This window comes from Bifidobacterium phasiani (assembly GCF_019331775.1).
GTDB classification, from domain to species: domain Bacteria; phylum Actinomycetota; class Actinomycetes; order Actinomycetales; family Bifidobacteriaceae; genus Bifidobacterium; species Bifidobacterium phasiani.
Map to the genome: position 1 here is coordinate 57,672 of NZ_JAHBBD010000006.1, position 81,721 is coordinate 139,392.

The following is an 81,721-nucleotide window of genomic DNA, read 5'->3' on the forward strand; positions in this document are numbered from 1 at the left end:
CGGACCTGCTGCTCAAGGCCGGCGCGCGCCGCGTGGTCACGGTCGGCGGTCCGCGCGCGCAGTTCCACGACCTCGAGCAGTGGGAGGAGACGGCCGCCGGTGCCGACGCCGGCGCCGAGCCGGGTACGACGTTCCCGACCGTGCGCTATCACCTGACGCTGGAGCGCGAGCTGAAGGCCGCCGGCGCTTGGCATGAGTACGTCGAGGCCGGCGAGGTCGACGACCTGCAGGGCTACGCCGAGACGATGCGCCGGGTGTGCGACCGCGTGGCCGCCGGCGAGATCGACGCGGTGGTCAGCTCGGACGTCGGCGCGGCGTTCTGCGTGCAGGAGGCGTTGCGGCGCGGCATCCGCATTCCCGAGGACCTGCAGGTCGTGGCCTATGACGGCACGTACCTCGCGCAGGCCGCCGGCATGCGGGTCACGGCCGTCCGCCAGGATTTCGAGGCGATCAGCGACCTGATCGCCACGCGGATGCTCGAGGCCATCCAACGTGAGGCCGCGAAGGAGTCCGGGGCCAGGCGCAAGGCGGCGGACGTCGCCGCGCAGGGGCGGCCGCGCGGAGTCGTCGGCGAGGGGGAGCCGTCCGGGCCGGAGGGCGTCGCGGATCCGGAGTCGGGCGAGGTGGTCTCCCGCATCATCGGCATGATCGGCGAGCTGGTGCCGGTCCGGGTCGTGCCCGGCGAGACCGTGCGCTCGCGGTGAGCGCGTGACGCGCGGCCGTTGCCGGGGGGTGACCGGTGCGGCTGGCGGGTCGCGCTGATGGGGGCGGCCGGCGCGGTTGGCTGAGTGCACCAAGGGGCTTGCGGATGGCGGGTTTCCGGCTTGCGGTCTCGGGGGTGCGGCCGCGTCTGCCGATGGTGGCGATTCGGCGCGGGACACGCCTGGGTCGTGGACAGGGCCGCTCGTCCGATGGTAGTATCGAACCGGTTCGACCCATCGGCCCGGGCAGTGGGGGTCCGGATGGGTCCGCACCTGTCCTGCGAACAAAGGAGTTGCGACACCATGAAAAACAAGGTTCAGCTCATCGCCTACGCCGACCGCTTCGGCGACGGCACCCTGAAGTCCATGACCGAGATCCTGCGCACGCGCTTCGCCGGCGTGTACGAGGGCGTGCACATCCTGCCCTTCTTCACCCCGTTCGACGGCGCCGACGCGGGCTTCGACCCGATCGACCACACCAAGGTCGACCCCCGGCTCGGCGGCTGGGACGACGTCGCCGACCTCGCGACGACGCACGGCATCATGGTCGACGCGATCGTCAACCACGTCAGCTGGCAGTCCGCCCAGTTCCAGGACGTGCTCGCCAAAGGCGAGGACTCCGAGTACTTCCCGATGTTCCTGACGATGAGCTCGGTCTACCCGAACGGCGCCACCGAGGAGGAGCTCGCCGGCATCTACCGCCCGCGCCCGGGCCTGCCGTTCACGCACTACACCTGCGGCGGCAGGACCCGCCTGGTGTGGACCACGTTCACCCCGCAGCAGGTCGACATCGACACCGATTCGGACCAGGGCTGGGCCTACCTGATGTCGATCTTCGACCAGATGGCCGCCTCGCACGTCAGCTACATCCGCCTCGACGCGGTCGGCTACGGCGCCAAGGAGCCCGACTCGTCCTGCTTCATGACCCCGAAGACCTTCCGCCTGATCGGCCGCCTGCGCGAGGAGGGCCTCAAGCGCGGCCTCGAGATCCTCATCGAGGTGCACTCGTACTACAGGAAGCAGATCGAGATCGCCTCGAAGGTCGACCGCGTCTACGACTTCGCGCTGCCCCCGCTGCTGTTGCACAGCCTGTTCACCGGCCACGTCGAGCCGGTGGCCCACTGGGTGCGCGTCCGCCCGAACAACGCCGTGACCGTGCTCGACACCCACGACGGCATCGGCGTCATCGACATCGGCTCCGACCAGCTCGACCGCAGCCTCAAGGGCCTGATCCCGGACGAGGACGTGGACAACCTGGTGCGCACGATCCACCGCAACACCCACGGCGAGTCGCAGGCCGCCACCGGTGCGGCCGCGTCGAACCTCGACCTGTACCAGGTCAACAGCACCTACTACTCGGCCCTCGGCTGCAACGACCAGCACTATCTGGCCGCCCGCGCCGTGCAGTTCTTCCTGCCCGGCGTGCCGCAGGTCTACTACGTCGGCGCGCTCGCCGGGCGCAACGACATGGAGCTGCTCAACCGCACGCACGTCGGCCGCGACATCAACCGCCACTACTACAGCACCACCGAGATCGACGAGAACCTCGACCGCACCGTGGTCCGCGCGCTCAACGCGCTGTGCCGCCTGCGCAACTCGCTCGACGCCTTCGACGGCGAGTTCGGCTACGAGGCCGACGGCGACGCCTCGATCACGCTGACCTGGCGCGGTGAGACCACCTCCGCGTCGCTGACCTTCGAGCCGCGCCGAGGCATCGGCGTCGACAACGCCACCCCGGTCGCCTCGCTGGCCTGGAGCGATGCGGCCGGCGAACACGTCACCCACGACCTGCTCAACGACCCGCCGGTCGTGGCGTAGGGTGGTCCCGCGGGCGCCGCGGATCGCACCGGCCCGTCGGCGGCATGCGCCCCGGCGGGCCGTCGTCCCAGCCCGCGGCCGTATCATGTCCCTAGTGGAACGCCCGCGACGGGTGGGGCAGGCCCCCGAGACCGCGCGCGGGCACGCCCCGGCCGCCGGCCCCGGGCGGAACCGAGAAAGGTGCACGGTGAGCAACAAAACCAACAACAACGGATCGAGGCTGTCGCGCTTCTACAAGGTCTTCGACAGCGAGAACGCGTTCTTCCGCATCATGGGCGTGGTGTTCGACCTGATCGAGCTCAACCTGCTGACGCTGCTGTGCTGCATCCCGGTCGTCACGGCGGGCGCGTCGTTCACCGCGATGCACAACACGCTGTGGCACATGGTGCGCGGCGAGGCCGGCTACGTGCACACGCACTTCTTCGCGGCGTTCAAGCGCAACTTCAAGCAGGCCACGCCGGTCTGGCTCGTCTGCCTGGCCGTAATCGTCGTGATGGCCGGCGACGTGATGGTGCTCGGCCGGCTCGACGGGGCGCTGCACGCCGCCCTGCTCATCGTGCTGGTCATCGTCGGCATCCTCGCGGTGAGCGTCGCCCAGTACTACTTCGTGTTCCTGTCGCGCTACGACGACCCGATCAAGGTGCACCTGCGCAACGCGGTGATGGCGGCGATCGGCTTCTTCCCGCGGACCGCCGGCATGCTGGTCGTCCTCGTAGCGTTCGGCGTGCTCTACGCGATGCTGTTCGTCTACATCGTGCCGTTCCTGCTGCTGCTGGGCATCACGCTGCCGCAGTACTGCTGCGCGCTGCTGTACTGCCCGATCTTCTCGCGCCTGGAGGAGGGCGCCGAGCAGTAGGCGGGGCGCCATCGGCCAGATACGGCGATGCGGCCGCGACCCCGGTTCGGCTCCGGGGTCGCGGCCGCATCGCGTTATGGGACGTGGTCCATGCGCGGCCGTGACCGGTTCGGCGGCGCGGATGAACGCGCGTGGCCCGGGCGCGCGGCGGAGCGGTCGCTGCGGCGGCTTTGTCGATCCGTTTCGTGGCCTGGCCCGTGCGTCGCCTCGCGTCGCCGCGGGAGCCGTCCGTGCCGGAGCGTCGTTTACGCCCGCATGACGGTGGCGCTGCCGGCCGGGACGGTGAGCGTGCCGTCCTGCCAGCGGGCCGCCCCGCCGATCACGTGGACGGCCTCGCCCGGCCTCGTCCGCAGCGGGCAGGAGGCCTGCGCCGGGGAGGGGTTGATCGCGACGACCAGCGACTCGCCGGAGCCGTCGGCGGCGTCGCGGCGGTAGACGAACGGGTAGGCGTGGTCCTCGGCGTACAGGAAGTCCACCGCGGCGTCGGCGTGCAGCGCGGGGTGCGCGTGCCGCAGGGCGACGAGCCCGCGGACCGTGGCGTACAGCGAATCCGGGTCGTCGCGCTGGGCGGCGACGGTCGGGCGGTCGGCCTCCGGGTCGATGGGCAGGTACAGCTCCGCGGCCGGCGCCGACGAGAAGCCGGCGTTGGTGGAGGCGTCCCACTGCATCGGGGTGCGCGAGCCGGTGCGCTCGTAGGCGCCCTCCTTGGACAGCAGGCCGTGGCCGTAGCGCATGCCGATCTCGTCGCCGTAGTAGATGAACGGGCATCCCGGCATCGTCATCAGGAACGCGAAGGCGAGCCTCATCTGCTCCTCGGTGAGCGTCTCGCGCATGCGGATCATGTCGTGGTTGCCCGAGGGGATGCAGATGTGTCCGAGGCCGGCCGTCGCCTCGGCCATATGGCGGTAGGCCGCCGTGAACGCGGCGATGTCGCCGTCCGGGCCGCCCGCGAAGTACGGGTGCTCGCGGAACAGGTCCAGGTAGTGCGACGGGCCGAAGTGCAGCAGGAAGTCCATGTCGAACCCGGCGTTGAGCGCCTCGGCCGGGTCGCCCCATTCCGAGACCAGCACCGCGTCGGGGAAGCGCTCGTCGAGGAACGCGCGGACCTTGCGCCACAGCCGCGAGGTCCAGACGTGGCCGGGGTCCTCCTTGACCAGGCTGCCGGCCATGTCGACGCGGAAGCCGTCGCAGCCCAGGCCGAGCCAGAACGCCATGACGTCCTGCATGAGCAGGCGGGTCGCCTCGGCCTCGGGCGAGTCGGCCGCGAACTGCCAGTCCTCGGTCACGGTGCCGAAGCCGTAGTTCAGGCACGGCTGGGTGGCGAAGCAGTTGATGGCCGCGCGCTCGGGGCGCTCGGAGATGCCGCACAGGAAGCCGCGGATCGAGCCGTAGGGCGAGGCGGCGTCCTGGGCGCCGGGCGCGGCCCAGATGTAGCGGTCCGTGCAGGCGTTGCGCGTGCCGCGGGTGGACTCGCGGAACCATGGGTGGTCGATGGCGGTGTGGCCGGGCACGAGGTCGAGCAGCACCCGGATGCCGCGGGCGTGCGCCTCGTCGAACAGGCGGCGCAGGTCCTCGTTGGTGCCGTAGCGCGGGGCGGTGCGGAAGTAGTCGCGCACGTCGTAGCCGGCGTCGTAGAACGAGGAGTCGAAGCAGGGGTTGATCCAGATCGCGGTGCAGCCGAGATCGCGGATGTGGTCGAGGCGCTGGACGATGCCGTCGAAGTCGCCGATGCCGTCGGCGTTGGAATCCTGGAACGACTGCGGGTAGACCTCGTAGAACACCGCGTCGTTGAGCCATCCGTGCATGGGAGCTCCTTGGTCGTGCGCGTCGGGCGCGCGTCGAACGGGTACGACAGCATCGTACCCCGTCGGCGTGTCGGGCGTGGTGCGGTGTCGGGGGTGGTGTCGTGAGAAGTTTTTGCAAGCGGCGCGTCGCGCGCGGAGAGCGGGGTGGTGGGAAGCGTTGATTTTCGGGGGATTGGAGGGGCCTGTCGGGACGGGCTAGCAATCGTTTGACAAAACCGCGGACATGCATTAACATCATTAACACAGGTTCTCGAACCGGTTCGATTCAACCGGTTCGAGTACAATAAACAACCGTCGGATACGGCGCTCATGCGGCATCGCTGCTCGGGGCGCGCGTCTGCCGGAATGTCCAGGCGAGGCAATGCTGCCTCGTGGGGTCATTAAGAAAGGGATAGACAAATGAACAACTCATGGAAGAGGATCGGAACCACGGCCCTTGCCGCCCTTGCCGCTGTCGGCATGCTGGCCTCCTGCGGCGGTGGCGGCGACAGCGCCGGCGGCGACTCCGACACCCTGACCATCTTCAACTCCAAGTCCGAGATCCAGTCCCAGTTCGAGGAGATGGCCGAAAAGTACACCGAGGAGACCGGCGTCAAGACCGAGGTCTACTACTCCAGCGACACCATCTCGGCCCACCTGTCCACCCGCTACGCCTCCCACAATCCGTACGTGCTGTCCATGGTGGACGCCAAGGACATCTACTCGCTCGGTCCGGACCATGCGCTCGACCTCAGCGGCGAGGACTGGGTCTCCGACACCACCCAGGCCATCTCCGTGGACGGCAAGGTGCTCGGCTTCCCGGTCAGCATCGAGGCCCGCGGCCTGATGTACAACGCCGACGCCATCGAGGCCATCACCGGCGAGGAGTTCAACCCGGAGGACTACCAGACCCTCGACGCCTTCGAGGACCTGATCGACGAGCTCAAGGCCGGCGGCATGGAGACCCCGACCGGCGTGCTCAAGGAGGACTGGTCGCTGGCCGGCCACTACCTGCCCCAGGTCTACGAGGAGCGTGAGGATCCGACCGCGTTCCTCGAGGATCTGCACAACGGCGACGTCGACCTGAACTCCGACGCGAAGTTCACCTCGCTGATGGACACCTTCGACGTCCTGATGGAGAACAACTACGCCAAGGACTCCGCCATCTCCGCCGAGCGCGAGGTCACCTCGCAGAACTTCGCCGAGGGCAAGATCGCGTTCCTGTTCGGCGGCAACTGGGACTGGGCCGTCATCAACCAGTACGACTACACCGACGGCCTGGGCATCATGCCGGTGCCGCAGAACACCGACGACGGCTCGAACACCAAGCTCGTCGGCGGCGGCTCGAAGTACTTCTTCATCGACTCGTCGAGCGATGTGACCGACGAGCAGCGCCAGATGGCCAAGGACTTCCTCAACTGGCTGGTCACCGACCCGGAGGGCCAGGACTTCATCGTCAACACCTGCTCGATGGTCTCGCCGTTCGCCTCGAACACGCTTGAGCCGTCCGACCCGCTGGGCGCCTCGGTCAAGCAGTACTCCGACGCCGGCAACCTGATCGGCAACTTCAACGGCCTGCCCGACGACCACTACTCCGTCCTCGGCGCCGACTTCCAGAAGTACCTGGCCGGCCAGTCGAGCCGCGAGGAGTTCGCCGCCGCGATCGAGTCCTACTGGGCCGGTGCCGACATGTCCAACGTCGAGTCCCTGGCCAACGACACCTCCAGCTCCTCCTCCACCACCGATGACGCCGCCGCCAACGACGCCGCCACCGATGACGGTGCCACCGAGTGACACGTTCATGAGATCCTGAGCGCCAGGGAGCATCCAGGGTGCCGCGCGCCGGAACGGACCGGCGGCGCGGCACCCCCTCCCCGTGCGTGCGTCGAAGGGTAAAGTCATGCCAAAAACCAAATTGAGCTATAAGGTCGGGCAGTTCCTGATGTTCGCGGGCCCCGCGGCCCTGCTGTTCGCCCTGGTCGTCATCGTGCCGTTCTTCTACGGCCTGTATCTGACCTTCACCAGCTGGGACGGCGTCTCGCTGCAGAAGCCGTTCGTCGGCCTGTCCAACTACTCCGCCGTCGTCGCCGACACCGATTTCTGGGGGTCGCTCGGCATCACGGTCATCTACTCGGTGATCACCGTCGTCGTCACCAACGTCGTGGCGTTCCTGCTCGCGTTCCTGGTGACCAGCGGCATCAAGGGCCAGAACATCTTCCGCGCCGGCTTCTTCATCCCGAACCTGATCGGCGGCATCGTCCTGGGCTACGTGTGGAAGTTCATCTTCAACCGCGCGTTCGTCTCGATCGCCTCGGGCATCACCGGGGCCACGGTCCCGTCGCTGCTGTCGACGACCAACGGCGCCATCTTCTGCCTGATCTTCGTGTCGGTCTGGCAGTACGCCGGCTACATGATGCTGATCTACATCGCCGGCTTCATGAGCGTCGACGCCAGCCTCAAGGAGGCGGCGCTCATCGACGGCTGCTCGCCGCGCCAGGCGATGTGGCACGTCACCATCCCGCTGATGCGCTCGTCGTTCGTGACCTGCATCTTCCTGAGCACCACCCGGTGCTTCATGGTGTACGACATCAACCTCTCGCTGACCAACGGCGAGCCGTTCGGCTCCTCGGTGCTCGCGGCCATGCACGTGTACCGCAAGGCCTTCACCGAGAAGAACTACGGCGTCGGCCAGGCGGAGGCTCTGGTCCTGTTCATCATCTGCGCGGTCATCGGCCTGCTGCAGGTGTACATCGGCAAGAAGGGTGAGGTGGAAGCCTGATGAGCTCTGCAACCGTTTCCGCTGGGATTCCCCAGGCCAAGGTCCCGATGAGGACGAAGGTCGGCCACGTCGTCCTGTACGTCGTGCTGGTCGTCCTGCTGCTGGCGTTCATCTCGCCGTTCATCATCGTCATCATCAACTCGTTCAAGAACATGTCCGACATCACGTCGAACCCGCTGTCGCTGACCGGCGAGCACGGGTTCACGCTGGAGAACTTCTCCGGCGCGATGGACGCGATGAACTTCTGGACCGTGTTCGGCAACTCGCTGATCATCACGATCAGCGCCACGGTGCTGACGATCCTGTTCTCCGCGATGGCCGCGTACGTCATCGCCCGCAACCCGTCCTGGCCGGCCTGCGCGCTGCTGCTCACGCTCATGGTCGCCTCGATGGTCATCCCGTTCCAGGTGCTCATGGTCCCGATCGTGTCCGTCTACGGCGGCATCTTCGGCGTGCTGGCCCACCGCGTCACCCTGATCCTCATGCACGTCGGCTTCTCGGTCTCGATGGCCACGTTCATGTTCCAGGGCGCCATCTTCACCTCGGTCCCGGCCGAGATCGAGGAGGCCGCGGAGATCGACGGCTGCTCCAAGTGGAGGACCTTCTGGAGCATCGTGTTCCCGCTGCTCAAGCCGATGATCGCCACCGTCGCCGTGATCGACGCGATGGCCTTCTGGAACGACTACCTGCTGCCGTCCCTGGTGCTCACGGACAAGAACCTGTACACCATCCCGATCGCGACGCAGGTGTTCTACGGCACATACTCGACGGACATCGGCCTGGTCATGGCGGCCCTGCTGCTCGCCATGCTGCCGATCCTGATCCTGTACCTGTTCCTGCAGCGCTACATCATCGCAGGCGTGGCCGCGGGTGCGGTCAAGGGCTGACCCGGTTTCCCGGCCCCCGCACCGTCATCGCCCGATCCGGCCGGCCGCCTCGGCGGCCGCCGGCGGGCAACGTCCGGAACGTATATGCCTTGGTACGTTCCGGACGTTTTTTGTTGCCCGGACGAGGGGCCGTCCCCGCCCGGCCCGGCCGCGCGGGCGGCGGGAACGAACATGGCCGATGTGCGTTGGTGTGACGGAGCCGTGCACATCCGGCGAACCGGTTCGACAAAACAGCGGCAAAGGATTACAATGAATCTCTGACACCCGTCGATGGCCATCGACGACCACCGGGTGTTACAGCGGGGAGGGCATGGCAGCCGTCCGCCCGCCTCGGAAAGGGATAGAACACAAGAAGGAGTCAACGATGAAGCCATCCGTGAAGCGAATCGCCACCTCGGCGCTTGCCGCGCTTGCCGCCGTGGGCATGCTGGCCTCCTGCGGCGGCGGGTCCGCCGACGATTCGAACAGCCTGACCATCTTCAACTCGAAGTCCGAGCTCCAGGAGGAGTTCGAGACCATGGCCGAGCAGTACGAGGAGGAGACCGGCGTGCACGTCGAGGTCTACCTGTCGAACGACACGGTGGCCGCGCACCTGTCCACCCGCTACGCCTCGCACGACCCGTACGTGCTGTCGATGGTCGACGCCAAGGACGTGTACTCCCTCGGCGCCGAGCACGCCGTCGACCTCAGCGACGAGGACTGGGTCGGCGACACCGACTACGCGATCTCCGTGGACGGCAAGGTCATGGGCTTCCCGTTCGCGGTCGAGGCTCGCGGCCTGATGTACAACGCCGACGCGATCGAGGCGGCGACCGGCGAGGAGTTCAACCCGGAGGACTACCAGACCCTCGACGCCTTCGAGGACCTGATCGACGACATCAAGGCCGGCGGCGTCGAAAGCCCGACCGGCGTGCTCAAGGAGGACTGGTCCCTCGGCGCCCACTACCTGGCGCAGGTCTATGAGGAGCAGGACGATCCGACCGCCTTCATCGAGGGGCTGCACGACGGCAGCGTCACGCTGGCCGACGACGAGAAGTTCAACTCCCTGATGGACACCTTCGACGTCCTCAAGGCGAACAACTACGCCAAGGACTCCGCCGTCTCCGCCGAGAAGGACGTCAGCTACCAGAAGCTGGCCGAGGGCGACATCTGCTTCCTGTTCGGCGGCAACTGGGACTGGGGCTCGATCAACCAGTACGACTACACCGAGCACATCGGCATCATGCCGGTCCCGCAGAACACTGACGACGGCACGAACACCAAGCTCGTCGGCGGCGGCTCGAAGTACTTCTTCATCGACTCGTCGAGCGATGTGACCGACGAGCAGCGCCAGATGGCCAAGGACTTCCTCAACTGGCTCGCCAACGACCCGGACGGCCAGTCCTTCGTGGTCAACGACTGCTCGCTGGTCTCGCCGTTCACCTCGAACACGCTTGAGCCGACCAACCCGCTCGGCGTCTCCGTCAAGCAGTACGCGGACTCCGGCAACCTGATCGAGAACTACAACTACCTGCCGGACGACCACTACCCGACGCTGGGCGCCGAGTTCCAGAAGTACCTGGCCGACCAGGAGGACCGCGACCAGTTCGCCGAGGCCGTCCAGTCCTACTGGGAGAACGCCGACATGTCGGGCATCCAGTGAGCCCACGTCCCCGGCGGGCCCTCCCCGCCGGGCGACCGAGACCATAAGGCCGCCGGCCGGTCCGGCGGCCGGCGACGCGCGGGGCGTCCGGGGCACACGAGCCGTTCCGGACGCCCCTCGCGTCACGGGCGCCCGCGACGGTGCGGGCGCCGACCAGGACTTCCACCACGTTCGATGAGGGGAATACCATGCTGCTTGACTCGATACGATCGACGCTGCACGACGGGCCGCGGTTCGGCCGTGTGCGGCTGCTGTCCTCGGCCGGCGTGCGCATCGCCGACGCCGCCGGCGTTGCCGACGCCCCCGACGCCGCCGACGCCGCCGGCGGCCGGACGTTCGCCGTCACGGCCGACAAGCCCGGCGCCCCGGGCACGATCGCGCTGACGTGGCCGCTGAGCGACTCGCGCATGTTCTGGAAGGTGGGCATGCGCCCGTCCGGACCCGCGCAGCCCGCCGACTGGGACGGCCGCGTGCCGGTGTCGCTGGTCAACTCGGCGCCGATGGGCTGCCTGCTGGACTCGGCCGACCGCAACGTGCTCGCCTTCGCCTACTCGTACGCCAAGGACGAGGTCCTGATGCGCTACGGCGTCGACGAGGAGCGCGCGATGTTCACCGTGGTGCTCGACGTCGCTCGGATGCCCGGGGCCAGCGAGCTGCTGCTGACCGACCGGCACGGCATGGCCGCCGACGTGATCCGCGCGCTGAGCCGGTGGATGGGGCGTCGGACGGATCGCTTCCCGATGTCGCCGGAGGCCCTCGAGCCGGTGTTCTCCACGTGGTACGCCTACCTGCAGCGCATCGACGCCGACGAGCTGCTCGCGCAGGCCGACGGCATCCGCGGCCTGGGCTGCCGCTCGGTGTTCGTCGACGACGGCTGGCAGGCATTCGGGCATGGCCGCGGCTATGCCGGCTGCGGCGACTGGGTCCCCGACACCGGCAAGTTCCCGGACCTGGCGGCGTGCGTCGCCCGGCTGCGTGAGCGGCACGGGCTGACGACGGTGCTGTGGGTCGCCCCGCTGCTGCTGGGCGAGCGCTCGGAGGCGTTCGCGCGGATGGCGCCCTACGCCCCGCTGCCGATGGACGGTGACCCGGACTGCGGCTGCCGCGTGCTCGACCCGCGCCGGGCGGTGGTGCGCGACCATGTCGCCGACGTGTGCGCCCGGCTGATGCGCCGCTACGGCATCGGCGGGCTGAAGATCGACTTCCTCGACCAGGCCAGGGCGTACCAGGGCCGCCCGCTGGACGACCCCGCCTGCGGCGACGTGGAGGACGTCGGCGAGGCGATGCGCATGATGCTCGCGCAGGTGCGCGACGTCATGCTCGCGCAGTGCGACGGCGTGCCGATCGTCGAATTCCGCCAGCCGTACTCCAGCCCGGCCATCGCGCCGTACAGCAACGTCGTGCGCGCCAGCGACTGCCCGTCCGACGCGGCGACCAACCGCGTGCGCATCGTCGACGAGCGGCTGGTGTCGACGCGCCGCGTGGTCCACGGCGACATGCTGCTGTGGCACCCGCAGGCGGGGGCCGAGGCCTGCGCCGAACAGATCATGGGGTCGTTCTTCGCGGTGCCGCAGATCTCCGTGCGCCCCTCGGCGATGTCCGAGGAGCAGCGCGCGGCGTGCCGGTACCTGCTGCGGGTATGGCGCGACCACCGCGACGTGCTGCTCGGCGGCGGGCTGGACCCGGTCGGCGTGACGGACGGCTACCCGCTGGTGAGCGCGTACGGCGACGGCGGCCAGGTCAGCGCCGTCTACGCGCGCGGCATGGTCGTCGACGTCGACGTGACACGGACGGGCCGGCTGCTGGTGCTGAACGCCTCGCGCGAGCCGGCCGTCGCCCTGCGGCTGCACGGCGACGGCCGGAGCGTGCGCGTCGCCGGCGACGCACACGACTGCCGCGGGAGCGTCGTGACGACGTGGGACGAGCCGATCGCCGCGGCGGACGACGCGAGCGGCGGAGAGGCGGCGTCCGGCGCCGGATTCCTGCGGCTGCCCGCGCCCGCGTACGGCGTGCTCGACCTGTCGGTCCGGTAGGGCGCGGCGCCGCGCGTCCATGCGCCCGTGCGGCGTGGCTCGTCCGGCGGCCGTGTGTAGGCTAGTGGACATGCGGACGCGCGCCGCCGGACCGTCTTCGCCGCGGCCCGCCGGCCCGCGCGACGTCAGGAGTTCCTGAACGAACGATGCGAGATGAGGGAGAGGGGCCATGGCAGACGACACCAACGGCGCAGAGCACAACGACATCCCGACCCCGCCGCCGCTGCCGGGGCAGGTGTTCATCCGTCCCGGCATCGACGACCGGCCGGACTTCGAGAAGGCGCTGAGCGACGAGGACAAGGCGGCGCTCGCGCGACTCACGGTCAAGCAGAACCCGAGGCAGCCGGAGCCGTCCGGCGAACGCCCCGAGGTGCAGGCCGCGCAGATGAACGCCGGTGGCGCGCCCATCACGGCCGCCGCCAGGCTCGACACCGCCGTGCCGAACCTCGAATCGTCGTTCCTCGACCTGCGCGACCCGATGGTCGACGCGGACGGCCACCGGCCCACCCCCGTCGAGATGACGCGGCTGAACCTCGGCTTCGCGCTGGGCGCGGTGCTGTGCTCGGCGCCGCTCGCCGCCCTGAACAACGTGCTGGTGCCGGTGCGCATCGACGCCGCCGCGGGCGCCGGCCGCCCGTACGCGCTGGCGTTGCTGGTCGCGCTCGGCGTGGTCGCCTCGCTGGTGACCAACGCGGCGGTGGCCGTGTGGTCCGACCACACGCGCACCGAGGTCGGGCGGCGCACCGTGTGGATCGTCGCGGGCGGCCTGGTCGCGGCCGTGTTCTCGCTGGGGCTGGCCGTGGCCACGAGCGTCGTCCTGCTGGCCGTCCTGTGGTGCCTGCTGCAGTTCGGCTACGCGATGATGACGACCGCGCTGTCCGCCTCCTTCGGCGAACGCATCCCGGACAAGTTCCGCTCCCGCGCCGACGCGTACCGCGGCATCGGCCTGGCCGTCGGCCAGCTGGCCGGCGCGCTGTTCGGCGTGCTCATGGTCGGCTCCACGTCGCTCGCCGTCGACGTGTGCGCGGCCGTGTTCGCCGTGGCCGGCCTGGCCACCGTGCTGATCCTGCCGCGCGAGCGCTCCAGCGTGGAGCTGCGCTCGCAGGCCATCACGCAGGACGAGTTCTTCGCGCGCTACCGCATGCCGAAGAACGCGCCGAACTTCACCCGCGCGTTCGTCGGCCGCCTGGCGATGACCGCCGGCGTCTCGATGGTCGGCGTGTTCTCGTGGTACATCGTGCTGTACATGGTGAGCGCCGGCGATCTCGGCGCCGCCGTCCCGGTGATGGCCGCCGTGGCCCTGGCCTCGTTCGCCGGCGGGCTGATCGCCGCGGTCGTGCTCGGCCCGATCGCCGACCGCTGGGAGGACGGCCGCATCCCTGCGGTGCTGGCGTGCGGCGTGTTCGTCGTCGCGCTCGCGGTGCCGATCCTGACCCCGACGGCGGCCGGCGTCGTCGCCTACGCCGTGCTCGGCGGGTTCGCGTACGCGGTGTTCGACGGCCTCGCCCAGCGGATCGGCGCCGCCGTGCTGCCCGACGTGCGCGACGCCGGCCGCGGTCTGTCCGTGCTTAACCTGGCGTCGCATGCCGGCGTGATCCTCGGCGTGGCGCTGTCGGCGGCCTCGCTGGCGCTGTTCGGCACGTACCTGGTGCTGTTCCCGGTCGCCATCGTCGTGGTGGTCGTGGCCGCCGCGGAGACCTGGTCGATCCACGACGAGGAGGCGCGCTGACGCGGTCCGCCGATGCCACGGCCGTGTCCGCATAGTGACCCACGGCGCGCACGGCCGGCCCGGCGCGCTTAAGTTAGCACGTGGTTCGGGCGGCAACGCCCGGAGACGATACGAGACGCCGAAGGGAGGTTCGCCGTGATGACCGGAATGTCGCTGCACGCAGTCGCGTCCGCGCGAATTATGATTCCGTCGTCGTTGGCGGACTGATTCGGCATGCACGCTTGAACCCGCCAACGACGGCAGGGTTCGCGGACGACACGATTCCATGACGGGCCCTGCCGCAAGCGGCGGGGCCCGCGCCGTTGCGCCCCACAAGGCAACGCGGCGGCGCGGGCGGACACGCATACGCGGGCGCCCGCGCGCCCACACCATAAGAAGAGGGACATCCATGACTGCAGTCGAAACGACTGGCGACGCTGGCGCGCACAACGGCAGCGGCAAACTCCAGGCGGCGGCACGCGATTCGGTGAAGACCGTCATCGCCGCCTCGATGGTCGGCACGGCCATCGAATTCTACGATTTCTACGCCTACGGCACCGCCGCGGCGAACTACTTCCCGACCGTGTTCTTCTCGGACACCACCAACCCGACCGTCGCGCTGCTGCTCAGCCTCGTGACCTTCGCCGTCGCGTTCATCGCCCGCCCGGTCGGCTCGATGATCTTCGGCCACTTCGGCGACCGTCTCGGCCGCAAGAAGACGCTGGTCGTCTCCCTGCTGACGATGGGCATCTCGACGTTCCTGATCGGCTGCCTGCCGTCCTACGACCAGGTCGGCCTGCTCGCGGTCGTCATCCTGTGCGTCTGCCGCTTCGCCCAGGGCATCGGACTGGGCGGCGAGTGGTCGGGCGCGGCGCTGGTCGCCACCGAGAACGCCCCCGAGAACAAGCGCGCGCTGTACGGCTCGTTCCCGGAGCTGGGCGCCCCGATCGGCTTCTTCCTGTCGAACGGCACGTTCTTCGTGCTGGAGTCCTTCAACGACGAGGCCGCGATGACGAGCTGGGGCTGGCGCGTGCCGTTCCTGCTCTCCGCGATCCTGGTGGTCGTCGGCTTCGTGGTGCGCGTGCACATGGAGGAGACCCCGATCTTCCGCATGGCGCAGGAGCGCAACGAGGTCGTCAAGGCCCCGCTGGTCGAGGTGTTCCGCAAGAGCTGGGTGCAGGTGCTGCAGGCCACGTTCCTCGTCGCCGTCACCTACACGCTGTTCTACACGCTGGCCACCTGGTCGCTGTCCTGGGGCACCAAGAGCCCCGAGGCCGGCGGCGGCGGGCTCGGCTTCACGAACCGCGAGTACCTGCTCATGCTGATGATCTCGGTGGTCTTCTTCGCGCTGTTCGTGGTGATCTCCTGCGTGACCGCCGACAGGATCGGCCGCCGCCGCGTGCTGATGTTCTCGTCGGTCGCGCTGGTGGTGTTCGCCGTCGTGTTCCCGTACCTGCTGATGGGCACCGGCAGGCGCGACTTCGTGGCCGTGATGGTCTTCCTGTGCGTCGGCTTCGCGCTGATGGGCACCGCGTTCGGCCCGATCGGCGCGTTCCTGCCCGAGCTGTTCGACGCGAACGTGCGCTACTCCGGCTCCGGCATCGGCTACAACCTCGCCGCGATCGTCGGCGCCGCGTTCGTGCCGACCATCGCCACCTGGCTGTCGGCCAACTGGGGCGTGCAGTCCGTCGGCCTGTACCTCGGCGTGATGGCGGTCTGCTGCCTGATCGCGGTGATCAGCTGCCGCGAGACCAAGGACGCCGACTTCACCAAGTGAGCCGGCGGTCCGACCCCCGTGCGCACATCCGTCCCGGCTCCGGCGCACGGAGTCCGCGAGCCGGGATATCCTCCCCGCCGTCCGGACCGTCTGCCGGACGAGGGAACTGGTCATTATTCGAACATCATCGTTCAATGCGGCGGCCCCGGTATTAGAACGGAGCCGCAGGAGCGGCGGCCGGTCCGGTCCGCGCACGACGCGGACCCGCCCGGACGCCCGACCCGAGCTGAGAATGTTCCGGACGCCGGCCGCGTCCGGGGCGCCGCCGGAATGCGGGCGGCGCAACAGTCAAAGAAGGAGCGCCACACATGGCAGCAACGATCTGGTATGAAAACGACGGCGATCTGTCCGTACTCAACGGCAAGAAGGTCGCGATCCTCGGCTATGGCTCGCAGGGCCACGCGCATGCGCTGAACCTGCGCGATTCCGGCGTCGACGTCGTGGTCGGCCTGCGCCCGTCCTCGAAGTCGGTGGAATACGCCAAGGAGCAGGGCCTTGAGGTCAAGCCGATCGAGGAGGCCGTCGCCGAGGCCGACGTGGTGATGATCCTGCTGCCGGACCAGCACCAGGCCAGGGTCTACAAGGAGCAGGTCGAGCCGAACCTGAAGCCGGGCGCCGCGCTGGCGTTCGCCCACGGCTTCAACATCCACTACGGCTACATCAAGCCGTCCGAGGACCATCCGGTGTTCATGGTCGCTCCGAAGGGCCCGGGCCACATCGTGCGCCGCGAGTACGCGGCCGGCCGTGGCGTCCCGGTCGTGGTCGCGGTCGAGCAGGATCCGCGCGGCGACGCCTGGGCGATCACCCTGGCCTATGCGAAGGCGCTGGGCGCCCTGCGCGCCGGCGCGATCAAGACCACCTTCAAGGAGGAGACCGAGACCGATCTGTTCGGCGAGCAGGACGTGCTCATGGGCGGCGTGAACCACCTCGTCGAGTGCGGCTTCGAGGTGCTGACCGAGGCCGGCTACCAGCCGGAGATCGCCTACTTCGAGGTGTGCCACGAGCTCAAGATGCTGGTCGACCTGATGAACGAGGGCGGCCTGAACAAGGCGCGCTGGTCCTGCTCCGACACCGCCCAGTACGGCGACTTCACCTCGACCGTGGTCGACGAGTCCACTAAGGACCGCATGCGCCACCAGCTCAAGCGCATCCAGGACGGCTCCTTCGCCAAGGAGTTCATGGACGACCAGGCCGCCGGCGCCCCGAAGTTCAAGGAGCTGCAGGAGAAGTTCAGCCACGAGAAGATCGAGGAGGTCGGCCCGAAGCTGCGCGCCATGTTCTCCTGGAACAACGGCCCGGCCGCCGACGCCGACGAGGCCGAGTCCTTCAACGGCAAGATCGCCCGCACCCAGGTGCAGGAGTGAGCGCGTCCGTCCGCTGAACCGCGGAGGGCGCCGCCGATCCGGCCGCCACGTCATGGGAGCCGCCAGCCATCCGGTTGGCGGCTCCCCGCGTATCCGCGTGCCGCCGGCCGGCCGCGGGCTTCGGCGCACGCCGCCCGATAGGTGGGACGGGCCTCGTGCGGGAACGCCGGACGAGTAAGATGGTCTCCAGTTTGCGAGGACAAAATCCTCGATGCGATCGGCTGGCGGAGCCATAGCCGGACGACTGACGACAACCGAACAACATAAAGGAGTGCTTACATGGCTGCACAGATCTGGTACGAGAACGATGGCGACCTCTCGGTCCTGCAGGGCAAGAAGGTCGCGATCATCGGCTACGGCTCGCAGGGCCACGCGCATGCGCTGAACCTGCGCGATTCCGGCGTCGACGTCGTGGTCGGCCTGCGCCCGACCTCGAAGTCCGTCGAGTTCGCCAAGGAGCAGGGCCTGGACGTCAAGTCCGTGGCCGACGCCGCCGCCGAGGCCGACGTGATCATGATCCTGACCCCGGACCAGACCCAGCGCAAGGTCTGGGCCAACGAGATCGAGCCGAACCTCAAGGAGGGCGCGGCCATCGCGTTCGCCCACGGCTTCAACATCCACTACGGCTACATCAAGCCGTCGGCCGACCACCCGATCTTCATGGTCGCTCCGAAGGGTCCGGGCCACATCGTGCGCCGCGAGTACGCGGCCGGCCGTGGCGTCCCGGTCGTCGTGGCCGTCGAGCAGGATCCGCGCGGCGACGCCTGGGATCTGACCCTCGCCTACGCGAAGGCCCTCGGCGCCCTGCGCGCCGGCGCGATCAAGACCACCTTCAAGGAGGAGACCGAGACCGATCTGTTCGGCGAGCAGAACGTGCTGCTCGGCGGCGTGAACAAGCTCGTCGAGATGGGCTTCGAGGTCCTCACCGACGCCGGTTACCAGCCGGAGATCGCCTACTTCGAGGTGTGCCACGAGCTCAAGATGATCGTCGACCTGATGAACGAGGGCGGCCTGAACAAGGACCGCTGGTCCTGCTCCGACACCGCCCAGTACGGCGACTACGTCAACACCTGCATCGACGAGCACGTCCGTGAGCGCATGGAGTACCACCTCAAGCGCATCCAGGACGGCTCCTTCGCCCGTGAGTTCATCGAGGACCAGGACGCCGGCGCCCCGAAGTTCAAGGCGCTGCAGGAGGAGTACTCGCACGTGCGCATCGAGGAGGTCGGCCCGAAGCTGCGCGCCATGTTCTCCTGGAACAACGACGCCCCGAAGGACGCCGACGAGGCCAACTCCTTCACCGGCAAGATCGCCCGCGCCCAGGTGCAGTGACCGAAATTCCCGCAGGGAATTTCACAAGTCACTGCACGCGAGGCGGCCGCAGAGGAAGTCCAGTGGACTTCCGTGCCGCCGGAGCCATCCGCATGTGAGTGAAATTCCTCTGCGGGATGGGAGAATCTTTTCCCCCAAAGACACATTGTGCCAAGGCCGTCAGCCCCAGGCTGGCGGCCTTCGTCATATCCGGGAGGTGCCACATCTGAGACGTTGTCTCCATGGTGTTTGACCTCCACTCCCAGGTCATCGTCACGTCCGAGGCATTGCCCTCGTTGCGCCCGATGCTGCCCCACCATGCCCGGGGACATCTACGGCGTGAAGCGGTCTCCCATAGGCGGGCGGATGCTGCTCCATCATGCCCGGGGACATCAGTCCCGACACGCCCGAGGCTCCCGCAAGGTTTGGAGGATAGTCCGCGGGCAATGGCGGAATCGTGTGATTGTCCGCGGACCATCCCCCGAACCCTGCGACCACCTTCGGCGTGTTGCGTCTCGGCCGCTCGGTCTCCCCGGCCGCTACGCTGGAACCGACACCATCGGCAAGGAGGCACACATGGAATTCGACGTGATGCGCGACGGGTTGCGCCTGCGCGGGGTCATCGACCGTCCCGCGCCCGCCGCCCCGTGCCCCGCGGTCATCATGATGCACGGGTTCACCGGCGACATGGGCGCCCGTCCGGGCACGCTGTACCAGCGGATCGCGGACGGCCTGGTCGCCGGCGGGGTCGCCGCCGTCCGGTTCGACTTCAATGGGCACGGCGGCAGCGACGGCGACTTCGGCCGCATGGACGTGCTCAACGAGATCGAGGACGCCATCGCCGTCCTCCGTTACGTCCGCGGTCTGGACTGGGTGATGGACATCCGCCTGCTGGGCCACTCGCAGGGCGGCGTGGTCGCCGGCATGACCGCCGGGCTGTACCACGACGTGATCGACCGGCTGGCGCTGATGGCGCCCGCCGCCACGCTCCGGGATGACGCCATCGCCGGCACCTGCATGGGCGTGCGCTACGACGCCGCGCACATCCCCGACGCGGTCGCGATCGACGGCGGCGCGCACGTGGTCGGCGGCCACTATTTCCGCATCGCCCAGGTGCTGCCCATCTACGAGGTGACGTCGCGGTTCGCCGGGCCGTCGCTGGCGATCCACGGTCTGGCCGACGACGTCGTCGACCCGGCCGCGTCGCGCCGGTACGGCGAGGCCATGCCGGACTGCGCGGTCAGCCTGTACCCCGGCCTCGACCACGGCATCGACGGGGCCGACCGCGATGCGGCCGTCGCCGAGGTCGTCCGCTTCCTGACCGCCGCCTGACTGCTGCCTGACCGGCGGATGGGCTGGTCTTCCGAGAGACGCTCAGCCGTTCAGCAGGTCGAGGAACGCGGGGAGGATGGCGCGGTAGCCGGCCTCGTTGAGGTGCATGCCCTCGACGGTGTACTCGGCGCGCAGCCGGCCGTGGTCGTCGAGCAGCGGCGCGTTGAGGTCGGCGAACCGGGCGTGGTGCCGCTCCGCCAGGCTCCGGACCGCCTCGTTCGCCGAACGGATGCGCGCGTTGGTGCGCACGGCGAGGCAGCGGCGCACGCCCTCGTCGGTCGCCACATCCGGGTTGACCGGGTAGTAGGCCGGCATCGTGATGTCGATGCCCGGCAGCTCGCGCTCGATCGCGGTGAGGATGCGCCCGTAACGCGCGACGAGCACGTCGTTCGTGGTCGCCGGATCGTTGAGGTCGTTCGTGCCGATGTTGATGACCAGCCGCGCCGGCCGCAACGCCAGCACGCACTCGTCGAGGCACGCCAGCAGCTCGTCGGCCACGAGCCCGGCGACGCCGCGGTTGTGCAGGTTCAGGTCCAGCCCGGCCTCGGTGGCCATGCGCTCGATTGGGAAGAACTCCATCAGCGACGACCCGGCGCACACGATGCCGCCCGGTTCGACCGTGCGGTTGAGCTCGCGGTAGCGGTCGACCTTCGCGCGTTTCTCGGGGGCGAGCGTGATGGCCGTCGCCGTGGGCTCGGTCGGCTTCGGCGGGGATGGCGCCGCCGCCTCTTCCGTGTTCGCAGTCGTGCGATGGCCCGCGGCGCCCGGTCCGCCGACGCCCGGCGAGCCGCCCTCGCTCCGGTCCGTATCCGCGCTGGTCTCCGTTGATATGCCCATACGGACAGTGTAGGCGCATTCCGGCTGCCGCCGGTCGGGGCGGCCGCGTGGCGGAGGCGCCCTGGTAACGTTGCCGCCTGCGACGTTTTCATTGCTTTGGGACGGTCTGGCACCGCGATCGGAGGCGGTCGCCGAGCCGGGGTCGCCGAGCGTGGCGTCGTCGTGCTCCGCTCGCCACGGCTTGTCGTCCGTGGTCGCCGGCGGCTTCCGGGGCGGTCGCAGACGCATGTCGGGCCGTTTGGCGCGTCGGACCGTCGGCGGGCTGTGCGGTAGGAACGTCGCCGTGCGGCGAAGGTGTCGCGTCCGCGAGACAGCGTCGGTCGCATGGCGTCGCGTGGATCGCCCGCCGACCATGTGCGTGCCACGCACACATTGTGCGCGTCGGATGGCCGCAACCGGATCGCGGTGGGCGGCCGCACGGTGAACGTACCGACCGCCGCAGGGATCGGACATCGGCGTCGGGCCGCTCCCGCCGTCGGCGTCGCCGGCGCTTGCCGCACCCGCCGCGGTCAGTACCAGCCGAACAGCGACTTGCCCTCGTCGAGGGCCGAGATCGCATCCATCTCCGTGTCGGTCAGCGAGAAGTCGAACACGTTGATGTTCTGGCGGAGCCGGCCGCGCTTGGAGGACTTCGGGATCACGCCGATGCCGAGCTGGATCAGGTACCGCAGCGCCACCTGCGCCGCGGTCTTCCCGTGGCTTTCGGCGATGTCGCGGAGCGTCGGCTCCTGGAAGATCGGCCGGCGGCCCTCGGTGAACGGCGCCCACGCCTGCATCATCGTGCCGTGGGCCGCCAGGTTGCGCTGCAGCGTGCGCTGCGCGAAGTAGACGTGCGCCTCCACCTGGTCGACGGCCGGCACCACGTCGCAGGTCTGCAGCAGATTCTCGTACATCAGCGACTTGAAGTTCGACACGCCGATCGCGCGGACCTGGCCGCGTTCCAGCGCCTCCTCCATCGCGCGGTACATGGCCGGCGCCTGATCGTACGGCTCGTGGATGAGCAGCAGGTCGATGTACTCCAGGTCCAGGGCCTTGAGCGACTCCTCGATGCCGCGCTTCGCGCGGTCGTAGCTCGCCGAGGGCCGGTAGAGCTTGGTCGTGACGAACAGCTCCTCCCGGTCGATGCCGCTGCGCCGCAGCGCATCGCCGACCTCGCGCTCGTTGCCGTACATCTGCGCGGTGTCGAACAGGCGATATCCGGCGTCGGCCGCCTCGCGCACCACGCGCTCGCAGTCCTCGCCGCGCAGGTCCCAAGTGCCCAGGCCCAGCAGCGGCATGTGGACCCCGTTGTTCAGCGTTACATATTCCATACCTGATGTTGTACCGCATGCCGCCGTCGGGGCTGATGGGTGCAGGGTGGGAGGAAGGCCGGTAAGGCCTCCGGCGGGGAATGAAGTCGGACTGATGGGTGTGCGGACGGGGCTCCGGTTCACAGGTTGGAGCCGAGCGATCCTGTGAACCGGCGCATGTGCGGTTTGCATGGCGAAACGTTGGAATGGCGCCGGCGGGATGTGCGGGTGATGGGTGATCGTGTGCATTTCCGGTTCACAGGATGGAAGGGCTCCAACCTGTGAACCGGGTATACGTTGTACTCGGCTGGGAGGGATCGGCGGTATGCGCCTGGCGTGTTCGGAGCGCCGCGCTTTTGGGGTGTTCGGCGCCGGAACGTGGGACACATTGTGCATGGGGGCGGTTGCGTGTTTGGCCGATCCGTTCCGCGCGCGCCCGATGCGCCGCCCGGCCGCCTAGTCGATTCGCTGCGGCACCCCGGTCGTGGTCCGCAGCACCGGAATCGTGTCCACCAGCAGGTGCGGCTGTTCTGGCCGCTTCTCCTGGATGAGGTCGAGCGCGCGCGTCGCGGCCTCGCGCCCGAGCAGCACCGGATCCTGGTGGATGGTGGTGATGCCGAGCAGTTCCGCCGTCGGCTGGTCGTCGAACCCGATGACCGACATCTGTTCGGGGACCCGGATGTGCTGCCGTTTGAGCTCGTTGAGCATCAGGGCGGCCATGTCGTCGGTCTGCACGCACACGCCGGTGGGGCTTTCCGGCGAGGCCAGCATCTGCGCGGTGCTGCGCCGGATGATCTCCTGGATCGGCAGCACCTGGTTCTCCGCCTTCGACGGCGCGAAGTACAGGTCGTCCTCGGTGTAGCCGAGCTCCAGTGCGGTGTCGCGGAACCCGTCGCCGCGCAGGTTGCTGCTGTAGCTCAGGTCGGGCGGGATGAGGTTGCCGATGTAGGCGAGCCGGCGGTGCCCGAGCGAGTGGAGCAGCTGGACCGCCTGGTGCATGCCGCCGAGGTCGTCGATGCGCACGCTGGCGTCGAGCCCCTCGACCGTCGGGTTGTTGACGCCGACCAGCGGCACGTCGAGCGGGGCGAGCGCGTTGCGGAACGTCTCGTCGAGCGTGAACGAGGAGACGATGATGGCGTCGGTGTTGCGGGTGCTCGGCAGCGCGGCGATGAGCCGGCTGAGCTCGTCGCGGTTCGTGATGCAGGTCGGCACGACGTCGTACCCGGCGGGCGAGAGGATCTCGTGCGTGCCTTGCAGCAGCGAGGAGTTGAACCAGTCGTTGAGCCGGCCGGAGACGATCAGCATGACGCGGTTCGCCCTGCCGGAGGCCAGGGCCGAGGCGCTTTTGGACAGCGAGAACCGCAGGGCGGCGGCGGCGTCCTCGACGCGCTGGCGGGTGGCCGGCGCGACGTTGGACAGGCCGCGCAGGGCCCGCGACACCGTCGCCTCCGATACGCCGGCCAGCTTGGCAACGTCCTGGATGGTGGATTTTCCCACGATGCGTTCTCCTTGTGATGCTGCAACATTGGTTGCAGGGGATGCTGTAACTTTCACTATACGAGGTCTTCCAGGTTCTTTCCAGCGGGTGTTGCGAGGCGGCGACACGCTATTTGACGACATAGTGATGCAAGCGCTATCATCTTGACCTGTCGTAAGGCGGCGTGGCTATTTCGCTGAAGAAACGCGCTGCGTTGCGACAGCATCAGAAGAAAAATACCGCAGGGAGATTGCTGCGAGAGATTGCGCTTGCATGTTATGCGCATGCATTGAAAGCGTTGTCATCGACGGCGATCCCATGGCACTCACAGTGGAGGATCAGTGATGAACGGTGACAACAGCGTCACCCGGCCGCAGGAGCCGGGCGCCGATGCGGCCCGTGCGCTGAGCTGGTGGCAGCAGGCGGTGGTGTACCAGATCTACCCCCGCTCGTTCAAGGACACGACCGGCTCCGGTCTGGGCGACCTCAACGGCGTGACGGAGAAGATCCCGTACCTCGCCGAGCTCGGCGTCGACGCGCTGTGGCTCAGCCCCTTCTACCCGAGCCAGCTGGCGGACGGCGGCTACGACGTGGACGACTACCGCGCCGTCGACCCCAAGCTCGGCACGATGGACGACTTCGACCGCCTCGCCCGCACCGCGCACGAGCACGGCCTCAAGGTGGTCGTGGACATCGTGCCGAACCATTCGTCGAACCTGCACGAATGGTTCCAGGCCGCGCTCAAGGCCGGCCCCGGCTCGCCCGAACGCGACCGCTACATCTTCCGCGACGGACGCGGCGAGCACGGCGAGCTGCCGCCCACCGACTGGATCGCCAGCTTCGGCGGCCCCGCCTGGACCCGCGTGCCCGACGGCCAGTGGTACCTGCACCTGTTCACCGTCGAACAGCCGGACTGGAACTGGAACAACCCGGAGGTCCGCGAGGACTTCCTGCGGACCATCCGCTTCTGGTCCGACCACGGCGCCGACGGCTTCCGCGTCGACGTGGCGCACGGCCTGGCCAAGGACCTCGACCGCGACGACCTCGACGACTACCCGGTGCAGGCCCCGTTCCTGCCCGACGACGGCAGCTACCCGATCTACGACCGCGACGAGGTCCACGAGATCTACCGCGAATGGCGCCGGGTGTTCAACGAGTACGACCCGCCGCGCTTCGCCGTGGCCGAGGCCTGGGTCAATCCCAGGCGACAGTACCTCTACGCGAGCCCCGACGAGCTCGGCCAGGTGTTCAACTTCGAGTTCGCCAAGAAGAACTGGATCCGCGACGAGATGCACGAGGCCATCGAGGAGGGCCTGGCCGCAGCCGAGGAGTCCGGGTCCACGGCCACGTGGGTGATGAGCAACCACGACGTGCCGCGCCACGCCAGCCGCTACGGCCTGCCGCAGGTCCCGGCCCGCGTGCACCACCAGATCGCCATCGACTGGCTGATGCGCGACGGCGCCAGCTACCACGAGGACCGCGCCTTGGGCGAGAAGCGGTCGCGCGCGGCCCTGCTGCTCGAACTGGGTCTGCCCGGCTCCGCCTACGTGTATCAGGGCGAGGAGCTCGGCCTGTTCGAGGTCGCCGACATCCCCTGGGACGAACTCGAGGATCCGACGGCGTTCCACACGGTCCGCGCCGGCACGCAGAAGGGCCGCGACGGCTGCCGCGTGCCGCTGCCGTGGGTCGCCGCGGACTGCGTCGACGCGCCCGCGGCCGACGGCGAGCCGTCCGCCTACGCGCATGCCGGGTCGTTCGGGTTCTCGCCCGCCGTCAAAACCGTCGGCGCCGGCGTGGACGCCGACCAGGCCGGCGCGCCCGCCGAACCGCCGCACCTGCCGCAGCCCCGCTGGTTCGCGCGGCACGCGGTGGACGTCGAGGACGCCGACGCGACCTCCATGCTCAACCTGTACCGCACCGCGCTCGCGCTGCGCCACCGGTACATGCCGGACGATACCGGGTTCGCGTGGCTGCCGCAGGACGCGCCGTCGGGCCTGCGCGACGGCGCCGACGGCAACCCGGGCGGCGTCATCGCCTATCGCCGGTCCAACGGCTGGGCGGTGATGACGAACTTCGGCGCGGAGCCGGTGGCCCTGCCCGAAGGCGAGGTGCTGCTGACCTCCGGCGACCTGACCGACGACGGCAGGCTGCCGCAGGACACCAGCGCCTGGATGATGCTCGGCTGACGCCGTAGCACCCCGCGGCGGCGGGTCCGCATCGACGCGGGACCCGCCGGCCGCAACCGGATTCCGACGCCGGACCGGCGCCGGATCTCAACGAAGAGAAAGCGAGAAACCATGATCAGCATGGTCGGCAAATCGATACGCCGGTGGTGGGCGCTGTTTGCGCTGCCGACGTGTGCGGCGTTCGCCATCGGGTTCGTGGCTCCGTTCGTGATCGGCGTGTACCTGAGCTTCACCAAGTTCACGACCGTGACCGACGCGGAGTGGGTCGGGCTCTCGAACTACGCCGGCGTGTTCTCCGACCCCGAGTTCATCCACGCGCTGTGGATGACGGTGGCGTTCACCGTCGTGACGACGATCATCATCAACGTCGCGGCGTTCTTCGTCGCCTACATGTTCACCAAGGCCATGAAGGGCGCGAACCTGTTCCGCTCCGTGTTCTTCATGCCGAACCTCATCGGCGGCATCGTGCTGGGCTACATCTGGCAGCTGCTGCTCAACGGCGTGCTCGCCCACTGGGGGCGCTCGCTGACCTACTCCGCGGTCTACGGCTTCTGGGGCATGGTGATCCTGGTGTGCTGGCAGCAGATCGGCTACATGATGGTCATCTACATCGCCGGCCTGCAGGCCCTGCCCACCGACGTGATGGAGGCGGCGGCCGTGGACGGCGCCAACTCCCGCCAGACCCTGTTCAAGGTGACGATCCCGCTGATGATGCCGAGCATCACCGTGTGCTCGTTCCTGACCGTGACCAACGGCTTCAAGCTGTTCGACCAGAACCTGGCGCTGACCAACGGCGCGCCGAGCAACATGAGCGAGATGCTCGCGCTGAACATCTACCGCACGTTCTACGGCCGCATCGGCTACGAGGGCGTCGGCCAGGCCAAGGCCGTGGTGTTCTTCATCATCGTGGCCGTGATCGCCGTGATCCAGAACAAGCTCACCACCAGCAAGGAGGTCGAGGCATGAGAAGCAAACTGAGGCACCCCGCCGTCTGGACGGCCGTCTTCGCCCTGGTGTCGCTGGCCTGGATCTTCCCGATCATCCTGGTCGTCATCAATTCGTTCAAGTCCAAGGCGTACATCAGCTCCGAGACCTTCAGCCTGCCGACCGGCGACATGTTCGTCGGCCTGGAGAACTACGCCCGCGGCATCGACCGCACCGACCTGATCGCCAGCTTCGGCTGGACGGTCGTGGTCACCGTCGGCTCGGTCGCGCTGATCCTGCTGTGCACCTCGATGTGCGCGTGGTGGATCGTCCGCGTGAACAACACGTTCGCCAAGACCATCTACCTGCTGTTCCTGTTCAACATGATCGTGCCGTTCCAGATGGTCATGTTCCCGCTGTCCAAGATCGCCGACACGCTCGGCCTGAACACCCCGTGGGGCCTGTGGGTCGTCTATCTCGGCTTCGGCGCCGGCCTGGCGGTGTTCATCTTCACCGGCGTCGTCAAGTCGCTGCCCGCCGAGATCGAGGAGGCCGCGATGATCGACGGCGCCTCGGTGCCGCGCACGTTCTTCACGATCGTCGTGCCGATGATGAAGCCGAGCATCGTTTCCGTCGCGATCCTGCAGACCATGTGGATCTGGAACGACTTCCTGCTGCCGTACCTGACGCTCGACATGCGCAAGTACAAGACCATGTCGATCGCGATCCAGTACCTCAAGGGCGGCTACGGCTCGGTCGACATGGGCGCGATGATGGGCTGCCTCGTGCTCGCCATCATCCCGATCGTCGTCTTCTACCTCTTCTGCCAGAAGTACATCATCGCGGGCGTCACCGCCGGCGCGGTGAAGGGCTGACGGCAGCCGCGCGACCCGACGGGCGGCGGACGCGACCGGCGAACCGGTGCGGCCGCGACGCCGCCCGCCATCCCCCGCCCTCCCGACGGCGACGCCGTCGGCCGGGGCCGAACCCATACATCCCATCCATACCACCCATCCCATGATGCAAAGGAGAATCACCACCATGGCAACCCTGAAGAAGACCGCCGCGGCCGCCGCGGCCATCGCCCTGGGCCTGACCGGCCTCGCCGCCTGCGGCTCCGACTCCGCCGACGACACCGGCCATGTCTACTACATGAACAACAAGTCCGAGATCGTCGACCAGCTACAGCAGCTCGCCGACATGTACCAGGAGGAGACCGGCGTCGAGGTCGAGATCCAGACCGCCGCCTCCGGCACCTACGACTCGACGATGTCTTCCGAACTGGCCAAGTCCAACGCCCCGACGATGTTCAACATCTCCGGCTACGACCAGTTCGCCAAGTACCAGGACTACGTCGAGCCGCTGCAGGACACCGACCTGTACGACATGCTCACCGACGAGGGCAAGGCCTACTCGTACAAGATCGACGACAACGCCTACACGCTGCCGTACGCGGCCGAGTGGTACGGCATCATCTACAACAAGGCGATCCTCGAGGACTACTGCGCCAAGAGCTACGCCGTGATCGACAGCGTCGACGACATCACCGACTACGACACGTTCAAGGCCGTCGTCGAGAGCATCGAGGAGAACAAGGACGACCTCGGCCTGACCGGCGCCATCGCCACGCCGGGCCTGGACGCCTCCGACACCTACCGGTTCGTCGCGCACATGTCCCGCATCCCGCTGTTCTACGAGTACCGCGACAACGACACCACGTTCATGTTCGAGATCGAGGGCACCTACCTCGACAACTACAAGGACTTCTTCGACCTGTCGCTGAACAACAGCCCGACCGAGGGCGGCCTGGTCAGCTCCAAGACCTACGACGACTGCACCGCCGAGTTCTCGCTCGGCCAGGTGGCGTTCTACCCGAACGGCGTGTGGGCCTACTCCAACATCAAGGACAACGAGGTCGCCGACGAGGACCTCGGCATGCTGCCGTACTTCATGGGCATCGACGGCGAGGAGGACTACGGCGTCGCCGGCGTGTACGACGCGTCGTGGGCCGTGAACAAGAACGCCAGCGAGCAGGACAAGCAGGCGACCCTCGACTTCATCGAGTGGCTGGTCACCGACGACGAGGCCAAGCAGATCCTCGCCAAGGACTGCGGCTTCTCCGTGCCGTTCACCACGTTCGGCGATGACGAGCAGCCCGACAACCCGCTGACCGTCGCGGCCAAGGCCTACACCGACGAGGGCAAGACCGAGGTCCGCAGCTTCACGATCCCGAACCAGCAGTGGCAGGACGACATCGCCAACGCCCTGATCGAGTACGCGCAGGGCACCGGCGACTGGTCCGCCGTCGAGGACGCGTTCGTCAACGGCTGGGCCGAGGAGTGGGCCAACAACGAGGATTCCCTGGGCATGCTGCCGCAGGCCGAGTCCTTCTCGTCCGAGAGCTGATTGAGTCGTCACCACAGTTGTCGTCTTTTTTCCCTCTGACGGATTCGGGACCGGTCGCGCATGTGGCCGGTCCCGCCTCCATTGCGATGGCGCTTGGGGCGCCATCGTTCGATTATTCGTTTTGCTGTCTTGACACCGCGATGCCGCGGCGCCGGTTTCGCTGTGGCATTTGCCTTGCTGCGGCTATGGCGTTGTCGTATCGCCGTGGCGTTTGCGTTGTCGCAGTCGTGGCGTTGGCTTTATCGCCGTGATGCCGGTTCGCCGCGACGCCGGTTCCGGTCCGGGCCCGTCGGCCGTCGATTTCGATCGGCCGTCGGTTCCGCCGGTGACGCCGCTCCGCCCGGGTCTCGGCCGCTGTGCGACCGTGCCGCCGGCGCATGCCCGTACCGATAAGACCGTCACATACCGATAGGGAAGGTTTCCGATGACTTCGCTGTTCTCCCAGGATTCCGCGTTGATGCGCGGGCTGTCGTACCTCACCGACGCCGTGTGGCTGACCGTGCTCACCGTGGTCGCCTGCCTGCCGGTCGTGACCGTCGGCGCCTCGCTGTGCGCGGCCTACGAGACGGCGCGGGCGCTCGGCAACGGCGAGGGGCATATGACGCGACGATTCCTGACGGCCTTTCGTTCCAACTTCCCCAAGGCCACGGCGCTGTGGGCGGTGCTCGGCCTGATCGGCGCGGGGCTGGCCGCGTCCTGGATCGTCGTGCAGATCACCCCGCTGCTGGTCGTCAAATTCGCGGCCACGATACTGTGGCTGATCGCGTTCGCCTGGACGTGGGCGCTGCAGGCGCGGTTCGAGAACCCGGTCGGCCGGACTCTGCTGAACGCGTTGCTGATCGGCTTCGGCAACATGGCGCGCACAATCGCCGTCATCGTGGTCGACGCCGCGTTCGTCGTGCTGCTAGCCGCATCCTGGATGCTGTTCCCTCAGGGGCTGTTCCTGCTGGTGCTGCTCGGCCCCGGGCTGCTGGCGCTGGCCCATGAGGCCATCCTCCGACCGGTGATCCGCCGCTATTCCGCCCGGTGAGGGCGCGCGCTCGCCGGCACCGGTTCCCACCCACGCGCGCGGCGCTGGAGGCAACCGCCCCGGGCACGGTTCGGGATGCGCGCCGAAGCGCATCCCGAACCTCCGCATGCCGTCAGACTGCCGGGCGCAGCAGCAGCGAGAACATGAAGCGTTGCTCGTCCAGGCGGTACTTGCCCTGCAGTTCCGGTCCGCAACTGTTCGAACCGATGCCGCTCTGGCGGTAGTCGATGCACACCACCGTCGAACCGGCCGGCTCAAGCTCGCAGTTATGCGCCTTGGCGGTCATCTCCTCGGCGGTGTACGGCAGCGCCTGGAAATCGAACGGCTGCGCCGCGTACACGCCGAGCGCCGGACCGCCGTCGGCTCCGCAGGCCACGACCGCCCAATCGCAGTCGTGGTGGTTGCCGTTCTCCTGCGGCTTGATATACGGCTCGAACATCGTCTCCGGCGTGCCGGAGAACACCCCGTGCCAGCTGGCGCGGCGCTTGTCGATATAGCTCTCGACGGGCCCGAGGCCGCAATACGTCACCCGGTCCATCGACTTCGGGCAGAACAGCCGCAGACCGAAGCGCGGCAGGAACGGGAACCGCGCGTCGCGCTCGACGCTCATGCGCAGATCCACCGAGCCGTCCGACGAGATCGTCCACACCGTGTGGATGTCGGCGATGCGCTGCACGACGGGCGCGACCAGCCCCATCGTCGCGGACACGCGCACCACGCCGCCGTCCGCCGACCACGAGGTCTCGTAAGCCCTCGCGTAGGCCCGGTCGTAGCGCGCCTGGAACCAGCGGTTCTTGACGTACTGGTCGTTGTCGGTGGGCGCGCGCCAGACATCGATCTCCATCGGTCGGTCGAGCAGGTTGCGGTTCCCCGCGACCATCGACGCGAACAGCCCGGTACGCCGGTCGAGGGCGTAGCGGAACCGCTGGTTCTCGATGACGAGATGCGCGCCCTGTTCGCTGACCGTCGGCTGCATGTCGCAGGCCTTGCCGGCCTCGGACTGCGCCTTGGCCACCACATGGTTGCGCGGGTCGGCGGTCGCGACGGCCACCTCGTCGAATCCGAGGTCGAAGCCGACCGGCAGCACGCCGTCGTCGGCCCGCAGCGCGTAGCGTATGATCAGCGTCACCTTGCCGCTTGACGGCACCGCCTCCGCCAGCCGCGGCACGCCCACCTGCGCCTCGGAACGCGGCGGGATCGACGGCAGCGCCAGCCCCTTGCCGTCGGGACCGGCATACGACCAGATCGGTTCGCCGTCGCGACGCAGCTCGACCGTCGCGGTCGCATAGTCGGCCAGATCGCGGAAATCCATGTAGTTGTGCAGCGTGATCGTGCCGGTCTTCCGGTCGAACGCGACCACGCGCGCCGGCCGGTACACGTTCTTGAACTCCAGAAGGCCGGTGTGCGGCGTGCGGTCGGGGTAGACCAGACCGTCCATGCAGAAGTTGCCGTCATGCGGGTACTCGCCCGAATCCCCGCCGTAGGCGTAGGCGCGCCGTCCGTCCGCCACGGTGCCGCGGTCGATCGCGTGGTCGCACCACTCCCAGATGAAGCCGCCCGCCAGGCCGTCGTACCGCTGGATCAGCTCGAAGTAGTCCTCCAGATCGCCCGGGCCGTTGCCCATCGCGTGGCAGAACTCGCACAGCACGTACGGGCGGGTGCCGTTCGCGCCGTCGTCGCCGTTCGATCCGTCGCCCTGCGGGCCCTCGTCGGAGAAATACCGCTCGATCGATTCCAACGTCGGGTACATGCGGCTGTGCGTGTCGAGGTTCGAGAAGTCGTACTCCTTGCCGTCGGTCACGTAGCGGGCCGACTCGTAGTGCGTCGGGCGCGACGGGTCGAACCGCTTGGTCCAGGCGAGCGCGGCCTCGAAGGTGCAGCCGTACGCGCATTCGTTGCCCATCGACCACATGATGATGGACGGCCGGTTCTTGTCGCGCTCGACGCAGCGGCGTACGCGGTCCACGGTGGCGTCCGTGAACTCCGGATTGTCCGCGATCATGCGGTTCCAGCGCTCCAGCGCGGCCTTCTCCGACATGTCCGGGTCGATCACGCACGACGCGCCGTGGCTTTCGTCGTCCGCCTCGCCGATCACGTAGAAGCCGAGGCGGTCGTACAGGTCGTAGAAATGCGGCGCGTTGGGGTAGTGGCTGGTGCGGATCGCGTTGACGTTGTGCTGCTTCATCAGCGTCAGGTCGCGCATGATCTGCTCCTGGTCGATGACGGGGCCGGTCACCGGGTCGGAGTCGTGCCGGTTGACGCCGTGCAGCGTGAACGGGCGGCGGTTGATGGTGAGCACGCCGCCGTCGGCGCGGATCTCCCGGATGCCGACGTGGTCGGTGATGGTCTCGCCCTCCGTGCGGTACACGATGGTGTACAGCGCCGGGGTCTCCGCGGTCCACAGGGCCGGCTCGTCCACGGTGATGGCGGCATGGGCGCGCGCGACGAAGTCGTCGCCCATGTAGTCGGCGGCGTCGCGGTCGGTCGTGACGCGGAACCCGGCGTCGCCGGCATGCTCGGTCGGCGCGCTCGCGACCTCGCCGACGGTCGTGCCGTCGGGGGCGATCAGCGTGACGGCGACCGGGGCGGCGGCGCCGTCGAGGAAGTCGAAGTCGATGGCGACGGTCGCCCGGGCCGCGGCGGGCGCGGCCGTCTGGCCGTCCTCGTCCCGCCAGTCGATCGCGGTCGTGACCGCATAGTCGCGGATCGCGTGCTCCGGGCGCTCGAGCAGGTACACGCTGCGGAAGATGCCGCTCATGCGGAACTTGTCCTGATCCTCCAGATAGCTGCCGTCGCACCACTTGAGCACGAGCACGGCCAGCGTGTTGGCGCCGTCGCGCAGGAACGGCGTGACTTCGAACTCGCTGGTCGAGTGCGAGACCTGCGAGTAGCCGACCGGCGTGCCGTTCAGCCAGACGTAGAAGCACGAGTCGACGCCCTCGAAGTTCAGGAACGTGCGCGGCGCCGCCGGGTCGACGTGGTGCTCGAAGGCGCGCAGGTACACGCCGCACGGATTGTCCTGCGGCACATAGGGCGGGTCGAGCGGGAACGGGTAGTTGACGTTGGTGTACTGATGACGGTCGAAGCCGAGGTTCTGCCACACGCTCGGCACTCGGACCGTCGTGTAGCCGTCCGCCGCGAGCCCGGCGGGCAGCGGCTCGGCGTCGGTCGTGGTATGCACGGAGTTGCCGAGGGCGTTGTCGTCGCAGAACGCCGGCGCATCGGCCTCGCGGGCGCGGCGCACCGCGGCGTCGAGGTCGTGGATGCTGTCGTAGTACCGGAACGCCCACTCGCCGTCGAGCAGCGTGAAGCGGTCGGAGTCCGCACGCCGTTCGCCGACGGTGTCCATGCGCGTCGAGGCGGGGACGAAGTACGCGCGGTTCGGCATCGTGCCTACGTGCAACGTGTGCGGGTCCTCGTAGTAGTGGGGGATGAACATGCGTACCAGCTCCTTCGACTGATGGCGTGCGCCGCGTCGGTGTGCCTCGGCGCGCGGCGGTGGCGGTTCCGGTGTCCATTATCCGCGCGGCGGGGCCGCCCCGCAATGGCCGTTATGATTGTGGATATGCACGAAATTGTCGTCCCTGAGGCCGGCGACACGCCGCGCGACATGGTGATCACCACCGGATACCTGTTCCGTTCGGACGTCGAGGTCGAGGAGGCCGCGACGCCGCTCGTCGTCACCGCCGTCGGCCGGTACCGCATGATTACGCGCGAGCGGTTCGAGACGCACCGCCCGGGCGGACGGCGCGACTACCAGCTGCTGTATGTGGCGTCCGGCGAGGCGACGTTCTACCGCGACGGCCGGATCCGGTGCGTCCCCGCCGGGACGTTGGTGGTGTACCGCCCCGGCGATCCGCAGCACTACGAATACCGCGCTTCCGACCGCACCGATGTGTACTGGGCGCACTTCTCCGGCCGCGACGCGCCGGAGCTGGCCGACGTCGCGCCGGACGGGTTCGCCGACGCGGGCGTGTCGGCGGAATACGGCATGCTGTTCGGCCGGATGATCGGCGAGCTGCAGCTGCGCCGCCTCGGCTTCGAGGACCTGGTGGAGGTCGATCTGCGTCGCGTCGTCGCGCTGGCGCGACGGCACGCCGCCGAGGTCTCCGTCGGCGATGGCGGGCGGATGCCGGCCGTCGTGCGCGGCGCCGTGACGTATCTGCACGAGCACGCGGCGGAGCGGTTCTCGGTCGCCGAATACGCCGAGGAGCAGGGGCTGAGCGTGAGCCGGTTCATCCACGTGTTCCGCGAGGCGACCGGGCAGTCGCCCAAGCGGTACCAGACCTCGATCCGGATGAACGAGGCGCGGATGCTGCTGGAGAGCACCGACTACCCGGTCGCCGAGATCGCGGACATGGTCGGCTACGACAACCCGCTGTATTTCAGCCGGCTGTTCCGTGCGCACGTCGGCATGCCGCCCTCGGCGTGCCGGGCCGGAAAGTCGGGTGCGGGGCGACGCGTTCCGTGAGATCGGGGCCGCCGTGCGCCGGTCCGGGCGGCGGCGCGCGCGGCCGGCGCGTGTCTCCCCGTTTCGTTTTTACATCGTTGTATAGCATAATGGATGGTGACATGGTCGTCCTGTTGTCGCGGCGAACGGAGTGGATATGAGCGTTGCGGAACTCGTGCTGGAAATCGTGATCATCGTGGTGTGCGCCGGGGCCGGCGGCGTGGTGCTGGCCCGCCCCGCCGCGGTGTGGTCGCTGGGGCGCCGGCTGGGCCTGTGCCGCGGTGACATGGGCGCCACCTACAAGTCGGTAAGCTGGATCGTCGGCGTCGTACTGGTCGCCATCGCCGTCATCCACTTGGTGACGACCGCGCTGGCGCTGACGATGTGAGGTGATTGGCCGCGTCGCGGTCCTGGCCGGGCGGCACGCCGGCGGTGGCCGCAGGGTTTGGAGGATACCCTGCGGACAATCCCGATATCCCGCCATTGTCCGCGGACCATCGCCCGAACCCTGCGGGCACCCGGCCCGTCGGACTACCTGCCCGGCAAACCGGCCGACTTAAACTATCGCCGCCGGACCTGCGTGGCCTGGTACGCGACGAGCAGAACCGCCAGCCAGATCACGCCGGCGGCCACCGCGATCCGGTAGCTCGCCGAGAAGCACATCAGCACCACGATCATCGCGAGGAACGCCAGCACCACCCACGGCGTGACCCGGGCGAACGGCAGCTTGAACGCGATCGCGTCCAACGCCTCCCGGCCGCTCTTGCCGGCCAGCGCCGAATCGTCGGGCGACCCGCCGGCCGCCACCACGCGGCGGAACCGCATCTCGGTGACCATGATCATCGACCAGTTGATGATCGCCGAGATCGTCGCGATGCTCATCAGGTAGTTGAACGCGAACTCGGGCCACAGGAACACCACGACCACCGCGATCACCGTGATCGCCGCCGAGGTCAGCACCGCGGCCGCGGGCACGCCGCGGGAGCTCAGCCGGCCGAGGTAGGCGGGCGCGTTGCCCTGTTTCGCCAGGGAGTACAGCATGCGCGAGTTGGCGTACAGGCCGGAGTTGTACACGCTCATCACGGCGGTCAGGCACACGAAGTTGAGGATGCCCGCGGCCACGTGCACGCCCATCGAATCGAAGATCTGCACGAACGGGCTGGACGCGCCGTCGATCAGGTTCCACGGCACCACGGCCATGATCACGCCGAGCGCGACGATGTAGAACACCAGGATGCGCCAGATGACGCCGTTCGTCGCCTTCGGGATGGTGGTGCGCGGGTCCTCGGCCTCGCCCGCGGTCACGCCGATCAGCTCGGTGCCGCCGAAGCTGAACATCACCACGACCAGCGCCATCAGCAGGCCGGTCCAGGCGCCGTCGTCGCCGCGCTGCATCAGGCCGTGCGGCAGGAACCCGCCGTCGAGGGCGAACCAGTTCGCGAAGCTCGCGCGAATGCCCGAATCCGTCGGCAGATTGAGGACGATGACCGCCAGGCCGCCGACGATCATCGCCAGCACGGCCGCGATCTTGATGATCGCGAACCAGAACTCGATCTCGCCGAATTTGCTCACGCCCAGCAGGTTCGCGGCCGTGATCACCACCAGGAAGAACGCCGCCGACGCCCACTGCGGAATGCCCGGGAACCAGTAGTTGACGAACGAGCCGACCACCGACAGCTCGACCATCGACACCAGGATGTAGTTGAACCAGTAGTTCCAGCCGGACACGAACCCGGCGCGCTTCGACCAGTACCGCGTGGCGTAGTAGCTGAACGCGCCCGCCTTCGGGTCCTCGACCGACATCTCCGACAGGGCGCGCACGATCATGAAGATCGCGATGCCCCCGATGAGATAGGCCAGCAGGATCGAGGGGCCCGCCAGCGCGATCGACTCGCTGGATCCGTAGAACAGGCCCGTGCCGATGGCGCCGCCCAGCGCGATGAGCTGGATGTGGCGGTTCTTCAGCGATTTGCGCAGCGACGGCGGCTCCTGGACCGTCACGTCGGCGGTCTTGGCGGTGTCTTTGGCGTTGGTCATGACCGGCCCTTTCCTCTTCGAGTGCTGTCGGCATTGTACGGCAGCGCATGTTACGGCGGTGCGCGACGTCCGGCATAGGGGGTTGCGGCGGGACCGGCCGGTGCGGGCCCGGTCGTGGCGTCGATTGCGGTGGCGGTGGCTGCGGTATCTCGCTTATGTGGCGCGGATTTGGCGTGCTGCGGACATCTATCTGCGTTAGATGAGGCGCCTTATCGCCGGATCCCGGAGTATGGATGGCGTCATGCCGCCGTCGATACTCGGGGTCTTGCCGCAGGGATGCCTCACCTAGTGCAGATAGGTGTCTGCAATCCCTCAAATCTGCACCAGCTAAGCGAGATGTACTCGTATGTTGGGCGATGGTGGCGCTGAGCGCATGGGGCGTGGCCCTGCGCAAGGCCGGCGAGGATGTCGCGGCTCAGGGGGGGCTGAGCGCATGGGGCGTGGCCGCGATCGGTCTGCGGTGCCCGTTGGCGGGATCGCGCCACGGCCGCGGGCATGGTCGGCGTGCATCGGATGCGGCCGGCCTCGCCGCGATCCCGTGATGCCGGAAGCTCCTGAACCGTTCGGGGCGACTGGGGGCGCTCCGAGTCGTTCGGGCGTTCGGTCATCCGGGCGCCGCCCGAACGCCCGGCCCCGGCGCTCGGGAATCCGCTCCGGTCGGGCGGTCGCGGCGGGGCCGTCGCTCGGGGAGGGGTGGATCCATGAGGGGTGTCGAGCCGGCCGGTGCGAGAACGCATCGCTTCGTGGTGTGGGGCGGTTTTGCCCCGGTAGCGCGCGGTGGGTGTCGGGTCGGGTGTCGGGTTGGTCGGGTGTCGGGTCGGGCGTCGGGCTGGTCGGACGCCGGGGCGAATCGCGGCGCCTACTCCTCGCGCCGCGCCGATCCGCCCGGCAGCGACATCTCGATGATGATGCGGGCCACCGTCTCCGGCGCCGCCTCCAGGTCGGTGGCCAGCCAGTGCTGCAGCAGCCCGATGCTGCCGGAGACCGCGAACCGCACGCGCATCTCGGCCTCGGCCGGGTCGGTGCCCTGCGGCTGCAGCTGCGCGGCGATGTCGCCGTGCCCGTAGATCAGCCCCAGCAGCTGCTGCTGGAACCCGGCGTCGGCCTTGGGGCTCATCAGGATGCGCAGGTGGCTGCGGTTGTCGGCGATGTACCGGCAGATGTGCTCGACGATGTGCCGCATGCTGTCGGGGTCGGGCTGTTCCAGCAGCTGTTCGAGCGCGCCGCTCACCCAGTCGATGGTGTCGTTCTCGATGTCGTGCAGCAGGTCCTCGATGCCGTCGTAGTGCGCGTAGAACGTGGAGCGGTTGACGTCGGCACGGTCGCACAGCTCCTTGACGGTGATGCGGCCGATCGGCTTGTCGGCCAGCAACTCGACCAGCGCGTCCTGCATGGCGCGCCGCGTGTATTGCGTGCGCCGGCTTTCGGTCAGTTCCTTCGCCATCGCGTCTCTCTTCCATCCCGCGCCTGTGCCGGCCGTTTGCGAGGACGGCACAGGCGGCGTCGTCCGGTTCGGCCGTGTCGTCCGGTGCGGCCGCGGCGGTCGCGCCGGCCGCGCGTTGCCGCTTGGCGCCGTGCCTGGCCGTGCGGCCTGCCGCGTCGGCCGTGCATGTGGCGGTCCGTCGCCGCTCGTGGGCGTGCGGCCTGCCCGTCGGTTTCCGCGCCGCGGCATCGCCCTGCCGTCGTGCCGCCGCTCTGCCGCCTGCGCCGGGGCGTTACCCGACAACGCGCAAACCGACTGTCGGTTGCGAAACCGACACGGTGTTGGTTTACTATTGAGTATAGCAGTCCTGCGCGTGGGCGCCCCCGCAGGGCGGTCGTTCGGCTGGAGGTGCATGATGGCGTACATCGAATTCGACAAGGTGGTCAAGGAGTACCCCTCCGGCGGCAGCGTGATCCGCGCGCTCGACGAGGCCAGCTTCACCGCCGACCGCGGGCGCCTGACCGTGATCCTGGGGCAGTCCGGCGCCGGCAAGACCACCGCGCTGAACATCCTGGGCGGCATGGACACCGCCACGTCCGGCCGCGTCGTGGTCGGCGACCGCGACATCACCGGCCTGAACAAGAAGGAGCTGGTCGGCTACCGCCGCAACGACATCGGCTTCGTGTTCCAGTTCTACAACCTCGTGCCGAACCTGACCGCGCTGGAGAACGTCGAGCTCGCCTCGCAGATCTGCCCCGACCACTTCGACCCGGCCGAGACGCTGCGCAAGGTCGGCCTCGGCGACCGTCTCGACAACTTCCCGGCCCAGCTGTCCGGCGGCGAGCAGCAGCGCGTCTCCATCGCCCGCGCGATCGCCAAGAAGCCGAAGCTGCTGCTGTGCGACGAGCCGACCGGCGCGCTCGACTACGAGACCGGCAAGGAGGTCCTGCAGCTGCTGCAGGACATCTGCCGCGACGAGGACATGACGGTGATGATCATCACGCACAACTCGGCGCTCGCGCCGATGGCGCACAAGGTGATCCGCTTCCGCTCCGGCAAGGTGACCGGCGAGGACGTCAATCCGGATCCGACGCCGATCGCGGACATCGAATGGTAGTGGCATAAGGGCCTGAAGGGCAGGTGAGGACGATGGCCGGACGACGCAGTCGGCATTCGCGTTCGGGCGCGGCGGGCGTCGCCTCGGACGACGTCCGCCGCCGCCTGGGCGCGGTCGCCGATCCCGACTCCGGCGGCCGGGCGCGGGGGAGCGGGGGCGTGGCGGGAGGCCGCACCGGACGGTGGGCGGGCCGCGCGTTCGTCAAGGACACCGGGCGCTCCTGGCTGCGCAGCTGGAAGCGGTTCCTGTCGATCGCCGCGATCTCGCTGCTTGGCGTGGCCGTGCTCACCGGCATCTACGCCGGGTGCCGCGACATGTTCATGGCGGCCGACCGCTTCTACGACACCCAGGGGCTGCACGACATCCAGGTGCTGTCCACCTACGGCCTGACCGACGACGACGTCGCGGCGCTGCGGCGCGTCGAGGGGGTCGGCGTCGTGCAGCCGGAGCGCACGCAGAGCGTGGAGACGGACGTGGACGGCACTCCCAAAAGCGTCACGATGACCGAGATCGGCGTCGCGGGGCTCGACCTGCCGTTCGTGCAGGAGGGCGAGATACCCGACGAGGCCGGCGAGGTCGCCGTCACCGAGAAGTTCCTGCTGGATTCGGGGCTTGGGATCGGCGACACGATCACGGTGACGCCGGTCGAGCAGGACGGCGCGCTCGCCGGGCTGGGCGGCGACGACGCGTCCGGAGAGGCGTCGTCCGGCGGCGAGTCCGGCGAGGCCGGCGACGGCGCCGGCGATGCGGACGCGGCGGATCCGGGCGGCTCCGATGCCGCCGCCGACGCGAGGGAGGCCGGCGGGGCCGCTGGCTCCGGAGGCGACGAGGCCGACGGCTCCGGTTCCGGCGACGGCGACGAGGAGACCTCGCCGTCGTTCCCCACCGAACTGACGATCACCGCGCAGGTGCTCGACCCCGGCGACCTGACGAACCCGGACGGCTACGCGACCTCGGCGTTCCGCAGCCCGACGACCGCCGACTACGTGTTCTTCGCGCCGAGCGACGGCGTGACCGGCAACGTGTACACGGCGATCAGCCTGAGCGTCGAGGGCGCGGCCGACCTCGACACCTTCGGCGACGAGTACGACGCGCTGGTCGGCGAGGTGGCCGCGCGCATCGAGGACACCGTGCAGGACGACCGGCAGGTCGCCCGGCGCGACCGCATCGTCGCCGAGGCGCAGGACCGGCTCGACCGGGCCAAGGCCGACGCCTACGCGCAGCTCGACGACGCGCAGGCGCAGATCGACGAACAGCAGGCGACGCTGGACGAGAACCGGCGCACGCTCGCCGACACGAGGACCCAGCTCGAGTCGGCCCGGACCCAGATCGGCAGCGGCGAGACCCAGGTCGCGCAGGGCCGCCAGCAGATCGCCGACGCGCGCGCCCAGATCGCGGACGGCCGCCAGCAGATCGCGGACGCCCGCGCCGAACTCGAGTCCGGCCAGCAGCAGCTGACCGCAGCCCGCCAGCAGATCACCGAGGCCCAGCGGCAGATCGACGCCAGCCGCGCCCAGATCGACTCGGGATACGCGCAGATCCAGATGCTGCCGGCGCTGCAGCGGATCCAGTCGATGCTCGACCAGCTGCCGGGCGGGGACATCGACCCCGAGGCGTGGGACCGGATCGTGCAGGCGTTGATCGACGCGGGATTCGACGTCGACCCCGACATGACGCCGTCCGCCATCAAGGAGCAGCTCGCCGCGACGATCGCCCAGATGGAGCAGGCGAAGACGCAGCTCGACGACGCCGGCGCGCAGCTCGACCAGGGGCAGGCCGAGCTCGACGCCCGGAACGCCGAGCTCACCGCGCGCGAGAACGAGGCCGCCGCCGGCGCCGACGAACTCAACAGCCGCTCGGCCGAGCTCGAGGCGAACGCGACCGCGCTGGAGATGCAGTCCGCGCAGCTCGAGGCGCAGGCCGCGCAGCTGGCGGCCAGCAAACAGCAGGTCGAGGACGGCTTGAAGCAGGTCGAGGACGGCGAGGCCCAGCTGGAGGACGGCGAACGGCAGCTGGCCGATGCGCAGGCGGAGCTGGACGCCCAACGGCAGACCGCCGACGACGAATTCGCGCGGCAACAGCAGACCATCGACGACATCGCGGCCGCCCGCTGGTACGTGCAGGACCGCTCGTCGATCGGCGGCTACTCGTCGCTCGACTCCGACGTCAGCTCGATCGAATCGCTCGGCCTGGCGTTCCCCGTCGTGTTCCTGCTGGTCGCCGTGCTGATGAGCCTGACGACGATGACCCGCATGGTCGAGGAGGAGCGCGGGCTGATCGGCACCTACACCGGGCTGGGGTACGGCAACGTCGCCATCGCCCTGCGCTACGTGCTGTTCGCGATACTGGCGTGCCTGATCGGCGGCGGGCTGGGGCTGCTCGTCGGGTTCCTCGGCATCCCGGCGTTCCTGCTGGTGGTGCTCGAGAACATGTACGTGATCCCGGACATCCGGCTCGAATACGACTGGCTGTACGGCAGCGCGGGCATCGCGCTGTTCGTCGTCGCCGTGCTGGTGGCCACCGTGGCCGCCTGCATGGGCGAGTTCCGGCAGACGCCCGCCGAGCTGATGCGGCCCAAGGCGCCGAAGGCCGGCTCGCGCGTGCTGCTCGAGCGCATCCGCCCGCTGTGGCGGCGGCTGGGATTCCTCAACAAGGTGACCGTGCGCAACATCTTCCGGTTCAAGAGCCGCCTGATCATGACGGTCGGCGGCGTCGCCGGCTGCACCGCGCTCATCGTGTGCGGCCTGGCCATCAACGATTCGGTCGACATGCTCGGCCCCAAGCAGTACGAGGACATCTACCGGTACGACCTGATGGTCGTGTCCAGCGACGCGAACGCGCAGACGATGGCCGACCTGGTCACCGGCGACGCGGACGTGAGCGACCCGATGCGCCTGCGGGTGGAAAGCGGCGAGCTGCAGGGCGACGACGGCAGCGCGACCGTCCAGCTGCTGGTCGTGCCGGACGGCTCCGGCGCCGAGTTCGGCGACATGATCGCGCTGCAGGACGTCGACGCCGGCCGCGCCGAGGTCACGCTCGGCGACGACGATGTAATCGTCTCGCAGTCCGCCGCCGCGTCGCTGGGCATCGGGAAGGGTGACGTGGTCTCGCTGGTCGACGGCAGCATGCGGCACGGCGAGGTGACCGTGACCGCGGTCAGCCGGAACGTCATCGGCTCCGACGTGTACATCGGCGAGGAGGCGTACCGCGACGCGTTCGACGACGACGCGCCGCTGACGCTGAACGCGGTGCTTGCGCGCTACGACGGCGACGGCGACGAGCAGGTCGCCTACGCGGAGGAGCTGCAGCGCGACCCGTCCGTGGTCAGCGCCGTCAGCTGCGAGGACATGGAGCGCGGGTTCACGTTCGAGCTGATGGGCGCGGTGGTCGCGCTGATCGTCGCGCTCGCCGGCGGGCTGGCGCTGGTCGTGCTGTTCACGCTGGCGAACACGAACGTCTCGGAGCGCGTGCGCGAGATGGCCACGCTGAAGGTGCTGGGCTTCTACGACCGCGAGGTGCACACGTACGTGAACAAGGAGATGCTGATCCTGACCGGGGTGGGCATCGTGGTGGGGCTGCCGCTCGGCCGGTTCGTCGGCGGGCTGCTGACCGCGGCGCTGAACATGCCCGGCATCTACTTCGAGGTCGAGGTGTTCTGGTGGAGCTACCTGATCGCCGCGGCGGCCACGCTGGTGTTCGCGCTGCTGGTGCAGCTGCTCACCAATCCGGTGCTCGACCGGATCGACCCGGTCAGCTCGCTCAAGAGCGTGGAGTGAGGCCGGGCCACGAACGTCGGGGGCTGCATAGGGTGGTCGGTCTCCGGTCGGCGAACCGGTTTGGCCGGAATGTGAGACATATGGTGGACGTTTACGGGGCGCGGTTACATGGGCGCCGTACAATGCCTGCCTATGACTGAAGAGAGCACGGACGCGCGGGGGCATCGCCCCGCGGACGCGACGGCGCAGGCCGGCGTGCAGGATCTGAAATCGGTGGAGTCGCTGGACTCCGGCAATGAGATGGAGCGCGGCCTGAGCAACAGGCACGTCCAGTTCATCGCGATCGGCGGCACGATCGGCACCGGTCTGTTCCTCGGTTCGGGCAAGTCGATCAGCCTGACCGGTCCGAGCATCATCCTGGTGTACATCCTGGTGGGCGTCGTGATGTTCCTGCTGATGCGCGCCATCGGCGAGATGATGTACCGCGACCCGAGCCAGCATACGTTCATCAACTTCGTGGAGCGCTACCTCGGCCGCGGCTGGGGGCGGTTCGCCGGCTGGTCGTACTGGGTGGCGCTGGTGCTGCTCGGCATGACCGAGATCACCGCCGTCTCGACGTACTTCGTCACGTTCTTCGAGACCTTCGGCATCGACGTGAGCGCATGGAAATGGCTGATCGAGCTGTGCTTCCTCGTGGCGCTGGTCGGCGTCAACCTCATCGCCGTCAAGGTGTTCGGCGAGGTGGAGTTCTGGTTCTCGATGATCAAGATCACGCTGATCGTCGCGATGATCGCGACCGCCGTGGTCATGGTGGTGATCGGCTACCACTACCCGGCCGTGCAGATCACCGGCTCGGACGTCGTCACGCCGGCCGGCCACGCCGGGCTCGACAACATCCTCGACGGGCTGTCGCTCGCGCCGAACGGGTGGATGGCGTTCCTGATGAGCTTCCAGATGGTGTTCTTCGCCTACGAGATGATCGAGTTCGTCGGCGTCACCGTCTCCGAGACCAAGAACCCGCGCAAGGTGCTGCCGAAGGCGATCAACCAGATCATCATCCGCATCCTGATCTTCTACGTGGGCGCGCTGATCGCGATCATGGCGATCGTGCCGTGGCGCAACTTCACCGCGAACGAGGACGGCTCCTTCGCCTCGCCGTTCATCATGGTGTTCCAGTTCGCCGGGCTGAACTGGGCGTCGGCGCTGGTGTTCTTCGTCGTGATCACCGCGGCGAGCTCCGCGCTGAACTCGCTGCTGTACTCGGCCGGCCGCCACCTCTACCAGATCGCGTCCGAGTCGGACTCGCCGGTGCTGCGGAAGGTCGGCGTCGTCTCGTCGCGCAAGGTGCCGGCGCGCGCCATCCTCGTCTCGGCGGCGCTGATCATCATGTCGCCGATCATCAACGCGTTCCCGCAGGTCTCCAGCGCGTTCGTGCTGTTCTCGTCCGCGTCGAGCGCCGTGTTCCTGTTCATCTACATCCTGACGATGGTCGCGCACCGCCGCTACCGCCGGTCCGCGGACTTCGCCCCCGACGGCTTCGTGATGCCCGCCTGGAAGGTGACGAACACCATCGCCATCGTGTTCTTCGTGTTCGTCTACGCTACGCTGTTCCTGGCGGACGACACCCGCGGCTCGGGCATCGCCGGCCTGGTCTGGCTCGTGCTGTTCGGCGGCTACTGTCTGCTGCACGAGCGCTTCCAGAACCGCGACCTCAGGGCCGCGCTCGGCCAGGGGCCGCGCCGGGACGCGCATTAGCGGTCGGCGCGGCACGCCGGTTTCCGTCCCCGGTTCCCGGACGGCCGCCGGAAACCGGGGACGCCGGCGTCAGCCGATGTAGTCGGCGGCGTCGGTGGGGCTGGACGGCACCGCATGCCCCTCGGTGACCTTGCCGAGGCCGGCGAGGTACGCTTCGCGGCCGGCTTCGATCGCATGTTTGAAGGCGCGCGCCATCACCGGGATGTTGCCGGCGCTGGCGATCGCCGTGTACGCCATCACCGCGTCGGCGCCCATCTCCATCGCCTCGGCGGCCTGGCTCGGCCGGCCGATGCCCGCGTCGATGATCACCGGCACATTCGCGTTCCGGATGATCACCTCGATGAAGTCGCGCATCCGCAGGCCCTTGTTCGAGCCGATCAGGGAGCCGAGCGGCATCACGCAGGCGGCGCCGGCGTCCTCGAGCTGCCTGGCCGCAATCGGGTCCGGGAACATGTATGGCATCACGACGAAGCCTTCCTTGGCCAGGATCTCGGTGGCCTTGACGGTTTCGGCGTTGTCGGGGAGCAGGTACCTGGTCTCGTGTTCGATTTCGATTTTCACGAAGTCCGTCTGGCACACCTCGCGCGCGAGGCGGGCGATGCGGACGGCCTCCTCGGCGTTGCGCGCGCCGGAGGTGTTCGGCAGCATCGTGATGCCCTCGGGGATGTAGTCGAGCAGGTTGTTGTCGGTGGTGCGGCAGCGGCGCAGCGCCATCGTGACGATCTGCGTGCCCGCGTTGGCGATCGTCGCCTTGATGAGGTTGAGGTCGTAGCGGCCGGAGCCGAGGATGAAGCGGCTGGTGAAATGGTGGCCGCCGAGGATCAGCGGGTCGGTGTCGCCGGTGGCGATGTCGTCGTAGGCGTGCTCGCCGGGTTCGGGCAGCACCGCGGTGTTCGTGGCGGTGCCGATCAGGGCGTCCAGGTCGTCGTCGGCGCTTGTCGGCGCGGGGGCGCCGGTCGGTGTGGTGTCGGTCATGGGTGTGCCTTTCCTTTGCGATTGGTCGATGGATTTTCCTTATAGGGTTCGTGCATGGGGCCGGACGGCCGTCGCGTGTTCCGCTGCCGTGGCGGCCGTCGTCACGGCTCGGTCTCGCCGAGGATGAGCCGGACGATCATGTTCGCCTCGTGGCAGGCGACGACCCCGACGCGCGGCGCCATCAGCCCGGCCCCGGGCGTCGGCGCGGTCTCGCCGTCGCCGCACAGATAGAAGCGGCGGGCGATCCGTCTCGTCGTCACGAGGTTGGCGCTGCGCCAGCCCGCCATGCCCGAGGCCGCGACCACGGTCGTGTCGGGCAGGGACCCCAGCACCGCGTCGACGAGCATGGTCTTGTTCTCCGGGACATCGAACGCCTCGCAGACGATGTCGTCGTGCGCGAACAGTTCCGGCACCCGATCCTCGGTGACCTTCAGGGTGTCCGTCGTCACGTCGAGGAACGGGTTGATGCGCGCGACGATGTCGCGCAGCGCCTCGGTCTTGTAGCGTCCGACGTCCGTCAGGAAGTACTGCTGGCGGTTGAGGTTGGTCATGTCCACCCGGTCGAAGTCGACCAGGTGCAGATGTCCGACGCCGATGCGCGCCAGCGCCACGGCGACGGTCGACCCCAGGCCGCCCAGCCCGGCGACGGCGACGTGCGCGTCGTCGAGCCGTCGTTGGACGTCCGATGTATGCCGTTCGAGCAACGCCCCGCGGACGGCCCGCAGCAGCTCCCCGTCGTGCGTCGGACGGTCGTCGGCGTCGTGCGGCGGCCGGGCCGCGTTCGTCTCGTCTGTCGTGCCGGTCATGTCAGCCGCCCTGCACGAACGTGACGATCTCCACGGTGTCGCCGTCGTCGAGCATCGTGTCGGCGCGGCGGGTGCGCGGCACGATCTCGCCGTTGAGCTCCACGGCCACGCGGTCGGCGCGCAGTCCGTGCCTGTCGATGAGATCGGCGACGCTGGTCGGTCCGTCCAGCGGCTCGGGTTGTCCGTTGACGATCATCGGTCGTCCCCCTCTCCACCGCCGATGGCGCGGCGGTATGAAAAAAGGGTCGCTGAAGCGGCCGTACCCTGTGAGGTGGTGCGCCCCTTCATGACCCTGCATGCATTGTTCGGTTGTGCCGATCGCGGGAACCCCGGATGGCGAGAAGCCGTGACATCGCCCGACGCTGGTGGACAACCCGTTCCTTACGGCGGCATTACCCGCATCAAGTTCGGTCGAAGCCCGAGGCTTCCTCTCAGCCCTTCCGGGCTCCCGTTCGGTTGTGCCTCCATGATAGGCCCGCACGGGCGACAGCGGCGAGCCGTACGGCGCCGCGGGGCCGTACGGTCGGCCCTCTACGGGCGGGCGGTCCGGCGCGCTGCCGTCGGCGATGTCCGGGAACGGACGATGATGGGAGGCATGGTGACTTGTGACGACGACCGCCGCGCCCGCAACCGTGCGACGGTGGAGACGTATCTGCATTCCGGGCACGGCGACGCGCTGCTGCGCCGCCACGAGCTGTTCTGCGGGGACGGCGTTTCGGGGCTGTGGACCTCGGACAGCGGCGAACCCGTGTTCTGTGCGGGACGCGACGCGATCGCGCAATACGATGTGTGGTCGTCCGAGCATTTCCCGGACTGGACGTGGAGCAATATCCGCATCTGGACCACCGACGACCCTGATTGGCTGTGGGCGGAATGCGACGGCGCCGGCATGGTGATCCTGCCGGGGCATGACCCGGTGCATTACGAGAATCATTTCATCTATTCGTTCGAGATGCGGGACGGGCTGATCGCCCGTGAGCGCGAGTTCATGAACCCGGTCGTGGAGATGAAGGCGCTCGGCATGGACACCCCGACCATCGACCTCGGGGATTTCCCGGGCTGATCGTCCCGCGCGGCGTCGTAAATTACTTATGCCGTAAGATATTTATTATCAACGGATAAGGCGGAACCAGTGCCGTTGGGCCATCGTCGGTCTGTCGGGTGCGGGCGCGGGACGGAGGAGGAAACCGATGGGTTTCGAGCAGGAGGCGTTCGAGGCGATCATGGGCGATGCCAGCGGCGGCATGGCGATGTGGGACGAGGTGCGGCGCGCCGGCAAGGGCGAGTCGTTCGTGCTGCGATACCTGGCCAAGCACGGCTCGGCGACCCCCTCGCAGCTCGCCGCGGCGCTCAAGGTCAGCTCCGGCAGGATCTCGGCGGTGCTGGGTGCCTTGGAGAAGAAGGGGTACGTCGTCCGCGCCATCGACCCGGAGGACCGCCGGGGCATCCGCGTGACGCTGACCGCGGCCGGCGAGGAGCAGATCAACCGGTACCGCGACGAGATGCGCGCGCATATCTGCTGGGTGTTCTCGCAGATGGGGGAGCGGCGCACGCGCGAGCTGGTCGAGCTGATCGGCGAGTTCTCCGCCTACCTGTCGCTGTGCAAGCCGGGCGGGCCGACGCCCACGCCCGAGCAGGTGAAGGAGGCCTTCGCGGGGCGCGAAACGCATTAGGGCGTGTGCGGCTAGGGCGTGCGCGTTGCGCGGGCGCCGTCGAGCGGCATGGGCGCGGGCTGCGGGCCGTGCGGGCCCGGGCCGTCGGCGCGCGGGCGACGGCGTGCATGCGGCCGGCGGCGTGCGTGGTCGGCCGGTGTGTGAGCGTTTGGTGAATGGGCGTATGCGCACAGCATCCTTTCAGCTTGCTATGTAATATCTTACGGTGGAAGATATTGAATACCGTAAGCATTTAGGAAGGATGCCTATGCTGCGCATCTGCAGATACCTCTCCAAGGCCGAGGTCGGGCAGCTGGTCATCGGACTGCTGTTCGTCGTCGCGCAGGTCTGGCTCGACCTGAAGCTCCCCGACTACATGTCCGAGATCACCACGCTCGTGGAGACCGAGGGCAGCGCGATGGGCGACATCTGGGTCGCCGGCGGCAAGATGCTGCTCGTCGCGCTCGGCTCCGCCGCATGCTCCGTCGTCGTCGGCTACATCGCCGCCCGCGTGTCCGCCTCGTTCAGCCAGCGCCTGCGCTCGCTGGAGTTCCGCAAGGTCGAGTCGTTCGGGCCGGCCGAGATGAACCGCTTCTCCACGGCCAGCCTCATCACCCGCTCGACCAACGACGTCACCCAGATCCAGATGTTCATCACGATGGGCCTGCAGCTCATCGTCAAGTCGCCGATCATGGCGGTGTGGGCCGTGTGCAAGATCGTCGGCAAGGGCTTCGAGTGGACGCTGGCCACCGGCATCGCCGTGGCCGTGCTGCTCGTGATGGTCGCCGTGCTGATGGCCTTCGTGATGCCGAAGTTCCGCCGGATGCAGGAGCTGACCGACAACATCAACCTCGTGGCCAACGAGAACCTCACCGGCCTGCGCGTCGTGCGCGCCTACAACGCCGAGGGGTACCAGGAGGCCAAGTTCACCGCCGCCAACAAGGAGCTGACCGACACCCAGCTGTACACGAACCGCGCCATGTCCATCATGATGCCGGCGATGAACACGATCATGAACGGCCTGTCGCTCGCCGTGTACTGGATCGGCGCCTACCTGATCGACGCCGCCGGGCTGCAGGACAAGCTCACCCTGTTCTCCAACATGGTCGTGTTCTCCAGCTACTCGGTGCAGGTCATCATGAGCTTCCTGATGATGAGCATGGTGTTCGTGCTGTGGCCGCGTGCCGACGTCTCCGCCAGGCGCGTGCTCGAGGTGCTCGACACCGAGCCGTCCGTCGTCGACGGGCCGCGCCGCGAGGGCGAGCCCGGCCGCGTCGGCGCCGTCGAGTTCCGCGACGTGAGCTTCACCTACCCCGACTCGCGCGAGCCGATGCTCGAGCACGTCAGCTTCCGCGCCGAACGCGGCCAGACCGTCGCGTTCATCGGCTCCACCGGCTCCGGCAAATCCACGCTGGTCAACCTGGTGCCGCGCTTCTACGACGCGACCGAGGGGCAGGTCCTCGTCGACGGCGTCGACGTGCGCGACTACGCCGTCGACGCGCTGCGCGACAAGATCGGCTACGTGCCGCAGCGCTCCACGCTGTTCAAGGGCACGGTCGCCTCGAACGTCGCCTACGGCGGCCATGCGGGCGACGCCGGGCGCGTCGAGCTCGCCGACGTGTCCACCGCCGCCGGCCGCCGGCATGGCGCCGAGCTGCTCGCCGCGTCGGACGCGCCGGGCGCGGCGGACGCCGGGCGCGAGGCCGCGGTGAGGGCCGCGTGCGACGTGGCCCAGGCCAGCGAGTTCGTCGAACGCATGGACGGCCGGTACGACGCCGCCATCGCCCAGTCCGGATCGAACGTCTCCGGCGGGCAGAAGCAGCGCCTGTCGATCGCGCGCGCCGTCTACCGCCACCCCGAGATCCTCGTGTTCGACGACTCCTTCTCCGCGCTCGACTTCAAAACCGACCGCGCGGTACGCGACGCGCTCGCCGAACGGGCCGGGGACTGCACCAAGCTCATCGTCGCCCAGCGCGTCGGCACCATCATGGACGCCGACCTGATCGTCGTGCTCGACGACGGGCGCGTCGTCGGCGAGGGCACGCACCGGGAGCTGCTCGACTCCTGCCCGGTCTACCGGCAGATCGCCGAATCGCAGCTCACCCCCGAGGAACTGGCCGCCTGACCGGCGGGCCTGAAAGGACGCAACACATGCCAGGACATATGGGACACGGCGCCGGGCGCGCCGTCGAACGGCCCGACGACTTCGGCGCCGTCATGGGCAGGCTCGTGCGGTTCTGCCGCAAGTACATCCCCGCGATCGTCATCGGTCTGGTGCTCGGCGCGGCGGGCACGATCTGCCAGATCGTCGGACCGAACGAGCTGAAGAACATCACCAACGAGATCTCCGCCGGGCTGCCGGCGCTGGTGGACGGCGCGCCCGTGCTCAACGCGATCGACCTCGACGCGGTCACGCGCATCGCGTGGACACTGGTGGCGCTGTACGTGGGCTACGCGCTGCTGAACTACGCGCAGAGCTGGCTGATGGCCACCGTCACGCAGCGCGCCGCGCAGGACCTGCGCGAGGCCATCAGCGTCAAGATCAACAAGCTGCCGCTGAAGTACTTCGACAAGGTCAGCCACGGCGACGTGCTCTCGTTCATCACCAACGACGTCGACGCCATCGGCCAGACGCTCGGCCAGTCGGTCGGCTCGCTGATCACCTCGGCCACGCTGTTCGTCGGCGCGCTGGTCATGATGTTCTACAACAACGTCGTCATGACGCTGTGCGCCATCGCATGCTGCCTGCTGGGCCTCGTGGCGATGGGCGTCATCATGCGCAGGTCGCAGACGTTCTTCACCCGCCAGCAGATCGCGCTCGCCGACGTCAACGGGCACGTCGAGGAGATGTACGACGGGCACATCGTCGTCAAGGCGTACAACGGCGAGGCGGACTCGATCCGCCGCTTCGAGCGCTACAACGCCGACCTGTACGACTCGGGCTGGAAGAGCCAGTTCCTCTCCGGCCTGATGATGCCGATGATGAACTTCATCGGCAACTTCGGATACGTCGTCGTGTGCGTCGTCGGCGCGGCGCTCGCGATGGGCGGGCGGATCGAGTTCGGCGTGATCGTGGCGTTCATGATGTACATCCGCCTGTTCACGCAGCCGCTCAGCCAGTTCGCCCAGGCGTTCCAGAACCTGCAGCGCTGCGCCGCCGCGTCCGAGCGCGTCTTCGGGTTCCTCGACCAGCCGGAGATGGAGGCCGAGCCGGAGCGCGGGGAGCTGCTGCCGGAGTCCGGTGACGGCGAGCCCGCCGCGGCCGGTGCCGCGCGTGACGGCGGCCGGGCGGTCGTGCCGGTCGAACACCGCCGCCGGCTGCTCGGCTATGACGGCAACGGCGACCCCGTCCCCGTGCGCGGCGACGTCGAGTTCAGCCACGTGAGCTTCGGCTACGATCCCGAGCGGACGATCATCCACGACTTCTCCGCCTCCGTGAAGGCCGGGCAGAAGGTCGCCATCGTCGGGCCGACCGGCGCCGGCAAGACCACGATGGTCAACCTGCTGATGCGCTTCTACGAGATCAGCGGCGGCACGATCACGATCGACGGCGTCGACACCCGGTCCGTGCCGCGCTGGAACGTGCACGACCAGTTCTCGATGGTCCTGCAGGACACCTGGGTGTTCCGCGGCACCGTGCGCGAGAACGTCGCCTACGCCAAGCGTGGCGTGACCGACGAGCAGATCGTCGCCGCGTGCAGGGCCGTCGGCCTCGACCGCTACATCCGCTCGCTGCCGGACGGCTACGACACCGTGCTCGACGAGAAGTCGTCGCTGTCGCAGGGGCAGAAGCAGCTGCTCACCATCGCCCGCGCGATGGTGCAGGACGCGCCGATCCTCATCCTCGACGAGGCCACCTCGTCGGTCGACACGCGCACCGAGGAGCTGATCCAGAAGGCGATGGACGCGCTGACCGTCGGGCGCACGTCGTTCGTCATCGCGCACCGCCTGTCGACGATCCGCGATGCGGACATGATCCTGGTCATGAACCAGGGCGACATCATCGAGCGCGGCACGCACGAGGAGCTGCTCGAGGCCGGCGGGTTCTACGCGCAGCTGTACAACTCGCAGTTCGCGCTGGCCGACTGAGGCCGGTCGGCGGATTGTGTCGGGTCGGCCGGCGTTCGTCTGGCCGACCCGTGTCTGTTTGGCATGGTCCAGGTCGGATGGTGTCGGTCGGCTCGTGTCGGCGGGGTCGACACGTCGAAGGGTGTCGCAGGGTTTGGGGGATGGTCCGCGGGGTTTGGCGGTGTTGCGCCGATCTTCGCGGACTATCTCTCGAAGTCTGCGGGGATGCTTGGCCCGTCGGGCGGGCAGTTGATTGGGGCGTTGTCGGGCGATGTCGGGTCATGTTGAGCCCGGCCCGTCCGGACAGAGTCGACTAGGCCCCGATGAACAGGTCGCCGGGGAATCGCCGACTGCGCAGCGCCGTGCGGTCGGCGCGCAGGACGACGCATTCGAATCGGAAGAACTTCGCCAGCCGGGCGGGATCGGCGACGAACAGTGCCGTGGCCAGGCCGTCGGCCAAGGCGGCGGGGGTCGGCTCGGGGGAGTCGGCGCCGACGCTCGCCCAGGTGGCGGCGACGTCGTCGACCGGCGCGCCGTCGAGGGCGCTGAGCAGGTGGTGGACCTGCTCTCCGGCGGCGGTGGCCCAGTGTCGCCGGCTCGGCGCCGAAGCACAGAACGCGCCGGATGCGATCGCGGCGGTGCCGACCGCCCTGGTCGTATCGTGCGGGTCCTCGAGCGCTATCGTGATGGGGGCGTCGGTGCGGACGAGCAGGTCGCCGCCGGCGTCGATGACGAACTCGGCCGCGGGGTCGCGGCCCATCGTTCGGGCGATCAGGTCGAGCAGATACCCCTTGCCGCAGGCCCCGAAGTCGAGGTGGACCGCGCGGCGGGTGACCAGCGTGGCGCCGTGCCGCTCGACGTCGTCGCGCCAGGTCGGGTGGGGCGGCATGGCGGACCATGACGTGGGGGATTCCGCGGGCGCGGGGGATGTGTCGGGTGCCAGCGGGTTGTGGGCGGTCGGGGCATGGGCGATTGGACCATGGGTGGCCGGGATGCGGATGGCCGGAGCATGGACGGTTGAGGCGCGGGCGGCTGGGCCGTGGGCGGTCGAGTCGCAAGTGGCCGGGCCGTAGGCGGTCGGAATGCGGGCATCCGGGGCATAGGCGATCGGGGCGCGACCGGCTGGGTCGTGGGTGGTCGGGTCGCAGGTGGCTGGGTCGTGGGCGGTCGGGGCATGGACGGCCATCGTGTCCACTGCCGGGAGTGGGGGCGATGCCGGCGACGTCAGGGCGTAATCGGCGCCGTAACCCAGGCGGATCAGAGCCTCGCCGATGCAGGGGTCGACCGCCCCGTCGGTCGCCTCGTACAGGCGGTCGTACAGGGCGAACAGCGGCTCCGCCCAGCCGGGGAAGTCGAAGCTGCCGCCACGGTCGGCCGCGGCCATCGCGGCGAGCGTCGAGTCGGCCCGGAAGCGCGACAGCACCGACTCGTAGTCCGCCGCCAGCGTGCGGATCCGGGGCGGTATGGGCCGCGTCGAGCGGATGATGATGCCGGTGCCGAGCGCCTGCGGCAGCGCCAGGGTGTGCGGGAACGCCTTCATGACCAGTCATCGTAGGGCAATCGTCGGGCGGCGGGAAGGGGGGCGGCGCCGAAGCGTCGCCTGGCGGGAATCGGCGGGGCTGCGAGTCGGCGGACGGGGTTGTCTTGTCGGGAGAGGGCGGAGGCGTGTCTCGTCCGGGGAGGGCTTGGCGGCGGGGCCGTGCGGAGGGGCGGCCGTCGTGCCTGGCCGCGCGGGGACGACGTGCCCGGCGGGTCGTGCCGGTGGAAGTTTCGGCGTCGGAGGCGTCCGGCTGGTGGTCGCCGGCCGCATTTCGCATCGACATGCGGACCGGATAATCTCATTATGTGGAATGAAAATCCGGGGTTTCCGCACCCGAAATACCGCCGTTCCCAGTAAAAGTCAAGACTGTTTTTTGGATTCGTTCCGCTTTACGTTTGGGTGTCGTCAGCCACGCGCCTCCGCCATGGAAGGCGCACACGCAAGCACGAGAGGGGCGAGTATGGTTTCGCGTTCTGCCGCAGCGGTCCGGATAACCGCCGTCGTCGCCGCGCTGCTGACGGTGCTCGCGCTGGCCATGGCCCCGCTGGCCGCCGCGCACGCCGCGGACGCCGGCGACGCCGACTCGTGGACCGCCGTGGCCGAGACCATCGGGGCCGACCTCGCCGACGGCGCGCAACGGTACGCCGACGGCAACATGGCCGGCGCCGCGTCGTCATTCAACACGGCGTACCACACCGACTACGTCGCCTCGAACTTCGCCAAGGTCGTCAACGACACCATCGGCGCCGAACGCTACGAGGACCAGAAGCAGCAGTTCGAGGACCTGCGCTCCCTCGCCTACCAGCAGGGCTCGCAGGAGCAGATCGACGCCCAGTCCGCCGCGCTGATCGCGGACATCGACGAATGCGCGGCCACGCTCGACGCGAACGCCGACCTGGCGAACCCGCGCGACTACGCGCAGGCCCGCAGCGACCGGACCGCGGCCGAGCGTGAGCAGCTCGACGCCGCGAAGGTCAATACGAACGAGGGCCGCGGCGACCGCACCTGGAGCGACGTGGCCGGCGAGATGACCGCCGTGCTCGACGAGGCGCTCGCGGCCGCGGAGGGCGGCGACGGCGCGCGGGGCGCGGAGCTCGTCAACGAGGCGTACTACCAGTACTACGAGAAGCTCGGCTTCGAGAAGAACGTGATGAACGCCATCGGCGGCGACCGCGTCTCGCTGGTCGAGAACACGTTCAAAAGCAGCCGCAAGGCCATGACGGCGGGCGAGGACGCGAGCGGGCACATCGCCGACCTTCAGGCGATGCTCGTCGAGGACGCGGCCGCGCTCGACGGCGGCGCCGGCGACGACGTCAACGGCCTCACCCGCTTCATCACCAGCTCGTTCGGCCAGGCGTTCCTGATCCTGATCCGCGAGGGCCTGGAGGCGCTGCTTGTGGTCGCGGCGATCATCGCGTACCTGGTCAAGTCCGGCAACCGCCGCCTGGTGAAGTGGATCTACCTGGGCGTGGCGGTCGGCCTGGCCGGCTCGGGCGTCGTCGCGGCGGTCTTCACCGTGCTGTTCGGCGGCAGCGGCCCGCAGCAGGAGATCATGGAGGGCGTGTGCGCGCTCGTGGCGACCTGCATGCTGCTGTACACCAGCAACTGGATGCTCAGCCGGTCGAGCGTCGACGCGTGGAACCGGTACATCCGCACCAAGACCGAGGCCGCGGTGGCCGGGGTCGAGGCGGCGAGCCGGAGCGCCGGCGTCGCCGACCGGGTGACGCTCGCCGGCGTCGCGTCGCTGGCGGCGCTGAGCTTCCTCGCGGTGTTCCGCGAGGGCGCCGAGACGGTGATCTTCTACCAGTCGATCTACTCGATGACGCAGGACTCCTCGGGCATGCTGGCCGGCGGCATCGCCGCCGCGGTGGCGCTTGTCGCGGTCTTCCTGCTGTTCCGCTTCACGTCGGTGCGCATCCCGATCGGCCCGTTCTTCGTCGTGACCTCGGTGCTGCTGGCGGTGATGGTCGTGATCTTCGCCGGCGGCGGCGTGCACTCGCTGATCGAGGGCGACCTGATCGACGGCACCTACCTGCCGAACATGCCCACCAACGACTGGATCGGCCTGTACCCGTACGCCGAGACGCTGGCGGCGCAGGGCGTCGCGCTCGCCGCGGTGGTCGCGCTGTTCGTCGTCGGCCTCGTCCGGCAGCGGCGGCGCGCCGGCACGGCGGGTCGGCAGTGACCGGCGGGCGACATGCCGGCGGCACCGGCCGCGGACGTGCGTCGCGCCACCGGCCTCACCGCCTCTGAAGACAACCCAACCCACCATCCCATCAACGAAAGAGAGCACCATCATGAAGAACCGCAAGCTTTCCGCGCTGCTGGGCCTGCTGCTCGCCGGCTCGCTCGCCTTCTCCGCGTCGGCCTGCGGCGCCGGCACCGCCGACACGGCGGCCGACGACGCGACCTCGAGCACCACCGAGGACACCGCGGACACCACCGCGGACACGGGCGCCGGCTTCGAGGAAATCCCGATCGGCACCGACGTGGAGCTGGAGGGCGAGATCAACGCGGCCGCCGTCTACTTCCAGCCGATCGACATGGAGCCGGCCGGCATGGGCCTGAGCGCCGCCGAGTCGAACCTGCACCTCGAGGCCGACATCACCGCGCTCGAGGGCAACGACCTCGGCTACGGCGCGGGCGACTTCGTGCCCGGCCTGACCGTCGACTACGTGATCACCGACAAGAACGACCCGTCCAACACCCAGGAGGGCACGTTCATGGAGATGGTCGCCTCCGACGGCCCGCACTACGGCGGCAACATCGCCCTCGACCAGGACGGCGAGTACACGCTGACCTTCAGGATCCACTCCCCGGCCGAGAACGGCTGGATGCTGCACACCGACCCGGAGACCGGCGTGACCGGCCGCTGGTGGACCGAGCCGCTCGAGGCCACGTTCGACTGGGACTACACCGTCCACCAGTGGTGACGGATCCCGACGAAACCGACATGAGGGCGGTCGCCGGCGGGCGGCCGTCCTCGTCCGCATGACGGGCGGCCGGTCGCGCGGCCGCGGCGGCGTCGGGGCCGCCGGGCCGCGGTATCAGGAAAGGGAACGCGATGCTGGGACAATACATACAGGCGTTGCCGGGCGTGCTCGGCCTGTGCCTGCTGGTGATGGGCACGGACGTGCTGCTCGCCGTCGGCGAGGGGCGCGACCGGCCGAGAAGCCACCGATGGCGCCGGATCGGCCTGGCGGTCGGCCTGGTCGCCGCGATCGCGTTCGCGGCGCTGCGCGGCACGGCGGTCGTCACGCGACGCTCCACCGTCAACCTGCCGACGCTGATCGCCTGCGTCGTCCTCGACCTGCTGATGATCGCCGTGGTTGTGCGCGCCCGCGCGCTGACCCGCGACTGGCGGCGGCACCGGGGCCTGATGGACGCGGCGAACGCCGTGACGGCCGCGGGCATCGCGGCCACCGCGTTCTTCGCCGTCCCCGACGTGATCCTGCAGCTGACCAACTTCGTCGACACCGGCGACTCCCCGTTCACCTCCGACATGCTGCTGCGCGCGCTCGGCTTCCTGCTCGGCATCGGCACGGCGATGGCGGCCGCGGCGATCTTCCGCACGATGCGCTCGACCGCGGTCCGCCGCGCGTTCACGCTCGCCGTGCTGCTCGTCGTCGTGCTGCAGCTGCTGCACCATCTGGCCGAGCTGTTCTCGCTGCTGATGAACATGATGATCCTCGTGCTGCACGGCACGGCGTTCCGCGTGCTCATCCTCGTGCACAACCACGGGCTGCAGATGACGATCGCGCAGGCGCTGGTGTTCGCCATCCCCGCCGTCGCCTCGATCGTCGCCGGGTTCCGCACCGCGGCGACCGGCCCGAACGAGGCTGCCGTGCGCTCGCGCATCGCCTTCCGCCGCCGCGCCAAGGCCGCCGGCGCGTGGAGCCTGGTCGCGATGATCCTGGTGACCGCGACGCTCGCCTGGGGCACCTACGAGACGAACAAGGAGCCGGTGATCTCCGAGCCGGAGGAGTACTCCCTGGCCGACGGCGTGGCGACGATCTCGTTCGCGCAGGTCGAGGACGGCCACCTGCACCGCTTCGAGTACACGGCGGCCGACGGCACGGTCATGCGGTTCATCATCATCAAGAAGAACGGCGGCGCGTACGGCATCGGCCTCGACGCGTGCGAGACCTGCGGCGACGCCGGCTACTACGAGCAGGACGGCAAGATCATCTGCAAGCGCTGCGACGTGGCGATCAACCTGGCGACGATCGGCTTCAAGGGCGGCTGCAACCCCGTCCCGCTGCCGTACGAGATCGGCGACGGCGCGATCACCATCCAGGCGGCCGACCTCGACGCGCTGTCGGCGCACTTCAAGTGACCGGGAAGGGGGCCCGATGTTCTTCCTGCGCATGATATTCCGCTCGTTCAGCCGGCAGTTCCGGCGGCGGCTGCTCATCGCCGTCACTGTCTGCCTGTCGGCCACGGTGTCGGTGGCGATGCTCGGCGTCGTGTTCGACGTCGGCGACAAGCTCAACGAGGAGCTGTCGACGTACGGCTCGAACATCACCGTGCAGCCCAAGTCCGACGCGGTGATCGCCGACCTGTACGACACCGAGGGCGACGCAGCCGACCCGACGTCGTTCCTCGGCGAATCCGACGTGCCGAAGATCAAGACGATCTTCTGGGCGTTCAACATCACCAACTTCGCCCCGAAGCTCACGATGCACGTCGACGTGGCCGCCGACGGCGACGATGCGGGCGTGACGGACGTGCCGGCCGTCGGCACCTGGTTCAATAGGACGCTGGACCTGGAGACCGGCGAGACCACCGTCGTCGGCGTCGACGGCATGCGCTCGTGGTGGAGTGTCGAGGGCGCCTGGGCCGCCGACGACTCCGACGAGGCGATGCTGGGCGCCGACCTGGCCGACAGCCTCGGCGTCACGGCGCCCGGCGGCAGCGTCACCCTGAGCTACGGCGGCGCGACGACGACCTGCACGGTCGTGGGCATCTACGATTCCGGCGACGAGGAGAACGGCTCGCTCTACCTGCCGTCGTCGACGCTGCAGGGGCTCACCGGGCTGGACGGCCTCGTCGACGCCATCGAGGTCAAGGCGCTGACCACGCCGGAGAACGACCTGGCCCGCAAGGCCGCGCGCAACCCCGCCGCGCTCACCCAGGAGGAGTGGGAGACCTGGTACTGCACGGCGTACGCCTCGTCCATCGCCTACCAGATCGAGGAGGTGATCCCCGGCGCGGTGGCCAAGCAGGTGCGGCAGGTCTCCGAACTGCAGGGCGACGTGCTCAACAAGACCCGCGCGGTGATGATCGTGATGACCGCGCTCAGCCTGGTCGCCGCGGCCATCGCGGTCGCCAACCTGATGGCCGCCTCGATCGCCGAGCGGTCGGCGGAGCTGGCGCTGCTCAAGGCGGTCGGCGCCACCGACGGCGCCGTGTCGCGCCTCATGCTCATGGAGACGGCCGTGATCTCGCTGGCCGGCGCGCTGGTCGGCTCGCTGCTCGGCGTGGGCGCGGCGCAGATCGTCGGGCGGGTGGTGTTCGGCTCGGGCATCACGATGCGCCCGATGGTGTTCGTGCTCGTGACCGTGTTGCTGGCCCTCACCGTGCTCGTCGCCTCGTTCTCGTCCATCCGTTCGATTCTGGGCGTACGCCCCGCGGAGGTGCTCCATGGCCGCTGATCGCAACACCGGGCGCGGCGCGCGCCGCCCGTCCGTCCGACGCATGACCAATCGCCGCATGTTCCTCACGATGCTGTTCGGCGCGGTGTTCCGCCGCCGGTCGCGCGCCGTCATGGCCGTGATCGCCTCGATGGTCGGCGCGACCACGCTGTTCTGCCTCGCCGCGATCTGCCTGGCCGTGCCGCAGCAGATGAGCGAGGAGATGCGCTCCTACGGCGCGAACCTCATCGTCACCGGGCAGTCGGCCGACGACGGCGCCGCCGGCATGGACGAGGACACCGTCGCCGCCGTCGAGCAGGAGGTCGAGGCCGTCGGCGACGCGCGCCACGCCGCATACCGCTACGAGACGGTGCGCATCAACTCGGCCCCGTACGTGCTCGCCGGCATCGACGTCGACGAGGTGCAGGCGCTGAACCGCCACTGGAGCGTCGACGGCGACTGGCCGTCCGCCGGCCAGGTGATGGTCGGCGGCGACGTGGCCGACGCGATGGGCCTGCGGATCGGCTCGACCGTCACCATCGGCTACCGCTCCGACGGTGCCGATGGTGGTGCCGGCACCGATGGTGACGGCGGCTCCGGCGACATCGTCGCCGATTCTGCCGTCGGTTCCGGCGACACCGCCGATGGTGACGGCGGTTCCACGGACGCCGAAACCGCTGGCGACGCGCTCTCGACCGGCTCTGCGGACGCCGAAACCGCCGGCGACGTGCCTTCGGCCGGCTCCGACACGGTCGGCGGGCAGATGCGCGACGGCCGCGTCTCCACCGACATCCTCGAAAGCGACGGCGTCGCCTACCGCGTGGCCGGCATCCTCGACACCGGCGGCAGCGAGGACGGCATCATCTACGCGACCGCCGACGATGTCGCCGCGCTCGCCGGCGACCGCGGGCCCGACGTCATCGAGTTCTCCTCCGACGCGGACGGCGACCGGCTCGGCGAGCTGGTCGATGCGCTCAACGACGGGCCGCTGGCCGTCGGCGCGCAGCAGGTGTCGAAGATGACCGCGTCGAACCAGCGCATCGTCACGATGCTGCAGACCCTGTTCTGGCTGGTGTCCATCGTGGTGCTGGCGCTCACGCTGGTCGGCGTCTCCACGACGATGTCGTCGATCGTGTCGCAGCGGCGCAACGAGATCGGCCTGCGCAAGGCGCTGGGCGCGCCCTCGTCGTCGGTCGTGGCGGAGTTCGCCGTGGAATCGGCGCTGTACGGCCTGATCGGTGGCCTGGTCGGCGCCGGCATCGGGTACGCGTTGGCCCGGGCGCTGTGCGTGACCGTGTTCGAGCGCACGCTCGCGTTCTCGTGGCCGCTGGGCGCGCTCGCCGTGGCGCTGGGCATGGCGATCGCGGTCGTGGCCTCGGTCCCGCCGATCCGGCGCGCCACGCGCATCGACCCGGCCGTGGTGCTGAGGGAGGAATGACATGAATCGGAACACGACCGCGGCCGGCCCGGATGGTCGGCATGCGGCGGACGCAGCGAAAGGAGCGGGCATGCTGCTCGAACTCGACCACATCTCCAAGACCTACGGCGACCTCAACGCCGTGGACGACCTGAGCCTGACCGTCCCCGAGGGCCAGTGGCTGGCCATCGTCGGCTCGTCCGGATCGGGCAAGACCACGCTGATGAACATCATCGGCTGCATGGACTCGCCGTCGCGCGGGTCGGTGACGCTGGAGGGCCGCCGGCTGGAGGACCTCAACGCCACGCAGCTGGCCGACGTGCGCAAGAACGTGATCGGCCTGGTGTTCCAGAAGTTCTACCTGGTGCCGCATCTGACCGCCGTCGAGAACGTGATGGTCGCGCAGTACTACCACTCGGTGGTCGACGAGGCGCAGGCGATGGAGGCGCTGAGGCGCGTCGGGCTCAAGGACCGCGCCCATCATCTGCCGGGCCAGCTGTCGGGCGGCGAGCAGCAGCGCGTGTGCATCGCCCGCGCGCTGATCAACTGCCCGAAGCTGATCCTGGCCGACGAGCCGACCGGCAACCTCGACGAGAGGAACGAGCATATCGTGCTCGACCTGTTCCGCCAGCTGCATGAGCAGGGCACGACGATCATCGTCGTCACGCATGACGCGCTCGTCGCCTCCTGCGCGCAGCGCGAGATCATGCTGAACCACGGCGTGCTGGTCGGCGAGCGGTGGAACGACGAGCAGGCGCGGCTCGCCTACGAGGCGGCCGGCGGCCGGCCGGCGTCCACTGGCGCGCAGGTCGAGGGCGCGCAGCACGGCGAGGCCGCGCAGGCGTTCGCCGATCCGACCAAGGCGGCCAAGACCGGTGCGTAGCGCGTGGCTGACGCGGCGCCCGCACGGCATGTGAGTCAGGAAGGGAACCATATGGGCAACGAACGGAAGGCGGCGCTGGCGCTCGCCGGCCTGGTGGCGGCGACCACGCTGCTCGCCGGGTGCGGCGAGCCGAAGGCCGTACCGATGGACGACGAATACGCCGGCAACTCCGGCGAGACCGCGCAGTCGCAGGCCGATTCGGCCGATGACGCCGACGGGTCGGATGCGTCCGGCTCGGATGGCGCGTCGGACGACGCTTCGGGCGATGCGTCGGACGACGACTGCTGCGCCGGCGAGGACACCGGCGTGTACGCCGACGGCACGTACTCGATCAACGGACAGTACGGGCCCATCGGCGAGGACACCATCGACGTGCATCTGACCATCGCGGACGGCACGATCACCGACGTGCAGATCGTGGGGCATCCGTTCACGACGATCTCCAAGAACCACCAGGACGCCTTCGCCGAGGCCATCGGCGACGTCGTCGTCGGCAGGCCGCTGGCCGGGCTGTCCGTGGACACGGTGGCCGGTGCGAGCTGGACGACCGAGGCGTTCAACGCCGCGCTCGACGTGGCCCGCGAGGAGGCCTCGATCCCGCGGGAATGAGGGCGGTCCCGCCCGCCGGGGCCGAGTCGGTGACGGGTCCGGGCCGGTCATCTCAGGCGCTCCTGCGTATGCGGTAGGACTGCCTCGGGCTGCGCGCTGGCTGCGTGCGTTCGATGAGCCCGAGTTCGAGCAGCTTGTTGATCTGATAGGTGACGGTCGAGCGGGGCCGCCCGGTCTCCGCGACGAGCTGGGGCAGCCGCGTCGCGTCGTGCTCGGCGATGAACGCGAGCATCTGCCTCTCGAGTTCGGAAAGCGAATCGGCGGCATGGTCTTGCGGCGTCTCGTAGTATGACGTGCCGGCCCACGATCCGGTCGGCGTTGCGTCGGGGTGCTGCGTACCGTCCTGCAATCCGACCGCCGGTGCCGCGGGTTGCGGCGTGTCGGTCCGCGATTCGACTGGCGATGCAATGGGTCGCGGCATTCCGGACCGCGATTCGGCGTGCGGCGCGTCGGGGTGCGGCATACCGGGGTGCGGCATACCGTCCAGCAATCCGGCCGCCGGTGCCGCGGCCGGTGCGAGGCGGTCGGTGTGCGCGGCGCGGAACGTGATGGAGAACGCCGACAATGTGTCGCTGACCTCGGGCCTGCCGTTGCCTCCGGACCGCAGCAGCGTGGTGATGAGCTGGTAGCCGGTGCCGCGATTCTCCGCCACATAGCCGTCTCGGAACGGCGTGGTCTCCATCAGGGCGGCGAGCGTGCGGTTGCGCGTCGCGGAGACGCCCGGCTCGCCCAGCGAATCCACGGTGACCGGCCCGTACAGGCCGCCCGGGCTGATGATCTCCAGGCGATTGCCGTACATGTTGACCTGGATCTGCGCGCCCTGGCCCATGGGGGAATAGTCGCGGTGCATGATCGCGTTGCACAGCGCCTCGCGCACGGCGTCGATCGGGTATTCGAACGCATCGCGGCGCCGCGCCTGCCCGTCCAGCACGCCGCCCACCCGCATGTTGCGCGACACCCACGCCAGCGCATCCTCGAGTATCTCCGGAATGGGGCCCGCCATGGAGCGCGAGTCGAGGTACTTCACGGCATTGCCGGAGGTCTTGCATGTTCCCGGGTAATAGGCGACGGTGACGGTGAGTCGCGGGAACCAGCGCTGCGGGTAGTTGCCGGCGACCAGCAGCCCGGACAGCGTCGGGTGCGGCCGCCCGTCGGCTCCCGTGGCGATGATGTTCAGCGCTCGCAGCGAGTCGTCGCGCGACAGCGTGCCGAAGATGCGGGGGTGCAGCGACCGTTGCCGTGCGACGATCGCGTCGAGGATGTCGTCGAGCAGGTCCGCCGGGGTCGCCTCATCCACGACGGCGCGGTCATGCACCGGCTGACGACGCTCTTCGAGCAGCCGGTCGACCTCGTATGTGGTGAGTCGGCGATCGCCGACGCCGACCCGGATGTATGAGCCGTGGTAGCGCCCACGGTCCGTGACATGGCACGGCTTGTCGAACGGAGGCATCTCCTCGATGACCGCGACCGCCACCGGGGCGCCGTGGTATTCGAGGATCTCGATGTCCGGGCGCACCGGCGGCGTGAGCCGATCCGCGCACTGCCGCGCGAACGATTCGGCCACGGCCTCCGGCCGGAAGCCGGGGGTGGGCGAGAATCCGGTCTGTTCGGCGAGCCCCAGCACGATCAGCCCTCCGGACCCGTTGGCGAACGCCGATACCGTTTCCATCAGCGACGCCGATACGCCATGCTCGCACGCCTTGACCTCGACGGCCCGGCCGTCGGTGGCCGCGTGCCGCAGCCGTTCCACGAGCCGCGCCAGTTCCTCTTCGGTGATCATGCCCGCCCCCTTGGAGACATATCAACATAGCAACTACATATCAAACATCCTAACATGGTTTGATATGTTGTCGGAGGCGTGTCGCCGAGGTCACCGCGCCGCGATCGCCGGCCACAGCAGGTCGGCCATGCGTCTCGCCCAATCCAAGGCATCCGTGGCGCTCGAAATGTCCGCGGTATCCGAAGTGTCCGATATGGTCGTGGCGCGCGGCGCGTCAGACGCGATTTCCGCGACCGTCCCGACGTCCGCGGCCGCTGCGTCGCGTTCGGAGACCCCGGTGTCCTCGGTTTCGGCGTCGTCGCCGGCCCCACCGGCCTTGTTCCTGCCTTCGCGGCCCCCATCGGCTCGCCGCGCCTCGGCGGCCGAGATCGCGCGGTCGGCGATCATCGACCCGATGATCGTGTCGAACAGCAGTCGGACGTCCAGCCCCGGCCGGAACACCCCCTCGCGCTCTCCGCGCAGGAAGAACTCGGACAAGTGCCGTTCGAGGGGAGGGATGCCCTGGTCGAAGATCCGCCGGAAGAACGCGTTGTCGCTGGAGAGCACCAGCCCCACGGCCTTGACGCCGATGCCCTCGTCGAACCGCTGCGCGAGCCGCGTCAGCAGCCGCTCTAGGTTCGCGCGCGAGGGCGGCAGGTCCTCGACGTGCGGCGAACGGACGATGTCGAGCGTGCTGATCGATTCGAGCAGGTCGTCGGTGTCGCGGTAGCGCCGGTAGATCGTCGTCTTGGCGACCCCGGAGGCGCGCGCGACCTTCTCGATCGTCACCGCGCCGATGCCCTCGGTGGTGGCGATGCCCAGCACGGCCTGCACGATCTTGCGGTCGGTGGCCTCGCGCGTGCGGCGGTGCCGCGCGGAGGCTGTGGGCGCGACGGATGCGGCTTGCGCGGCGGTGGCGGCGGAATCGGTGGTCATCATGCCTTCTCTCCATGGCGGGTCTGCGGCGGGCCGACGGTCTGCGGCGAGCCATCGGTGTGCGGTCGGCGGTTGTGGCGGGGCTGGCGGCCGTCGACCGCCCGGCCGCCGACCGGCGAAACGGCCGTCGCCACCCGCGCGCTCACCCGATCAGCCTCGTGCGTTCGAGCTGCGCGCCGAGCCACCGGTTGAGCCCGGCCATCGGCTGGCGCAGCAGCAGGCCCAACAGCAGCAGCGGCGGGACGAACACCACCAGCTTACCCAGCTCGATCCAATAATCGTTCATGTAGATGCCGGCGATCGCGGCGCGCATCGCGCGGATCGCGTGCGTGATCGGCAGGAACGGGCTGATGCGCTGCATGAACTCCGGCAGCGTCTGCAGCGGGTACGATCCGGCCGACCCGGACACCTGCACGACGAGCATGAGCATGCCGACCGCCTTGCCGATGTTGCCGAAGCAAGCGACCATCGTGTAGACGAACAGCGCGAACACCAGCCCGCCGACCCACCCGGAGAGCATGAACAGCAGCGGGTGCACGGCCTGGACGTGCAGGATCAGCAGGCTGCCCAGGCAGCTGACGGTGCTCTGCATCAGCGAGATCAGCGCGACGACGCCGAACCTGCCGAGGAACATCCGGCGCGGCGTCATCCCCGGTTCGCCGATCCCGCGCCGCTGCCGCGGCGACACCTCGACGCTCACCGCCAGCATGATCAGGATCGACGCGGTCCACAGCGGGATGAACGTGTAGTACGGCGCCATCGCGGATCCGAAGTTCCCGACCGGGAACACCGCCTGGCGGTGCAGCGCGATCGGCGCGGCCAGCGCGGCGGACAGCGTGGAGGCGTCCGTGCCCAGGACGGCGCGGACCGCGTCGGAGTCGGCGCCGTCGAGCGCGGAGGCGAGCGAGGCGTGGAACGCGGCGAGCCGCTCGCCTGCCGTGCGCAGCGCGGAGGCGGCGTCCTCGAGCGTGGCGCGCACGTCGTCGACGCTCCGCCCGGCCGAGTCGGCGGCGTCGCCCAGCGTCGTCACCGTCGAGGCGAGCCGCCCCTGGTCCTGCGACAGCACCGACGACGCGTCCCGCACGGCGGCGGCGAGCCGGTCGGTCTGCGTGCCCAGCGACGTGCCGAACGAGTCGGCGGCGTCGGAAGCGGAGGACTTCGCCTGGTCGATGAGTTCCTGGACGGCCTGCCGCTGCGTTTCGGCGTCGGCCGCGTTCGTATCGAGCGCGTCGGCCGCGTCGCCGAGCCCCGCGGACAGCGCGTCGAGCTGGTCGGCGGTGCGTTGCAGCGCGTCCGCGACGGCCGTGGCGTGCGCGTCGCCCTGCGCGCCCGGCAGCCCCTGCACGGTCTGCCGGAGCTGGCGGTAGACGGCGGCCTGCGCGGTCAGCGCGTCGGCCTGCCGCCGGATCGCGGCGGTGGTCGAGGCGGCGTCGTCGGAGGCGTCGCCGAACAGCGTGTCGACGTCGTCGCCGACCTGGGCGATCGCATCGGCGCTGGAGCCGAGCGCGCCCTGCACGGTGGCGACGGCTCCGTCGAGCGCCGAGGCCACGTCGTCCACGCCCTGGCGGGCGGTGTCCAGCTGCGGGGCGGCCTGGCCGACGGCCGTGGACGTCTGTCCGAGCAGCGCCGCCGAGTTGTCGAGCAGGGATCGCGCGGTGTCGGTCAGGGCGCGGTAGCCGTCGAGCGTGCCGGCCGTGTCGCCGAGCCGCGTGGCGAAGTCGGCGACGTTCGCGTCGAACGCCGCGAGCGCGCTTTGCGTCTCGGGGCGCTCGAGCTGGTCCGCGAGCGAGGAGGCGATGTCGAGCGCGATGTCCGTCAGCGTCGCGACGAACGTCTCGTTGATCTGCGCGGCGACCGCGTCGGCGCCCGCGCCGGTGAGGTTCGGGGCGACGGCGTTCTTCTTCTCGTTGCTGTAGTAGGCGATGGAGGCCTGCCGCGCCCGCCCGGTGAAGAACGTCATCATCGTGGCGCTGAAGTCCTCGGGGATGACGATGGCCGCGTAGTACGCGCCCGATTCGGTGCCTTCGATCGCGTCCCGCTCGGTGGTGAACGTCCAGTCGAGCTGGTCGTTCGCGCGCAGCTTGTCGACGACCTGCGCGCCGATCGTCACCTTGACGGGGATCAGGTCGGAGCGGTAGCCCTCGTCGGTGTCGGCCACCGCGACCTTGAGGTCGCCGAGGTTGCCGAACGGGTCCCAGCTCGCCGCGATGTTGAACCAGGCGAACAGGCTCGGTATCGCCACCAGGCCGGCGACGACGAGCATGGCGGTGGCGTTGCCGGCGAGCCGGCGCACGTCGTCGGCGAACAGATGCCATACGGCCCTCATGGGCGCTCCTTTCCCGCGGCGTGCCGGCGCCGGGCGGCGCGGGCATGCGTGGCGATCCGGCTCGGCCAGGCGTCGGTCACCGGCTCGCCGTTGAGGATCCCGGTCTCGGCGACGCGCCGCGTGAACGCGCGGTTAGCGTCGGCCATCAGCGGCCGGACGACGATGCCGATCGCGAACGAGACCGCCGCGAACACCAGCAGGTGCAGCACCGCCGTGACCCAGGCGTCGCCGTAGAACCCGCCGATGGCCTCCCGCATCGCGTCGATCGCGTAGGTGAACGGGAAGAACGGGTGCAGCGCGCGGAAGAAGCCCGGCATCATCTCGATCGGGTACATGCCGCCGGCGCCGGGGATCTGCACGATGATCATCGCCATCACCAGCGCCTTGCCGACGTGCTGCAGCGTGACGGCGAGCATGTAGGCGATGGCGCTGTACGTCACCGCCGCGATCACCCCGGTGAGGACGAACACGGCCGCGTTCGCGGTCTGCACGCCGATGGCCAGGTCGCCGACGGTGACGATCAGCCCCTGCGCCGCCGCGAGCAGCGCCAGCAGCAGCCAGCGGCCCAGGTACGCCTGCGTGGCGGTCATGCCGTCGATGCCCTCGCCGTCGGTTTCGAGGCGCAGCAGTGCGATGAGCATGAACGCGCCCGCCCACATCGCAAGGTTGGTGAACAGCGGCGCCATGCCGGAGCCGTAGGAGTCCACCGGGTACACGACGCGCTCGTCGAGCACGGCGGGCGCCGTCATGAACGTGGCGATGGCGTCCACGTCGAGCCCGTCGCCGCCGCCGAACAGCGACGACAGCGTGCTTGCGGAGGCCAGCGCGTCGAGGTCGGTGCGCAGCGTCGCCAGCCGCGACTGCACGCCGGCCAGCGCCTCGTCCGTGTCGCGCAGCGCCGTATCGGCCTGGTCGAGCGCCTGGTCGAGCTGGTCGACGATGAGCAGCGCCTGGTCGGTGAGCGTGCCCTGCGCCGTGAGCTGGCCGCCGATCGCGCCCGCGGCGACGGCCAGCGATCCGAGCCCGCCGCCCATCTGCGGCAGCGCGCCGCCGGTCAGGCCGGTGCGCGCGTCGGCCGCGGTCTTGAGCGCGGTGTCCGCGGCGTCGCCCAGGTCGTCGGCCAGCGTGCCGGTGTCGGAGGCCGTGGTCGCGATGCCGGCGTTCAACGTGTCGAGGTCGTCGATGGTGCCGCCCAGCGTGGTGTTCGCGTCGCGCAACGCGTCGATGGCCTGCGCGACGCCGTCGCCGCCGTCCGGCAGCGACGCGGCCAGTGCGTTCAGGTCGTCGATGAGCGCGGCGTTGCGCTCGTTCATGTCGCGCAGCGTGGCGAGCGAGCCGGCGACCTGGCCGTTGGCCGTGACGACGGCGGCCGACAGCCCCGACAGCGTGCCGGTGGCCTGGTGCGCGGCCTGGGCGAGCAGGCTTTCGCCGGTGGCCAGCGCGGTGGACGACGACGTGGCGAAGTCGTTCAGCCCGGTCTGCGTGTCGGCGAGCAGGCCGGAGGCCGCGGTGAGCGCCGTCGATGCGTCGCCGCCGAGCCGGGAGAGCGATTGCAGGGTGTCGCGCGCCCGCTGGAGCGTGTCGGCGGCGGTCACGTCGCCGGTGGCGCCATCGGCTGTGCCGGCGTCGCCTGTGCTGTTTCCTGTGCCGCCGTCCGCGTCGTCGCCGATGAACGCGGCGATGCGGGCGCGGGCCGTGGCGATGCCGTCGTCGGCGCGTTCCAGCGCGGTCCGCGCGTCGTCGGTGGTCTGCGCGGCGAGCCGGTCGGCCTGGCCGCCGAGCCGGTTGACGGCCTGCGTGACGGCCTCGCTGGCGGCGGAGACGAACGCGGCGTTGACCTGCCGGTCCACGGTGGTGGCGGCCGTGTCGGTGACCTTCGGCGCGATCGGGCTGACCTTTTCGTTGACGTAGTAGTCGAGCTGCGGGCGGCCGTCGGCGAGGTCGCCGTGGATGACGGCGACGAGGCGCTCGCTGAAGTCCTCGGGGATGACGATGGCCGCGTAGGCGTCGCCGGCGCGGACTTGGTGCATCGCCTCGTCCCGGTCGACGAACGTCCAGCCGAGCTCGCCGTTGCCGCGCAGTGAGTCGACGATCGTCGCGCCGAGGTCGACCTCGCCCAGCGCGTCGTCGCCGGCGCCGCGGTCCTCGTTCGCCACGGCGACGCGCACGCCGGCGGTGTTGGCGTACGGGTCCCAGAAGCCGAGGACGTTGACCCACGCGTAGAACGCGGGGAGCACCGTCAGGCCGAGGATGATGACCCACGCCGCGGGCACGCGGGCCAGCCGCATGACGTCGCGGCGCAGGATCCGGACGATGTTGCGCACGGTATCGCCTCGCTTCGCTGAATCGGTTCGCGGCGGCCGCCCCGGACGGCCGCCGCCGGTCCGGCCGCCGTCGGCTTGTAATGCTACGCATATCGTAGCGCTACGGAATGTGTAGCGCAAGAGGTTCGCGGAGCGCGAGGCCGTCCGCCCGTGCTCGCCGGTCGCCGCGGCGTTGCCGGCGTCTGCTAGCGTGAGGGGAATGGACACCAAGGTAACGGACGCCGCGGCGCCCGGCGCGGGCGACGCCGCGATCGAGGGGCGGGCCGGCGGACAAGCCGGCGGGCGGGCCGGCGAACGGCGCGAAGGGGACGGCGGCGGCGAGCACGCGGATCGGTTCGCGGACGGGCCGCGGAAGGACGGCGCGGAGACGGGCGCTGGGGACGGACGCGAACGCCTGCAGGGCGACACGAACGGCGACGGCCGCGTCGACATCGACGACCGCCGCCTGCCGCTGATCGCCCGCATCTACGGCATCCTGGTGCTGATCAGCGGCATGGTCACGGTGGTGCCGCTCGTCGGCGTCGCGGTGCAGGGCGTGCTGTCGGTGCTCAGGGGGCAGGTCGACGGCAGCGTGTTCGACCTGACCTTCATCCTGAACTGCCTGCACGTCGCGGTGCTGCTCGTCTCGTCGGCGGGCATGGTCATCTTCGGCAGCCTGCTGCTGCGCAACCGGCGCAAGCACGGCGCGCGCTGGGCCTACGCGCTGATCCCGGTGACGATCGCCGACGGCATGCTCTCGCTCGCGCTCACCGGCATCGGGTGGAATCTCGTCAGCCCGACGGTGCAGCTCGCGATCCTGGTCACGCTGTCAATCGTGCTTGACCCGGCGCTGCTCGAGGAGCGCCGCCTGCAGTACACGCTCAGGCGCATGGACGAACGCAGCGACTACGAGAAGGCGCTCGCCAAGGGCATGGTCGGCCGCGACCCGAGCGGCAAGGGGTACATCGAGCTGGAGTTCTTCAACGTGTTCTGGCTGTTCATGATCGGCTGCGTGTTCGGGCTGGTCGTCGAGACGATCTACCACCGGATCTTCTGGGGCGAGTGGCAGGATCGCGCCGGGCTGCTCTGGGGGCCGTTCTCGCCGATCTATGGGTGCGGGGCCGTGATCCTGACCGCCTGCCTGAACCGCCTGTGGCGCTCCAACCCGCTGCTGATCTTCTGCACCAGCGCGGTGATCGGCGGCGCGTTCGAGTACTTCGTCAGCTGGTTCATGGAGGTGGCGTTCGGCATCGTCGCCTGGGACTACACCGGGCAGTGGCTGTCGATCGACGGGCGCACGTCCGGCAAGTACATGTTCTTCTGGGGGCTGCTCGGCGTGGTCTGGATCAAGCTGCTGCTGCCGCGCATCCTGTGGCTGATCAACCGGATCCCCTGGAAGGTCCGGTACTCGCTGACCGCGGTGGCGTTCGCGTTCATGGTGGTGGACGCGGCGATGACCCTGATGGCCTTCGACTGCTGGTACGGCCGCGTCTCCGGCGACGTGACCGATTCGCCGGTGACGCGGTTCTTCGCGCGGCATTTCGGCGACGAGGTGATGCAGGAGCGGTTCCAGACCATGAGCATCGACCCGAGCCGGTCCGGGAGGCTGTAGGGCGTTTCCGTGGGCGGTCGGGCGCGGGCAGGGGCGCGGACAGGGACGCCGTTCCGCCACGTGTGCGCAGGCCGGCGGCGTGCGGCGGCGCGCCCCTATAATGGGCCGCAACGGTTCCGCCCGTCTCCGCGCGCCGTGCCGGAGCGAATCAGAGCAAAGGAGTTCCCCATGACCAATGCAATCGTGCTCATCGACGTCGAAAGCGGCAAGGTCAACGAGGCCGCACAGGCCGTGGCGGAGATCCACGGCGTGCGCGAGGTGTACTCGGTGGCGGGCGACATCGATCTGGTCGCCGTCATCAACGCCGACGACATCGAGCATCTGACCGACATCATCCCCGGCGGCATCGCCAAGGTCGACGGCGTGGCCCGCACTCGCACGCTGATGGCGTTCAAGACGTTCAGCGGCAAGGACATGGCCGCCGCCTACGACCTCGGCCTCGATTGATTCGGCCTGATTCGGCGTCGATCGATCCGGCATTGACCGATTCGGTCTGATCCGGCGTCGCTCGCAGGCGGTCCGGCGTTGATTGGTTTGGCACCGCTCGCGGGCGACCGGACATCGGCGCGGGGTTTCGGGTCCGAATCGGACGGCCGTCGGGCGGTTGCCTGATTCGACCCTGCTCCCGTAGGCACATTGCGGCTTCCATGCTCGACGCGTCGCCGTTAGCGGCGGTGAGTCCGCTTCCGTAGGCACTTTGAGGCTTCAGTAGGCACCCGGTCCGGGGGAACGTGTCGCAGAAACGTTGGAATGCCGTCGCTGTTGAACGCACGGGTTCCCGAACAGGTGCCTACTGAAGCGCCGGAGTGCCTACTGAAGCCGGCGCGTTCGCCGGCGGCAGCGTAACGAACGCGTTTACGTTCGATTCACGCCCAGCGGTCGGACATCGCGAAGGAGTTGCGCATCAGATTGCTGGACGTGTACAGCACATCGGCCAGCAGTTGCGTGGTGCGACGGCGCAGGAAGTCGCCGGTCTCCTCGTTGGCGCGGGTCAGAGTCGCGGACGCAGCGTCGAGCGCGTACTCGGCGTCGTTGTTTGTCGGCATGCCACTGGTCGGGATGCTACCGCTGGCCGCGGTGCTGTTGTTGTCCGCCGGAGTGTTGTTGTCCACTGGAGTGCCGTTGTCCGTTGGAGTGGCGTTGCTTGCCAAGGCGTTGCTGTCATCGGCGGCGTTCCCGGGTGTGGCGGCGCCCAGCGGGGCGTCGGCGACGGTCGCCGACGCGTTCCCGACCGTCTGCGCCAGTGCCTCGTCCGTCTCGAACACATGCCGGTGCCCGAAGGCGTGCACGGCCTCGCGGTACTGTTCGATGGCGTTGGAGTTCTCGATGTAGTGCGGGTCCGCCATCGCCGCGATCATGCGGTTCGTCCAGTACAGCGAATCGGTCGACGGCTCGGCAGGGGTGTCGCGCAGATAGGCGGGGGTGTCGGTCGCGTTCGCATAGAACGGCGCCGCCGCGGTGAACGGGCCCGAGCCGAACGACACCCACATCAGCGCGCGGTTCGCCGCCGGCACGTCTGGCCGGACCTGCATCGCCACCATGTGCCCGGTGCGGTTGATGCCGATCGGGCGGTAGCGGTGGCGCGACTCCGGCGTGCCCAGCGTGCCGTACGGGTCGAAGGGGGTGCCCTCGAAATGCGAGGCGAGCAGGAACTCGACGTCCTCGATCGACACCCGGCGCTCGGGCACGCGGCACCAGGGGATGTCATCGGAGGCGGGCGTCCAGCGGGCCGCGGGCGAATCCCAGCCGTCGCTTGGGTTGAGATGGCGCTGCATGTACCAGGCGCGAGGGGTGTTGTAGATGTGGTCCTTCGGCGTGGACGTGCCGAAGGCGTGGCGCGGGTTGAAGCGGCGCGGGGGCATGGCGTCGATGGCGGGGTCGGTGGTGCCGATGACGGTGTCAGTGATGTCGGCGTCGGTAGTACCGGTATCGGTAGTGCCGACGGCACAATGTGCGTTGCGGGTGCCGTGCGCGGTGCGTGCGCTGGCAGTGGCGCCGCCGTTCGCGCTGCCGTTCGTGCCGCCCGTGGCCGCGCCGAACCCGATCGTCGTGCCGCGCCCGGAGGGGCGCATCGTCATGTCGAGGTGGTGGCGGGCCATGAACTCGCGCAGGTCGGCGCTGCACATGAAGTCGCGGCGCTCGCCGAACGCGTCGTCGAGGTCGAAGTCGTCGATGCCGAGCTGGTTGGGAATCGTCGTGTAGCAGTCGTCAGGCACGCGGCGGGCGATCCAGTGGTGGCCGCCGATCGTCTCGACGTACCAGATCTCGTCGGCGTCGCTGATCGCGATGCCGTTCGCCTCGTAGGTGCCGTAGCGCTCGAGCAGGCCGCCCAGGCGCAGCACGCCGTCGCGCGCGGTGGTCACGTAGGGCAGGACGAGGGTGATGATGTCCTCTTCGCCGATGCCGCCCGGGGTCTCGGGGGTGTAGTCGGCGTCTCCGGGGGTGCCGGCCGCGGGGCGCAGCTCGACCATCGGGTCGGCGGCGAGGACGCGCTCGTTGACGGCGAGGGTCTCGGTGGCGGTCATGCACACATTGTGCACGTTGACGCCCGCCTCAGCGAGCACGCCGCGGTTCGGCAGCACGTTCGGCGCGATCATGTAGCGGCACGGGTCGTCCGGCAGATCGATCTCGACGTGGCTGAGCGTGGATGTGTAGTGGCGCGGCTGGTCGGCGGGGTGGACGACGACGAGGCGCTTCGGGTCGTAGCGGCCCGAGCCCGAATCGTCGTCGCGGGCGATGATGGTGGAGCCATCCCAGCTGGCGTGCTTTCCGATGAGGATCGTGGTGCAAGACATGGTTCCATACTGTATGCCGGCGTGTGCCCGGCGGTGCGGCGGCGGGTGACGGGGTGTGGCGGCAAGGTGTGGCAGGTCGGTGATGATGTGCGGCGGCGCGGGGCTGATGACGGCGTGCGACGGCGTATGACTGGCGCGGGATATGCATGTCCGGGCAGTGTGTGCGGCGTATGGTGGTTTGCGGCGGCGCATGGTGGGTGTGGGCGGTTGGGCGTGAGCGTGCGTGGCGGTGTTCGGCGCGGCGGATAGCGGTGGATGGTGGCGTGCGGTGGGCTGTAGTGATGGGATGACGTATGGAGGGGTGTGAAGGCCGCCCTCTGACTCATCCGTTGCCGCCTCTGAGAGCGCATGTTGATTACGTGTAGCGGATTGGGCCTTCTGCGGACATCTATCTGCGTTATGTGAGGCGCCTTGGCGCCGATACCCTGAGTACGACTGGCGGTATTCCGCCACGCATACTCGGGGTATCGCCGTCATGGCGCCTCACGTAGTCCAGTTGGGTGTCTGCAGTCCCGGAAATCCACTACACCTAATGCAGATATGCCGTCCCGCCCCCGCAGTTCGGAGAATTACGCCCTGTGCCAGCTTGTGCGCCGCCGTGTTCCAGCTATTTCGCCGATTGAATGATGGCCAGTGCCGGCACTGCCTTGGAGACGATGTATTTGCCCAGATAAATCGGTGTGCCGTGGTACGCGATCGTCTCGGTGAGCACGAGCACCGGATCGTCGGCTTCGACGTTGAGCAATGAAGCGCGTGAGTTGCCGGCCGTGCTGGGGACGATGTGGCATTCCCCGGAATCGAACGTCAGCGCCTGGTCCTTGATGAGCGCGGCGAGCAGCGTCTGCTTGTCGTCGGCGGCATTGCCGAGCGTGGCGTCGAGGTTGAGCTCGGTGCGGGCATCATATCCTGCGACGAAATGCTCCTGCGCGATGGCCGCCGGAGTGCCGTCGAGCGAAATGACGCATTCGCGGAACCAGGTGGTCGTGGCGACCTCGATGTGCAGGTGGTCGGCCACGAATTCGGTGGCCGGGTCGGCGGAGAATCGCAACGGCATGATGTCGACCCGCCCTCCGGTGTCGGCCAGGACCTGCTCGAATGGCCGGATCGTTTCCAGACCCGTGCTCGGCAGGTGGTCGGCCACGAACCGCCCGACGCCGCGCTTGGTGGTGATCAGCCCATCCTCCTCGAGCAGGATGAGCGCTTCGCGCACGGGTGTACGGCTGACGTTCAGCATGTCGGCGAGCTCCGATTCGCGCGGGAGCAGCGTCCCCGGAGGCAGGGTGCCCGATCGGATGCCGGAGGCGAGTCGGGAGTATACGGCCACGCGAATGGGCTGCCGGGGCGGCAGTGAGAGCGGACGGTTGAGATACTCGTCGACGGTGGTGCCCATGGCCGTTCCTTTCCTGCGTTCCGGTCGATTCCCGTTTCATTGTAGTCGTCGGCGACACGCGATATGAAATCATACCCATAGGTATGATATCTTACTTACTGACATGAGTATGAAATCATACATCATACTTAGTGATGCCGTCGGGCGACGTTGTCCACGGCGGCACCTCAATGACATCAACGATGACGAAGGAGTCTCAATGACCGCTTCCAACCCGAACCCCACCGGGGCCGCGGTTCCCGACGAAGGGAACGCGGTGCTCTCCGGCAGGAAGATGATCCCGCTGGTCGTGGCGCTGATCATGTGCGTGCTCTCGTACCAGCTCAACGCCAGCATGATCACTCCCGCGCTGCCCGATATCGCCGACTCGCTCGGCGTGCCGCTCAACGACGTCTCGCAGATCAGCTCGCTGTTCCTGCTGTTCGGCTCCATCGGCGGCATCCTGCTGACCCGATGGAGCGATTACATCGGACGGCGCAACATGCTGTTCCTCATCCTGGGATGCCTGTTCGTGGGCACCATGCTCGCCCTGTTCTCCCCGAACCTGCCGGTGCTGCTGGTGGGGCGCGCGCTGCAGGGGCTCAGCTCCGCCTCGTTCCAGCTGTCCTATCTGGTGCTCAACGAGGCGCTCGACGCCAAGTCGTTCGGCATCGCCCTCGGCGCGGTGACCGCGATCAACGGCGGCGTCGGCGGCTTCGACGGGGTGCTCGGCGGCCTGCTCACCGAGCATTTCGGATTCCGTTCGCTGTTCGTCGTCATCCTTGCGTTCGTGGTGCTGTCGTTCGTCGGCGTGATGGTCACGTTCCCGAAGACGATGAAGCCCTCCTCGACCGGCAGGTTCGACTGGTGGGGCGGCGTGTTCATCACGGTCGCCGTGATCTGCCTCGGCCAGTTCATCACCTTCGGCTCCGGCGACGTTTACGGCTGGACCGCGCCGCAGACCATCGCCCTGCTCGTCGTCGCGGTTGTGGCGATGGCGCTGTTCCTCGTCCGCGAACGCCGCGCCTCCGATCCGGTCATCTCGCTCGAGGAGCTGGCGTCGCGGCAGGTGTGGCCGCTGATCGCCGCGGTGCTGCTCACGCTGGCCGGCGTCTACCCGGTCATCAACTTCACGCTCGTCGTCTTCAGCCAGAACGCCGAGGTGGGCTTCGGCATGAACGCCTCGATGTCGTCGCTGTGCTTCCTGGTGCCGCCCGCCGTCATGGGCATCGTCGCCGCCCCGGTGGTCGGCTGGATCGCCCCGCGCATCGGCTGGATCCGCACGCTGCGCATCGGCCTGGTGGTCTGCCTCGCCGCGATGGCCGTGATCGCCGTGTTCCCGACCAACCTGGTCGTGGTGGTGGCGTGCGTCGTGGTGCTCGGCGTCGGATACAACGCGCTGGCACTGACCACGCTCAACGGTCTGGGCGTGGTGCTGTCGCCGGAGGCGTCCAAGGGGTCGCTGCCCGCGGTGAGCGGTGCGTGCTTCGGTCTCGGCTCGAGCATCGGCGTCGCGCTGATCTCGCCGTTCGCCTCGGCCGGCACCGTCGGCGGCGTCCGCCTCGCCGTGATCGTGGGCATCGTGATCACCGTGCTGTCGTTCGCCGCCAGCATGGCGATGCGCGCCGCCGAGGGGCGTGAGGCCTGACGGCGTGCGCCGCCGGAACGATGTGGAATATCAAATGAATGTCAAGGAAAGGACCATCATGACCGAACAAGCCATCTCGCCCCGCCACGTGTACTTCGACTGCGATCTCGGCGTGGACGACTCGCTCGCGCTGTGCTACCTGCTGGCTTCGCCCGCCGTTGACCTGGTCGGCGTCGGCACCGTGTCCGGCAACACCAGCGCCGAGCAGGCCGCCCGTAACGTGCTCGACCTGCTCGCCATCGCCGGTCGCGACGATATTCCGGTCGCCGTGGGCGAGCACGACTACCGCACCAGCCAGTACGTGTGCGGCGTGCAGCACATTCACGGCGACAACGGCATCGGCAACGTCGAGCTGCCGCGCTCGGCGCGCGAACCGGATCCGCGCGGCGCCGTCGAATTGCTGATCGAGCTGTCGCACCGCTTCGACGGCGACCTGCATATCCTTGCGGTCGGGCCGTTGACCAACCTCGCGGCGGTGCTGGACGCCGACCCCACGCTGCCGTCGCGCGTCGCATCGGTGACGATCATGGGCGGGGCGGTCCGTGAACCGGGCAATGTCAGCCCGGTCGCCGAGGCGAACATCGGGCATGATCCGGAGGCCGCGCGCATCGCGCTGTCCGCCGGGTGGGACGTGACGCTGGTGCCGCTCGACGTGACCATGACGAATACGTTCGAGGAACGGCACCGCCGTCGGCTGCTGGACAGCGCGAACCCGACCGCGCAGGCCGTGGGGCGGATCATGGACTTCTACTTCGATTTCCATGTGCCCGAATACGGGCGACGATGCAGCGCCCTGCACGATCCGCTGGCGGCGGCGATCTGCGCGGGCGGCGTCGTGCCGACGGTCGCGCCCGCGGTACCGGTCAGTGTGGACACGACGCACGGCATCGGCCGCGGCCAGACGGTCTGCGATCTGCGCGGGCAGCGCAACGGTTGGCATGACGTGGACGGTGAGCACGTGCGCGTCGTCTTCGAGGTCGACCGTCCGGTCGCCGACCATCTGGTCGACGTGATCGACGGTTTGCGCGGCTGACGGCGTACATAACGTCGGCGATGGTGCGGGGCCGGTTCGCCGGAACCGGCCCCGCACCATCGCCGACGTGTGGATCCGCGGACCTTTGGTCTCGTGAGTGCGGTCGCGGCGTGTGCGTGGGCAATCCGCCGGGGTTGTACGGCATCGCTGAGGCCGCTATTGCGATTATGTGTAGCGGATTGGGCCTTCTGCGGACATCTATCTGCGTTATGTGAGGTGCCTTGGTGCCGATACTCCGAGTATGCGTAGCGGAATACCGCCAGTCGTACTCCGGGTATCGGCGCCAAGGCGCCTCACGTAGTCCAGTTGGGTGTATGCAACCCCCGAAATCCGCTACAGCTAGTGCAGATATGCCGTTCCGTGCCCCCCCGGATAACCTCACGGCCGCTCCACGACCGCACGCCCGCCACCCGGTCGCATCGGCACCGCCTCCTCCGCTATCCCCACGCCGGGTTTGCTAAAACCTTACGGCGGCTTTAAGATTCTGAATCGTCCATACACAACGGGACGGCGACGACGCCATCCGACTACGCCACCTACCGACGCCCGCGGCAGCGAAGCCGACGGTCCATCGCGCAGGAACGCAATCCGATGACGTGACCGGCTCACGCGTCGCGGCGACGATGCCGCACCGCGCCCGGCCGTGGTCGCCCCGCTGCGCCAAACCCTCAAGCAGTACAAAAGGGGTGAGCGATGTCCGATCCAGGCAACACTGGTACCAAACCCGCCGGCAACAAGGGACTGCAACGAAGCCTGAAACTCGTCTTCGTGTATACCGTGGCCACCGGCTCGATCTTTACCTACGTCAGCTACTGGGACTCCGTGTTCTTCGGCTACTGCGGCTCCGGCACGTTCCTCGCGTTCGCGATGATGACGATCGCGATCCTGCCGACGGCCCTGGTCTACAGCGAGATCTCGCCGCTGTTCAAGACGGCGGGCGGCGAGCTGATCTACAACACGGTCGGGTTCAACAAGCACATAGGATTCCTTGCGTCGTGGCTGATCATGGCCGCGTGGATCGCGGTGCCGCCGGCCGTCGTGATGGCGGTCGCCACGTTCATCAGCAAGCTGTTCGGCCTGAACCTGAGCTTCGGCACCACGATGATCATCGCGGTCGTGTTCCTGGTGCTCGTGTTCATCATGAGCCTGCAGGACATCCAGTTCCTCGTCAAGGCGCAGGCGACCTGCCTGTTCGCCAACATCGTGACCACGCTGATCACCGCGGTCCTGATCCTGACGTGCGGCCACTGGAGCTTTCAGAACATCATCGACTCGTTCGGCTTCTCGAACATCGGCTCCTCGCTCGGCATCCCCGGCTGGATCATCGGCATGGCGCTGCTGATCACCCCGTACTTCGGCTTCGAGACGGTGCCGCAGATGGTCGAGGAGGGCGACTTCCCGACGTCGAACACCAAGAAGGCGATCTGCGGTTCCGTGATCACCTGCGGCGCGATCTACACGGTCTTCTTCTTCTGTGTGGCCGGCCTCGCGCCCGCGCAGACCCTGCTGGAGGGCGACGCGGCGAACGGCTTCATGACGATCACCGCGATGCAGGAGATCCTCGGCTGGCGCTTCTGGCCGATCGTCTACGGCTGCGTGTCGATCCTGCTCGGCATGACCGCCTCGATCCTCGGCTTCTGGATGTCCACCGTGCGCATGCTGTACTCGATGGGCAAGAAGAACTTCCTGCCGTCCGCGTTCACCAAGGTGAACAAGCATCAGCAGCCGATCCTGCCGAACATCTTCCTGCTGGTCATCAGCCTGGCCTTCATTCTGCTGCAGAACGCGGGCACGTTCATGAACGACTTCTTCAACCTGATGTCGTTCGGCTGCGCCTGCGCCTACGCGCTGACGATGGTCTCCGCCGTGCGCATCCACCACAAGCACCCCGAGTGGTACAAGGACAACAAGAACGTCGTCAAGGGCGGCGACTTCTTCCGCATCCTGGCCATGGTGATCATGATCGCGATCGCGTTCTTCTGCACGCTCGGCCAGGGCATCGGCTCGTGGATCTCGTTCGGCGTCTACCTCGGCATCGGCGTGCTGATCTGGCTGTGGATGGTCGTCGTGCGCTGGAAGAAGACGAAGGTCGTCATCGAGACGCCCGACGGCATGCAGGAGTTCTGACGGCTCCCGCGTCCGCGGCGCCACCACGCAACCGCCATCAATCCCCAAACAATAGGTTTTGAACATCGGCGCACCGGCCCGCCGTCGGGCCGGCCGCCACACCAACACAAAGGAGTAACTCACATGGTTCCTGGAAAGCTCGAAGGCAAGGCCGCCCTCATCACCGGCGCCGCCGCCGGACTCGGCGAGGGCATCGCCGAGGTGTACGCGAAGTACGGCGCGAAGATCTGCATGGTCGACCTGTCTCCCGACGTCGAGAAGACCGCCGAGCGCATCCGCGGCATGTACCCCGAGGCCGAGATCATCGCCGTCGTCGCGAACGTGGCCGACAAGCAGCAGATGATCGACGCGGCCGCCAAGACCAAGGAGGCGTTCGGCTCGGTCGACGTGGCCTGCTGCAACGCCGGCGTGTGCCGCCTCGCCCCGTTCGAGCAGATGCCCGACGAGATGCGCGACTTCCACATCGACGTGAACATCAAGGGCGTGTGGAACACCTGCCAGGCGGTCATCCCGTACATGCTCGAGGAGGGCAAGGGTGCCATTGCCATCGCGTCCTCGGTCACCGGCGACATCGTGGCCGACGCGGGCGAAGCTGCCTACGCGATGACCAAGGCCGCGCTCGTCGGTCTGACCAAGTGCCTCGCCGTCGAATACGCGGACCGCCACATCCGCGTCAACTGCTCGCAGCTCGGCTACGCGCGTACCCCGATGGTCGAGAAGATGGCCGTCGAGTCGAATCCGGAGGATCCGGAGTCGGCGATCAACGACATCGCCGTCGGCGTGCCGATGAAGCGTCTCGCCAAGCCCACCGAGGTCGGCGAGCTGTTCGCGTTCCTCGGCTCGGACGAGTCCAGCTACCTGACCGGCTCGCAGGTCGTCATCGACGGCGGCAGCACGCTGCCCGAGACGATGAGCATCGGCACGAACTGATCGCGGCTCTTCCGTCGGTCGGATCATGAACGGCGTGCGCCCCAGCGTGCTGGGCGCACGCCGTTGTCGTGTGCGGCGAGGGTGCCTCTGGTAATGGTTACGGCTGTTTTGGTTCGGTTTCGCGTGTGGGGAAGTGTTGTGCCGTCCGTCTCGACGCTTGCAGGCTTGCGGATTCGGTTTCGCGCGCGGGATGTGCGCCGAGCCTGACGGGCAAGCTGCTCAAGATCAGGATTCGGTTTCGCGTGCGCGGGTGTGCGGGGGTGGTCTGGTCTGGGGCGCCGGATACGAGGCCGTTGCCGGTTCGGTTTCGCGCCGGATGTCATTGAGTGCATGGACTGATGCGCGTGAGATGGAGCGGACGGCGATGCGGACGTCTGTGGCAGGGGCATTGCGGGCGTGCGAAGGGTATATCTGCGTTAGTTGTAGCGGATTTCGGGGTCTGCGGACATCCAACTGGACTACGTGAGGCAGCCCGAGGCCCACCCCGGAGTATGGGCGGCGGAATGCCGCCGTTCATACTCGGAGTGGCGGTGAAAGGTCGCCTCACGTAACGCATATAGATGTCTGCAAGGGGCCGAATCCGCTACACGTAGCCGACATGTCCGCCGGGAGTGGGCGTTCTGAAGTATCCGGGTTGAAGGGTTGGGGTGGATTGAGGGGC

General features: G+C 68.7%; 57 protein-coding genes (1 of these 57 running past the window's edge). 40 read left to right on the forward strand and 17 right to left on the reverse strand.

Features of this window, described 5'->3' with window-relative positions; all coding sequences use genetic code 11:
* The 3 genes from KIH73_RS03905 to KIH73_RS03915 form a co-directional block, all read left to right on the forward strand.
* Positions 1 to 704, forward strand: the 3' portion of a protein-coding gene (locus tag KIH73_RS03905; RefSeq protein WP_219080804.1) for a LacI family DNA-binding transcriptional regulator. Its footprint begins 493 nt before the window's first position; 704 of the gene's 1,197 nt are visible here — the last part of the coding sequence; its start codon lies off the left edge, out of view; it ends in the stop codon at positions 702 to 704.
* Between the two features lie 300 nt (positions 705 to 1,004).
* On the forward strand, positions 1,005 to 2,519 hold the full coding sequence (gene gtfA / locus KIH73_RS03910; protein WP_219080807.1) for a sucrose phosphorylase: 1,515 nt from the start codon (positions 1,005 to 1,007) through the stop codon (positions 2,517 to 2,519).
* Between the two features lie 187 nt (positions 2,520 to 2,706).
* Positions 2,707 to 3,375, forward strand: a complete 669-nt coding sequence (locus KIH73_RS03915) for a YesL family protein (RefSeq protein ID WP_338023945.1) — start codon at positions 2,707 to 2,709, stop codon at positions 3,373 to 3,375.
* Positions 3,376 to 3,620: 245 nt separating this feature from the next.
* On the opposite strand, the gene KIH73_RS03920 is transcribed toward KIH73_RS03915, so the two are convergent.
* Positions 3,621 to 5,180 (reverse strand): alpha-amylase family glycosyl hydrolase, encoded by a 1,560-nt coding sequence (locus KIH73_RS03920; protein WP_219080809.1) that lies wholly within the window; start codon positions 5,178 to 5,180, stop codon positions 3,621 to 3,623.
* A 399-nt stretch (positions 5,181 to 5,579) separates the two neighbouring features.
* Here KIH73_RS03920 and KIH73_RS03925 point away from each other — a divergent pair, with 399 nt between their 5' ends.
* The 10 genes from KIH73_RS03925 (at position 5,580) to KIH73_RS03970 (ending at position 19,992) form a co-directional block, all read left to right on the forward strand.
* Complete coding sequence (locus KIH73_RS03925; RefSeq protein ID WP_219080811.1) at positions 5,580 to 6,953, forward strand: ABC transporter substrate-binding protein; 1,374 nt, start codon at positions 5,580 to 5,582, stop codon at positions 6,951 to 6,953.
* Between the two features lie 106 nt (positions 6,954 to 7,059).
* Complete coding sequence (locus KIH73_RS03930; RefSeq protein ID WP_219080813.1) at positions 7,060 to 7,938, forward strand: carbohydrate ABC transporter permease; 879 nt, start codon at positions 7,060 to 7,062, stop codon at positions 7,936 to 7,938.
* Entirely contained in the window at positions 7,938 to 8,825 is an 888-nt protein-coding gene (locus KIH73_RS03935) for a carbohydrate ABC transporter permease (protein WP_219080815.1), read from the forward strand. Before KIH73_RS03930 ends, KIH73_RS03935 begins: the two co-directional genes overlap by 1 nt.
* Before the next feature lie 364 nt (positions 8,826 to 9,189).
* Complete coding sequence (locus KIH73_RS03940; RefSeq protein ID WP_219080817.1) at positions 9,190 to 10,467, forward strand: ABC transporter substrate-binding protein; 1,278 nt, start codon at positions 9,190 to 9,192, stop codon at positions 10,465 to 10,467.
* 188 nt (positions 10,468 to 10,655) lie between these two features.
* On the forward strand, positions 10,656 to 12,500 hold the full coding sequence (locus KIH73_RS03945; RefSeq protein ID WP_219080819.1) for a glycoside hydrolase family 36 protein: 1,845 nt from the start codon (positions 10,656 to 10,658) through the stop codon (positions 12,498 to 12,500).
* Positions 12,501 to 12,669: 169 nt separating this feature from the next.
* A complete protein-coding gene (locus KIH73_RS03950; RefSeq protein WP_219080821.1) occupies positions 12,670 to 14,229 on the forward strand; it encodes an MFS transporter in 1,560 nt (519 codons plus the stop codon).
* A gap of 388 nt (positions 14,230 to 14,617) precedes the next feature.
* Positions 14,618 to 15,985 (forward strand): MFS transporter, encoded by a 1,368-nt coding sequence (locus tag KIH73_RS03955; RefSeq protein ID WP_219080823.1) that lies wholly within the window; start codon positions 14,618 to 14,620, stop codon positions 15,983 to 15,985.
* A 308-nt stretch (positions 15,986 to 16,293) separates the two neighbouring features.
* On the forward strand, positions 16,294 to 17,349 hold the full coding sequence (gene ilvC / locus KIH73_RS03960) for a ketol-acid reductoisomerase (protein WP_219080825.1): 1,056 nt from the start codon (positions 16,294 to 16,296) through the stop codon (positions 17,347 to 17,349).
* A 279-nt stretch (positions 17,350 to 17,628) separates the two neighbouring features.
* Positions 17,629 to 18,681: a ketol-acid reductoisomerase gene (ilvC, locus tag KIH73_RS03965; RefSeq protein ID WP_219080827.1), complete on the forward strand. Its 1,053-nt coding sequence runs from the start codon at positions 17,629 to 17,631 to the stop codon at positions 18,679 to 18,681.
* A gap of 555 nt (positions 18,682 to 19,236) precedes the next feature.
* Positions 19,237 to 19,992 (forward strand): alpha/beta hydrolase family protein, encoded by a 756-nt coding sequence (locus KIH73_RS03970; RefSeq protein WP_219080829.1) that lies wholly within the window; start codon positions 19,237 to 19,239, stop codon positions 19,990 to 19,992.
* A gap of 42 nt (positions 19,993 to 20,034) precedes the next feature.
* On the opposite strand, the gene KIH73_RS03975 is transcribed toward KIH73_RS03970, so the two are convergent.
* From KIH73_RS03975 to KIH73_RS03985, 3 genes are all read right to left on the reverse strand, one after another.
* Positions 20,035 to 20,829, reverse strand: coding sequence for a GDSL-type esterase/lipase family protein (locus tag KIH73_RS03975; protein WP_219080831.1), 795 nt, complete (start codon positions 20,827 to 20,829; stop codon positions 20,035 to 20,037).
* 509 nt (positions 20,830 to 21,338) lie between these two features.
* Positions 21,339 to 22,139: an aldo/keto reductase gene (locus KIH73_RS03980; protein ID WP_219080834.1), complete on the reverse strand. Its 801-nt coding sequence runs from the start codon at positions 22,137 to 22,139 to the stop codon at positions 21,339 to 21,341.
* 435 nt (positions 22,140 to 22,574) lie between these two features.
* Positions 22,575 to 23,615 carry a LacI family DNA-binding transcriptional regulator gene (locus KIH73_RS03985; RefSeq protein ID WP_338023947.1) on the reverse strand — a complete coding sequence of 347 codons (1,041 nt, stop codon included), beginning with the start codon at positions 23,613 to 23,615 and terminating at the stop codon, positions 22,575 to 22,577.
* A gap of 324 nt (positions 23,616 to 23,939) precedes the next feature.
* Here KIH73_RS03985 and KIH73_RS03990 point away from each other — a divergent pair, with 324 nt between their 5' ends.
* From KIH73_RS03990 to KIH73_RS04010, 5 genes are all read left to right on the forward strand, one after another.
* Positions 23,940 to 25,781: a glycoside hydrolase family 13 protein gene (locus KIH73_RS03990; RefSeq protein ID WP_219080838.1), complete on the forward strand. Its 1,842-nt coding sequence runs from the start codon at positions 23,940 to 23,942 to the stop codon at positions 25,779 to 25,781.
* Positions 25,782 to 25,892: 111 nt separating this feature from the next.
* Positions 25,893 to 26,747 carry a carbohydrate ABC transporter permease gene (locus KIH73_RS03995; protein WP_219080840.1) on the forward strand — a complete coding sequence of 285 codons (855 nt, stop codon included), beginning with the start codon at positions 25,893 to 25,895 and terminating at the stop codon, positions 26,745 to 26,747.
* Positions 26,744 to 27,580 carry a carbohydrate ABC transporter permease gene (locus tag KIH73_RS04000; RefSeq protein WP_219080842.1) on the forward strand — a complete coding sequence of 279 codons (837 nt, stop codon included), beginning with the start codon at positions 26,744 to 26,746 and terminating at the stop codon, positions 27,578 to 27,580. The genes KIH73_RS03995 and KIH73_RS04000 overlap by 4 nt, the downstream gene beginning before the upstream one ends.
* A gap of 166 nt (positions 27,581 to 27,746) precedes the next feature.
* Complete coding sequence (locus KIH73_RS04005) at positions 27,747 to 29,111, forward strand: ABC transporter substrate-binding protein (RefSeq protein WP_219080844.1); 1,365 nt, start codon at positions 27,747 to 27,749, stop codon at positions 29,109 to 29,111.
* A gap of 424 nt (positions 29,112 to 29,535) precedes the next feature.
* Complete coding sequence (locus tag KIH73_RS04010) at positions 29,536 to 30,141, forward strand: YesL family protein (protein ID WP_236022564.1); 606 nt, start codon at positions 29,536 to 29,538, stop codon at positions 30,139 to 30,141.
* A 112-nt stretch (positions 30,142 to 30,253) separates the two neighbouring features.
* Here the strand turns inward: KIH73_RS04010 and KIH73_RS04015 are convergent, their stop codons facing one another.
* Positions 30,254 to 33,580 (reverse strand): glycoside hydrolase family 2 TIM barrel-domain containing protein, encoded by a 3,327-nt coding sequence (locus tag KIH73_RS04015; RefSeq protein ID WP_219080846.1) that lies wholly within the window; start codon positions 33,578 to 33,580, stop codon positions 30,254 to 30,256.
* A gap of 126 nt (positions 33,581 to 33,706) precedes the next feature.
* Between KIH73_RS04015 and KIH73_RS04020 the strand changes: the two genes are divergently transcribed.
* Positions 33,707 to 34,612 carry a helix-turn-helix domain-containing protein gene (locus tag KIH73_RS04020; protein WP_219080848.1) on the forward strand — a complete coding sequence of 302 codons (906 nt, stop codon included), beginning with the start codon at positions 33,707 to 33,709 and terminating at the stop codon, positions 34,610 to 34,612.
* Between the two features lie 136 nt (positions 34,613 to 34,748).
* Positions 34,749 to 34,979: a hypothetical protein gene (locus KIH73_RS04025; RefSeq protein ID WP_219080850.1), complete on the forward strand. Its 231-nt coding sequence runs from the start codon at positions 34,749 to 34,751 to the stop codon at positions 34,977 to 34,979.
* A gap of 173 nt (positions 34,980 to 35,152) precedes the next feature.
* Here the strand turns inward: KIH73_RS04025 and KIH73_RS04030 are convergent, their stop codons facing one another.
* Both KIH73_RS04030 and KIH73_RS04035 read right to left on the reverse strand, forming a co-directional pair.
* The gene (locus KIH73_RS04030; protein WP_219080851.1) at positions 35,153 to 36,628 is read right to left on the reverse strand and encodes an amino acid permease; all 1,476 of its coding nucleotides are present in this window, start codon (positions 36,626 to 36,628) and stop codon (positions 35,153 to 35,155) included.
* A gap of 859 nt (positions 36,629 to 37,487) precedes the next feature.
* Positions 37,488 to 38,072 carry a TetR/AcrR family transcriptional regulator gene (locus KIH73_RS04035; protein WP_219080853.1) on the reverse strand — a complete coding sequence of 195 codons (585 nt, stop codon included), beginning with the start codon at positions 38,070 to 38,072 and terminating at the stop codon, positions 37,488 to 37,490.
* Between the two features lie 394 nt (positions 38,073 to 38,466).
* On the opposite strand from KIH73_RS04035, the gene KIH73_RS04040 reads away from it, so the two are divergent.
* From KIH73_RS04040 to KIH73_RS04050, 3 genes are all read left to right on the forward strand, one after another.
* Positions 38,467 to 39,168, forward strand: a complete 702-nt coding sequence (locus KIH73_RS04040; RefSeq protein ID WP_219080855.1) for an ABC transporter ATP-binding protein — start codon at positions 38,467 to 38,469, stop codon at positions 39,166 to 39,168.
* A 32-nt stretch (positions 39,169 to 39,200) separates the two neighbouring features.
* Complete coding sequence (locus tag KIH73_RS04045) at positions 39,201 to 42,944, forward strand: FtsX-like permease family protein (protein ID WP_236022565.1); 3,744 nt, start codon at positions 39,201 to 39,203, stop codon at positions 42,942 to 42,944.
* A 132-nt stretch (positions 42,945 to 43,076) separates the two neighbouring features.
* Positions 43,077 to 44,639: an amino acid permease gene (locus tag KIH73_RS04050; RefSeq protein ID WP_219080857.1), complete on the forward strand. Its 1,563-nt coding sequence runs from the start codon at positions 43,077 to 43,079 to the stop codon at positions 44,637 to 44,639.
* Positions 44,640 to 44,708: 69 nt separating this feature from the next.
* Here the strand turns inward: KIH73_RS04050 and KIH73_RS04055 are convergent, their stop codons facing one another.
* The 3 genes from KIH73_RS04055 to thiS form a co-directional block, all read right to left on the reverse strand.
* Positions 44,709 to 45,614, reverse strand: coding sequence for a thiazole synthase (locus KIH73_RS04055; RefSeq protein WP_219080858.1), 906 nt, complete (start codon positions 45,612 to 45,614; stop codon positions 44,709 to 44,711).
* 101 nt (positions 45,615 to 45,715) lie between these two features.
* A complete protein-coding gene (gene thiF / locus KIH73_RS04060) occupies positions 45,716 to 46,420 on the reverse strand; it encodes a sulfur carrier protein ThiS adenylyltransferase ThiF (protein WP_219080860.1) in 705 nt (234 codons plus the stop codon).
* Position 46,421: 1 nt separating this feature from the next.
* Complete coding sequence (gene thiS, locus KIH73_RS04065) at positions 46,422 to 46,616, reverse strand: sulfur carrier protein ThiS (protein WP_219080861.1); 195 nt, start codon at positions 46,614 to 46,616, stop codon at positions 46,422 to 46,424.
* 399 nt (positions 46,617 to 47,015) lie between these two features.
* Between thiS and KIH73_RS04070 the strand changes: the two genes are divergently transcribed.
* The 4 genes from KIH73_RS04070 (at position 47,016) to KIH73_RS04085 (ending at position 52,161) form a co-directional block, all read left to right on the forward strand.
* A complete protein-coding gene (locus KIH73_RS04070; protein WP_236022566.1) occupies positions 47,016 to 47,483 on the forward strand; it encodes a PhzA/PhzB family protein in 468 nt (155 codons plus the stop codon).
* 127 nt (positions 47,484 to 47,610) lie between these two features.
* A complete protein-coding gene (locus KIH73_RS04075; protein WP_219080865.1) occupies positions 47,611 to 48,093 on the forward strand; it encodes a MarR family winged helix-turn-helix transcriptional regulator in 483 nt (160 codons plus the stop codon).
* A 247-nt stretch (positions 48,094 to 48,340) separates the two neighbouring features.
* Positions 48,341 to 50,197, forward strand: coding sequence for an ABC transporter ATP-binding protein (locus tag KIH73_RS04080; RefSeq protein ID WP_219080867.1), 1,857 nt, complete (start codon positions 48,341 to 48,343; stop codon positions 50,195 to 50,197).
* Positions 50,198 to 50,223: 26 nt separating this feature from the next.
* Positions 50,224 to 52,161: an ABC transporter ATP-binding protein gene (locus tag KIH73_RS04085; RefSeq protein ID WP_219080869.1), complete on the forward strand. Its 1,938-nt coding sequence runs from the start codon at positions 50,224 to 50,226 to the stop codon at positions 52,159 to 52,161.
* Between the two features lie 292 nt (positions 52,162 to 52,453).
* Here the strand turns inward: KIH73_RS04085 and KIH73_RS10845 are convergent, their stop codons facing one another.
* Entirely contained in the window at positions 52,454 to 53,680 is a 1,227-nt protein-coding gene (locus KIH73_RS10845; protein ID WP_236022567.1) for an FAD:protein FMN transferase, read from the reverse strand.
* 460 nt (positions 53,681 to 54,140) lie between these two features.
* On the opposite strand from KIH73_RS10845, the gene KIH73_RS04095 reads away from it, so the two are divergent.
* The 7 genes from KIH73_RS04095 to KIH73_RS04125 all read left to right on the forward strand — a co-directional run bounded on the left by KIH73_RS04095 (position 54,141) and on the right by KIH73_RS04125 (position 62,222).
* The gene (locus KIH73_RS04095) at positions 54,141 to 55,865 is read left to right on the forward strand and encodes an FTR1 family iron permease (RefSeq protein WP_219080871.1); all 1,725 of its coding nucleotides are present in this window, start codon (positions 54,141 to 54,143) and stop codon (positions 55,863 to 55,865) included.
* 109 nt (positions 55,866 to 55,974) lie between these two features.
* Positions 55,975 to 56,613, forward strand: coding sequence for an iron transporter (locus KIH73_RS04100; protein ID WP_338023952.1), 639 nt, complete (start codon positions 55,975 to 55,977; stop codon positions 56,611 to 56,613).
* A 131-nt stretch (positions 56,614 to 56,744) separates the two neighbouring features.
* Positions 56,745 to 58,016 (forward strand): Fe-S-containing protein, encoded by a 1,272-nt coding sequence (locus KIH73_RS04105; protein WP_219080875.1) that lies wholly within the window; start codon positions 56,745 to 56,747, stop codon positions 58,014 to 58,016.
* A 16-nt stretch (positions 58,017 to 58,032) separates the two neighbouring features.
* Positions 58,033 to 59,334 carry an ABC transporter permease gene (locus tag KIH73_RS04110; RefSeq protein ID WP_219080877.1) on the forward strand — a complete coding sequence of 434 codons (1,302 nt, stop codon included), beginning with the start codon at positions 58,033 to 58,035 and terminating at the stop codon, positions 59,332 to 59,334.
* A gap of 43 nt (positions 59,335 to 59,377) precedes the next feature.
* Positions 59,378 to 60,751 (forward strand): ABC transporter permease, encoded by a 1,374-nt coding sequence (locus tag KIH73_RS04115; protein ID WP_219080879.1) that lies wholly within the window; start codon positions 59,378 to 59,380, stop codon positions 60,749 to 60,751.
* Between the two features lie 70 nt (positions 60,752 to 60,821).
* Positions 60,822 to 61,613, forward strand: a complete 792-nt coding sequence (locus tag KIH73_RS04120) for an ABC transporter ATP-binding protein (RefSeq protein ID WP_219080881.1) — start codon at positions 60,822 to 60,824, stop codon at positions 61,611 to 61,613.
* Between the two features lie 51 nt (positions 61,614 to 61,664).
* On the forward strand, positions 61,665 to 62,222 hold the full coding sequence (locus KIH73_RS04125) for an FMN-binding protein (RefSeq protein ID WP_219080883.1): 558 nt from the start codon (positions 61,665 to 61,667) through the stop codon (positions 62,220 to 62,222).
* Positions 62,223 to 62,274: 52 nt separating this feature from the next.
* On the opposite strand, the gene KIH73_RS04130 is transcribed toward KIH73_RS04125, so the two are convergent.
* The 4 genes from KIH73_RS04130 to KIH73_RS04145 all read right to left on the reverse strand — a co-directional run bounded on the left by KIH73_RS04130 (position 62,275) and on the right by KIH73_RS04145 (position 69,567).
* Positions 62,275 to 64,002: an ATP-binding protein gene (locus KIH73_RS04130; RefSeq protein ID WP_219080885.1), complete on the reverse strand. Its 1,728-nt coding sequence runs from the start codon at positions 64,000 to 64,002 to the stop codon at positions 62,275 to 62,277.
* A 90-nt stretch (positions 64,003 to 64,092) separates the two neighbouring features.
* Positions 64,093 to 64,920, reverse strand: coding sequence for a TetR/AcrR family transcriptional regulator (locus KIH73_RS04135; RefSeq protein ID WP_219080887.1), 828 nt, complete (start codon positions 64,918 to 64,920; stop codon positions 64,093 to 64,095).
* A gap of 139 nt (positions 64,921 to 65,059) precedes the next feature.
* Positions 65,060 to 67,243 (reverse strand): YhgE/Pip domain-containing protein, encoded by a 2,184-nt coding sequence (locus KIH73_RS04140; protein ID WP_219080890.1) that lies wholly within the window; start codon positions 67,241 to 67,243, stop codon positions 65,060 to 65,062.
* Positions 67,240 to 69,567, reverse strand: coding sequence for a YhgE/Pip family protein (locus KIH73_RS04145; RefSeq protein ID WP_219080892.1), 2,328 nt, complete (start codon positions 69,565 to 69,567; stop codon positions 67,240 to 67,242). Before KIH73_RS04145 ends, KIH73_RS04140 begins: the two co-directional genes overlap by 4 nt.
* A 199-nt stretch (positions 69,568 to 69,766) precedes the next feature.
* Here KIH73_RS04145 and KIH73_RS04150 point away from each other — a divergent pair, with 199 nt between their 5' ends.
* Together KIH73_RS04150 and KIH73_RS04155 are read left to right on the forward strand one after the other, a co-directional pair.
* Positions 69,767 to 71,158, forward strand: coding sequence for a putative ABC transporter permease (locus tag KIH73_RS04150; protein ID WP_219080894.1), 1,392 nt, complete (start codon positions 69,767 to 69,769; stop codon positions 71,156 to 71,158).
* A 168-nt stretch (positions 71,159 to 71,326) separates the two neighbouring features.
* The gene (locus KIH73_RS04155) at positions 71,327 to 71,605 is read left to right on the forward strand and encodes an Lrp/AsnC family transcriptional regulator (protein WP_219080896.1); all 279 of its coding nucleotides are present in this window, start codon (positions 71,327 to 71,329) and stop codon (positions 71,603 to 71,605) included.
* 419 nt (positions 71,606 to 72,024) lie between these two features.
* Here the strand turns inward: KIH73_RS04155 and KIH73_RS04160 are convergent, their stop codons facing one another.
* Entirely contained in the window at positions 72,025 to 73,953 is a 1,929-nt protein-coding gene (locus tag KIH73_RS04160; RefSeq protein ID WP_219080898.1) for a C69 family dipeptidase, read from the reverse strand.
* Between the two features lie 607 nt (positions 73,954 to 74,560).
* On the reverse strand, positions 74,561 to 75,343 hold the full coding sequence (locus KIH73_RS04165; RefSeq protein WP_219080900.1) for a GntR family transcriptional regulator: 783 nt from the start codon (positions 75,341 to 75,343) through the stop codon (positions 74,561 to 74,563).
* 199 nt (positions 75,344 to 75,542) lie between these two features.
* On the opposite strand from KIH73_RS04165, the gene KIH73_RS04170 reads away from it, so the two are divergent.
* The 4 genes from KIH73_RS04170 (at position 75,543) to ucpA (ending at position 81,060) form a co-directional block, all read left to right on the forward strand.
* Entirely contained in the window at positions 75,543 to 76,970 is a 1,428-nt protein-coding gene (locus KIH73_RS04170) for an MFS transporter (protein ID WP_219080902.1), read from the forward strand.
* 58 nt (positions 76,971 to 77,028) lie between these two features.
* Entirely contained in the window at positions 77,029 to 78,003 is a 975-nt protein-coding gene (locus tag KIH73_RS04175) for a nucleoside hydrolase (RefSeq protein WP_219080904.1), read from the forward strand.
* Positions 78,004 to 78,696: 693 nt separating this feature from the next.
* On the forward strand, positions 78,697 to 80,130 hold the full coding sequence (locus KIH73_RS04180) for an APC family permease (protein WP_219080906.1): 1,434 nt from the start codon (positions 78,697 to 78,699) through the stop codon (positions 80,128 to 80,130).
* A 123-nt stretch (positions 80,131 to 80,253) separates the two neighbouring features.
* Complete coding sequence (gene ucpA / locus KIH73_RS04185; protein ID WP_219080908.1) at positions 80,254 to 81,060, forward strand: SDR family oxidoreductase UcpA; 807 nt, start codon at positions 80,254 to 80,256, stop codon at positions 81,058 to 81,060.
* Positions 81,061 to 81,721: the final 661 nt, after the last annotated feature.

What these genes read in the sequence shown, in the direction of transcription:
- gtfA (WP_219080807.1), top strand. Translation starts at nt 1,005, where the DNA reads ATGAAAAACAAGGTTCAGCTCATCGCCTACGCCGACCGCTTCGGCGAC.
- KIH73_RS03920 (WP_219080809.1), bottom strand. Translation starts at nt 5,180, where the DNA reads ATGCACGGATGGCTCAACGACGCGGTGTTCTACGAGGTCTACCCGCAG.
- KIH73_RS03925 (WP_219080811.1), top strand. Translation starts at nt 5,580, where the DNA reads ATGAACAACTCATGGAAGAGGATCGGAACCACGGCCCTTGCCGCCCTT.
- KIH73_RS03930 (WP_219080813.1), top strand. Translation starts at nt 7,060, where the DNA reads ATGCCAAAAACCAAATTGAGCTATAAGGTCGGGCAGTTCCTGATGTTC.
- KIH73_RS03935 (WP_219080815.1), top strand. Translation starts at nt 7,938, where the DNA reads ATGAGCTCTGCAACCGTTTCCGCTGGGATTCCCCAGGCCAAGGTCCCG.
- KIH73_RS03940 (WP_219080817.1), top strand. Translation starts at nt 9,190, where the DNA reads ATGAAGCCATCCGTGAAGCGAATCGCCACCTCGGCGCTTGCCGCGCTT.
- KIH73_RS03945 (WP_219080819.1), top strand. Translation starts at nt 10,656, where the DNA reads ATGCTGCTTGACTCGATACGATCGACGCTGCACGACGGGCCGCGGTTC.
- KIH73_RS03950 (WP_219080821.1), top strand. Translation starts at nt 12,670, where the DNA reads ATGGCAGACGACACCAACGGCGCAGAGCACAACGACATCCCGACCCCG.
- KIH73_RS03955 (WP_219080823.1), top strand. Translation starts at nt 14,618, where the DNA reads ATGACTGCAGTCGAAACGACTGGCGACGCTGGCGCGCACAACGGCAGC.
- ilvC (WP_219080825.1), top strand. Translation starts at nt 16,294, where the DNA reads ATGGCAGCAACGATCTGGTATGAAAACGACGGCGATCTGTCCGTACTC.
- ilvC (WP_219080827.1), top strand. Translation starts at nt 17,629, where the DNA reads ATGGCTGCACAGATCTGGTACGAGAACGATGGCGACCTCTCGGTCCTG.
- KIH73_RS03970 (WP_219080829.1), top strand. Translation starts at nt 19,237, where the DNA reads ATGGAATTCGACGTGATGCGCGACGGGTTGCGCCTGCGCGGGGTCATC.
- KIH73_RS03975 (WP_219080831.1), bottom strand. Translation starts at nt 20,829, where the DNA reads ATGGGCATATCAACGGAGACCAGCGCGGATACGGACCGGAGCGAGGGC.
- KIH73_RS03980 (WP_219080834.1), bottom strand. Translation starts at nt 22,139, where the DNA reads ATGGAATATGTAACGCTGAACAACGGGGTCCACATGCCGCTGCTGGGC.
- KIH73_RS03990 (WP_219080838.1), top strand. Translation starts at nt 23,940, where the DNA reads ATGAACGGTGACAACAGCGTCACCCGGCCGCAGGAGCCGGGCGCCGAT.
- KIH73_RS03995 (WP_219080840.1), top strand. Translation starts at nt 25,893, where the DNA reads ATGATCAGCATGGTCGGCAAATCGATACGCCGGTGGTGGGCGCTGTTT.
- KIH73_RS04000 (WP_219080842.1), top strand. Translation starts at nt 26,744, where the DNA reads ATGAGAAGCAAACTGAGGCACCCCGCCGTCTGGACGGCCGTCTTCGCC.
- KIH73_RS04005 (WP_219080844.1), top strand. Translation starts at nt 27,747, where the DNA reads ATGGCAACCCTGAAGAAGACCGCCGCGGCCGCCGCGGCCATCGCCCTG.
- KIH73_RS04010 (WP_236022564.1), top strand. Translation starts at nt 29,536, where the DNA reads ATGACTTCGCTGTTCTCCCAGGATTCCGCGTTGATGCGCGGGCTGTCG.
- KIH73_RS04015 (WP_219080846.1), bottom strand. Translation starts at nt 33,580, where the DNA reads ATGTTCATCCCCCACTACTACGAGGACCCGCACACGTTGCACGTAGGC.
- KIH73_RS04020 (WP_219080848.1), top strand. Translation starts at nt 33,707, where the DNA reads ATGCACGAAATTGTCGTCCCTGAGGCCGGCGACACGCCGCGCGACATG.
- KIH73_RS04025 (WP_219080850.1), top strand. Translation starts at nt 34,749, where the DNA reads ATGAGCGTTGCGGAACTCGTGCTGGAAATCGTGATCATCGTGGTGTGC.
- KIH73_RS04030 (WP_219080851.1), bottom strand. Translation starts at nt 36,628, where the DNA reads ATGACCAACGCCAAAGACACCGCCAAGACCGCCGACGTGACGGTCCAG.
- KIH73_RS04035 (WP_219080853.1), bottom strand. Translation starts at nt 38,072, where the DNA reads ATGGCGAAGGAACTGACCGAAAGCCGGCGCACGCAATACACGCGGCGC.
- KIH73_RS04040 (WP_219080855.1), top strand. Translation starts at nt 38,467, where the DNA reads ATGGCGTACATCGAATTCGACAAGGTGGTCAAGGAGTACCCCTCCGGC.
- KIH73_RS04045 (WP_236022565.1), top strand. Translation starts at nt 39,201, where the DNA reads ATGGCCGGACGACGCAGTCGGCATTCGCGTTCGGGCGCGGCGGGCGTC.
- KIH73_RS04050 (WP_219080857.1), top strand. Translation starts at nt 43,077, where the DNA reads ATGACTGAAGAGAGCACGGACGCGCGGGGGCATCGCCCCGCGGACGCG.
- KIH73_RS04055 (WP_219080858.1), bottom strand. Translation starts at nt 45,614, where the DNA reads ATGACCGACACCACACCGACCGGCGCCCCCGCGCCGACAAGCGCCGAC.
- thiF (WP_219080860.1), bottom strand. Translation starts at nt 46,420, where the DNA reads ATGACCGGCACGACAGACGAGACGAACGCGGCCCGGCCGCCGCACGAC.
- thiS (WP_219080861.1), bottom strand. Translation starts at nt 46,616, where the DNA reads ATGATCGTCAACGGACAACCCGAGCCGCTGGACGGACCGACCAGCGTC.
- KIH73_RS04070 (WP_236022566.1), top strand. Translation starts at nt 47,016, where the DNA reads ATGGTGACTTGTGACGACGACCGCCGCGCCCGCAACCGTGCGACGGTG.
- KIH73_RS04075 (WP_219080865.1), top strand. Translation starts at nt 47,611, where the DNA reads ATGGGTTTCGAGCAGGAGGCGTTCGAGGCGATCATGGGCGATGCCAGC.
- KIH73_RS04080 (WP_219080867.1), top strand. Translation starts at nt 48,341, where the DNA reads ATGCTGCGCATCTGCAGATACCTCTCCAAGGCCGAGGTCGGGCAGCTG.
- KIH73_RS04085 (WP_219080869.1), top strand. Translation starts at nt 50,224, where the DNA reads ATGCCAGGACATATGGGACACGGCGCCGGGCGCGCCGTCGAACGGCCC.
- KIH73_RS10845 (WP_236022567.1), bottom strand. Translation starts at nt 53,680, where the DNA reads ATGAAGGCGTTCCCGCACACCCTGGCGCTGCCGCAGGCGCTCGGCACC.
- KIH73_RS04095 (WP_219080871.1), top strand. Translation starts at nt 54,141, where the DNA reads ATGGTTTCGCGTTCTGCCGCAGCGGTCCGGATAACCGCCGTCGTCGCC.
- KIH73_RS04105 (WP_219080875.1), top strand. Translation starts at nt 56,745, where the DNA reads ATGCTGGGACAATACATACAGGCGTTGCCGGGCGTGCTCGGCCTGTGC.
- KIH73_RS04110 (WP_219080877.1), top strand. Translation starts at nt 58,033, where the DNA reads ATGTTCTTCCTGCGCATGATATTCCGCTCGTTCAGCCGGCAGTTCCGG.
- KIH73_RS04115 (WP_219080879.1), top strand. Translation starts at nt 59,378, where the DNA reads ATGACCAATCGCCGCATGTTCCTCACGATGCTGTTCGGCGCGGTGTTC.
- KIH73_RS04120 (WP_219080881.1), top strand. Translation starts at nt 60,822, where the DNA reads ATGCTGCTCGAACTCGACCACATCTCCAAGACCTACGGCGACCTCAAC.
- KIH73_RS04125 (WP_219080883.1), top strand. Translation starts at nt 61,665, where the DNA reads ATGGGCAACGAACGGAAGGCGGCGCTGGCGCTCGCCGGCCTGGTGGCG.
- KIH73_RS04130 (WP_219080885.1), bottom strand. Translation starts at nt 64,002, where the DNA reads ATGATCACCGAAGAGGAACTGGCGCGGCTCGTGGAACGGCTGCGGCAC.
- KIH73_RS04135 (WP_219080887.1), bottom strand. Translation starts at nt 64,920, where the DNA reads ATGATGACCACCGATTCCGCCGCCACCGCCGCGCAAGCCGCATCCGTC.
- KIH73_RS04140 (WP_219080890.1), bottom strand. Translation starts at nt 67,243, where the DNA reads ATGAGGGCCGTATGGCATCTGTTCGCCGACGACGTGCGCCGGCTCGCC.
- KIH73_RS04150 (WP_219080894.1), top strand. Translation starts at nt 69,767, where the DNA reads ATGGACACCAAGGTAACGGACGCCGCGGCGCCCGGCGCGGGCGACGCC.
- KIH73_RS04155 (WP_219080896.1), top strand. Translation starts at nt 71,327, where the DNA reads ATGACCAATGCAATCGTGCTCATCGACGTCGAAAGCGGCAAGGTCAAC.
- KIH73_RS04160 (WP_219080898.1), bottom strand. Translation starts at nt 73,953, where the DNA reads ATGTCTTGCACCACGATCCTCATCGGAAAGCACGCCAGCTGGGATGGC.
- KIH73_RS04165 (WP_219080900.1), bottom strand. Translation starts at nt 75,343, where the DNA reads ATGGGCACCACCGTCGACGAGTATCTCAACCGTCCGCTCTCACTGCCG.
- KIH73_RS04170 (WP_219080902.1), top strand. Translation starts at nt 75,543, where the DNA reads ATGACCGCTTCCAACCCGAACCCCACCGGGGCCGCGGTTCCCGACGAA.
- KIH73_RS04175 (WP_219080904.1), top strand. Translation starts at nt 77,029, where the DNA reads ATGACCGAACAAGCCATCTCGCCCCGCCACGTGTACTTCGACTGCGAT.
- KIH73_RS04180 (WP_219080906.1), top strand. Translation starts at nt 78,697, where the DNA reads ATGTCCGATCCAGGCAACACTGGTACCAAACCCGCCGGCAACAAGGGA.
- ucpA (WP_219080908.1), top strand. Translation starts at nt 80,254, where the DNA reads ATGGTTCCTGGAAAGCTCGAAGGCAAGGCCGCCCTCATCACCGGCGCC.